This is a genomic window from Streptomyces sp. NPDC101490 (assembly GCF_044767145.1).
Classification (GTDB): Bacteria; Actinomycetota; Actinomycetes; order Streptomycetales; family Streptomycetaceae; genus Streptomyces.
Map to the genome: position 1 here is coordinate 86,008 of NZ_JBIWNI010000003.1, position 114,535 is coordinate 200,542.

General features: G+C 72.2%; 98 protein-coding genes and 2 pseudogenes (1 of these 100 cut by a window edge). 44 read left to right on the top strand and 56 right to left on the bottom strand.

The window, feature by feature from the left end; all coding sequences use genetic code 11:
• The first annotated feature begins 643 nt into the window (after positions 1–643).
• The 12 genes from ACIRQY_RS08080 to ACIRQY_RS08135 all read left to right on the top strand — a co-directional run bounded on the left by ACIRQY_RS08080 (position 644) and on the right by ACIRQY_RS08135 (position 10,447).
• Positions 644–1,159: an HNH endonuclease signature motif containing protein gene (locus tag ACIRQY_RS08080; protein WP_403922953.1), complete on the top strand. Its 516-nt coding sequence runs from the start codon at positions 644–646 to the stop codon at positions 1,157–1,159.
• Between the two features lie 155 nt (positions 1,160–1,314).
• Positions 1,315–1,641, top strand: coding sequence for a hypothetical protein (locus ACIRQY_RS08085; protein WP_403922955.1), 327 nt, complete (start codon positions 1,315–1,317; stop codon positions 1,639–1,641).
• A gap of 17 nt (positions 1,642–1,658) precedes the next feature.
• Positions 1,659–2,120, top strand: a complete 462-nt coding sequence (locus ACIRQY_RS08090) for a hypothetical protein (protein ID WP_403922957.1) — start codon at positions 1,659–1,661, stop codon at positions 2,118–2,120.
• 942 nt (positions 2,121–3,062) lie between these two features.
• Positions 3,063–3,356, top strand: a complete 294-nt coding sequence (locus tag ACIRQY_RS08095; RefSeq protein ID WP_403922959.1) for a hypothetical protein — start codon at positions 3,063–3,065, stop codon at positions 3,354–3,356.
• Positions 3,357–3,481: 125 nt separating this feature from the next.
• Complete coding sequence (locus ACIRQY_RS08100; RefSeq protein ID WP_403922961.1) at positions 3,482–3,832, top strand: HNH endonuclease; 351 nt, start codon at positions 3,482–3,484, stop codon at positions 3,830–3,832.
• Between the two features lie 298 nt (positions 3,833–4,130).
• Positions 4,131–4,373, top strand: a complete 243-nt coding sequence (locus ACIRQY_RS08105) for a hypothetical protein (RefSeq protein WP_403922963.1) — start codon at positions 4,131–4,133, stop codon at positions 4,371–4,373.
• Positions 4,374–4,379: 6 nt separating this feature from the next.
• Complete coding sequence (locus tag ACIRQY_RS08110; protein ID WP_403922965.1) at positions 4,380–4,892, top strand: DUF6879 family protein; 513 nt, start codon at positions 4,380–4,382, stop codon at positions 4,890–4,892.
• A 9-nt stretch (positions 4,893–4,901) separates the two neighbouring features.
• Positions 4,902–5,750, top strand: coding sequence for a helix-turn-helix domain-containing protein (locus ACIRQY_RS08115; protein ID WP_403922967.1), 849 nt, complete (start codon positions 4,902–4,904; stop codon positions 5,748–5,750).
• Between the two features lie 769 nt (positions 5,751–6,519).
• A complete protein-coding gene (locus tag ACIRQY_RS08120) occupies positions 6,520–6,963 on the top strand; it encodes a hypothetical protein (RefSeq protein WP_403922968.1) in 444 nt (147 codons plus the stop codon).
• 1,479 nt (positions 6,964–8,442) lie between these two features.
• Complete coding sequence (locus ACIRQY_RS08125; protein WP_403922970.1) at positions 8,443–9,654, top strand: helix-turn-helix domain-containing protein; 1,212 nt, start codon at positions 8,443–8,445, stop codon at positions 9,652–9,654.
• A gap of 84 nt (positions 9,655–9,738) precedes the next feature.
• On the top strand, positions 9,739–9,969 hold the full coding sequence (locus ACIRQY_RS08130) for a hypothetical protein (protein WP_403922972.1): 231 nt from the start codon (positions 9,739–9,741) through the stop codon (positions 9,967–9,969).
• Positions 9,970–10,183: 214 nt separating this feature from the next.
• Positions 10,184–10,447 carry a hypothetical protein gene (locus ACIRQY_RS08135; RefSeq protein WP_403922974.1) on the top strand — a complete coding sequence of 88 codons (264 nt, stop codon included), beginning with the start codon at positions 10,184–10,186 and terminating at the stop codon, positions 10,445–10,447.
• A gap of 88 nt (positions 10,448–10,535) precedes the next feature.
• Here the strand turns inward: ACIRQY_RS08135 and ACIRQY_RS08140 are convergent, their stop codons facing one another.
• Together ACIRQY_RS08140 and ACIRQY_RS08145 are read right to left on the bottom strand one after the other, a co-directional pair.
• Positions 10,536–11,012 (bottom strand): GNAT family N-acetyltransferase, encoded by a 477-nt coding sequence (locus ACIRQY_RS08140; RefSeq protein ID WP_403922976.1) that lies wholly within the window; start codon positions 11,010–11,012, stop codon positions 10,536–10,538.
• Between the two features lie 289 nt (positions 11,013–11,301).
• Positions 11,302–12,795: an aldehyde dehydrogenase (NADP(+)) gene (locus ACIRQY_RS08145; protein ID WP_403922978.1), complete on the bottom strand. Its 1,494-nt coding sequence runs from the start codon at positions 12,793–12,795 to the stop codon at positions 11,302–11,304.
• Positions 12,796–12,937: 142 nt separating this feature from the next.
• Here ACIRQY_RS08145 and ACIRQY_RS08150 point away from each other — a divergent pair, with 142 nt between their 5' ends.
• Positions 12,938–13,708 carry an IclR family transcriptional regulator gene (locus ACIRQY_RS08150; RefSeq protein WP_403922980.1) on the top strand — a complete coding sequence of 257 codons (771 nt, stop codon included), beginning with the start codon at positions 12,938–12,940 and terminating at the stop codon, positions 13,706–13,708.
• A 149-nt stretch (positions 13,709–13,857) separates the two neighbouring features.
• Here the strand turns inward: ACIRQY_RS08150 and ACIRQY_RS08155 are convergent, their stop codons facing one another.
• Complete coding sequence (locus ACIRQY_RS08155; protein WP_403922982.1) at positions 13,858–14,355, bottom strand: cupin domain-containing protein; 498 nt, start codon at positions 14,353–14,355, stop codon at positions 13,858–13,860.
• 286 nt (positions 14,356–14,641) lie between these two features.
• On the opposite strand from ACIRQY_RS08155, the gene ACIRQY_RS08160 reads away from it, so the two are divergent.
• Positions 14,642–16,096 carry a peptidoglycan D,D-transpeptidase FtsI family protein gene (locus ACIRQY_RS08160; RefSeq protein ID WP_403922984.1) on the top strand — a complete coding sequence of 485 codons (1,455 nt, stop codon included), beginning with the start codon at positions 14,642–14,644 and terminating at the stop codon, positions 16,094–16,096.
• 192 nt (positions 16,097–16,288) lie between these two features.
• Positions 16,289–16,726, top strand: a complete 438-nt coding sequence (locus tag ACIRQY_RS08165; protein WP_351796144.1) for a hypothetical protein — start codon at positions 16,289–16,291, stop codon at positions 16,724–16,726.
• Positions 16,727–16,844: 118 nt separating this feature from the next.
• Here ACIRQY_RS08165 and ACIRQY_RS08170 read toward each other — a convergent pair whose 3' ends face one another.
• Positions 16,845–17,366 carry a hypothetical protein gene (locus ACIRQY_RS08170; RefSeq protein ID WP_403922986.1) on the bottom strand — a complete coding sequence of 174 codons (522 nt, stop codon included), beginning with the start codon at positions 17,364–17,366 and terminating at the stop codon, positions 16,845–16,847.
• 235 nt (positions 17,367–17,601) lie between these two features.
• Between ACIRQY_RS08170 and ACIRQY_RS08175 the strand changes: the two genes are divergently transcribed.
• From ACIRQY_RS08175 to ACIRQY_RS08195, 5 genes are all read left to right on the top strand, one after another.
• The gene (locus ACIRQY_RS08175) at positions 17,602–19,647 is read left to right on the top strand and encodes a sensor histidine kinase (protein ID WP_403922988.1); all 2,046 of its coding nucleotides are present in this window, start codon (positions 17,602–17,604) and stop codon (positions 19,645–19,647) included.
• Positions 19,648–19,696: 49 nt separating this feature from the next.
• On the top strand, positions 19,697–20,713 hold the full coding sequence (locus ACIRQY_RS08180) for a response regulator (RefSeq protein ID WP_403922990.1): 1,017 nt from the start codon (positions 19,697–19,699) through the stop codon (positions 20,711–20,713).
• Positions 20,714–20,933: 220 nt separating this feature from the next.
• On the top strand, positions 20,934–23,000 hold the full coding sequence (locus ACIRQY_RS08185; protein ID WP_403922992.1) for a SpoIIE family protein phosphatase: 2,067 nt from the start codon (positions 20,934–20,936) through the stop codon (positions 22,998–23,000).
• Positions 23,001–23,551: 551 nt separating this feature from the next.
• Entirely contained in the window at positions 23,552–26,239 is a 2,688-nt protein-coding gene (locus ACIRQY_RS08190; RefSeq protein ID WP_403922994.1) for a SpoIIE family protein phosphatase, read from the top strand.
• Positions 26,240–26,667: 428 nt separating this feature from the next.
• Positions 26,668–27,870: an amidohydrolase gene (locus ACIRQY_RS08195; protein ID WP_351796126.1), complete on the top strand. Its 1,203-nt coding sequence runs from the start codon at positions 26,668–26,670 to the stop codon at positions 27,868–27,870.
• Positions 27,871–27,911: 41 nt separating this feature from the next.
• Here the strand turns inward: ACIRQY_RS08195 and ACIRQY_RS08200 are convergent, their stop codons facing one another.
• Together ACIRQY_RS08200 and ACIRQY_RS08205 are read right to left on the bottom strand one after the other, a co-directional pair.
• Positions 27,912–29,387 carry an APC family permease gene (locus tag ACIRQY_RS08200; RefSeq protein WP_403922996.1) on the bottom strand — a complete coding sequence of 492 codons (1,476 nt, stop codon included), beginning with the start codon at positions 29,385–29,387 and terminating at the stop codon, positions 27,912–27,914.
• On the bottom strand, positions 29,384–30,808 hold the full coding sequence (locus ACIRQY_RS08205) for an amidohydrolase (RefSeq protein WP_403922998.1): 1,425 nt from the start codon (positions 30,806–30,808) through the stop codon (positions 29,384–29,386). The genes ACIRQY_RS08200 and ACIRQY_RS08205 overlap by 4 nt, the downstream gene beginning before the upstream one ends.
• Before the next feature lie 299 nt (positions 30,809–31,107).
• On the opposite strand from ACIRQY_RS08205, the gene ACIRQY_RS08210 reads away from it, so the two are divergent.
• Positions 31,108–31,908, top strand: a complete 801-nt coding sequence (locus tag ACIRQY_RS08210) for a GntR family transcriptional regulator (RefSeq protein ID WP_403923000.1) — start codon at positions 31,108–31,110, stop codon at positions 31,906–31,908.
• A 170-nt stretch (positions 31,909–32,078) separates the two neighbouring features.
• Here the strand turns inward: ACIRQY_RS08210 and ACIRQY_RS08215 are convergent, their stop codons facing one another.
• Complete coding sequence (locus ACIRQY_RS08215; protein WP_403923002.1) at positions 32,079–33,224, bottom strand: hypothetical protein; 1,146 nt, start codon at positions 33,222–33,224, stop codon at positions 32,079–32,081.
• On the bottom strand, positions 33,221–34,153 hold the full coding sequence (locus ACIRQY_RS08220; RefSeq protein ID WP_403923004.1) for a 5-dehydro-4-deoxyglucarate dehydratase: 933 nt from the start codon (positions 34,151–34,153) through the stop codon (positions 33,221–33,223). The genes ACIRQY_RS08215 and ACIRQY_RS08220 overlap by 4 nt, the downstream gene beginning before the upstream one ends.
• Before the next feature lie 216 nt (positions 34,154–34,369).
• Here ACIRQY_RS08220 and ACIRQY_RS08225 point away from each other — a divergent pair, with 216 nt between their 5' ends.
• Positions 34,370–35,179, top strand: a complete 810-nt coding sequence (locus ACIRQY_RS08225) for an NAD-dependent epimerase/dehydratase family protein (protein ID WP_403923006.1) — start codon at positions 34,370–34,372, stop codon at positions 35,177–35,179.
• A 341-nt stretch (positions 35,180–35,520) separates the two neighbouring features.
• On the opposite strand, the gene ACIRQY_RS08230 is transcribed toward ACIRQY_RS08225, so the two are convergent.
• Entirely contained in the window at positions 35,521–36,486 is a 966-nt protein-coding gene (locus ACIRQY_RS08230; RefSeq protein ID WP_403923008.1) for an AraC family transcriptional regulator, read from the bottom strand.
• Positions 36,487–36,612: 126 nt separating this feature from the next.
• Between ACIRQY_RS08230 and ACIRQY_RS08235 the strand changes: the two genes are divergently transcribed.
• Both ACIRQY_RS08235 and ACIRQY_RS08240 read left to right on the top strand, forming a co-directional pair.
• Positions 36,613–36,852 (top strand): hypothetical protein, encoded by a 240-nt coding sequence (locus ACIRQY_RS08235; RefSeq protein ID WP_403923010.1) that lies wholly within the window; start codon positions 36,613–36,615, stop codon positions 36,850–36,852.
• A gap of 36 nt (positions 36,853–36,888) precedes the next feature.
• Complete coding sequence (locus ACIRQY_RS08240) at positions 36,889–38,121, top strand: TerD family protein (RefSeq protein ID WP_403923012.1); 1,233 nt, start codon at positions 36,889–36,891, stop codon at positions 38,119–38,121.
• A 324-nt stretch (positions 38,122–38,445) separates the two neighbouring features.
• On the opposite strand, the gene ACIRQY_RS08245 is transcribed toward ACIRQY_RS08240, so the two are convergent.
• The 4 genes and pseudogenes from ACIRQY_RS08245 to ACIRQY_RS08260 form a co-directional block, all read right to left on the bottom strand.
• Positions 38,446–39,465: a 1-aminocyclopropane-1-carboxylate deaminase gene (locus tag ACIRQY_RS08245; protein WP_351794724.1), complete on the bottom strand. Its 1,020-nt coding sequence runs from the start codon at positions 39,463–39,465 to the stop codon at positions 38,446–38,448.
• Positions 39,466–39,695: 230 nt separating this feature from the next.
• Positions 39,696–40,334, bottom strand: a pseudogene (locus ACIRQY_RS08250) (GntR family transcriptional regulator); the annotation flags it as partial.
• 54 nt (positions 40,335–40,388) lie between these two features.
• The gene (locus tag ACIRQY_RS08255; protein ID WP_403923014.1) at positions 40,389–41,843 is read right to left on the bottom strand and encodes an alkaline phosphatase PhoX; all 1,455 of its coding nucleotides are present in this window, start codon (positions 41,841–41,843) and stop codon (positions 40,389–40,391) included.
• Between the two features lie 306 nt (positions 41,844–42,149).
• Positions 42,150–43,604 (bottom strand): hypothetical protein, encoded by a 1,455-nt coding sequence (locus ACIRQY_RS08260; protein ID WP_351794729.1) that lies wholly within the window; start codon positions 43,602–43,604, stop codon positions 42,150–42,152.
• Between the two features lie 228 nt (positions 43,605–43,832).
• On the opposite strand from ACIRQY_RS08260, the gene ACIRQY_RS08265 reads away from it, so the two are divergent.
• Both ACIRQY_RS08265 and dapA read left to right on the top strand, forming a co-directional pair.
• Positions 43,833–45,692 carry an endonuclease/exonuclease/phosphatase family protein gene (locus ACIRQY_RS08265; RefSeq protein WP_403923016.1) on the top strand — a complete coding sequence of 620 codons (1,860 nt, stop codon included), beginning with the start codon at positions 43,833–43,835 and terminating at the stop codon, positions 45,690–45,692.
• A 105-nt stretch (positions 45,693–45,797) separates the two neighbouring features.
• Positions 45,798–46,748, top strand: coding sequence for a 4-hydroxy-tetrahydrodipicolinate synthase (gene dapA / locus ACIRQY_RS08270; RefSeq protein ID WP_403923018.1), 951 nt, complete (start codon positions 45,798–45,800; stop codon positions 46,746–46,748).
• Here the strand turns inward: dapA and ACIRQY_RS08275 are convergent.
• The 4 genes from ACIRQY_RS08275 to ACIRQY_RS08290 form a co-directional block, all read right to left on the bottom strand.
• Positions 46,670–46,879: a hypothetical protein gene (locus ACIRQY_RS08275; protein ID WP_351794736.1), complete on the bottom strand. Its 210-nt coding sequence runs from the start codon at positions 46,877–46,879 to the stop codon at positions 46,670–46,672. The genes dapA and ACIRQY_RS08275 overlap by 79 nt on opposite strands.
• Before the next feature lie 223 nt (positions 46,880–47,102).
• Positions 47,103–48,086, bottom strand: coding sequence for a 2,3,4,5-tetrahydropyridine-2,6-dicarboxylate N-succinyltransferase (dapD, locus tag ACIRQY_RS08280; RefSeq protein ID WP_351794739.1), 984 nt, complete (start codon positions 48,084–48,086; stop codon positions 47,103–47,105).
• A gap of 272 nt (positions 48,087–48,358) precedes the next feature.
• Positions 48,359–48,913 carry a TetR/AcrR family transcriptional regulator gene (locus tag ACIRQY_RS08285; RefSeq protein ID WP_403923021.1) on the bottom strand — a complete coding sequence of 185 codons (555 nt, stop codon included), beginning with the start codon at positions 48,911–48,913 and terminating at the stop codon, positions 48,359–48,361.
• On the bottom strand, positions 48,913–49,233 hold the full coding sequence (locus tag ACIRQY_RS08290) for a multidrug efflux SMR transporter (protein ID WP_351794745.1): 321 nt from the start codon (positions 49,231–49,233) through the stop codon (positions 48,913–48,915). The genes ACIRQY_RS08285 and ACIRQY_RS08290 overlap by 1 nt, the downstream gene beginning before the upstream one ends.
• Before the next feature lie 41 nt (positions 49,234–49,274).
• Here ACIRQY_RS08290 and ACIRQY_RS08295 point away from each other — a divergent pair, with 41 nt between their 5' ends.
• Complete coding sequence (locus tag ACIRQY_RS08295) at positions 49,275–50,315, top strand: oxidoreductase (protein WP_403923023.1); 1,041 nt, start codon at positions 49,275–49,277, stop codon at positions 50,313–50,315.
• A 72-nt stretch (positions 50,316–50,387) separates the two neighbouring features.
• Here the strand turns inward: ACIRQY_RS08295 and ACIRQY_RS08300 are convergent, their stop codons facing one another.
• The 9 genes from ACIRQY_RS08300 to ACIRQY_RS08340 form a co-directional block, all read right to left on the bottom strand.
• Positions 50,388–50,726 carry a metal-sulfur cluster assembly factor gene (locus ACIRQY_RS08300; protein WP_351794751.1) on the bottom strand — a complete coding sequence of 113 codons (339 nt, stop codon included), beginning with the start codon at positions 50,724–50,726 and terminating at the stop codon, positions 50,388–50,390.
• The gene (gene sufU / locus ACIRQY_RS08305; RefSeq protein WP_351794754.1) at positions 50,723–51,193 is read right to left on the bottom strand and encodes a Fe-S cluster assembly sulfur transfer protein SufU; all 471 of its coding nucleotides are present in this window, start codon (positions 51,191–51,193) and stop codon (positions 50,723–50,725) included. The genes ACIRQY_RS08300 and sufU overlap by 4 nt, the downstream gene beginning before the upstream one ends.
• 11 nt (positions 51,194–51,204) lie before the next feature.
• Complete coding sequence (locus tag ACIRQY_RS08310; RefSeq protein ID WP_351794757.1) at positions 51,205–52,473, bottom strand: cysteine desulfurase; 1,269 nt, start codon at positions 52,471–52,473, stop codon at positions 51,205–51,207.
• Complete coding sequence (sufC, locus tag ACIRQY_RS08315) at positions 52,470–53,234, bottom strand: Fe-S cluster assembly ATPase SufC (protein WP_351794759.1); 765 nt, start codon at positions 53,232–53,234, stop codon at positions 52,470–52,472. Before sufC ends, ACIRQY_RS08310 begins: the two co-directional genes overlap by 4 nt.
• A 7-nt stretch (positions 53,235–53,241) precedes the next feature.
• Positions 53,242–53,559, bottom strand: a complete 318-nt coding sequence (locus tag ACIRQY_RS08320) for a bifunctional 3-phenylpropionate/cinnamic acid dioxygenase ferredoxin subunit (RefSeq protein WP_351794762.1) — start codon at positions 53,557–53,559, stop codon at positions 53,242–53,244.
• Complete coding sequence (sufD, locus tag ACIRQY_RS08325; protein WP_403923026.1) at positions 53,559–54,746, bottom strand: Fe-S cluster assembly protein SufD; 1,188 nt, start codon at positions 54,744–54,746, stop codon at positions 53,559–53,561. Before sufD ends, ACIRQY_RS08320 begins: the two co-directional genes overlap by 1 nt.
• A gap of 62 nt (positions 54,747–54,808) precedes the next feature.
• Positions 54,809–56,224 carry a Fe-S cluster assembly protein SufB gene (gene sufB, locus ACIRQY_RS08330; protein WP_351794767.1) on the bottom strand — a complete coding sequence of 472 codons (1,416 nt, stop codon included), beginning with the start codon at positions 56,222–56,224 and terminating at the stop codon, positions 54,809–54,811.
• On the bottom strand, positions 56,221–56,946 hold the full coding sequence (locus ACIRQY_RS08335; RefSeq protein WP_351794770.1) for a metalloregulator ArsR/SmtB family transcription factor: 726 nt from the start codon (positions 56,944–56,946) through the stop codon (positions 56,221–56,223). The genes sufB and ACIRQY_RS08335 overlap by 4 nt, the downstream gene beginning before the upstream one ends.
• Before the next feature lie 119 nt (positions 56,947–57,065).
• The gene (locus ACIRQY_RS08340; RefSeq protein WP_351794772.1) at positions 57,066–57,857 is read right to left on the bottom strand and encodes a formate/nitrite transporter family protein; all 792 of its coding nucleotides are present in this window, start codon (positions 57,855–57,857) and stop codon (positions 57,066–57,068) included.
• A 109-nt stretch (positions 57,858–57,966) separates the two neighbouring features.
• Between ACIRQY_RS08340 and ACIRQY_RS08345 the strand changes: the two genes are divergently transcribed.
• From ACIRQY_RS08345 to ACIRQY_RS08355, 3 genes are all read left to right on the top strand, one after another.
• The gene (locus ACIRQY_RS08345; protein ID WP_351794775.1) at positions 57,967–58,917 is read left to right on the top strand and encodes an ABC transporter ATP-binding protein; all 951 of its coding nucleotides are present in this window, start codon (positions 57,967–57,969) and stop codon (positions 58,915–58,917) included.
• Positions 58,914–59,681 carry an ABC transporter permease gene (locus tag ACIRQY_RS08350; protein ID WP_403923029.1) on the top strand — a complete coding sequence of 256 codons (768 nt, stop codon included), beginning with the start codon at positions 58,914–58,916 and terminating at the stop codon, positions 59,679–59,681. The genes ACIRQY_RS08345 and ACIRQY_RS08350 overlap by 4 nt, the downstream gene beginning before the upstream one ends.
• A gap of 73 nt (positions 59,682–59,754) precedes the next feature.
• Positions 59,755–60,723 (top strand): heme A synthase, encoded by a 969-nt coding sequence (locus ACIRQY_RS08355; RefSeq protein WP_403923847.1) that lies wholly within the window; start codon positions 59,755–59,757, stop codon positions 60,721–60,723.
• 113 nt (positions 60,724–60,836) lie between these two features.
• Here the strand turns inward: ACIRQY_RS08355 and ACIRQY_RS08360 are convergent, their stop codons facing one another.
• Both ACIRQY_RS08360 and ACIRQY_RS08365 read right to left on the bottom strand, forming a co-directional pair.
• Positions 60,837–61,157 (bottom strand): hypothetical protein, encoded by a 321-nt coding sequence (locus ACIRQY_RS08360; protein WP_351794780.1) that lies wholly within the window; start codon positions 61,155–61,157, stop codon positions 60,837–60,839.
• A gap of 204 nt (positions 61,158–61,361) precedes the next feature.
• The gene (locus ACIRQY_RS08365) at positions 61,362–62,315 is read right to left on the bottom strand and encodes a heme o synthase (RefSeq protein ID WP_351794838.1); all 954 of its coding nucleotides are present in this window, start codon (positions 62,313–62,315) and stop codon (positions 61,362–61,364) included.
• 306 nt (positions 62,316–62,621) lie between these two features.
• Here ACIRQY_RS08365 and tkt point away from each other — a divergent pair, with 306 nt between their 5' ends.
• From tkt to pgl, 5 genes are read left to right on the top strand one after another with little or no spacing between them, the layout of a single operon-like run.
• Positions 62,622–64,709: a transketolase gene (gene tkt, locus ACIRQY_RS08370; protein ID WP_351794783.1), complete on the top strand. Its 2,088-nt coding sequence runs from the start codon at positions 62,622–62,624 to the stop codon at positions 64,707–64,709.
• Positions 64,710–64,745: 36 nt separating this feature from the next.
• A complete protein-coding gene (gene tal, locus ACIRQY_RS08375; protein WP_403923032.1) occupies positions 64,746–65,864 on the top strand; it encodes a transaldolase in 1,119 nt (372 codons plus the stop codon).
• A 5-nt stretch (positions 65,865–65,869) separates the two neighbouring features.
• Entirely contained in the window at positions 65,870–67,402 is a 1,533-nt protein-coding gene (zwf, locus tag ACIRQY_RS08380; RefSeq protein WP_351794788.1) for a glucose-6-phosphate dehydrogenase, read from the top strand.
• Positions 67,399–68,445 carry a glucose-6-phosphate dehydrogenase assembly protein OpcA gene (opcA, locus tag ACIRQY_RS08385; protein WP_403923034.1) on the top strand — a complete coding sequence of 349 codons (1,047 nt, stop codon included), beginning with the start codon at positions 67,399–67,401 and terminating at the stop codon, positions 68,443–68,445. Before zwf ends, opcA begins: the two co-directional genes overlap by 4 nt.
• Entirely contained in the window at positions 68,442–69,224 is a 783-nt protein-coding gene (pgl, locus tag ACIRQY_RS08390; RefSeq protein ID WP_351794794.1) for a 6-phosphogluconolactonase, read from the top strand. The genes opcA and pgl overlap by 4 nt, the downstream gene beginning before the upstream one ends.
• Before the next feature lie 22 nt (positions 69,225–69,246).
• On the opposite strand, the gene ACIRQY_RS08395 is transcribed toward pgl, so the two are convergent.
• The 15 genes from ACIRQY_RS08395 to ACIRQY_RS08465 form a co-directional block, all read right to left on the bottom strand.
• Positions 69,247–70,794 carry a PH domain-containing protein gene (locus ACIRQY_RS08395; RefSeq protein ID WP_403923037.1) on the bottom strand — a complete coding sequence of 516 codons (1,548 nt, stop codon included), beginning with the start codon at positions 70,792–70,794 and terminating at the stop codon, positions 69,247–69,249.
• Entirely contained in the window at positions 70,791–71,291 is a 501-nt protein-coding gene (locus tag ACIRQY_RS08400) for a PH domain-containing protein (protein ID WP_403923039.1), read from the bottom strand. Before ACIRQY_RS08400 ends, ACIRQY_RS08395 begins: the two co-directional genes overlap by 4 nt.
• A 4-nt stretch (positions 71,292–71,295) precedes the next feature.
• On the bottom strand, positions 71,296–72,948 hold the full coding sequence (gene pgi, locus ACIRQY_RS08405) for a glucose-6-phosphate isomerase (RefSeq protein WP_403923850.1): 1,653 nt from the start codon (positions 72,946–72,948) through the stop codon (positions 71,296–71,298).
• Between the two features lie 206 nt (positions 72,949–73,154).
• Entirely contained in the window at positions 73,155–73,490 is a 336-nt protein-coding gene (locus tag ACIRQY_RS08410; protein ID WP_003976875.1) for an RNA polymerase-binding protein RbpA, read from the bottom strand.
• A 77-nt stretch (positions 73,491–73,567) separates the two neighbouring features.
• Positions 73,568–73,798 carry a preprotein translocase subunit SecG gene (gene secG, locus ACIRQY_RS08415; RefSeq protein WP_017238647.1) on the bottom strand — a complete coding sequence of 77 codons (231 nt, stop codon included), beginning with the start codon at positions 73,796–73,798 and terminating at the stop codon, positions 73,568–73,570.
• A 97-nt stretch (positions 73,799–73,895) separates the two neighbouring features.
• The gene (tpiA, locus tag ACIRQY_RS08420; RefSeq protein ID WP_351794802.1) at positions 73,896–74,672 is read right to left on the bottom strand and encodes a triose-phosphate isomerase; all 777 of its coding nucleotides are present in this window, start codon (positions 74,670–74,672) and stop codon (positions 73,896–73,898) included.
• A gap of 7 nt (positions 74,673–74,679) precedes the next feature.
• Positions 74,680–75,891 (bottom strand): phosphoglycerate kinase, encoded by a 1,212-nt coding sequence (locus ACIRQY_RS08425; protein ID WP_351794805.1) that lies wholly within the window; start codon positions 75,889–75,891, stop codon positions 74,680–74,682.
• A 104-nt stretch (positions 75,892–75,995) separates the two neighbouring features.
• Positions 75,996–77,006 (bottom strand): type I glyceraldehyde-3-phosphate dehydrogenase, encoded by a 1,011-nt coding sequence (gap, locus tag ACIRQY_RS08430; protein WP_351794807.1) that lies wholly within the window; start codon positions 77,004–77,006, stop codon positions 75,996–75,998.
• 218 nt (positions 77,007–77,224) lie between these two features.
• A complete protein-coding gene (locus ACIRQY_RS08435; protein WP_403923042.1) occupies positions 77,225–80,176 on the bottom strand; it encodes a M14 family zinc carboxypeptidase in 2,952 nt (983 codons plus the stop codon).
• A 151-nt stretch (positions 80,177–80,327) separates the two neighbouring features.
• Complete coding sequence (whiA, locus tag ACIRQY_RS08440) at positions 80,328–81,317, bottom strand: DNA-binding protein WhiA (RefSeq protein ID WP_030205188.1); 990 nt, start codon at positions 81,315–81,317, stop codon at positions 80,328–80,330.
• A complete protein-coding gene (gene yvcK, locus ACIRQY_RS08445) occupies positions 81,308–82,333 on the bottom strand; it encodes a uridine diphosphate-N-acetylglucosamine-binding protein YvcK (protein ID WP_351794812.1) in 1,026 nt (341 codons plus the stop codon). The genes whiA and yvcK overlap by 10 nt, the downstream gene beginning before the upstream one ends.
• Positions 82,330–83,310, bottom strand: coding sequence for an RNase adapter RapZ (rapZ, locus tag ACIRQY_RS08450; protein WP_351794815.1), 981 nt, complete (start codon positions 83,308–83,310; stop codon positions 82,330–82,332). The genes yvcK and rapZ overlap by 4 nt, the downstream gene beginning before the upstream one ends.
• Entirely contained in the window at positions 83,307–85,490 is a 2,184-nt protein-coding gene (gene uvrC / locus ACIRQY_RS08455) for an excinuclease ABC subunit UvrC (protein WP_403923045.1), read from the bottom strand. Before uvrC ends, rapZ begins: the two co-directional genes overlap by 4 nt.
• Before the next feature lie 128 nt (positions 85,491–85,618).
• A complete protein-coding gene (locus tag ACIRQY_RS08460; RefSeq protein WP_403923047.1) occupies positions 85,619–86,506 on the bottom strand; it encodes a hypothetical protein in 888 nt (295 codons plus the stop codon).
• A gap of 13 nt (positions 86,507–86,519) precedes the next feature.
• Entirely contained in the window at positions 86,520–87,131 is a 612-nt protein-coding gene (locus ACIRQY_RS08465; RefSeq protein ID WP_351794823.1) for a papain-like cysteine protease family protein, read from the bottom strand.
• A 229-nt stretch (positions 87,132–87,360) separates the two neighbouring features.
• Here ACIRQY_RS08465 and ACIRQY_RS08470 point away from each other — a divergent pair, with 229 nt between their 5' ends.
• On the top strand, positions 87,361–88,290 hold the full coding sequence (locus tag ACIRQY_RS08470; protein WP_351794825.1) for a hypothetical protein: 930 nt from the start codon (positions 87,361–87,363) through the stop codon (positions 88,288–88,290).
• A 54-nt stretch (positions 88,291–88,344) separates the two neighbouring features.
• On the opposite strand, the gene ACIRQY_RS08475 is transcribed toward ACIRQY_RS08470, so the two are convergent.
• Together ACIRQY_RS08475 and uvrA are read right to left on the bottom strand one after the other, a co-directional pair.
• Entirely contained in the window at positions 88,345–88,782 is a 438-nt protein-coding gene (locus ACIRQY_RS08475; protein ID WP_351794827.1) for a Rieske (2Fe-2S) protein, read from the bottom strand.
• Between the two features lie 728 nt (positions 88,783–89,510).
• The gene (gene uvrA, locus ACIRQY_RS08480; RefSeq protein ID WP_403923050.1) at positions 89,511–92,624 is read right to left on the bottom strand and encodes an excinuclease ABC subunit UvrA; all 3,114 of its coding nucleotides are present in this window, start codon (positions 92,622–92,624) and stop codon (positions 89,511–89,513) included.
• 167 nt (positions 92,625–92,791) lie between these two features.
• Between uvrA and ACIRQY_RS08485 the strand changes: the two genes are divergently transcribed.
• From ACIRQY_RS08485 to ACIRQY_RS08495, 3 genes are all read left to right on the top strand, one after another.
• A complete protein-coding gene (locus ACIRQY_RS08485; RefSeq protein ID WP_403923052.1) occupies positions 92,792–93,475 on the top strand; it encodes a maleylpyruvate isomerase family mycothiol-dependent enzyme in 684 nt (227 codons plus the stop codon).
• A 75-nt stretch (positions 93,476–93,550) separates the two neighbouring features.
• Positions 93,551–94,207, top strand: coding sequence for an MBL fold metallo-hydrolase (locus tag ACIRQY_RS08490; RefSeq protein WP_403923054.1), 657 nt, complete (start codon positions 93,551–93,553; stop codon positions 94,205–94,207).
• A 152-nt stretch (positions 94,208–94,359) separates the two neighbouring features.
• Positions 94,360–95,646 (top strand): MFS transporter, encoded by a 1,287-nt coding sequence (locus ACIRQY_RS08495; RefSeq protein ID WP_403923056.1) that lies wholly within the window; start codon positions 94,360–94,362, stop codon positions 95,644–95,646.
• A gap of 69 nt (positions 95,647–95,715) precedes the next feature.
• On the opposite strand, the gene ACIRQY_RS08500 is transcribed toward ACIRQY_RS08495, so the two are convergent.
• The 5 genes from ACIRQY_RS08500 to ACIRQY_RS08520 all read right to left on the bottom strand — a co-directional run bounded on the left by ACIRQY_RS08500 (position 95,716) and on the right by ACIRQY_RS08520 (position 103,035).
• A complete protein-coding gene (locus ACIRQY_RS08500) occupies positions 95,716–96,720 on the bottom strand; it encodes a TerC family protein (protein WP_403923058.1) in 1,005 nt (334 codons plus the stop codon).
• Between the two features lie 227 nt (positions 96,721–96,947).
• Positions 96,948–98,984 carry a TerD family protein gene (locus ACIRQY_RS08505; protein WP_403923060.1) on the bottom strand — a complete coding sequence of 679 codons (2,037 nt, stop codon included), beginning with the start codon at positions 98,982–98,984 and terminating at the stop codon, positions 96,948–96,950.
• Between the two features lie 233 nt (positions 98,985–99,217).
• Entirely contained in the window at positions 99,218–99,796 is a 579-nt protein-coding gene (locus tag ACIRQY_RS08510; RefSeq protein ID WP_351779854.1) for a TerD family protein, read from the bottom strand.
• A 160-nt stretch (positions 99,797–99,956) separates the two neighbouring features.
• The gene (gene uvrB / locus ACIRQY_RS08515) at positions 99,957–102,095 is read right to left on the bottom strand and encodes an excinuclease ABC subunit UvrB (protein ID WP_403923061.1); all 2,139 of its coding nucleotides are present in this window, start codon (positions 102,093–102,095) and stop codon (positions 99,957–99,959) included.
• A gap of 40 nt (positions 102,096–102,135) precedes the next feature.
• Positions 102,136–103,035: an MHYT domain-containing protein gene (locus tag ACIRQY_RS08520; RefSeq protein ID WP_351779005.1), complete on the bottom strand. Its 900-nt coding sequence runs from the start codon at positions 103,033–103,035 to the stop codon at positions 102,136–102,138.
• A 270-nt stretch (positions 103,036–103,305) separates the two neighbouring features.
• Between ACIRQY_RS08520 and ACIRQY_RS08525 the strand changes: the two genes are divergently transcribed.
• Together ACIRQY_RS08525 and ACIRQY_RS08530 are read left to right on the top strand one after the other, a co-directional pair.
• The gene (locus ACIRQY_RS08525) at positions 103,306–103,872 is read left to right on the top strand and encodes a methylated-DNA--[protein]-cysteine S-methyltransferase (protein WP_403923063.1); all 567 of its coding nucleotides are present in this window, start codon (positions 103,306–103,308) and stop codon (positions 103,870–103,872) included.
• Between the two features lie 337 nt (positions 103,873–104,209).
• Complete coding sequence (locus ACIRQY_RS08530) at positions 104,210–105,508, top strand: MFS transporter (protein WP_403923065.1); 1,299 nt, start codon at positions 104,210–104,212, stop codon at positions 105,506–105,508.
• Between the two features lie 229 nt (positions 105,509–105,737).
• On the opposite strand, the gene ACIRQY_RS08535 is transcribed toward ACIRQY_RS08530, so the two are convergent.
• The 4 genes from ACIRQY_RS08535 to ACIRQY_RS08550 form a co-directional block, all read right to left on the bottom strand.
• Positions 105,738–106,742 (bottom strand): hypothetical protein, encoded by a 1,005-nt coding sequence (locus ACIRQY_RS08535; RefSeq protein ID WP_403923067.1) that lies wholly within the window; start codon positions 106,740–106,742, stop codon positions 105,738–105,740.
• A gap of 3 nt (positions 106,743–106,745) precedes the next feature.
• A complete protein-coding gene (locus ACIRQY_RS08540) occupies positions 106,746–108,101 on the bottom strand; it encodes an MFS transporter (protein WP_403923069.1) in 1,356 nt (451 codons plus the stop codon).
• Complete coding sequence (locus tag ACIRQY_RS08545) at positions 108,101–109,441, bottom strand: discoidin domain-containing protein (RefSeq protein ID WP_403923071.1); 1,341 nt, start codon at positions 109,439–109,441, stop codon at positions 108,101–108,103. The genes ACIRQY_RS08540 and ACIRQY_RS08545 overlap by 1 nt, the downstream gene beginning before the upstream one ends.
• Before the next feature lie 534 nt (positions 109,442–109,975).
• Positions 109,976–110,332 carry a cupin domain-containing protein gene (locus ACIRQY_RS08550; RefSeq protein WP_351779017.1) on the bottom strand — a complete coding sequence of 119 codons (357 nt, stop codon included), beginning with the start codon at positions 110,330–110,332 and terminating at the stop codon, positions 109,976–109,978.
• A gap of 273 nt (positions 110,333–110,605) precedes the next feature.
• On the opposite strand from ACIRQY_RS08550, the pseudogene ACIRQY_RS08555 reads away from it, so the two are divergent.
• Positions 110,606–111,502 (top strand): annotated as a pseudogene (locus tag ACIRQY_RS08555) (pseudouridine-5'-phosphate glycosidase); the annotation flags it as partial.
• 221 nt (positions 111,503–111,723) lie between these two features.
• Complete coding sequence (locus ACIRQY_RS08560) at positions 111,724–112,653, top strand: carbohydrate kinase family protein (protein WP_403923073.1); 930 nt, start codon at positions 111,724–111,726, stop codon at positions 112,651–112,653.
• Positions 112,654–112,843: 190 nt separating this feature from the next.
• Here the strand turns inward: ACIRQY_RS08560 and ACIRQY_RS08565 are convergent, their stop codons facing one another.
• Both ACIRQY_RS08565 and ACIRQY_RS08570 read right to left on the bottom strand, forming a co-directional pair.
• Positions 112,844–113,500, bottom strand: a complete 657-nt coding sequence (locus ACIRQY_RS08565) for a uridine kinase (RefSeq protein WP_403923075.1) — start codon at positions 113,498–113,500, stop codon at positions 112,844–112,846.
• A gap of 188 nt (positions 113,501–113,688) precedes the next feature.
• Positions 113,689–114,318: a winged helix-turn-helix transcriptional regulator gene (locus ACIRQY_RS08570; protein WP_403923077.1), complete on the bottom strand. Its 630-nt coding sequence runs from the start codon at positions 114,316–114,318 to the stop codon at positions 113,689–113,691.
• 91 nt (positions 114,319–114,409) lie between these two features.
• On the opposite strand from ACIRQY_RS08570, the gene ACIRQY_RS08575 reads away from it, so the two are divergent.
• Positions 114,410–114,535 carry the start of a pyridoxal phosphate-dependent aminotransferase gene (locus ACIRQY_RS08575; protein WP_403923079.1) on the top strand. Its footprint extends 1,086 nt past the window's final position, so 126 of the gene's 1,212 nt are visible here — the first part of the coding sequence; the start codon lies at positions 114,410–114,412; its stop codon lies off the right edge, out of view.

Here is a 114,535-nt window from a genome sequence, read left to right on the forward strand (position 1 = left end):
CCGGACGGCATACCGCGCACAAGCCCCTGAGCGGCCCCCTGAGTGCCTTCTAGCCCCTCATGGCCCCCCGAAAGGACCAGTGGACTCCCCCTGTGTCCCCCTGGGGCCGCTCAGGGCTTCCGGGGTGGGGCCGTGGCGGACAGCGGGAATGGGGGCGGAAATCGCCACCGTGTAGATAGGTTTTCCGACCCCCCGTCAGAAACACCTTCCGACCTGCATGAATGTAGAAGTGTAGAAGTGCGCCCCACTTCCAATCTAAGTCCCACACATAGAGAGCAATAGCCGGACCGGCCTCACTTCCTACACTTCTACACACCGAGAATGCCCCGAATTCCTTAATCCGTGTGACGTGCGCCACATTAGAATTCCATCATTCTGCTATTTGTGCAGGTCAGGGGCCTATTGACCGCTCCCCGTTAGGCATTCCACTCACTAGGTTTCCGGTGTAAGGGGAAGTTAGCCCTTCGCGGCGAGTGGCATCACTCCGACTCGCTTCCTGTACTCCGTCGTGCGTCGGAGCGCTCAGCGCATTACGCACAGTCCAACGGCCCTATCCGGGTTGAGCCTTACAGCGGTAGTGATGCCCCGCTGTGATGGTTCCTCGGGTAGGGCCGTTTTTTGCTATCCCAGAAGGCATCACACCATGACTACAGCACGTTCGGAATACAAGGCAGCGCACAGGCGGGTGGTCGAAGTCAAAGGACCAGCCGGACATCATCCCTGTGACTTCTGCGGGAAATTCGCCAACGAATTCAGCTATGACCACATTGACCCGGCGGAAACGTACCGGGACGGCTTCCTATGGAGTGACAGCACGGCGCATTACCGACCGCTCTGCGTGCGCTGCCATAGGGCCTATGACCGCGCTTTCCGGCAGTACGGCAAGGTAGGCCTTCCTGCCGTTGCTGAGGCGCTACGCGAAGCCGCACGGGATCACTTCGAAGAGCGCCGCAAGGTTGTCGAGAAGTCGGCTGAGTCCCTGTGGCGCGCCCGTGAAAGTGCGCTTGCTGGCCGCAAGGAACGTCGCTCTTCGACTGAGATTGCTGCCACGAAGGCCGCTCAGGAACTAATGAGCCGCACCTACGCACATGGGCCGTCCGGCATTTCGCCAGATGAGATGCGGGCTTCCTGGGCTCGTTGGTCGGCAGGCGTCATTTAAGACCAGGGCAGGGGGCTGTGATTGAGCCATGCGCAACCCTGGAAAGCGTTTCGTAGGCATTCGACCAAAGGACCCGGCGTTTCATGGCCGGGTGTTCTACCACTACTGACCATCTACGGATATCCGTAGGTGGCTAACCTCTGAAAGGTTTTTCCATGACTGACACGCCCTGGTACATGGTTTCGGGTGCTACCGACACGAGCGCCACCGACAAGGGGAGTCCGGAGCGCAACCGAAAGCATGTTGAGTCCATTGCCGCTTCGGCCAGCGCTGAGGCTGATGCCGTTGTCACTCACCTACGCAACTCGGAGGCAAGGGGCGTAGATATCCACCCGTCCCTGCGTATGGCTATGGGATACACCGTGAACGCCCGCAAGGCTGCCGCTCAGCTAGGCGACGCTCCGCAGCAGCAGGCCAGCGTGAGCCCTGAGGACATCACCCCGGACCAGCGCATTGCGCGCGGCTACGGTTCCACCAACTAACCACGGAGGAAAGCATCATGACCGCGATTGACGTTGAGAAGGCGCTCAAGGCCGCTGAGGCGGCTGCCGCGAAGCTGGCCGAGGCTGAGGCTGTCCGGCAGGCTGAGAAGGCCGCTGAGCGCGCACAGAAGGAACGCGAGCTAGCCGCCCAGTTCCTCAAGGACCGAATGGAGATTGAGAAGCAGGCTAAGGGAGACAAGCCCAGCGCCGATGAGATGGCGACCGCGCTTGAGGCTGGGACTCTTAACGGCCTGGTTGTCGAATACCTAGCCCGGCGTGATGCCGTCGATACCATCCGTGCTCATGCCCACCATTGCGCAACGTTGCTTGGGGACGACACGTGCAATGTTCCTGACCTTCGCTACGTGGACCCCTTGGAGGAGCTGAGGCGCTGGCAGGAAGACGCGATTTATGCACTTCGGCGCAGGCGCGGGGATTCCCTTGTCGCTGAGGCGCTGGCAGCGTACAAGGTGGACTAGGAATGACCCCTGACCTACTTGACCCGGGGCCAGACTACAACGGCCAACCCGCCTATCTGGTCTGGCCCCGGGATGCCAATGGAGCGCCGTGTTTCGCTGACACGCACAGACCGACGGATGTGGTCTTTCCTCAGCCTGGCGGAGCGCCGGTAGTCCGGGGCGTGGTTTGGCAGCGTGGCGCCCTGGTGGACCTCACCCACTACGACGCTGCCGGTAATCCGCTGGCACCGCCGACCATTCCGCTAGACGCGCTACGGCTGATGTGGGCTGACCACTATGGCTGATAGCCCGTTCTGTGAGCTGTGCACTGAGGACGGCCTAGGCGTGCCAGCGGACGTGAACTGTTTCTATCCGCTGGTACGCGCTCAACTAATCGCCCGGGGCATCCGACCGGATTACCCGGGCTACCGAAAGTCACTTTGCCTGGCGGGCTACCGGGCATGGAAAGGCATTAATGACTAGCTATTTCGACAGCGCAAACCCGATTGATGAGACGCTGTTGCAGCCGGGCCCCAAGTGGGATTACCCCAACTGGCCCCGAGATGCTGAAACTGGGGAACCGCTGACACCTTCCGCTAAGTACGCCCGGGGTGCCACCGGCGAGCTTTACCGAATTGAGAACAGCAGGGCTTACCCGCTCGACCACGGGGTGGCGATGATTTCCCCTCCCGTCGTTCCGCCCGCGTGAGCACTTAGGGCCGTGTTGCTGGAACTCCCCACCAGCGGCACGGCCCTTTCGTTACCCGCAGGAATCCTTCAATGCGCCATGCCAGGCTTTTTCCTCCCTGCCGCGCTTCTCTGCGTCGGCAAGGGGGTCCCTCCCCGGGGTGTGCTGCCGCAACCAGGCACCCTCAGCCGGCGAGAATCTCCACCCTTTCTGACCTGCTCTTTTCCCTGACAGCCTGTTCGCTAGCGTGTGTGCTGGCGTGAAGGAAAACGCCCATGCTCGCTGACGACTGCGCATCCTCGCACGCTGAGGCGCTGGCCCAATCACTGAGATATGCACTCACCTACGCCGACGAACTGAGCGGCATTCTCACTGGCGGAAATGCCGATCCGGAAAAGGCGGCACGCCTGGTGCAAGCCATTCGGAACATGCTGTGCACTGCGGAGGATGAGCTAGACCCACTGGACGACGTACAGCAGGAAATGGACGCCGTGGCAGCAATCCGGAGGCTCAGCGATGCGGAGCTATTCAGCGCCATTGCCGACGCCCCCACCTCCGGAAATCCGTAGGTGCCCCTGCCTCCCGAAGGGACTCCCCTCTTATGCCCAGCCTCCCCCGGCGGCGCTGCACCATGACCCCTAACTGTCCCAACCTGGTAAGCGGTAAGGAACGGGCCTGTAGCGATCATGTGCACATGCTGACTTCCCGACGTGCCGAGAAGGGGACCAGCGCATACGGCAAGGACTGGCCGCGTAAGCGTGCGGCATTCCTCTACCTGAATGCGTGGTGCGTGTTGTGTGATCAGCCGTCGAAGGTGGCTGATCACTTCCCGCTGAGCCGAAAGGAGTTGGTCAAGCGTGGCGTCTCCGATCCGAATGCACACGAGTACCTGAGAGCCCTTTGCGTGCGCTGCCATAACCGAGAGACAGGCCGCAATCAGGCTGGTGGTGTTGTGGCTGAGCGTCAGCGGCAATCACAGGCTCAGCGTGAGTGGGAGCGCTGGACCACGAAGAGTGAATCGGAAGACGACGTTCCGCCTTTCTGAGTCGCGCCAATTCGACTTCCTGACGTATCGTCAGACCGTACCCCTGGGGGGTGACCCCCTCCGGGCCTCACAGAAGCGCGGCAGGGAGGGAAAAAGCTAGCGCCGCAACTCGAAGCCTTTGCGCGGAGGTATCGACCCTCTTTTGATGCCCTGGTCACTCGCTGCCCGGGGCTTTCCTATGCCTTGAGGGTGACCACGTCCTAGGTCGATAGCTGGAGGTCTGCCCTCTTGCGCTGTCCGCCCCGTAGGGGGGAGGCTCGTGCACGTTGGTGCAACCCACTCGACAACGGGAGCGGACATGGCCCTACGGTTCATTGGCATCATCCCGAACAGCCCTGACACGGACTCGCCCACGATCTGGCTCGATGACGAGACCGGTGATCTTCTGATCCAGTCATACAAGGCGACCGAGGAAGAGGTGCAGGCGTGTAAGGAAATCGGTTCCGTTCCCGGTCATTCCTCGGATGTGCCGGACCACGAGACGATCATCCGTCTCCCCAAGGTCATGCTCCAATTCATCCCCCGGCCCGACAGCGAGTAAGAGGCAATGACAAACCCGGTACTTGAGGGCCTGATCAAGGCCAAAGAGTCGGCCGTGCACCTTGAAATGCGCGACGCCTACCAACCCAACGACCCCGAGTTCATTTCCTGGCAGAAAGGAAAAAGGCTTAACCCTGCTGATCGCTCCTCGTGGTGGCGTCCTTTTCTGGACGTGGTAACTGAGGTGACGGGGCGCGGGGTTGTGATGCAGCGCGCCCGGATCGTTTCCGAGCCGGTGACGGACTATATCCGGTACGAGCACGATGTGACGTTTCCAAACGTTGCGGCTGGGGAGCAAGTTCGTTGGCTGCCTCGCCGGAATTCAGCGAATATCGCGCTCCCCGGTACCGATTTCTGGATGTTCGACGGCGAGAGGGTCCTGTTCACCTACTTCTCTGGAATTGGCGAAGTGGTTGATCGTGAGTGGTGCACTGAACCGGCCGTCGTCGAAATGGTGAAGTTGGCGTTTGGATCGGTTTGGGAACGGGCCACGCCTCACGGGGAATACCGGGTTCGCTGATTTCCTATCATGGCCGTCTCTCCATCTTCCAGCGCACAGCAGGCCCGGCAGGCTCTAGCTGATCGACTCGCTGAGCTTTGCCGGGATGCTGGTCTGACGGGTCGCGATATCGCCGAGCGCTGCGATTGGCATCCGTCCAAGTCTTCTCGAATCATGAACGCCAAGACACCCCCGTCCGCTGACGATATTCTGGCCTGGTGTCGGGCGACCGGCGCGGAGGATCAAACCGCCGATCTCGTTGCCTTCCTGAGGACTGCCGAGGGTGCGTGGATCGGTTGGCGAAGAATGGAACGCACGGGCCTTAAGCAGGCTCAAGAAGCGCGCTTGCCGCTGTACGAACGCACTCGGCGTTTTCGTTGCTATTCCTCGTGGCTCGTGCCGGGATTGATCCAGACACGCGAATACACGGAAACTGTTTTGCGCGCGGTTCAGCGGAGGCGCGTGGAAATTGACGACGTTGCCGAAGCTGTTGCCGCACGGATGGACCGCCAGCGTGTGCTCTATGAGAGTGGCCGCCGCTTTGCGTTCCTCTTTGAGGAATCCGTACTGCGGAACGGCCTAGGTGAAACCGATGTACAGCTTGGCCAACTCGGCCACCTTCTTACGCTCGGCTCGCTTTCCAATATCAGCCTGGGAATTGTGCCTATGCGCCTTGCCCGGTCACGAATGCCGGTCGAGGGGTTTTGGATCTTCGACTCTGCACAGGTCAACGTCGAGTTGGTCTCTGGGTACCTCACGATCACGCAGCCCAGCGAAGTGACCATGTACGCGGAGACGTTCGCCGAGCTGGCAGCCTTGGCTGTCTACGGTGACCCTGCTCGCGCGCTGATCTCATCGGCCATGGATGCACTCGGGTGATTGGCGTGCAACCTCGTGCAATCTCCTGTGAGTTGATGTTCCCTCCCTCCTAGCTTGGTCGTCATCGGACCACGTGAGGGGACGGCGACCATGGCAAGCACGACGCAGCAGCCCGAGACCGACGCAAGCCGACCGGAGTACACAACTTTCGCCCCGTCGGGGGAGACGTGCCCGGCGTGCCGGAAGCCGATCAAGTCCCTGGAGCGCTGCCGCCGGGGTGAGATCGAAAGGCAGTCCGCTGGTCCGGCCGTGGTCTATCGGCACATCGACTGTGACGACCCGCAGGGGCTTAAGCGGTGACGGTTCCCGTGAGGCTCCAAAAGCGCCGTACGCGCCCGCTACCAGCCCCAATGCTGGTCAGCCTCATAGACGACCCTGACGGGCCATACAGGGACTCTCCAGAGGGCTGGTGGACGGAGGGAGGCGGAGCGCTGGACATGCGTTCCGGGTTGGTCTACTTCCCGCCCGGCAGCGACCCGCCCCTGTCCCCGTTCCGTACCGAGGAGACGTGAGAGCCGTGCGCGGGCTGGTGGTGGGTCTTGCCGCTGCTGCGTGGGTCTACGCCGTCGCCGTCATCGTGGCCCGAGGCTGGGCCGCCTAAATCTCCGTCCCTGCCGGACGCATATCCGCAGAGGTGTTCCCCCACCAGGAAACCCCGGCAGGGGCGGCTCAATCTCCATTCCTCACGGGATGGGTAGCTCCGGGGGGGCTCAAGCAAGAGCTAGCACCCCGGGCACCGTGCTCCACTTCGACAAGGAGGAACACAGGAATGACCGCTGTAGCGAATGGCCTCAAGACCGGCCGCTCTCTGGTGAGCGCCGACCTGTTCGACAGCATCGCGGAATTCACCGTGATGCACTTCGGCTACGACCTGGAGAAGGCGGAGCGCGCGACGGATCAGGCGCTCGCGTTCCTCGCCACGGTCGGCACGGCTACGGTCAAGATGGTCCCCAGCGACGACGTGGACGGCGCGCTTCACTCGTTCATCCTGCACACCGCCGACTACCGCGAGTTCTGCGAGACGTACGCGGGCCGGTTCCTGGAGCACAACCCGCGCCCGGGTGGCGGTGGTCGGGTCCTGGAGGAGGTGCAGGCGACCGCGCACGCCATCAAGGCCGGTGGGTTCACGGTCACGGATGAACTGTGGACCGTGAACGGCGAGAATGCCGCGCAGTGTGATGCCGACTGCGGGCGGGACTACCGGGCGGTCTGACAACCGTCTGGCCAGCACAGGGGAAGGGGTCGGTCCTCAATCGCGAGGATCGGCCCCACTGTTAGAGGGTGAAGAATGATCTTTGAAGGGCCGTACGATCCGCCGTCCGGAGCGCTCCAATTGCTGAATCCGGGACCGGCCGAACTGGTGCTCAACCGGCGCGGCTCTTCCGTGTGGAAGGTGAAGACGGAATCCGGTCCCTACGCGGTGAAAGTCGGCTACCCGAGTCGAACGCACGCATGGACCGCTCTGGCACCTGCCCGCGAAGCGGCTGTTCTGCGCCAGCTCACCCGTGATCAAATCTTCAGCGGAGAGTGGGAACACGGGACGTGGGGCGCTCAGCCGTGGCGACGCGGGGAGAGCCTCTATGACCGATGGGCACCCTGTCGGAACGAGGAGGCTGAACCGAACGTCGGAGACGCGCTTTCATGCGCCGTGGCCCTGTCGGCCCTGCACGGAGCGGGATGGACGCACGGGGACGTACAGCCTGACCATTTCCTTCTAGGGGAGTCCGGCGGCGCGTTCCTAATCGATCTTGCGCTGTCCAGCGGGGGCCGGATTCCCCGCGCCTATGACTTCCCATACCGGGGCTGTCTCGTCCACTACGAAGCGCCGGAAATCTCAGCCAGCGTGTTGGATTCAGGAACAGCAACGCCGACGCAGGAAGCGGACGTGTACGCGCTGGGGGCTGCCCTGTTCATCAGCGCGACGGGATGGCGGCACGTGGCTTACCCGGACGACGCTTCCAGGGAAGACCAGCGGTGGGCCATCGTGGCGGGCCCTCACCGACCGGTAGAGGTACCTGGAGTCTTGGGAGGTCTCATCCCCCACATGCTCAGCCGTTCGCCCGTCAACCGGCCTACCAGCGCCGAGGTCTGCGAGACCCTGAGCGCGGCCCTGTAGGCCCCCTGGACGGCCCCGTCTGTGCGCTTCCCCCGTGGCGCATGGGCGGGGCTCTTTGGTTGCCTCAACTGCGCTTCTTCACATAGGCAGTTGGGGCAAATTCCCCGCAGGTCCGGCCCCCCGCGATAAGATCTGGTTCTCTTGGTTCACGGGCAGGCGATGTCGCTCCAGATCTCGACGCGCATAGGACTTCTCTCCGAGGGGTACCGATGGTCGGACGGGTGTTCCCCGATGGAACGTCCCCACCTGCCCGAATCATTCCCGGGGCTCCCCGCCGCCCGCCCTCGACGGAGCGACGGCGGGCAACGGCCCGAGTGCCCGTGTCCCGGACGGACGCCCTGCCGGTGCGGCACGCGCACCGGGGCGCGACCACGGTTGTCGGCCGGTGCGGCACGCGGCTTGCCCAGGACATCGGAGAACTCGGTCCGTCCCCGTCCCCGTCCGCGTCCCCGTCCGCGCGTGGCCGACTGACACCGTCGGACGATAGCGGGGGGCGATGACGGGGGCGATGACGACGGGGACGGTTTCGACCGGCAGGGAAGCTGCTTGATACACGTGGAGCAGTAACTTGTACTCATGGCTGAGCACTTGGGCGACCGACTGAGCAGACTGCGGCGGCTTGCCGGCCACACGCAGGAAGGACTGGCGGAGCGCTCCGATGTGTCTGTCGATGTGATCCGGAAGCTGGAACAGCACCGCAAGCACAGCGCACGCCTGCCGACGCTCCATTCGCTGGCCCGGGGCCTCGGGGTGGAGCTGACCGCCTTACTCGGTGACCCACCCGCCGTGCCGTCCAGCGGGGAGGCCGACCCGCCCCAGTTGGTCGCCGTACGACGCGCGATCATGCCGCCGCTCTTCGCCCCACCCGTCGAGCCCGCGGGCGCCGAGGCGCTCTCTCCCTCCCTCCTGAGGGCCGAACTCACCGAGGCTTGGACGCTGTACCACGCTGCCGACTTCGGCCGCCTCATCGATGCGCTGCCGGGCATCATCGCGGACGCACGGCTCATGGCCGCGGTGGGCGGACCGGAACAACGTGCCGCCGGACAAGCAGCACTGGGGAAGGCTCTGCAGCTGGGGGGACACCTGGCCATCCGGCTCGGCAAGACCGATCTTGCGCTGTCCGCACTGGAACGGGCCCATCTCGCCGCCGGGGATTCGTCGGACCCGTTGCTCGCGCCCATGGTCTCCAACTCCGTCGCATGGGCCTACCAGCGGCAGGCCCGCCTGGACGACGCGCGGAACCTCGCTGTTCACGCTGCGGACGGCGTGGAGAAGGAGCACACCCACACATCGGAAGGCATTCGTGTGTGGGGTGCGCTGCTGATGTCCGCAGCCACCTCCTACGCCCGGAGCGACGACTACGCCACCGCCAACGACATGATGACGACGGCGGAGAAGGCAGCCGGTCGGCTGGCCGGGCTCCCACCCCCCGTGGACGGCAAACTCGTCTCTGTATTCAGCCGGTCGTCCGTCCGCATCGAGCGCGTCCGCCTGGCCGTCCAGCACGAGCGGCCCGAAGAGGCTCTGAGGCTGGCCGAGGGAATGCGCCTCTCTTCTGACATCCCACCCTCCTGGCGCACTTGGCTGCTCCTTGACGTGGCACGGGCACACACGGATGTGGGTCATGCCGAAGGCGCGGTGAAGGCCCTTGAGTCGCTGCGGCGGGTGGCCCCTGCCTGGATGCGCCACCACACCCTCGCCGTCGCCGTCGTGAGCGACCTCTGGGCCGGTCCGTCCCGGCCGGTCGGCCTGCGCAAGCTCGCCGAGTTCCTGGGAGTCGATCAATAGCGTCGACAAACTGGGACGTTGCATCCCTGTAGCGGTTCGTCCGACGGCGGGAGAGTCCTCCTACGACGTACTGAGGGGACGGCGATGAGCGAGAACACCAGGGAATCCGTTACGACGGAACTGGCGAAGGCAGTGACGGAGCTGACCACGGCGCTGGAGCGACGTGCGCAGCGTCCCTATCCACCGATTCCTGATGAGCGGAACCCGTTCCCGGCGTGGTCCGACCCGCCGGACTGGGTTCCGCGCGGCGGGTACGTGATGCCGACCCGCCCGCTGCTGCGGCGGGTCTACTTCGGTTTGTGGGCGAGCCTGTGACGGCCCCCGGGAATGCGGAACAGCCGGAGCTCGGCTCGATGGTCACGGACGGGCGCACGGGTGCCGTGGGGCGGTTCCTGGGAGTCGTGACGGGTCTCTGCTGGATTCGCCCCGTCGGCAGTGGTGACGCGTGGACCGCCGCGAAGGAGGACGTTCGACCGGCGACGGCCGAGGAGACCGCACGGGCCCGGCAGACGCACGGGTGGGAGCACTGGTGAGCCGTCGCACCCTGGCGCACGCCGTGTGGAAGCTGAGCGCCGATGACCGGCCCGGGGTTCCCGTCGCCGTGTTCCGGATGGAGTGCGCTACCTGTCATGAGGTGTCCACGGCAGCCGACGGCGACGGCCGTCCGGCACAGACGTGGTCGCTCGCCCACACCGGCATGAACCCGGGACACCGTGGCTTCAAGCTGCGTACGGAGACCTACTGGCGCGTCGAACCCGGGACGGGCAACCCCTATGGGGAGGTCCGCCCGTGACCCGGCCCGCCGCGTCCGGTTCCACGTCACACACCGGCCCGACCCGAGAACTCTCGTATGCCGGTGAACTCCGCCCCGCCGGTCCGGGTCATTCCGTTGCGGGTCCCGGTGTGAGCCGGAGCACGAGGTGGTCGCCGTCGCGGGGGCGCTCGGGGTCCGGAATCCAGCCGTGGGCCGCGTAGAACGCCAGGGCCCGTTCGTTCTTCTCGAAGACCTCCAGGCGTACGGAGGGGGTCCCGGCGGCACGCCAGACGCGGACGCAGGCGGCGTGGAGCGCGGTGCCGACGCCGGACCGCCAGCGGGCGGGCAGCACATGGAGCTGGGTGAGGTGGGTGAGGCCGTCGCGCTCCCCGTACGCGGCGACGCCCACGAGCTCCGCGTCGCGTTCGGCGCAGAGCACGGTCCCGCGCCCCACGGCGGCGGCCCAGCCCGCCCGGGAACGGTCCACCTCCCCGGGCCCGAGGAACTCGGCGTCCGGCAGGTGGCCCCGGTAGTAGGTGGCGCGGGCCTCGGTGTGGAGGGCGACGACGGCATCGAGATCGGCGGCGGTGGCGAGTCTGATCACAGCCCTACAGGACGCGGGAGCCGGTGACCCGGTTGCGGTGGGCCCCGGCCTCCCGGACGCGGGGTGACGCCCACCCGACGCGGCTCTGGGCCGGGGGCGCGCGAGGGTCCGACCGGCGTCGCCGGGGGCGGGGGCTCGGGGGGCTCCGGGGGCTCCGGGGGCTCCGGGGGCTCCGGGGGCTCCGGGGGCTCCGGGGGCTCCGGGGGCTCCGGGGGCTCCGGGGGCTCCGGGGCAGGAACGAGGCCCGCCCTCCCCTCAGGTCCCGGCGAAGCCCCCGACCCCTCCCGTTTCAGTGCCTCCGCACTCCCCGGGGGTTCCCGTCGCGGAGTTCCGGCGGGAGCAGGTGGTCCGGGGTCGACTGGTAGGTGACCGGGCGGAGCCAGCGCTCGATCGCGGTCGCGCCGACCGAGGTCGAGGTGGAGGTGGTGGCCGGGTAGGGCCCGCCGTGGTGCTGGGCGGCGGCGACGGCGACGCCGGTGGGCCAGCCGTCGACGAGCACCCGGCCCGCGAGCGGGGTGAGTTCGGCGAGGAGTCCGGCCGCCTCTGGGTCGTCGGCGCCGATGTGCAGGGTGGCGGTGAGGTTGCCGGGCAGCCGGGAGAGGACCTCCGCCAGCTCCGTACGGGAGGCGTAGCGGGCGACGACGGTGACGGGACCGAAGCACTCCTCCAGGAGGAGGCGGTGGCCGTCCTCGGTGAGCCGGGCGGCGTCGACGGCGAGGACTCCGGCGGTGACCGTGTGGGCGTCCGCCGCTCCGGGGGCGACGGGCGTCTTCACCCCGGAGAGCGCGGCGCGCCCGGCGACTCCGGTGACGAACGCCTCCCGCATCCGGTGGTCGAGCAGGACGGCCGGGCCGGTCGCGGCGAGCGCGTCGGCGAGGGCGTCGAGGAAGCGGTCGCCCGCCTCGCCGGAGGGGGCGAGGACGAGACCCGGCTTGGTGCAGAACTGGCCCGCGCCCAGGGTCATGGAGGCGGCCAGCCCCGCGCCGAGCTCCTCGGCGCGCTCCCCCGTCGCGGCGGCGGTGAGCACCACCGGGTTGAGGGAGCCGAGTTCGCCGTGGAAGGGAATGGGTACGGGCCGGGCCGCGGCGGCGTCGAAGAGGGCGCGGCCGCCGCGCACCGAGCCGGTGAATCCGGCCGCCGCGACGAGCGGGTGCCGGACCAGTTCCACGCCCGCGTCGAAGCCGTGGAGGAGGACGACGACGTCCTCCGGGAGGCCGCTGTCGGCGGCGGCGCGGCGGAGCAGCGCGGCGCACAGCGCGGAGGTGGCCGGGTGGTCGGGGTGGGCCTTGACGACCACGGGGCAGCCCGCCGCGAGGGCGCTGGCGGTGTCGCCGCCGGGGACGGAGAAGGCGAGCGGGAAGTTGCTGGCCGCGTAGACGGCGACGACGCCCAGGGGGATCTTCCAGCGGCGCAGGTCGGGCCGGGGCGGGGTGGCCCCGGGGTCGGGGAGGTCGATGCGCACGTCGAGGTAGGAGCCGTCCTCGACGACCTCGGCGAAGGCCCTCAGCTGGGCGGTGGTGCGGGCGAGTTCGCCGGTGAGCCGGACGGGCCCGAGGGCGGTCTCGGCGTCGGCGGCGGCCACGATCCGGTCGGCGGCCCCGTCGAGGGCGTCGGCGGCGGTACGGAGGAAGGCGGCGCGGACGGTCCGGTCGGCGAGGCTCTCCCGGACCGCGTGCGCGGCCCGTACGGAGCGGTCGACGTCCTCGGCCGTGGCCTCCACCGCGACCCGCTCGCGCTGCTTCCCCGTCCGGGGGTCCACGCTCCACACTGGTTCTGCCGCCACCGCCACGCCCCTGTTCGCTATTCTGAACACTGTTCCTGTGGATGAACGAGCATCCGTACGGGACTCTAGGGAGGGCCCGGCCGTCCCACAAGGGGCCTGTCCGGCCAGGCGGCCACCGGACGAGGGGAAAGGGGCGAGGGTCATGGTGACTTCCGACGCGGGCGGGGCACAGGTGAAGTCCGCGGTGCGGACCGTGGAACTGCTGGAGTACTTCGCGGGACGCCCCGGGATGCACTCGCTGGCCACGGTCCAGGAGGCCGTCGGCTACCCCAAGTCCAGCCTGTACATGCTGCTGCGGACCCTGGTCGAACTGGGCTGGGTGGAGACGGACTCGACCGGCACCCGGTACGGCATCGGGGTCCGGGCGCTGCTCGTCGGCACCTCGTACATCGACGGCGACGAGGTGGTGGCCGCCGCCCGGCCCACCCTGGACCGGCTCTCCGACGACACCGGCGAGACCATCCATCTGGCGCGGCTCGACGGCACCAACGTGGTGTATCTGGCGACCCGTCAGTCCCAGCACTTCCTGCGTCCGTTCACCCGGGTCGGGCGCAGGCTGCCCGCGCACTCGACCTCGCTGGGCAAGGCGCTGCTGGCCACCCACACGGACGAGCAGGTGCGCAAGCTGCTGCCGGAGACGCTGCCCGCGCTGACCGAGCACACCGTCACGGACCGCGAGCGGCTCATCGAGGAGCTGCGGGTCATCCGTGAGCGGGGGTTCTCGGTGGACCGCGAGGAGAACACCGTGGGGCTGCGGTGCTTCGGCGTCGCGATCCCGTACCGGACCCCGGCGCGGGACGCCATCAGCTGCTCGGTGCCGGTCGCCCGGCTGACTCCGGCCCATGAGCAGACGATCAAGGACGCGCTGTTCGACGCGCGGGACCGGCTGACCCTGGCGACCCGGCGGCTCTGAACCCGGGGCCGGTCCGGGCCCGGTCGGCCACGTCCGGTCAGCCGGATCCGTCGACCGCGCTCGTTCGGCCGGATCCGTCGACCGCGCTCGTTCGGCCGGATCCGTCAGCCGCGCTCGGTCAGGCGGATCCGGTCAGCCGCGTTCTCCGGTCAGCCGCGTTCGGCGAGCGCCGCACGCCAGACCGGGCTGTCCACGTAGTGGTTGTCGTACTGCTCCGAGGACGCCTTGATCTCCTCGAAGTCCGCCTCGCCGCGCATGACCCGGCCGAGCAGGCGCAGGTAGTCGAAGCGGGCCATGCCCGGGGTGAAGACGAACAGGACGTCCGCCTCGGCGCCGGGCGCCGCCGCGAAGGCGTGCGGGGTGTGCGGCGGGACGAGGAGGAAGTCGCCCTGCTCCAGGACGGACAGCTCCTCGCCCACCAGGACCTGGAGCGAGCCGCCGAGCACGTAGAACATCTCCGACGCCCTGGTGTGGAAGTGCGCCGGGGCGCCGACCGCGCCCTTCGCGAAGGTGGAGCGGTAGCTGGTGAGCTGTCCGCCGGTGCTCCCGGAGTCGGCGAGGAGGGTCATCACACTGCTCGGGTCGGCGGTGGTCTCGGCGGTGGCGGCGCGGGTCAGGAGCGGGGCGAAGGTCGTGTTCTCGTTCATGAGGACAACTCTAGGAGCCTATTGACCCCGGCAAGTGGTGCAATCAGGCAGAGAATTGTCGGGTCAATTCTGCCGCTCCATGCCCCGGCGACGGGAGTGGCGCAGACCCACGGGAGGGAGCCGGGGAACGCCGGAGGCCCACGGCGGGAGGCCCCGGAGACCGTGCCGGACCCACGGGAGAGGCCCCGGAAGGAGCGGTGGCCGGACATGCCGGACATGAAGGTTCGCTGAGAAACCGGATACATCCGGAACGTCCCCCACCGGCCCGTTCGTCCCTCTGGGTGCCATGAACAAGACGATCAGGCGCACCTCTGTCTTCGTGCTGATCCTGGTGCTCGCCCTGCTGGGCCGGGCCACCTGGGTGCAGGCGTACCAGGGCAAGGCGCTCGCGGACGACCAGAAGAACCGGCGGAAGACGATCGCGCAGTACGCGCAGCCGCTCGGGAACATCGTCGTGGCCGGTGAGCCGGTCACCGGCTCGAAGAGGACGGAGGGGACCGATCTCCGGTACCAGCGCACGTACACCGACGGCGAGCTGTACGCGGCGGTCACCGGCTACAGCTCGCAGGCGTACGGGGCGACCCAGCTGGAGGGCGTCTACGCGGACGTCCTCGACGGCACCGACGACCGGCTGAAGAGCCCGCTCGACGCCGTCACCCGGGAACAGCAGAAGCCCGGCACGGTCGTCACCACGATCGACCCGGACGTGCAGAAGGCGGCCTACCGGGCGCTCGGGGAGAAGAAGGGAGCGGCCGTGGCCGTCGATCCGGCGACCGGCCGGATCCTCGCCATGGTCTCCACCCCGTCCTACGATCCGTCGCGGATCGCCGGGACCTCGGACGGCGAGGCGTGGCAGGCGCTGACCACCGACGAGGACAAGCCGATGGTCAACCGGGCGCTGCGGCAGCCGCTGCCGCCCGGCTCGACCTTCAAACTGGTCGTCGCGGCGGCGGCGCTGGAGGACGGGCTCTACGGCTCCGTGGACACCGCGACGGACAGCCCCTCCCCCTACACCCTGCCGGGCACCCGGACCGTGCTGCGGAACGAGAACGCCTCGGCGCCCTGCGCGGACGCCACGATCCGCACCGCCCTCCAGTACTCCTGCAACAACGTCTTCGCGAAGCTGGCGGCCGACCTGGGTCAGGACAAGGTACGGGCCATGGCCGAGAAGTTCGGCTTCAACGACGCCGAGCTGGACGTCCCGGTCCGCGCCTACGCGAGCGTCTACCCCTCCGGCATGGACCGGGCGCAGACCGCGCTCACCGGCATCGGCCAGTTCGACGTGACCGCCACCCCGCTCCAGATGGCGATGGTGTCGGCGGCGATCGCCAACGACGGACTGCTCGCCGCCCCGCACATGGTGTCGGAGGTCGTCGACTCCGGCGGCGACCCGCTCACCACGTTCGAGGACGGGGACACCCGGCGGATCGTCTCCTCGTCCACCGCCGAGCAGCTGCGCAGCGCGATGCGGACGGTCGTGGAGCGGGGCACGGGCGGCAACGCGGCCGTGGCGGGGGCCGAGGTCGGCGGCAAGACGGGTACGGCCCAGCACGGCGAGAACAACAGCAAGACCCCGTACGCCTGGTTCACCTCGTACGCGAAGGACCCGTCGACCGGGAAGCAGGTCGCCGTCGCCGTGCTGATCGAGGACTCGGGCGCGGCCCGCTCCGAGGTCAGCGGCAACGGGCTCGCGGCCCCGGTGGCGCAGAAGATGATGGCGGCGGCGCTGAAGCAGGGGTGAGGGCGGGCGGGGCGGGCGCTCCGGCAGGGCGGACGCTCCCGCCCGGCGCGCGGTTTCCGGCCGTGGAACGGCCTGTTCGGGGCCCCGATTGGCCGTCGGGGCCCGTCACACGGTAAGCAGGGGCACGCTCGTTTCCGAGCACGCATTCGAGTCGGGTGGACGACCCGAACAGAGATCCCGCGGAGGACCGCCGTGCGCCTGCCCCGTTCCCTCTCCGGCTGGACCATCGCTGTGTTCGGGGTGCTCGCCGCCGCGCTCGGGGTCGTCGGTCTGGCCGTCCCGGACGCCCTGCTGACCGTGATGGGCTTCGAGCCGGTGCCCGACGGCGGGCGGGCCGACGGCGATCACACCCTGGTCTTCCTGACGGCCTCCTCGATGGCCGCGCTCAACATGGGCGTCTACTACGTGCTGGCCGCCCTCGCCGACTGGAAGCCCTTCTTCCGTTGGACGGTCCCCTTCCGGCTTCTGACCTGCGCGGTCTTCACCCTCGCGGTCGTCACCGGCCGCGCCCCGAGCGGTTTCCTCGGCGTCGGCCTCTGGGAGGGCCTGGGCGCGCTCGCGACGGGGGCGGCCCTGCGGTACGAGAAGCGGGGCGCCGGCCGGGTGGCCGAGCAGGCGCCCCAGGTGTGACGGAGGAGGCTCCTCCGTCACACCTCGTCACACCTCGTCATACCTCTGTCACGTCTCCGTCACGTCTCCGGCCGGGCTCGTCCGGGCTGGTCATGGCCCTGTCCGGGGCCGTCCGGGCTCAGAGGTCGAGGTTCGGGCCTTGCGGGACGGAGAAGAGCACGACGTCCTGCAGCATCCGGATCTTCGACCAGTCGAACTCGTACTTCTCGAAGGCGCGGAAGGTGATCCCCCGCTTGATGCCGTTGCTGATCAGCCAGGCCGAGTCCGAGTTCGGAGAGGTGGCCAGGATGGCACCCGAGGACAGGGGCCCGCCGTCCGGCATGCTGTAGAGGTCGATCACCTGCTGGACGTTCGAGTTGCCGAACAGGTTGGTGTGCGTGGCCATGTCGGGGATCAGCCGACGCTGACCGTCCATCACCACGTAGATGGCGGTGGTCCCGACCTGCCGCAGCCGGTAGCCGTTGAGGCTGTTCCAGTCGCTCCGGTACTGCGCGACGCTCTGGGGGGCGCTCTGCCCCACGCTCCGGGCCACGGGCGCGTCGGCGGCGCCCGCCGACGGGGCCGAGGCCAGGCCCAGCGGGACGGCGAGGATCAGGCTGAGCGCGCCGAGCGCGGCACGTCGGCGGATGGTGACGGACATGGTTCCCCCAAGGAATCGAGTGCGGCGGCCCGCCCGTCTCCCGGACGGCGTGCCCCGCGTTCGTCGTTGACCCCGGTCAGGCTGGCCGTCCCGGTGTCCCGGGCGCACGGGACCGGTGCCCCGGCCCGCCGGGCACTTCACCGGACCGCCGCCCGCTCCGGGCACCCCGCATCCGGCCGGGAATCGCCGGGGCAACGCTTCGCCCAGGGACGGCCCCTGCTGGGACTCTGAGCGGATGGGGAGAATCGGATCGGCGGCCCGGCGGGCCGCCACCGGCGACGGGCACGGGGGCGCCGCGCTGGCCGTACTGGCACTGTCGTGGGGCCCGGCCCTCACCGCGCTGGCGCTGATGCTGTTCGGGGACGTACCGCCCTACTCGGAGCAGTTGTACAGCGTCGCGGACGTCACGGACGCGCTGGTCTACGGGCTGACGGCGGCCGTGATCCTGCGGCGCCGGTTCCATCCGGTGGCCTGGCTGGTCGGTCTGCACTCGGTCGGCGGCGGGGTGGCCGCCCTGACGCCGCAGCTCGTCCCGATGTTCGGCGGCACGGAGTCCCCGCCGCCCTGGGCCGTCCTGCACGGCACCGCGTGGGTGCCCGGCACCTTCGCCCTGATCCTGATCGTGCCGTACCTGCTGGCCGCACCGCGCCTCGGGCGCCCCGCGAAGGCGGCGGTGGCCGCCGGGGTCGCGGCGATCGTGCTCGCGCTGACGGTCCGGCTGACCTCGGCGTGGCCCTGGCCGGAGGACGAACCGTTCTCCCCGCTGGCGATCCGGAACGAGACCTGGACCCGGGTCTGCGACGTCCTCCAGTTGTGGGTCCTGGCGGCGGTGGCCGTGCTGGGCCTGGTGGCGGCGGCCCACGCCGGTCTCCGGCGGCTGCGGGACCCGTCCGCGCGGGGACTGGGCTGGCTGGCCATCGGCGGTGCGCTCGTCTCCCTCACGTTCGTCCCGTTGATCGTCTGGCAGGAGAGCGGGCACCCGATGACGGAGGTGGTCATCCCGCTGACCCACCTGGCCTCGCAGGCGTTCTTCCCGGCGGCGGTCATGGTCGTGGTCCTCGGGCAGCAGTTGTGGGACATCGGGCTCGCCGTCAGCCGGACCCTGGTCGGGGCGCTCCTCACCGGCCTGCTGGTCGCCACCCACTTCGGTGCGGTCGCCCTGCTCGGGCTCGCGCTGCCGGGCGGCGACGACGTCCTGACCGGGGTCCTCGCGACGGCGGCGGTGGCGGCGTGCTTCCAGCCGTCGCGGGCCTGGCTGCAACGCCGGGTGGACCGGCTCGTGCACGGCGAGGCGGCCGTCCCGGCCCTGAGCCGGGTCAAGGGGCATCTCAGCAGCGCGGCCACCCCCGAGGAGGTCCTGACCGGCATGGCGGAGAGCGTGGCCGCCTCCTTCAACCTCAGCTCCGTACAGCTGTTCGGGACGGACGGGCAGCGGCTCGCCCACACCGGCGCTCCGGCCCCGGGGACGGAGCCGATCCGGCTGGCCCTGGCCGTCGGGCGGCGGGCGGCCGGGGAGCTGGTGGTGACCTGCCGCCCGGGAGAACGCCTCGACCGGCGGGCCCGCACCTCGCTGGGCGAGGTGGCGCCCGTCGTCGCGAGCGCCGTGCGGCTCGCCACGGTCACCAGGGAGCTGCGCGAGTCCCGTGGCCGGCTGGCCGCGGCCCGCGACGACGAGCGGCGCGCCCTGCGCCGTGAACTCCACGACCATCTCGGGCCCGCCCTGGCGGGCATCGGCCTGGGCCTCGCGGCCGTCGACCTCGGCCGCCCCGGGACGGGCCCCGCCCCTCCGCTGCTCGCCCGGCTCCGGCACGAGCTGGACCTGTGCGTCGAGGACGTACGGGTCCTGGCGCGGGGGCTCGTACCGCCCGTCCTCGCCGAACTGGGGCTCGTCGGGGCGCTCCGGGAGCTGGTGATGCGGTACGAGGCGGACGGCCTCGCGGTCAGCGTGCGCGACCGGGGCACGGGTCCGGTGCCCGCCGAGATCGCCGGGACGGTGTACGCGATCGTCGCGGAGGCGATCCGGAACGTGGCCCGGCACTCCGGGGCCCGTACCTGCGTGGCGGAGCTCGAAGGCCGCGAGGTGCTCACCGTGGTGGTCGAGGACGACGGCCGGGGCGTGGACCCGGGGAGTCGCCCGGGGGTGGGGACGCAGTCGATGCGGGAGCGGGCGGAGGAGGCCGGCGGCACCGTGACCTGGCATCCGGGCAGGTCGGGGCAGGGCACCCGGCTGGTCCTCCGCATCCCCCTCCAGCGGGAGGCGGCCCCTTCGCATGAGCGTTGATCCGGGGGCGGGGACCGGAATCGAAATCGGGGCCGGAGTGGGGGGCGGAATGGGAGCCGGGGCGAGGTCGAGGGCGGGCTACGGGCTGGACGCCGGGGCGGGCGCAGGACTGGACGTCGGGCTGGACGTCGGGGTCGGGCTCGGGCTCGGCACCGAGCGGCGCGACGGGCCCCGCTCAGGGCCGGGCGTCGAGGCAGGCGCCGGGCCGGGCGTCGAGGCGGGTTCCGGGCTCAGGGCCGGAACGGACGTCGGGGCACGTACCTGGCCCCGTTCCCGGCCCGTCGCAGGGCCGGACGCCGGGGCGGGCTTCGAGCCCGGCTCCGGACTCGTCACAGGCCCGGACGGCCGGGCGGGCTTCGGACCCGGCTCCGGACCCGGCACAGGCCCAGACGGCCGGGCGGGCTCCGGGCCGGGGATCCGGGTGGTGCTCGTCGACGACCATCCGGTGTTCCGCATGGGCCTGTCGATCCTCCTTGAGGCGCTCCCGGGCGTGACCGTGGTCGCCGAGGCGGGGACGGCGGAGGCGGCCGTGGCGGCGGTGGGGGCGTACGGCCCCGACCTCGCCGTCGTCGATCTCCACCTGGGCGACCGCCTGCCGTCCGGGATCGACGCCATCCGCGCCATGCTGCGGATCCGGCCGGGGACCGCCGTGCTGGTCCTGACGATGCTGGACGACGACGACTCGGTGTTCGCCGCCATGCGCACGGGCGCGCGTGGCTACCTCCTGAAGGGCGCGGGGCCCGGGGAGATCGAACGGGCGGTACGGGCCGTGGCCAACGGCGAGGTCATCCTCGGCCCGGCCGTGGCCTCGCGCGCGGTGGCCTACCTGACCGGGCTGCGCTCCCCCGGAGCAGCCCCCGTGCCCCTGCCCGAGCTGACCGTGCGGGAGCGCGAGGTCCTCGATCTGGTGGCTCGGGGCCTGGACAACCCGGCCGTCTCCCGGCGGCTCGTCCTCAGCCAGAAGACCGTCCGCAACCACGTCTCCAACATCCTGGCGAAGCTCCAGGCGGCCAGCAGGTCGGAGGCCGTCGTACGGGCCCGCGAGGCGGGGCTCGGCGGCGCCTGACAGGGCCCTGACCCGCCCCGTTCCCGACGGTCCGGCGGGCGTACGGGCGCCGCGGGAAGCGACGACGGCGTCCCGGTCCGGGGGTCCGGTCCCCCGCGGTGGTGATCGAACGGTCCCCCTACGGCGGTGATCAGGGAAGACTCGGGGGCCCTCGCGGGTGCGGCGGGGCCGGTGGGCGGGGAGCATGGAAGGAGGCGCGGCGCGGCGGGAGGAGGGCAGCGTGACGGCCGGTTCCTTCTCTGGGACGACGGGGCGGGTGGGTGTGCCCCTGGACGGTGCGGGGCTCCTCGATGTGCTCGGGGTCGCCGCCGTCGTCGTGGACGCCCGGGGGCGCATCGTGCTCTGGAGCCCCCGGGCCGAGGACCTCTTCGGCTTCAGCGCCGAAGAGGCCCTGGGACGGTACGCGGCGCGGCTGATCGTCGGCGAGGAGCACCGGGAGGACGCCCTGCGGCTCTTCGGCGAGGTGCTGCGCGACGGCACCACCTGGGCGGGCGACTTCCCCGTACGGCACAAGGACGGCACGGTCCGGCGGGTGGAGTTCCGGAACATGCGGCTCACCGACGACCTGGGGGGCCTGTTCGCCCTGGGGATCGCCGCCGACCACACGGTCGTCGAGCGGATCGAGACCGAGCTGGCGCTCTCCGACCGGCTGGTCTCGCAGTCCCCGATCGGCCTCGCCGTCCTCGACCCCGAACTGCGGTACGTCCTGGTCAACCCGGCCCTGGAGCGGATCAACGGGCTGCCCGCCGCCCTGCACGTCGGACGGCGGATCGGGGACATGCTGCCGCTGGTGGACTCCGTCTCCCTGGAGACCTCGCTGCGGGCCGTCCTCGCCACGGGGACCCCGCTGCTCGACCACCAGGTGGTCGGCCGGACCCCCGCCGACCCCGACCACGACCACGCCTGGGCGGTGTCGCTGTACCGGCTCGAAGGCTCCGAGAACCGCGTCCTGGGCGTCGCCGCCTCCGTGATCGACGTGACCGAGCGGTACCGGGCGGACGCCGAGGCCGACCGGTCCCGGCGGCGGCTCGCGCTGGTCGCGGACGCGGCGGCCCGGGTCGGCACCACCCTGGAGGTGGAGCGGACCGCCGACGAACTGGCGGAGGTCGTGGTGCCGGAGCTGGCGGACGTCGCCGCCGTCGACGTCCTCGACTCCGTCCTGACCCTGCGCAGGCCGGGCGCCCCCTCGGAGGGCCCCGAGGTGTTCCGGGCGCTGGCGCTGAAGGCGGCGACCGGGACCGGGGCGCGGGAGGCGGCGGACCCGCCGGGGACGGTCGCCCGGTACGGGGCGGACCGGCTGGTCACGCGGTGCGTGCGCACCGGGCTGCCGGTGCTCGTCGAGCGGGTCGGCCCCGGCGACCTGGACCGGATCGCGCGGAGCCCCGAGGCGGCGGTGCGGCTCGCGCGGGCCGGGGTCCACTCGTATCTGGCGGTGCCGCTGATCGCGCGCGGTGAGGTGCTGGGCGCGCTCGACCTCAAGCGCGACCGCAACCCGCTCTCCTTCGACGCCGACGACGTGCTGCTCGCGACGGAGCTGGCGGCCCGCGCGGCCGTGAGCATCGACAACGCGCGCTGGTACCAGAGCGTCCGGAACTCGGCGGTGACGCTCCAGCGCAGTCTGCTGCCGGGGCTGCCGCCGGAGCGCCCGGGTCTGGAACTCGCGGCCCGCTACCAGCCCGCGCAGGCGTCGAGCGAGGTCGGCGGCGACTGGTACGACGCCATCGCGCTGCCCGACGACAAGACGGCGCTGGTCGTCGGGGACGTGATGGGCAGCGGCATCGAGGCGGCGGCGGTCATGGGGCGGCTGCGGACCGCGACCCGGGCCTTCGCGGACCTCGATCTGTCGCCCCCGCAGGTCCTGCGGCACCTGGACCGGATCACGGACGACCTGGAGCACTCCATCGCGACCTGTCTGTTCGCGGTGCACGACCCCGCCAGGGGCCGGTGCCGGATCGCGAACGCGGGCCATCTGCCGCCCGTACGGGTCCCGGTGGACGGGCCCGCCGAACTGGTGTCCGTGGAGCCGGGGGTGCCGCTGGGGGTCGGCGGCGGGACGTTCCGTACGACCCGGGTGCCGTTCCGTCCCGGGGACCGGCTCGTGCTCTACACGGACGGGCTGATCGAGACCCGTGACGATCCGATCGACGAGCGCCTCGCGCTGCTCGTGGGTCTGCTCGACGAGGCGCGGGGGCCCCTGGAGGAGAGCTGCGACCTGCTGCTCCGGGCGCTGCGGCGGCCGGGCGCGGCGGACGACGTGGCGCTGCTCGTCGCCCGGAGCACGGGATGACGGCCCGGGGACCGGGACGCGGCGCGGGGCGCGGCCCGGCCCGCCGCCCGGACCGGGACACGACTCCGCTGTCGGCCCCCGGGGCGCCCCCGGAGCAGGGCCCGGGGGCGGGCACGGCATCCGGGGCGGGTCCCGACGCGGTGGCGTCCGCCCCCGGCGGGCCCCTCTCTCCCCAGACCCCCGGGGCCGTTCAGACCCCCGGGGCCGTACGGGTGGGCGGTGCGGGCCCGGCGGCCGGGCAGGGGACGGCCGGGGCGGGCGGTGCCACAGTGGGCCGCGAGCCGGGTCCAGGGCCCGCATCCAGCGCCCCGGCGGCGCCCGCGCACGGCGCCCGGGCGGTCGCGGGCCCCGGGACCACGACGGGGGCGGGGCCCGGTCCGGGCTCCCCGTCCGGTGCGGGCCACTCGGGTCCCGCCCAGGCCTCGCCCGGTTCCGGAGCGGGGTCCGGGGGCGGGTCCGGGGCCGGAGTGGCGCCGGGGGCGGCTCCCGAGCCCGGTCCCGGGGCCGGGGCGCGGGAGCGCAGGAGCGGGCTGCGGAGCGTCGCCGGGCAGGTGTTCGCGCTTGAGGCGCTGATCGCGCTCCTGGTGATCGTGTCGGCCGCGTTCGTCACGTTCCACCAGGCGCGCGGCGACACCCTCCGGGACGCCCGGGTGCGTTCGCTCTCGGTGGCCGAGGGCTTCGCGAAAGGGCCGGGCATGGACGCGGCGCTGGCCTCGCCGGACCCGACGGCGGCCCTCCAGTCGCACGCGGAGGCCGCCCGCGTGGCCACGGGGGTGGACTTCGTGACGGTCCTGAGCCCTTCCGGCGTGCGGTACACCGACTCCGACCCGGCGCTGATCGGCCGGGTGGCGGCCGGCGACTTCACCCGGGCGACCGTGGACGGCGAGTCGTACACCGAGGAGTACCAGGGCAACCCCCATGACGCCGTGCGGGCCGTAGTGCCGGTGCTGGACGCCCGGGGCCGGGTCGTCGGCATGGTCACCAGTGGCATAGAGGTGGAGAGCATCTCGCACATGATGGGCGACCGGCTGCCGGTGCTCGCCGGGGCGGCGGCGGGCGCGCTGGTGCTCTCGGTGGGCGGCGCGGCCCTGGTGAGCAGACGGCTGCGGCGGCAGACGCACGGCCTCGGGCCCGCCGAGATGACCCGGATGAAGGAGCACCACGAGGCAGTCCTGCACGCGGTCCGCGAGGGCGTCCTGATCGTGGGGCCCGACCAGCGGCTGCTGCTCGCCAACGACGAGGCCCGCAGACTGCTGGACCTGCCCGGGGACGCGGAGGGGCGGCGGGTCACGGAACTGGGTCTCGATCCCCGTACGGCCGGGCTGCTGGTGTCGGGGCGGACGGCGACCGACGAGGTGCACCGGGCGGGCGACCGGCTCCTCGCGGTGAACGTGCGGCCCACGGCGCCGGACGGCTCCGGGCCCGGCAGTGTGATGACGATGCGGGACACCACCGAGCTGGCCGCGCTGACCGGCCGGGCGGCGGTGACACGCGGCCGCCTCGAACTTCTGTACGAGGCGGGAGTGCGGATCGGGACGACGCTGGAGGTCGTACGGACGGCGGAGGAACTGGCGGAGGTGGCGGTGCCCGGGTTCGCGGACTTCGCGACGGTGGAACTGCTCGAACCGGTGCTGCGCGGGGAGGAGCCGACGACGGTCGGCGTCACGGAGATGCGGCGGACGGCGCTGAGCGGGCTGCGGTCCGGCCAGCCGCTCCAGCCGGTCGGGGACGGCGTGCGGTTCGAGGTGCCCGGTGCCCCGATAGCGACGGCCCTGGCGGCGGGGCACGCCGTGCGGACGGAGCTGGCGGTCGCGGAGGGCTGGCGGACGCAGGACCCCCGGGGGGCGGCGGAGGCCCTGGCGTACGGGATGCACTCGCTCCTGACGGTGCCGCTGCGAGCGCGGGGCGTGGTCCTCGGGATGGCGAACTTCTGGCGGGCGGACACCCCGGAGCCCTTCGACGAGGAGGACCTGTCGTTCGCGGAGGAGCTGGCGGCGCGGGCGGCGGTGGCGATCGACAACGCGCGCAGGTTCACCCGGGAGCACACGATGGCGGTGACGCTCCAGCGGAGCCTGCTGCCCCGGGCGCTGCCCGAGCTGAGCGCGGTGGACGGGGCGTACCGCTACCTCCCGGCGAAGGCGGGCGTGGGCGGCGACTGGTTCGACGTGATCCCGCTGCCGGGGGCACGGGTGGCGCTGGTGGTGGGGGACGTGGTGGGGCACGGTCTGCACGCGGCGGCGACGATGGGGCGGCTGCGGACGGCGGTGCACAACTTCTCGACGCTCGACGTGCCGCCGGACGAGCTGCTCGGGCACCTGGACGAGCTGACGGGCCGGACCGACGAGCGGGTCGCGGAGCAGGGGCCGGACGGGGGTGAGGGGCGGCGCCGGGAGGAGGGCATCACGGGAGCGACGTGTCTGTACGCGGTCTACGACCCGGTGTCCGGGGTGTGCACGCTGGCGAGCGCCGGGCATCCGGGACCGGCGGTGGTGGGCCCGGACGGGCGGGTCGAGTTCCCGGAGGTGCCGCCGGGGCTGCCGCTCGGCCTCGGGCTCGGGGACTCGTCGTTCGGGACGACGGAGCTGCGGCTGCCGGAGGGCAGCAAGCTGGTGCTGTTCACGGACGGGCTCCTCAAGGACCGGGACCGGGACTTCGGCGCGGGCCTTGAACTGCTCGGGTCGGCGCTCTCCCGCCCGGACCGGTCGCCGGAGCAGACCTGCGCGGACGTGCTGGCGACGCTCCTGTCGCCGACGCCGGAGGACGACATCGCGCTGCTCGTGGCGCGGACCCGGCTGCTCGACCGGGACCGGATCGCGGAGTGGGAGGTGCCCCGCGATCCCTCGGCGGTGTCCCCGGTGCGGAACGCGGCGGCGGCGAAGCTGTCGGAGTGGGGGCTCGACGGGCTGGCGTTCACGGCGGAGCTGATCCTCAGCGAGCTGATCACGAACGCGGTGCGGTACGGGGCCGATCCGGTCCGGGTCCGGCTGATCCACGACCGGACGCTGATCTGCGAGGTGTCGGACGGCAGCAGCACCTCGCCGCACCTGCGGCACGCGGCGGCGACGGACGAGGGCGGGCGGGGACTGTATCTGGTGGCGCAGTACGCGGAGCGGTGGGGCACGCGCTACGAGCGGCGCGGGAAGACGATCTGGGCGGAGCTGAGGGCGGGCGGGGACGACCAGGAACCGGAGGAACCGGAGATGCCGGACCTGGACGCGCTGGAGAAGCTGGCGTGGTGAGGGCCCCCGGGGCACCGGGCGGCGTCGGCGCGGTCACGACCGCGACGCCTTCCCGCTCCGTACGGCTCCGAGCGGTACGGCTCCGGCCGCGCGGCCTGGTCCGCACGGCCCCGGCCCATGCCCGTACCGCCTCGGTTCGGCGGGCCCCGGCCCCGGTGACGATCGGGCCAGGTGACGGACCGCGCTGGTGAGGGTGGACGACGAGCCCAGGAAGCACCCGTGGTATACCAGATCGCTGTGGCAGCACACCCGCGAGCCCGGCCCGGTCCTGCCTGATCCGGTCTGATCCGGTCTGATCCGGTCTGGTCCGGTCTGGTCCGGTCCGGTCTGACCCAACTCCGGTCCGGCTCCGGTCCGGCTCCTGCCGGGCCCGCCACGACGTCCGTCCACCCGCCCATCCGTCCCGCCCCGCCTCCCGAGGAGCCCCCGTGATCCCGCCGCCCCGTACCGCGACCCTGTTCCACGACGTCCGGCCGTTCGGCGGGCCTGCCCGTGACCTGGTCGCGGTCGACGGACTTCTGGTTCCGGAGGTCCCCCGGGACGCCGTCGTGGAGCGGATCGACGGGGGCGGGCGGCTGGCGCTGCCGACCCTGGTCGACGCCCACATCCACCCCGACAAGACGTCCTGGGGCGAGCCCTGGCGCGGCAGGCGCCCGGCGGACGGCATCGCCGAGTACGTCGCGGGGGACGTGGAGCTGGCCCGCGCGCTGCCCACCCCGGTGGGCGAGCGGGCCCTGCGGCTGATGTCGCACGCGGCGGCGCACGGCACCCGGGCGATGCGCGCCCACGCGGACGTGGCCCCGGCGTACGGCCTGGCGGGGATCGAGGGCGTGGCGGAGGCGGCGCGGCGGCTCGCGGGCGTCGTCGACGTGGAGCTGGTCGCCTTCCCGCAGCACGGGGTGGTCCGTACGCCGGGGGTCGCGGAACTGCTCGCGGAGGCCGCGGCGAGCGGTCTGGTCAGCCATGTCGGCGGGATCGACCCGGCGGGCTTCGACGCCACCGGCGAGGCCGGGGGCGACCAGCTGGGCACGGTCTTCGCGCTCGCCGAGAAGCACGGTCTGGGGCTCGACATCCACCTCCACGACCGGGGCGAGCGGGGTCTCGCGCCGCTGCGGGACATCGCGGCCAGGACCAGGGCCCTCGGACTTCAGGGGCGGGTGAGCGTCGGGCACGCCTTCGCGGTGGCGGAGCTCTCCGGGCGGGAGCTGGACGAGACGGCGGACCTGCTCGCGGAGGCGGGGATCGCGCTGACGACGGTCGCGCTGTCGGTGACGACGATCCTGCCGTTCCGGCGGCTCGCCGAGCGCGGGGTGCGGGTCGGGCTCGGCTCGGACGGGGTCCGTGACAACTGGAGCCCGTTCGGCAACGCGGACATGCTGCACCGCGCCTGGCTGGCGGCCTGGGCCCTCGACCTGCGGCTCGACGAGGAACTCGAAGCCTGTTTCCGGCTGGCCTCCGACGGCGGCGCGGAACTGCTGGGCCTGCCGAAGGCGGACCTGGCCCCGGGCTCCCCCGCCGACTTCATGCTGCTGGACGGCGAGTGCCTGCCCCAGGTGGTGGTGGACCTCCCCCGCCGCGACCTGGTGGTCCGCGCGGGCCGGGTGGTCGCCCGGGACGGCCGCCTGGTCTGACGGCCGCCCAGGGAGGGGAGGGGGCATCCGGGTTTTCCGGGTCAGTCCCGTTCCACGTCGACCGTGGTCAGGGACGCGTACCGGGCCGGGTCGGTGCGGCGGATGCGGAGGGCCACGGCGAGACCGGCGGCGAGGACCAGCGGGAGGGGGACGAGGAGGGCCGTGTTCACCGCGCCGGTGCGGCCGGTGAGGAGGTCGAAGTGGACGACCGCGAGGACGGTGAGGACCGCGAGGCCCGCACAGGACACCAGGGGCGCCCAGACCACCCGGAACGCGGAGAGGCCGCGCCGGTCGCGCCGGAAGTAGGACCAGACGGCGAGCGCGGCGAGCGCCTGCATCCCCATGATGCCGAGGACGCCGACGCTGTTGGTCCAGAGGAAGACCTCGCCGTACGGGTCGGCGGCGAGGAGCACCCCGGCGCCGATGACGGCGGTGTTGAAGACGGTCTGGGCGACGACGGCCCCGCCGGGCGAGCCGTGCCTGCCGGAGACCTTGCCCAGCCGCCGGGGCAGCAGGCACTCCCGGCCGAGGGCGTAGAGGTAGCGGGCGGCGGCGTTGTGGAAGGCGAGCGTCGCGGCGAAGGCGCTGACGACGATGAGCCCGTGCATGGCGTCGGCCAGCCAGGGGCCCGCGTACAGTTCGGCGGCGCGGAAGGTCAGATCGGGGCCGTCGGCGGCGCGGGCCATCTCGACGGCCCGGTCCGTGCCGAAGGCGCCCATGATCAGCCAGCAGCCGAGGGAGTAGAAGACGGCCAGGAAGCCGATCGCGAGGAAGGTCGCGCGGGGCACGGTCCGGTGGGGTTCGCGTACCTCCTCGGCGAAGATCGCGGTGGCTTCGAAGCCGGTGAAGGCCCCGATGACCAGCACGAACATTCCCGCGACCCCGCCCGCCGCGAGCGTCGAGGGGGAGAAGGAGGCGGGGTCGAGGGCGGCGGTGCCGCGCTCGCCGAGGATGCCGCCGTCCATGACGACGAGCGAGAGGACCTCCAGGACCAGGGCGATCCCGAGGACCTTGGCGCTGAGGGTGACCTTGAGCCAGCCGAGGACGCCGACGCCGAGGACACAGATCCCGGAGAGCAGCCACCAGGGCACGTCGACGCCCGTGGAGTCCCGGATCGACCCGGCGGCGAAGTAGCCGAAGGCGGCGGCGACACCGGGGGTGACGAGGTTGTACGAGACCACGGCGACGTAGGCGGTGCCGACGCCGAGGGTACGGCCGAGGCCCCGGGCGACGTACGCGTAGAAGGCTCCCGCGTTGCGGACGTGCAGGCTCATCGCGGTGAACCCGGCGGCGAAGAGCGCGAGCAGGGCGCCGGAGACCAGATAGGCGAGCGGGGCGCCGGGGCCGCCGATGCCGATGGCGAAGGGCGCGACCCCGGCCAGGACGGTGAGCGGCGCGGCGGCGGCCACGACGAAGAACACCAGGTCGAAGGTGCCGATCCGGCCGGAGGCGAGCTGTCCGGTGGCGGGGGCCGGGGTGGCGGACGGGGTGATCCGGGGCGGGGTGTCGGTGGTCATCTCGCGGCTCCGGCGGACGGGTGGGGGGCGGACGGGGGTACGGGGTGGGGGTACGGGTCGTCGGTGAAGGGGCCGACGACCCGTCCGGCGTGCAGGACGAGCAGACGGCGGGGATGGGCGGCCACGGCCTCCGCGACCGAGCCCGCCGCGACCGCGACGAGGTCGGCGCGGCTGCCGGGGGCGAGGCCGTACCCGGTGAGGCCGAGGGCGGCGGCTGCCCCGTCGGTGACGAGGGAGGCGGCGGCGGCCAGTTCGGCGTCGGTCATGAGTCCGGCGCGGAGGCCGATGACCGTGGCGCGTTCGAGCATGTCGGCGGTGCCGTAGGGCCACCAGGTGTCACGGATGTTGTCGGAGCCCGCGAAGACCCGGACGCCGTGCTCGCGCAGGCGGGTGACGGGCGGCATCGGACCGCTGGGCCCGTTGGTCATGATCGCGACCCCGGCGGTGGCGAGGGCGGCGCAGGTGCGGTCGAGTTCGGCGTCGCCGACCTCGCCGAGGGCGTAGGCGTGGCTGACGGCGACCGTGCCGCCGATGCCGAGGGCGGCGGTACGGGCGGCGATGTCCCGCAGTTGGGCGGTACCGGCCTCGCCGCCGTCGTGGAGGTGCAGGTCGATGCCCTTGCCGTGCCGTGCGGCGAGACCGAAGACGATGTCGAGCTGGCCGTCGGCGTCGCCGTCGAAGCCGAGGGGGTCGAGCCCGCCGACGAGGTCGGCGCCGTCGGCGAGGGCCGCGTCGAGGAGGTCGGCGACGCCGGGGGCGGTGACGACACCGCTCTGCGGGAAGGCGACGAGCTGGATGCCGAGCCGGTCGCGGAAGTCCTCGCGGACGCCGAGGAGAGCGTGCAGATGGCCGAGTCCGGTGTCCGGGTCGACGTCCACATGGGAGCGGACGTGGCCGGTGCCCAGGGAGACCATCCGGCGGGCGAGGGCGGCGGCCCTGACGGCGACGGGTACGTCCTCGGTGTGCCGGGAGGCCCGTTCGGCCTCGATCTGCTCGCGCAGGGTGGCGGTGGCGCGGTGCGGGCGCCAGGGCGCGCCGAGGAGGGTCTTGTCGAGGTGCGCGTGGCCGTCGACGAGGGCGGGCAGCAGGAGCACGCCGCCCAGGTGGAGCGCACCGGGAGGCAGGGGGCGGCCGGGGACGTGGTCCTCGACGGCGTGGACGAGCCCGTCGCACAGCCGCACGTCGGCGGCGCGGCCGTCGGGAAGGGTCACACCGACGAGGAGGGCGGGACGCTCGGGGCCTGTCGGGCTGCTGGGGTCGGTGTGGCCGACAGGTTCGATGTGGCCGACAGGTTCGATGCGGTCGGCAGGTCCGGTGTGGCTGGTGGGTCCAGTGTGGCCGACAGGTCCGGTATGGCCGGTGGGGCAGGTGTGGTCGGTGGGGACAGGGCTGGTCGGCGGCGGGGCCGGGGCCTCGCTCATGGCTGCTCCTTCGCGGATTCCATTCGGCTCGAAGGAGCCTGTCGAGGTCTCCCCTGGTGAGCGCGGTGCGGCGCCAAGCTAGCTGGTATACCGAATACCAGGCAATGGTTTACGTCGGCTGAGTTTCCGGGGCCCTTCCCCGCCTCCGGCCCCCGCGCCCCGGCACGGCCCCGTCTGCGAAGATCGGAGCAGCACGGCCCCGGGCACCGCCCGCCGCCTCCCCGGGCACCCGCCCCCGGCACCGGCCGGGCGCCGCCCCCACGACCACCGCCCCCGCCCGTCCCGTCTGGAGCCGCCCGATGACCGTCCACCGCCCCGCCGACCGCGCCGCCACCATCGGGGACACCCACACGTCCCTGCGGGAGCGGGTCTACGTGGAGCTGCGCGAGCGGATCATCGAGGCGGAGTACCCGGCGGGCATGCGGCTCGTGGAGCGGGAGATCGCCGACGAGCTGCGGGTCTCCCGGGTGCCGGTGCGCGAGGCGATGCAGCGTCTGGAGACGGAGGGGTTCCTGTCGGTGCAGCCGCGCCGGGGCTCGGTGGTGGCGGACTTCGGCCCCGAGGAGGCCGCGTACCTCTTCGACGTACGGGAGAACCTGGAGGGGCTGGCCGCCCGCCTCGCGGCGCGGCACGCCGACCCGGCGCGGCTGCGGGACCTGGAGCGGCTCCTGGCGAGGGCCAGGAGGGCGGCGGAGTCCGGGCGGCTCCGTGAGGCCGTCTCGCTCAACGCCGACTTCCACCGGCGGATCGTCGAACTCTCCGGGAACCCGCTCCTGGTGGACCTGATGGCCCCGCTCGACTCACGGCTGCGGCGGCTCTTCCGGCTGACCTCGGCGCAGTCGGACGGCGAGCCGATGTGCGGGGCGCACGAGCGCCTCTACGAGGCGGTCCGGGACGGCGACGAGGACGCGGCGGAGGCACTGGCCCGCGCCCATGTCGCGGACACCCGTGCCTCGACCGCCCGTCTGCTGTCCGCCAAGGCCGGGACCCCGCACGGGACCCCGGACGCGGAGACGGAGACGGGGACGGGGACGGACGGGGAAACGGAGACGGACGGGGAAACGGCTGCGGAAACGGCTGCGGAGACGGACGCGGGCTGAGCCCGTCCGACCCCGGAGCGACCCCCGCGACCGGCCGGGCGCCCGGCACGGGACGGACCGGGTCGCGGGGACGAGCACCAGAAGGGCGCGGGCCCGGCCCCGAGAACCGTCAGGGGCGCGTGCCGCCGGAGCCGTTCGATCCGGCCCCGGCACAAGCCCCCGACGGTCCCTCAGAACGCGTCCCGCGCCAGTGCGTCCAGCGCCGTGCGGACCGCCGACAGGTCCTCGTCCGAGGCGAGGCCCGCGTGGTAGAGCCGCAGTTCGGTCGCGCCCTCGTCGCGGGCCCCGCGGGCGTCGTCGGCGAGGCGGGCGGGCGCGCCGCCCATGCCGGTGACGACGGGCAGGTTCACCGCGAGGACGGTGTCCCGGCGGGCGTGGGCCGCGAAGTGCGCGACCCGGGGCGGCCGGGCGACGACCCCGTCCGCGAGGCCCAGGACGTGCGCCGGGTCCGTACCGGTGTCGGCGCCGCAGCGGTACGGGTCCGGGTCGGCGTGCAGCAGGATCCGGAATCCGGGCGGGGCGGCGGCCCGTACGGCGGCGACGGCGGCCTCCTGGAAGGCGCGGGCGGTCCCGGCGCGCCAGGCCAGGGCCGGGCCCTCCAGGGCGCCGAGCCCTTCCACCGGTCCCGCCCCGGCCCAGACGGGCGCGAGGGCGGCGCGCACGGCGGCGGCCAGTTCGTCCGGGTCGGCGCCCCCGGCCCCGTACCCCTCGCGGCAGGAGGAGCAGAAGCAGAGCGACATCAGGTACTGCTCCCGGTCGCCCAGCGGGACGCCGCCCGTCTTGTCGTGGGCGTGGAGGTGGGCGAGGCCGTACCAGCCGCAGGACTCCAGTTCGGTGCCGGAGGCGCCGGGCCGTACGGCGGCCTCGGCGGCCAGGTCCGCCAGGAGGGCGCGGACCTCGGGGCGGCCGACGCAGGGGGCCCAGGGGTAGCGGTCGCCGTAGGCGTTGACGACGGAGGTCTCGGGATGTTCGGCGCCCAGCCGGGAGTTGTGCGCCAGGACGACCCAGCTGTGCACGTCGAGGCCGGTGGCGGCGAGGGCGTCGGCGGCCCGCCCGTAGGCGTCGCCGGGGGCCCACTCCCCCGCCGGGTACGGGTGGAGCGCGCGGCCCGCCCAGCGGTCCGGATCGGGCGGGTAGAGCACGGCGGCGTGGGCGGCGGTGACGATCCGGTGGGCGGGGTGGCGGGGGGTCAGGGCGCGGGTGGAGTGGTAGGCGGCGGCGAGGGTGACCTGCGCGAGGCCGAGTCCGGCGAGGAGGCCGGGCGCGGCGGGGTCGCCGTCGACGTCCCAGGGGTAGACGAACGCTCCGGCCCTCACGCTCCGGCCTCCCGGACGAGACGGCGGGCGCGGGCGACGAGCCGGAGGAGTTCCTCGACGTGCTCGGGCGCGGGTTCGCTCAGCGGCGGCCGCACCCCGCCGACGTCCTGACCGCCTTCCCGTACCGCCGCCTTGACGAGCGAGACGGCGTATCCGCGTCCCTTGTCGCGGAGTTCGACGAGGGGCCGGTAGAAGACGTCGACGAGCCGGTCCGCCATGGTGTCGTCGCCGGTGGTGAGGGCGCGGTGGAAGGCGAGGGCGAGGTCGGGGGCGAAGCAGAAGGCGGCGGAGGAGTAGCGGGTGACGCCGATGCCCCGGTAGGCGGTGGCGGTGAGTTCGGCGGTCGGCAGGCCGTTGAAGCAGAGCAGGCCGAGGCCCTCGGAGCGGACGGCGCTGACGATCCGCTGCATCAGGCCGAGGTCACCGACACCGTCCTTGAGGCCGATGATCCCGTCGGTGCGGGCGAGGGCGACGGCGGTCCCGGGGGTGAGGACCGCGTTGTCGCGCTGGTAGACGATGACGTCGAGCGGGGTGGCCGCGGCGAGTTCGGTGTAGTGGCGGAGGAGTCCCGCCTGGTCGGCGACGACGAGGTAAGGCGGCAGGGCGAGGAGTCCGTCGGCGCCCGCCTCCTCGGCGAGCCGGGCGTAGCGGACGGCAAGGGCGGTGCCGTAGCCGGTGCCCGCGACGACGGGCACCCGGCCCCCGGCCGCCTCGACGGCGGCGGCGACGCAGTCCCGGAACTCCTCGGGGGCGAGGGCGTGGAACTCGCCGGTGCCGCAGCAGGCGAAGACGGCCCCGGCCCCGGCGTCCACGCCCGCGCGCACATGGGCGCGGAAGGCGTCGAGGTCGACGGAGCCGTCGGGCGCGAAGGCGGTGACGGGGAAGAACAGCAGGCCGTCGAGCCGGTCGGCGAGCGGGGCAGGGGTCACGGGGGCTCCCGGGGAAGTCCTGTGCGCACAGCCGTCCTGTGCACAGTCCTGACTGTCATCCATATGCTTGAACAGCATCCCCGCGCACGCTAGTTCAGCCCGTCCGAGCCGGTCAAGGACGGAACCGGACGACAGGACCCGCCCCTTGACGCCCCTTCGGAGCCTCCCTAGCGTGTCCACGGTTGTGAATGGCACCCAGCTGAGGGAATGAGTCCCATGTCCGCACCCCGCACCGTTCTGCTCACCGGCGCCGCCGGAGGCATCGGCACGATGATGCGGGAGCTGCTGCCCCCGTACGGCCACGAGCTGCGCCTCCTGGACGTCCGGCCGGTGCCGGGCGCGCCGGACGCGGTCGTCGCCGACCTCGCGGACCGCGCCGCGCTGCGCGAGGCGGTCCGGGGCGTGGACGCGATCGTGCACCTGGCGGGTATCTCCCTGGAGTCGACCTTCGAGAAGGTCCTCGCGGCCAACGTCACCGGGACCCACCATCTGTACGAGGCGGCCCGCGAGGAGGGCGTCCGGCGGGTCGTCCTCGCCTCCAGCAACCACGCCGTCGGGTTCACCCGGCGCCCGCGCGGGGGCGAGCCGCTCGTCCCGGTCGGCACCCCGCACCGGCCCGACACCTTCTACGGGCTGTCCAAGTGCTTCGCCGAGGACCTGGCCCAGCTCCACTGGGACCTGCACGGCACCGAGACCGTCTCCGTCCGGATCGGCTCCTGCTTCCCCGAGCCCACCTCGGTGCGGATGCTGTCCACCTGGCTCAGCCCCGCCGACTGCGCCCGGCTGCTGCACGCGGCCCTGACCGCCGAGGACGTCGGCCACACCGTGGTGTACGGCTCGTCCGCCAACACGCGCGCGTGGTGGGACCTCTCCACCGCGCGGGCGCTGGGATACGTGCCCCGGGACGACTCGGAGCCGTACGCGGAGCGGCTCGTGGCCGCGCACGGGCTCCCCCCGGAGGGCAGCGCCGAGGACCTCTACGTGGGGGGCGGCTTCTGCGTGGACCCGCCCCGGTGGCCGCACTGAACGGGCGGGCGGCGGACCCGCGCGGGACCCGGCCGACTGATACGGGGGAGCCGGCCAGGTCCCGGGCCACGGGAGCGCGAGCGCTCCTGACCCACCCACCGTAGGCCCGGCCGAAGATCATCGCGAGCCGCGGAACGCGGCACCTGTCCGGAATGCGCGGCGAGGTGCGCCGGGAGGCACGCGGGGCGCGGAGGCACCGGGCGGGCGCGTGACGGGGTGCCGCGCGGGCCCGTGGCCGTCCCCCGCCGGGGCGGCGCGGCGGCCCGCCACCGGCACCACCGCCGCCCGCTCCACCCGGACCGTTCTCCCCGGCGGCCCCGCGCCACCGGCGGCCCGTGCCGTCAGCGCCCCGCGCGCAGGGTGCGGGACGGGGACTCGCCGTACTTCTCCCGGTAACGCGCCGCGAACCGCCCCTGGTGGCCGAAGCCCCAGCGCCAGGCGACCTCGCTCACGCTCACCTCGTCCGGCGCGGCGGCCCGCAGCTCCTCGCGGACCCGGTCGAGCCGGACCTCCCGCACGTACGCCATCGGGGACATCCCCACGTACTCCCGGAACGACTCCTGGAGGCGGCGCACGCTCACCCGGGCCAGGGCGGCGAGTTCGGTGGTGGTGAACGGGTGCTCGGGCCGCTCCCGCACCGCGTCCATCACCCGCTTGACCGGGGCGGGGCGGCGCGGCTCCCCCGGGTGCGCCAGCGCATCCCGCCAGGGGTGTTCGGCGGCGAGCAGCAGTCCGTTGAGCAGGGCCTCCTGGAGCGGGCCCGCCACCAGCTCGTGCCGGGCCAGGCCCTCCCCCACCAGCGCCTCGGCGGCGACCCGGCGGGCGAAGCGGACCCAGCTCAGACCGGGCCCCCGGGTGATGTCCAGGGCGGGCGCGAAGGCGAGCGGACCGCGCGGCGGACGGCCGACGAGCTGTTCGAGCCGGTCGCGCAGGGCGTCGGCGCCGACCTTCACGGCGAGCGTCCGGCAGTCCCCGCTCCACCGGTCGAGGAAGGTGTCCCCCGCCGGGTCGAGCAGCAGGGCCCGCCCGGCGGTGGCGACCACCGGCGAGCCGCCCTGGCGCATCTCCATCGTGCCGCCGAGCGGCGCGTTCAGGTGGTACGCACCCAGCTCGCCGAAGCTCATCCGGACGTCCGTCCCGCAGCTCAGGTCACCGATGACCAGCGGGCCGAGCACGACGATGTCGAAGCGCGCCGCGAAAGGGCGCCGCTCCCGGTCGACGACGTCCATCCGGCTCGTGTAGTAGCGCGCGTCCAGTTCCTCGCGCGCCTCGTCCACGTCCCGCGTCCGGAAGCGGCTGCCGTCCACGGGGCCCGCCGGAACCCCACCGTCCCCTGTTCCCACTGGTCACACCAGCCTTTCAACCCCCACCGCACCCACCGTCGAAAGAATATTCATAGGACGGATCCGACCGGGAACGGCAGGATGCCCGTCATGCCACGACCCCATGGGTCCGCCCACGAGGAGCGCCGGGACGGCTCCGTCGTCCTCACCCACCTCGGCCGCACCGCGGGCGTGCCGCGCGGCGCACGTGCCGCGAAGTTCCTCGCCGAGGCCGGGACCGGGAACGCCCAGCCGGCCGTGGCCCGCTGGACCGGGGCGCACCGCTTCGGCGACGAACGCCAGGCCAGGGACCGTCCCCGTCACCGGAGTGGCCGAACGGGACGGAAGTAAGGGAACGGCAAAGGTGCCCGGTTCGTTACCCCTGGCATGACCGCAATGACCCCCGGCTCGAACATCCCTCTCACCGCCGCGCGCGTGGCGGTGGACGTCGCCGCCCCCGTGCGGCTCGACGTCTCGGGCCTGCTGCTCGGTGCCGACGGCAAGGTCCGCTCGGACGACGACTTCATCTTCTACAACCAGCCGTCCGGACCCGGTGTCACCTACCGCTCAGGCGGCGGCACCGCCCCCGACGCGATCCTGGTGGACACCGCCGCCCTGCCGGCCGGTGTCGAGCGGATCGTCGTCACCGCGAGCCCCGACGCCGCCGGACAGACCTTCCAGGGCGTCGAGCCCACCGCCACCCTGCGCAACGCGGACGACGGCAGCGTCCTCGCCACCTTCACCCCGCCCCGGCTCGCGGGTGAGACCGCGCTCGTGGTCGTCGAGCTCTATCTGCGCAACGGCGCGTGGAAGGCCCGCGCCGTCGGCCAGGGCTACGCGAACGGGCTCGCGGGCATCGCGACGGACTTCGGCGTCTCGGTGGACGACACGCCCGCCGCCGCCCCGGCGGCCCCCGCGCCCGCCGCCCAGGCCGCACCGCCGGTCGCGGCGCCGGTGGCCCCGCCCGTCGCCCCGGCCGATCCCCGGATCGCGGCCCCCGTGCCGCCCGCTCCCCCGGCCGCCGCCGCACCGGTCTCCACCGGCAAGATCAACCTCGACAAGGGCCGGGTCAGCCTCCAGAAGAACCAGACGGTGTCCCTGGTCAAGAACGGCCGCCCGCTGCTGTCCCAGGTCAAGATGGGCCTCGGCTGGGAGCCCGCGTACCGGGGCAAGGACATCGACCTGGACGCCTCCGTCATCGCGTACGGCCCCCAGCGCAACCACCTGGACAGCTGCTACTTCGGCAAGCTGGCCATCCTGGGCGGCTCCGTCAAGCACTCCGGCGACAACCTCACCGGTGAGGGCGCGGGCGACGACGAGGTGATCGTCGTGGACCTGGGACGGCTCCCGGCCGAGGCCACCGGCCTGGTCTTCACCGTCAACTCGTTCTCCGGCCAGAAGTTCACCGAGGTCGCCAAGGCGTACTGCCGGCTGATGGACGCGGCGACCGGTGAGGAACTGGTCCGCTTCGACCTCACCACCGCCGAGCCGCAGACCGGCGTGATGATGGCCAAGCTGATCAAGCAGTTCAGCGGTGAGTGGGAGATGACCGCCATGGGCGAGTTCGTGAAGTCGCGGACCGTCCGGGGCATGGTGAAGCCGGCCGCGCAGGCACTCTGAGCGACCGGCCCGCCGGACGCGCCCCGGGTCCCGTCCGACCCGGGGCGCCGTCCTGCCCGGGGTCGGACGGGACCCGCCGGGCCGGAAGGAACGGTCCGGGGAACGGCCGGGAGGGCAGCTCCCGGAGAGCAGCCCGGAGGGGAACGGCTAGGGCGTGTTTCGAAAGTGGCGCCGTCTGCCCGGAGGGCAGGCCTGGCGGCGTCTGGTGCGTGCGATCGCAAGGCGGAGGGTCGCCCCGATACTGGATGTATCGGGGTGATCCCGACAACGCGGCGAGCGTGCGTGCCAGGCGTCGCCAGGCAGGCGGGACTTTCGAAACACGCCCTAGGAGAACAGGGCGCTGTAGGCGTTGAGGGCGGGCTGGCCGCCGAGGTGGGCGTAGAGCACGGTCGAGTCCCCGCCGATCTCCCCCCGGTCCACCAGGTCGATCAGGCCCGCCATCGACTTCCCCTCGTAGACGGGGTCGGTGACCATGCCCTCGGTGCGGGCGGCGAGCCGCATCGCGTCGAGGGTGGCCTCGTCCGGGATGCCGTACACCCCGCCGTGGTAGCGCTCGTCCAGCTCGACGTCCGCCTCCGTCACCGGGCGTTCGACACCGATCAGGGCGGCGGTGTCCCGGGCGATCCGGGTGACCTGCCCGTGCGTCTCCACCGGCTTCGCGGAGGCGTCGATCCCGACGATCCGGCGGGCCCTGCCGCCCTCCTCGGCGAGCGCGGCGAAGCCCGCCACCATGCCCGCCTGGGTGGAGCCGGTCACCGAACAGACGACGACGGTGTCGAAGAAGACGCCGAGCTCCCGCTCCTGCTCGGCCACCTCGTACGCCCAGTTGGCGAAGCCGAGGCCGCCGAGCCGGTGGTCGGAGGCGCCCGCCGGGATCGCGTAGGGCTTCCCGCCGCCCTCCTCGACCTCGCGCAGGGCCTGCTCCCAGCTCTCCTTGAAGCCGATCCCGAAACCGGCCCGCACCAGCCGGACGTCGGCCCCGGCCAGCCTGCTGATCAGGATGTTGCCGACCTTGTCGTAGACCGCGTCCGGCCAGTCGACCCAGCTCTCCTGGACGAGCACGCAGCGCAGCCCGGCGCGGGCGGCGACGGCGGCGACCTGACGGGTGTGGTTGGACTGGACCCCGCCGATGGAGACGAGGGTGTCGCAGCCCTGCGCGAGGGCGTCCGCGACCAGGTACTCCAGCTTGCGGGTCTTGTTCCCGCCGTACGCGACGCCGGAGTTGCAGTCCTCGCGCTTGGCCCACAGGGTGGCGCCGCCGAGGTGGTGGCTGAGCCGTTCGAGGGGGTGGACGGGCGAGGGCCCGAAGAGGAGCGGATAGCGTTCGAAGTCGGTGATCGGCAAAGCGGCTCCCGGTGAGTGACGGCTGCTGGTCGACGTTCCTGGACGCGCTACGGCCCCGGCGGCGCGGCTCCGGACCCGCCCACGGCCCCTGACGGGCGGGACGCACCGGACGCTCCGGACGCGGACGGCCCCGAGCGTCCGGGCGGCCCGGGCGGGAGTGGCGCACCCGCCTCGGTCCCCGTCCCGGGCGGTGCCGGTATCCCCGTGACCTCGGCGACCTCGATGGCGTCGTCCGCGAGCTGTTCGAGGGCGGCCCATATCTCCGTGGTGACCCGTACCGCCTCCGCCGGGTCCCCCGCCTCGCACGCCTCGATGAGCCGGGCGTGCAGCTCGGCCGAGCCACAGCTGCCCGCGTCGCCGAAGAGCCGCCGCTCGACGCGGCGGATCAGGGGGGTGTACCGGGCGATCGTCGCGGCGGCGGCGTGGTTGCCGCTGGCGATGACGAGCACCTGGTGCAGCTCGTCGTCGGCGCGCAGGGCCGCCTCCACGTCGGAGGCGCGGACGGCCGCGGCGAAGCGCTCGTTGGCCTCGCGCATGGTCCGGATGCCCTCCGGGCCGAGCAGCGGCACACCGGTCCTGGCGGCGAGTTCGTGCATCACCCGCACCACCGAGGCGGCGTCCCTGACGACCCGGCTGACCGGCCGGGTCACCCGGGTGTAGCTCTGTGGCTTGGACTCGACGAGTCCTTCGTCGCCGAGCCGGGCCAGGGCCTCGCGCACGGGTGCGCGCGAGAGCCCGAGCCGTGCGGCGAGATCGGCGTCCTTGAGGGGGGCGCCGGGGGCGAGGTCACCGCGCACGATGGCCTCGCGCAGCGCCTCGTAGGCGCGGTCACGCAGCAGGGTCCGGCCCACGGGCCGTAAGGCGTCCATGGACTGACATGTTAGATGTCAGTCCATGGAGCTGACCAGGGGTCGGTTCCGGCCTCAGCGGCGGGGCTGGCGGCGCCAGGGTCCGGTGACGGCCACCATGATGCCCGGTTCCTGGATGTTGGCGAACAGCGTGTCACCGTCCGGCGAGAAGGTGACGCCGGTGAACTCGCTGTCGTTGAGGTCGTTCCGGGCGATCGGGTACGTACGGCCCGAGTCCGTGGCGCCGAAGAGGTGCTGGACCCCTTCGCCGTCCTCGGCGATGACCAGCCCGCCGTACGGGGAGACCGTGATGTTGTCGGGGCCGTCGAAGGCGCCGTCCTCGTCCGGGTTCGCGTTCACGCCGAGCAGCACCTTGAGGGTGAGGGTGCGGCGCTTGGGCTCGTAGAACCAGACCTGGCCGTCGTGCGCGGCGCCGGGGCTCTCGGCGCGCGCGTACGAGGAGACGACGTAGGCGCCGCCGTCGGCCCACCACATCCCCTCCAGCTTGCGGGCCCGGGTGACCTCACCGGCGGCGAACTGCTTGCGGACGGAGGTGGTGCGGCCGTCGCGGTCGGGGACGTCGACCCAGTCCACCCCGTAGACCGTGCCGATCCGGGTGGCCCGGGACAGGTCGTCCACGAACCGGCCCGCCGGGTCGACGCACTTGAACGCCTGGAGCACCCCGGCGTCGTCGGCGAGGGCGCGGAGCCTGCCCCGGCCGTGCTCGAAGCCCTTCGGCGGGGTCCAGCGGAAGAGCAGCCCGTTGGGGTTGGAGGCGTCCTCGGTGAGGTACGCGTGGCCCCGCTTCGGGTCCACGACCACGGCCTCGTGGTCGTAGCGGCCGAAGGCCTTGACCGGCTTGGGGGCGCGGTTGGCCCGCCGGTCGCGCGGGTCGACCTCGAAGATGTAGCCGTGGTCCTTGGTCATGCCGTTGACCCCGGCGCGGTCGGAGTTCTCCTCGCCGGTCAGCCAGGTTCCCCAGGAGGTACGGCCGCCGGCGCAGTTGGTGGAGGTGCCCGCGAGGCCGACCCACTCGGCGACGGTGCCGTCGCGGTGCACCTCGACGACCGTGCAGCCGCCGGAGGCCGCCGGGTCGTAGACGAGTCCCTCGGTGAGCGGCACGGGGTGGGCCCACTTGTCGCGGGTGCCCTTGAGCTCGTGGTTGTTGACCAGGTACGTGGTGCCGCGCGGGCCCGCGAAGGCCGCGGTGCCGTCGTGGTTGGAGGGGGTGAACTCGCCGGACTCCAGACGGGTCACCCCGCTGTGGGTGACGACGCGGTACGAGAATCCGGCCGGGAGCGCCAGCATCCCCTCGGGATCGGCGAGGAGCGGCCCGTAGCCGATCCGGTGTCCGTGCCCGTGGTCGTGCCCGTGGCCGTGGTCCTTGTCGTGGCCGGGGCCGTACGCCTCGGGCTCGTCGGAGGCGAGGGCCTCGGGCGCGGTGGCGAGGGCGCCCACGACACCGGTGAGGGCGAGCCCGGCACCGGCGACGGCGGACTGCTTGGTGAACTCTCTGCGGTTGAGGGGCATGGTGTGGCGTTCTCCCTGTGGTGGCCGATTCTCGCGGGCCACCCTCCCGCGCCGCCGCGAACGGCGTCTGAACACCACGGGAACACCGCCGGTCACGACCGGTGGCGGTGCGCCGTGCGTACGTGGCCGGGGTCGGGCCGGTGCCCCGCGCGGGCCGCCACCCGACGCGGGGCGAGCCCGACGCGGGGCGAGCCCGACGCGGGGCGAGCCCGACGCGGGGCGAGCCCGACGCGGGGCGAGCCCGACGCGGGGCGAGCCCGACGCGGGCCCGCGCGTCCGCGCGGCGGGCCCGTGCGCCCCGTCCGGTCAGTTCGAGCGCTGGGAGCGGGCCTTGAAGGCGGCCTTGCGGGCCTCCTTCGCCGAGGTCTTGTCCCGGTGCAGGCGTCCCATCGCCTCCAGGACCTCCGCCGTCGCCGGGTGCGGCACCCGCCAGGCCGCCTCGAAGAAGCCGCTGTGCCGTCCGGTCAGCCCCTCGACCAGCTCCTGGAGTTCCTCCAGGTCGCCGTCCGCGTCGAGCTGGGCGGCGATGGTGTCGATCGCCAGCCAGAAGACCATCGACTCCGGCGGCGCGGGCACGTCGGCGGCGCCGCGCTCGGCGAGCCAGACCCGGGCCAGGCCACCGAGTTCGGCGTCGTCCAGGACCTCCCGTACGGCGGGCTCCGCCTCCGGGCCGACCAGGGACAGCGTCTGCTGGCAGTGCAGGCGGCGCAGCGGCGATCCGGCGTCCGCGCCACGGGCGGCGTGCAGCAGCTCGCGGGCGGCGGTGAGCGCGTCCCGGCCGACCAGCCAGGCGGCGGTCTCCTCGCGCGCGGCGGCCTCGGGGTAGACGGCGATGCCGTCGAGGAGCGCGTCGGCGCCCTTGTCGGCGAGGTCGCCGACGGCGGGCGCGTCGACCCCGGCGTCCAGCATCCGGGCCCGGACGCCGTAGAGGCCGAGCGGGGTGAGGCGGACCATGCCGTAGCGGGTGACGTCCTCGTCGTCGACGGGCGGCGCGGGCTCCTCGCCCTCCTCGGCCATCAGCGCCTCGTCGACGGGCTGGTACTCGACGAGCCCGATGGGTGCGAGCAGCTGGAACTGCTCGTCCAGCCGCATCATCGCGTCGGAGACCTGCTCCAGGACGTCGTCGGTGGGCTCGCCCATGTCGTCGGGGACGACCATCGAGGCGGCGAGGGCGGGCAGCGGCACGGGGCCTTCGTCGGGCGCGGCCTCGCTGACGGTGAGGAGGTAGAGGTTGCCGAGGACGCCCTCCAGGAACTCGGCCTCGCTCTCGGGGTCCCAGTCGAGGGCCTCGATGTCGATCTCGCCGTCCTCGCCGACGAGTGCGTCGAGGTCGTCGATGACGGGGGCGACGGCGTCGCCGAAGACGGCGTCGAAGCCGTCCAGCCAGAGCGCGAGGACGTCCTGGGGCGAGCCGCCGGTGACGACGGCGAGGTTCTCGCCGGGCGCGGCGCTGCCGGGGGTGTCGCCGTCCTCGCCCTCGGTGCCGTCCTTGACCTCCACGAGGCCGGTGTCGACGGCGAGCCGCCAGGCGTCGCCCGCCGCCAGTTCGCCGTCCTCGTCGGGGGTGAGGCCGAGGAGCGCGGCGGCCTCGGGGAGCTGCTCGTCGACGAGTTCGCCGCCCGCGTCGACCCGGGTGTCGGGACCGGCCCAGCGGGCGAGCAGCACCGCCCGCGCGAGGAGGGGGGCGGCCAGGGCGTCCCGCGCCAGCTCCGCGTCCGCACGGAGCCGAACGGGGGGAAGGGTGGGGTGCTCCGCTGACATGTGGGGGCTCCTCGACGGGGACGTACGGGGGTGGAAGGACGAAGGGGGCTCAGGGGACGGGCCCGGAGCACCGCTCTCAGCGTAGACGCATCCGGGAGGGCGTCCGCCGGTTCATGTGTCCGTCAGCCTTCGTACACCCGTCGACCCTTGACAAGTCGGTGCCTCTGCAAAGAGATTGACGCGCGTAGATGATTCTGCCGTTCCTCCAAGCACCCCCGGAGCCCCCTGATGCCTTCCTCCATACCGAGAGCTGCCGGCCGTACCGTCGCGCGGTCCGCCGCGGTCTCCGCCGTCGTCGCCTCCGCCCTCGCCGCCGGTCTGCTCGGCGGTTCGTCGAGCGCCGCGGCGGACACCGCCGCCGGTGTCCGCATCCATGACATCCAGGGCACGACCCGCACCTCCCCGCTCGTCGGCCAGCAGGTCACCGGGGTGACGGGCATCGTCACCGGTGTCCGGACCTACGGTTCGCGCGGCTTCTGGATCCAGGACCCGGAGGCGGACGACAACCCGGCGACCAGCGAGGGCGTCTTCGTCTTCACCAGCTCCGTTCCGACGGTCGCGGTCGGCGACGCGGTCAGCGTGAACGGCACGGTCACCGAGTACGTCCCGGGCGGCCTGGCCTCGGGCAACCAGTCGCTCACCCAGCTGTCGCGGCCGGTCGTCACGGTGCTGTCGAAGGACAACCCGGTGCCCGCCCCGGTGACGATCTCCGCCTGGTCGGTGCCGGACCGGTACGCCCCCGAGGGCGACCCGGCGGCGGGCGGCTCGGTCAACGGCCTGACGCTGAACCCGAAGAAGTACGCCCTGGACTACTACGAGTCCCTGGAGGGCACCAACGTCCGGATCGGCTCCTCGCGCGTGGTCGGCGCCACCGACCCGTACGCGGAGCTGTGGGTGACGGTGAAGCCGTGGGAGAACCGCAACGTGCGGGGCGGCACGGTCTACGGCTCGTACGACTCCCAGAACACCGGGCGGCTCCAGATCCAGTCGCTGACCCCGCTCGCCCAGCAGCCGTTCCCGGTGGCGAACGTCGGCGACCGGCTGACCGGCACCACCGAGGGCCCGCTGGACTTCAACCAGTTCGGCGGCTACACCCTGACGGCCCGCACCCTCGGCACGGTCGTCGACCGGGGCCTGGAGCGCGAGACCACGGCGAAGCAGCACCGCAACGAACTGGCCGTCGCCACGTACAACGTGGAGAACCTGGACCCGGGCGACCCGCAGACGAAGTTCGACGCGCTCGCGAAGGCGGTCGTGGAGAACCTGTCCGCGCCCGACGTCATCGCCCTGGAGGAGATCCAGGACGACAACGGCGCCAAGAACGACGGCACGGTCTCCGCCGAGCAGACGGTCAAGAAGTTCACGGACGCGATCGTCGCGGCGGGCGGTCCGGCGTACGCGTGGCGCTCGATCGCCCCGGAGAACAACAAGGACGGCGGCGAGCCCGGCGGCAACATCCGTCAGGTCTTCCTCTTCAACCCCGAGCGGGTCTCCTTCACGGACCGCGCGGGCGGCGACGCGACCACCCCCACCGGGGTGACCGGCACCAAGGGCCGGGCCGCGCTGACCCTCTCCCCCGGCCGTGTCGACCCGGCGAACACCGCCTGGGACTCCAGCCGCAAGCCGCTCGCGGGCGAGTTCGTCTTCCGCGGCCGGACGGTCTTCGTGATCGCCAACCACTTCGGCTCGAAGGGCGGCGACGAGTCCATCGTCTCGCACCACCAGCCGCCGAACCGCTCCTCCGAGGCGAAGCGCCTCCTCCAGGCGCAGTCCGTCAACACCTTCGTGAAGCAGATCCTCGCGGTCGAGAAGCAGGCGGACGTCCTCGTCCTCGGCGACATCAACGACTTCGAGTTCTCCGGCACGACGAAGGCGCTGACCGACGGCGGCGCGCTGTACCCGGCCGTGAAGTCGCTGCCGCGCGGTGAGCGCTACTCGTACGTGTACCAGGGCAACAGCCAGGTCCTCGACCAGATCCTGACCAGTCCGGGCGTGCGTCACTTCACGTACGACAGCGTCCACATCAACGCGGAGTTCGCCGACCAGAACAGCGACCACGACCCGCAGGTCCTGCGCTTCCGCCCGTAGGCCCGTCAGCACCGCTGATCACCGGCGATCCTTCAGCGGTGCTTACGCCCCGGACCAAGAAGATCTAAGTGGACCTTCAAGGTCCGGGGCGCCCAGACTTTCCGGATGGACACCGCACGCCCCTTCGGCCGCGCCCTGTGCGCGATGATCACCCCGTTCACGTCCGCCGGCGGACTCGACCTCGACCGGGCGGGTGAGCTGGCCGTCCGGCTCGTCGCCGAGGGCTGCGACGGCCTGGTCCTCAACGGCACCACCGGCGAGTCCCCCACCACCACCGACGCCGAGAAGACCGCCCTGGTCCGCGCCGTCCGGGCGGCCGTCGGCCCCGGACCGCACGTCGTCGCGGGCGTCGGCACCGCCGACACCCGGCACACCGTCGCGCTCGCCCGCGCGGCGGAGGAGGCGGGCGCCGACGGACTCCTCGTCGTCACCCCGTACTACAGCCGGCCGCCCCGGCAGGCCGTCGAGGCGCACTTCCTGAAGGCCGCCGACGCCACCGGACTGCCGGTGATGGTCTACGACATCCCGGGCCGCACCGGCACCCGGGTCGCCCCGGAGAGCCTGCGGCGACTCGCCGCCCACCCCCGGATCGTGGCGGTCAAGGACTGCGCCTACGACCTGCTCGGCTCGGCCCGGCTGATCGCGGAGACCCCGCTCGCCTACTACTCGGGCTGCGAGGAACTGAACCTGCCCCTGTACGCGGTCGGCGGGGCCGGATACGTCAGCACGGTGGCCAATGTGGCGCCCCGGCGGCTGCGGGCGGTCCTGGACGCCTTCGACGCGGGCGACACCGCGACGGCCGCCCGGCTCCACGCCCGGCTCCTGCCGCTGACCGAGGCGATGATGGCCGCCGGGCTGCCCGGCACGGTGACGGTCAAGGCGCTGCTCGGCGGGGTGCCCCGGGAACCGCTGCTGCCCGCCGACCGGGAGACGGCCGACGGGCTGCGCGCCCTGCTGGAGGCGCTGCTCCGCGAAGATCAGGCGGAGTCGGTGGTGTCGGTCCGGCCGAAGATCGCGGCGTGTTCGAGGACGTCCTCCATCGGGTCGTCGATCTGACCGGTGGAGATCAGGGCGATGTTCGGCCCGTTGTGCGAGTTGTGGTGCGTCTCGTCCGCCGCGGCGGTCCCGGCGGGCCAGAGCACCGCCGCCATCGTGAGCACTCCGGCGACCGTGGGCTTTCTCGTCATGTCGACTCCTCGCTCGTCCACTTGCAGGGAACACTGTGCTCCGCCCTGCTAACGCCGGGTCCTCCCTTCGGTACCGTGCGCCACAGGAGTTTCACGACGCCCCCTCCGTTACTCCAAACGGATGACCGCCCCGCCGGGCCTCCGGGAGGAGTCCGACAGGGCGGTCAGGGCTGCGCCGTGGGTCAGTCGTGGCTGGTCCGGTCGTGGCTGTCAGCTGTGGCTGTCAGTTGTGGCTGTGCAGGACCTCGTTGAGACCGCCCCAGACCGCGTTGTTCGGGCGGGCCTCGACGGCGCCGCTGACCGAGTTGCGGCGGAAGAGGATGTTCGAGGCGCCGGAGAGCTCGCGCGCCTTCACGATCTGGCCGTCCGGCAGCGTCACCCGGGTGCCCGCGGTGACGTACAGACCGGCCTCGACGACGCACTCGTCGCCGAGGGCGATGCCGACGCCCGCCTCGGCGCCGACCAGGCAGCGCTCGCCGATCGAGATGACGACGTTGCCGCCGCCCGAGAGGGTGCCCATGGTGGAGGCGCCGCCGCCGATGTCGGAGCCGTCGCCGACGACGACCCCGGCGGAGATCCGGCCCTCGACCATGGAGGTGCCGAGGGTGCCCGCGTTGAAGTTGACGAAGCCCTCGTGCATGACGGTGGTGCCCGCGGCCAGGTGGGCGCCGAGCCGGACCCGGTCGGCGTCGGCGACGCGGACCCCGGCGGGCACGACGTAGTCGGTCATCCGGGGGAACTTGTCGATCGAGGTCACCTGGAGGTGCAGGCCCTCGGCGCGCGCGTTCAGCCGGACCTTCTCGATGTCGTCGACGGCGACCGGGCCCAGCGAGGTCCAGGCGACGTTGGCGAGCAGCCCGAAGACGCCGTCGAGGCTCTGGCCGTGCGGCTTGACCAGCCGGTGGCTGAGCAGGTGCAGGCGCAGATAGGCGTCGTGGGCGTCGAGCGGCTTCTCGTCGAGCGAGGCGATGACGGTACGGACGGCGACCACCTCGACGCCCCGGCGTGCGTCCACGCCGAGGGCCTTGACGGCGCCTTCACCGAGGGCGTTGAGGGCCTCGTCGGGCGAGAGCAGCCCGGTGCCGGCCGGGCCGGGCTCGTCGGTCAGCTCGGGGGCGGGGAACCAGGTGTCGAGAACGGTGCCGTCTCCGGCGATGGTGGCGAGGCCCGCGGCGACGGCGCCGGTGGGGCGAGGAGCAGTGGTCATGACGGAAAACCTAACCGGCGGGGCCCCGCGCGGGCCAACCGGTCTCAGGCTCCGGTCGGACCGGGCGGTCTCGGGCGCCGGTCGGGCCGCCCGGTCCCAGGTGCCGACCGGACCGGTCGCCGGACCGGACCGGTCGGACCAGGCATCGGACCGGACCGGTCGGACCGGGCGTCGGACCGAGCCGGGTGGGATCAGGCACCGACCCGGGCCGGGCAGGCCCAGGCACCGACCCGGGCCAGGCAGGCCCAGGCACCGACCCGGGCCGCGTGGGCTCAGGCGCCGGTCGGGCGCAGCACCCGTGCGAGCATCTCCCGCGCGTCCTCCTCGTCGTACGCGCCGCCGGTGAGCAGGGCCTGGAGACAGACGCCGTCCATGAGCGCGACGAGGGCGCGGGCGGTGGCGGGGTCGGTGCGGGGGGTGAGGACGGCCACGGCGGTCTCGGCCCATTCGGCGGCGACGGGCCGGAGCGCGGGGCGGCGCAGGGCGGCGAGGTACAGCTCGTACTCCAGCTCCACGCGGGCGCGTGAGCCGTCCAGCCACTCCCCCATGAGGCGGGCGAGGGCCCCGGCGAGGTCGGCGCCGGGCGCGGTGAGGGCGGGGCTGTCGCGGAGCAGCCGCCCGAAGCTCTCGTTGGCCTTGTGGAGGGCGGCGACGAGGAGTTCGTCGAGGGAGGCGAAGTGGTAGGTGGTGGAGCCGAGCGGCACGTCCGCCTCGGCGGCCACGGTGCGGTGGCTGAGGCCCGCGATGCCGGAGCGTCCGGCGACCCGGAGGGCCGCGTCGACGATCCGCTCGCGGCGCTCGGGGTCGTGGCGGCGGGCGCGGGCCATCAGTGCGCGCCGCCCAGGTTGAGGACGATGACCCCGGCGACGATGAGGACGATCCCGGCGACCTTGGCGAGGCTGAGGGTCTCGCCGAGGAAGAGGACGCCGATGGTGGCGACGGCGGCGGTGCCGATGCCGGACCAGATGGCGTAGGCGGTGCCGACCTGGAGGGTCTTGAGCGCCTGGGCGAGCAGCGCGAAGGCGATGACGTAGCCCACGCCGGTGATGAGTGAGGGCCAGAGCTTGGAGAAGCCCTCGCTGTACTTCATGGAGATGGTCGCGAAGATCTCCGCGACGATGGCACCCGCGAGCAGTCCGTATCCCATGCGTACGATCGTACACAACGCCGCCGGATAACGTGTCCGCCATGACCATTCCCCCGGGGCCTCCGTACGGCTACGGCCACCCGCCACCGCCCCCGCCGCCGAAGCCCGGCGTGATACCCCTGGCGCCGCTCGGTTTCGGCACCGTCCTGACCGGCGCCTTCTCCACCGTGGGCCGCTACTGGAAGCAGCTCCTGGGGGTGGCCGCGGTCTCCTACGTCGGCGCCCTGCTCGTCATCGGGGCGACGGTCGGCATCGCCTACGCGGTCGTCGGCGACCATGTGACCACCCTGTGGAACCTGCCCGACGGGCAGGACGCGCGGTGGGAGGACGTCCTGCCGCTGATCATCGGTTTCGGCTGCGTCTGGGCCGTCGCGATGCTCTCGCTGCTCTGCGCCAACACCCTGGTGACCGCGGCGTGCCCGGCGGTGGTCCAGGAAGCGGTCCTGGGCCGCCCCACGACCTTCGGGACGGTCTGGCGGCGGGCCTGGTCGCGGCTGCCCGCCGTGTTCGGCACGGTGCTGCTGACGACACTGGCCCTGATGCTGCCGCTCGTCCTGCTCATGGCCACCTTCGTCTCCCTCGCCCTGGCGGTGGCGGACTCCGAGAGCGGCCTGTCCGTCACCCCGCTCCTCACCGTGGGCGGCGCGCTGGCGCTGACCCCGCTCGCCTGCTGGCTCTGGGTGAAGTTCAGCTTCGCCCCGGCGGCGGCGGTGATCGAGAGCCAGGGCGCCCTCGCCTCGATGCGCCGCTCCTCGCACCTGGTCCGGGGCTCCTGGTGGCGGCTCTTCGCCTGTCTGCTGGCGGCCGGGCTCATGGCGGGCGTGGTCGGGGCGCTGATCCAGCAGGTCTTCTCGCTGATCGCCTCGGCGCCGCTGGCGGCCGTCGACTTCTCCGGCGACGACCGGAACACCCTGCTCGTCTCCGTGGTGGTGCTCCTCGGCGTCCTCGCGGTGGGCCAGGCGGTCGGCCAGGGCATCGTGTCCGTCTTCCCGCCCCTGGTGACCGCCCTGCTCTACGTGGACCAGCGCATCCGCAAGGAGGACCTGGCCGCCGACCTGGTCCGCGCGGCGGGGCCTTCCTAGCTCTCCGTCCGGCCCGGAAACGCGAGAACGGCCGCGCCCCGTGGGGCACGGCCGTTCTCGTGTGATCGTGACTCAGACGTTGAAGCCGAGTGCGCGCAGCTGCTCGCGCCCGTCGTCCGTGATCTTGTCCGGACCCCACGGCGGCATCCAGACCCAGTTGATCTTCAGTTCGTTGACGATGCCGTCCGTCGCGGAACGGGCCTGGTCCTCGATCACATCGGTCAGCGGGCAGGCCGCCGACGTCAGCGTCATGTCCAGCGTCGCGACGTTCGAGTCGTCGATGTGGATGCCGTAGATCAGGCCCAGGTTGACGACGTCGATGCCCAGCTCGGGGTCGACGACGTCGTACAGCGCCTCACGGACTTCTTCCTCGGAGGCCGGCTTCATGGTGGCCTCGGCGTTCTCGGTCATGCCGACTTCCTCACAGACTTCTGATCGTCCCCCAGCGCCTGGGCGGTCGCGTCCTTCCACGCCATCCAGCTGAGCAGCGCGCACTTCACCCGGGCCGGGTACTTGGACACCCCGGCGAACGCGACCGCGTCCTCCAGGACCTCTTCCATGGCCTCGTCCGGCTCGATCTGGCCCTTGGACTGCATCAGCTCCAGGAAGGTCTCCTGGATCTTCCGCGCCTCGGCCAGCTCCTTGCCGACGAGCAGCTCGTTGAGGACGGAGGCCGAGGCCTGGCTGATGGAGCAGCCCTGTCCCTCGTACGAGACGTCCTCGACGCGCGAGCCGTCGTACTTCACCCGGAGCGTGATCTCGTCACCGCACGTCGGGTTGACGTGGTGCACCTCGGCGTCGCCGTCCCGCAGACCGCGCCCGTGGGGGTGCTTGTAGTGGTCCAGGATGACGTCCTGGTACATCGAATCCAGCTTCACGAACCCGTCCCTCAGCCGAAGAAGTTCCGGACGTGCTCCAGACCCTCGACCAGGGCGTCGACCTCGGCCGGAGTGGAGTACAGATAGAACGACGCCCGCGTGGTCGCGGGAATTCCGTACCGCAGGCAGACCGGCCGCGCGCAGTGGTGGCCGACCCGGACCGCGATGCCCTGCTCGTCGAGGACCTGGCCCACGTCGTGCGGGTGGATGTCACCGAGCGTGAAGGAGATCGCCGCGCCCCGGTCCTCGGCCGTGGTGGGGCCGATGATCCGCAGGTCGGGGACCTCCTGGAGGCGCCGGACGGCGTACTCGGTGATCGCGTGCTCATGGCGCGCGATGTTCTCCATGCCGATCGCCGAGAGGTAGTCCACGGCCGCGCCGAGGCCGACGGCCTGGGCGATCGGGGGCGTACCCGCCTCGAACTTGTGCGGAGCCGGGGCGTACGTCGAGGAGTGCATCGAGACGGTCTCGATCATCTCGCCGCCGCCGAGGAACGGCGGCAGGTCCTCAAGGAGCTCCTGCCGTCCCCACAGCACGCCGATGCCGGTCGGGCCGCACATCTTGTGGCCGGTGAAGGCCACGAAGTCGGCCTGGAGCGCCTGGACGTCCAGCACCATGTGCGGGGCCGCCTGGGAGGCGTCGATGCAGACCAGCGCACCGACCTCCTGGGCGCGGCGGATGATCGTCTCCACCGGGTTGACCGTGCCGAGCAGGTTGGAGACCAGCGTGAACGAGACGATCTTCGTCTTCTCGTTGATGACCTCCTCGATGTTCGAGAGGTCGAGACGTCCGTCGTCGGTGAGGCCGAACCACTTCAGCTTCGCGCCGGTGCGCTGCGAGAGCAGCTGCCACGGCACGATGTTGGAGTGGTGCTCCATCTCGGTGATGGCGATCTCGGTCTCGTGGTCCACGCGGTAGGGCTCGTCGGCCCAGCCCAGCATGTTGGCCACGAGGTTCAGCGACTCGGAGGCGTTCTTGGTGAAGATCACCTCGTTGCGGCTGGGCGCGTTGACGAAGGCCGCGACCTTGTCACGGGCGCCCTCGTAGAGCGCCGTCGCCTCCTCGGCCACCGTGTAGACACCGCGGTGGACGTTGGCGTTGTGACGCTCGTAGTACGTGGTGAGCGCGTCGAGGACCTGGCGCGGCTTCTGCGAGGTCGCCGCGGAGTCGAGGTACACGATCTTCTTGCCGTCGTGGACCACGCGGTCCAGGAGCGGGAAGTCCTTGCGGATCGCCTCGGTGTCGAGGAGGCCGGAGAGCCCCTGATGGGCAGAAGTCACGCGGACGCGCCCCCCTTCACGTACTTGTCGTAGCCCTCGTTCTCCAGCACGTCGGCGAGCTCGGCGCCGCCGGACTCGGCGATGCGGCCGTTCGCGAAGACGTGCACGAAGTCGGGCTTGATGTAGCGCAGGATCCGGGTGTAGTGCGTGATCAGCAGGGTGCCGACCTCACCGGTCTCGCGGACGCGGTTGACGCCCTCGGAGACGACGCGCAGGGCGTCGACGTCGAGGCCGGAGTCGGTCTCGTCGAGGATCGCGATCTTCGGCTTGAGCAGTTCGAGCTGGAGGATCTCGTGGCGCTTCTTCTCGCCGCCGGAGAAGCCCTCGTTGACGTTGCGCTCGGCGAAGGCCGGGTCCATCTGGAGCTGCTCCATCGCGGACCTGACCTCCTTCACCCAGGTGCGCAGCTTGGGCGCCTCGCCGCGGACGGCGGTGGCGGAGGTGCGCAGGAAGTTGGAGACGGAGACGCCGGGGACCTCGACCGGGTACTGCATGGCGAGGAAGACACCGGCGCGGGCGCGCTCGTCGACCGACATCTCCAGGACGTCCTCACCGTCGAGGGTGACGGTGCCGCCGGTGATCGTGTACTTCGGGTGCCCGGCGAGGGAGTAGGCCAGGGTCGACTTGCCGGAGCCGTTGGGGCCCATGACGGCGTGCGTCTCGCCCTGCTTGATGGTCAGGTCGACGCCCTTGAGGATCTCGCGGGGGCCGTTCTCCGCGTCGACGGAGACGTGCAGGTCGTGGATTTCGAGCGTTGCCATGGGTGACTCAAGACTCCTGGGTGACGGAGACGAGCACATCGTCCCCTTCGATCTTTACGGGGTATACGGGGACGGGGCGCGTCGCGGGAAGGCCGGAGGGCTTGCCGGTGCGCAGGTCGAAGCTGGAGCCGTGCAGCCAGCACTCGATCGCGCAGTCCTCGACCTCGCCCTCCGAGAGGGAGACGTTCGCGTGCGAGCAGATGTCGTTGATCGCGAACACCTCGCCCTCGGTGTGCACGACCGACACCGGCGTGCCGTCGACCTCGACCCGCTTGGGGGTGTCGGCCTCCAGCTCGCTCAGCGCGCAGACTCGGACGAAGGACATCAGACGGAGGCCTCCAGCTCGGCCTCGATCTTGGCGAGGAGGCGCTCCTGGACGTCCGGCAGACCGATCTGCTGGACCAGTTCCGCGAAGAAGCCGCGGACGACGAGGCGGCGGGCCTCGGCCTCCGGGATGCCCCGGGACATCAGGTAGAAGAGCTGCTCGTCGTCGAAGCGCCCGGTGGCGGAGGCGTGACCCGCGCCGGCGATCTCGCCGGTCTCGATCTCCAGGTTCGGCACGGAGTCGACCCGGGCGCCGTCCGTGAGGACCAGGTTCCGGTTGAGCTCGTAGCTGTCGGTGCCCTCGGCGGCGGCCTGGATGAGCACGTCACCGATCCAGACGGCGTGCGCGCCCTGGCCCTGCAGTGCGCCCTTGTAGGCCACGTTGGACTTGCAGTGCGGGGTGTTGTGGTCGACCAGGAGGCGGTGCTCCTGGTGCTGTCCGGCGTCGGTGAAGTACAGGCCGAACAGTTCGGCCTCGCCGCCGGTGGCCGCGTACGCCACCCGGGGGTGGATGCGGACGACGTCGCCGCCGAAGGTGACGACGACGGACTTGAAGGAGGCGTCGCGGCCGACCAGCGCGTTGTGCTGGGCGACGTGGACGGCGTTCTCGTCCCAGTCCTGGACGGAGACGACGGTGAGCCTGGCGCCGTCACCGAGGAGGTAGTCGACGTTGGCGGCGAGCACCGCGTCACCGGTGTGGTCGATGACCACGACGGCTTCGGCGAAGGCGCCGAGCTCGATGACCTGGTGGCCGAAGGCGACGCCGCCCTGGCCGTGCACGGCGATGCGGATCGGCTCGCCAAGGACGGTGTCCTTGGGGACGGTGACGACCGAGGCCTTCTCGAAGGAGGAGTAGGCCTGGGCGGCGACGCGGTCGACGGGCACTCCGGCCTTGCGCAGGCGCTCGTCCTCGCGGCCGACGGTCTCCACGGTGACGCCCTCGGGGGCGTCGATCTCGACCTTGACGCCCTCGCCGGAGGCGACGGCGGTGCCGTCGTGGAGTCCGCGGAGCCGGGCGAGCGGGGTGAAGCGCCACTCCTCCTCGCGGCCGTGCGGGACGGGGAAGTCCGCGACGTCGAAGGACGGGGGGGCGCTCATGCGCGTGGCGACGGTGGACTCGGCGGCCACCGCGATCGAGCCGGCGGTGGTGGAGCCCGCCGCCGGGATGTTCTGCTGAGCCTCAGCCATGGCTGTCGTGTTGCTCTCTTCCTGCGTACGTGTGAGTCGGTCGCTGCGGGGGTGGGTGGCGGTCAGCCGACCGACCCTTCCATCTGCAGCTCGATCAGCCGGTTGAGCTCCAGGGCGTACTCCATCGGGAGTTCCTTGGCGATGGGCTCGACGAAACCGCGGACGATCATCGCCATGGCCTCGAACTCGGTGAGGCCGCGGCTCATCAGGTAGAAGAGCTGGTCCTCGGAGACCTTGGAGACGGTGGCCTCGTGGCCCATGGAGACGTCGTCCTCGCGCACGTCCACGTAGGGGTACGTGTCCGAGCGGGAGATGGTGTCGACGAGCAGCGCGTCGCAGAGCACGTTGGACTTGGAGCCCGGGGCGCCCTCGCCGATCTCGATGAGACCGCGGTAGGAGGTGCGGCCGCCGCCTCGCGCCACCGACTTGGAGACGATGTTGGAGGAGGTGTTCGGGGCCATGTGGACCATCTTGGCCCCGGCGTCCTGGTGCTGGCCCTCGCCCGCGAAGGCGATGGAGAGGGTCTCGCCCTTGGCGTGCTCGCCCATCAGGTAGACGGCCGGGTACTTCATGGTGACCTTGGAGCCGATGTTGCCGTCGACCCACTCCATGGTGGCGCCCTCGTAGGCGACGGCGCGCTTGGTCACCAGGTTGTAGACGTTGTTCGACCAGTTCTGGATGGTCGTGTAGCGGCAGCGGCCGCCCTTCTTGACGATGATCTCGACGACGGCGCTGTGCAGCGAGTCGGAGGAGTAGATCGGGGCGGTGCAGCCCTCGACGTAGTGGACGTAGGCGTCCTCGTCGACGATGATCAGCGTCCGCTCGAACTGGCCCATGTTCTCCGTGTTGATGCGGAAGTAGGCCTGGAGCGGGATCTCGACGTGCACGCCCTTCGGCACGTAGATGAACGATCCGCCGGACCAGACGGCGGTGTTCAGGGAGGCGAACTTGTTGTCGCCGACGGGGATGACGGTGCCGAAGTACTCGCGGAAGAGCTCCTCGTGCTCCTTCAGCGCGGTGTCGGTGTCGACGAAGATGACGCCCTGCTCCTCCAGGTCCTCGCGGATCTGGTGGTAGACGACCTCGGACTCGTACTGGGCGGCGACACCGGCGACGAGGCGCTGCTTCTCGGCCTCGGGGATGCCGAGCCGGTCGTAGGTGTTCTTGATGTCCTCCGGCAGGTCCTCCCAGGACTCGGCCTGCTTCTCGGTGGACCGCACGAAGTACTTGATGTTGTCGAAGTCGATGCCGGAGAGGTCGGAGCCCCAGGTCGGCATGGGCTTCTTGCCGAAGAGACGCAGACCCTTGAGACGCAGCTTGAGCATCCACTCGGGCTCGTTCTTCTTCGAGGAGATGTCGCGGACGACGTCCTCGTTCAGACCGCGCTTGGCGGTGGCACCGGCGGTGTCGGAGTCGGCCCAGCCGTACTCGTACCGACCCAGGCCCTCGAGCTCGGGGTGGCTGATCTCGGTGGTCATGCGGGGTTCCTCCCGGCCGTGCTTACGGATGCTGATTCGGTGGTCTGCGGGGTGCCGTGCGGGATGAACGTGGTGCAGACGCCGTCACCATGCGCGATGGTGGCCAGGCGCTGGACGTGCGTTCCCAGGAGGCGGGAGAAGAATTCCGTCTCCGCCTCGCACAGCTGTGGGTACTGCTCGGCGACGTGGGCGACCGGGCAGTGGTGCTGGCAGAGCTGCTCGCCGACCGGCGCGTTCCGCGCAGTGGCAGCGTACCCGTCCGCGGTCAGGGCCTTGGCGAGGGCCTCGGCCCGCCGTTCGGGCTCGACCGCCTCGACGGCCTCGCGGTAGGCGCCCGCCTGGGACTCGATCCGGTCGCGGGCGAAGGCGGCCACGGCCGCCTCCCCGCCCGCGTTCCGCTCGATCCAGCGAAGGGCCTCGACGGCCAGGGAGTCGTACGACTGGTCCAGGGCGTCCCGGCCGCAGTCGGTGAGCGCGAAGACCTTCGCGGGGCGCCCCCGGGTGCGGGTGCCGTAGACGCGCTTCTCGCGGGCCTCCACCACGTTCTCCCCGACGAGCGAGTCGAGGTGGCGGCGGACGGCCGCCTGGGTGAGGCCGAGCCGCCCGGCGAGATCCGCGACGGTCGAGGGACCGTGATCCAGGATCGACCGCACGACCCGGTTGCGCGTCGAACGCTCCCGGGTCGCGAGTTCCTCCACCGGAGCCGCGCCAACGTTTTTCACAACGCCATTGTTGCGTAATTATTCTCGGCCTGACAACCCGCGCCGGAGACGGCCACGGTGCCGTGCATCACTCAGGTAAGCCTTACCTGACCTGCGGAAATGATCATTCGTAGGACGAATCAGGAGTCCTGGCCGTCCTCCCCGGGCACCCTTTCCGGCCGCCCCGTGAACCAGTACGCGCAGGCCACGAGGGCTCCGCCGACGATGTTGCCCGGCACCGTGAACAGCAGATTGCGCCCCAGATCGCCGAACCCGGCCGTCCCGTCGAGGACCGCGAGCGAGAAGAGCGCCATGTTCGCCACACAGTGCTCGAAGCCCACCGCCACGAACACCAGCACCGGCAGCCACAGCACGAAGATCTTCGCCGCGTCACCCTTCGCCCGGGAGAACATCCACACCCCGAGACACACCAGCAGGTTGCAGAGCACCGCGCGCCAGAACAGCTGCTCGCCCGCGAGGGCCTCCTTGCCCGCCACCAGCTCCGCGAGCAGCGCCCTGGCCGACGCCCCCGACAGCACCCCCGAGGCGTGCGCCATCGCCCCGAAGGCGAAGGCCCCCACCAGATTCCCGGCCAGCGACAGCGTCCAGCTCGCCACCAGGTCCCGCACCCCCGTGCGCCCCGCCAGGGCCCCGATCAGCATCACCATCACATTGCTGGTGAACAGCTGCGCCCCGGCGAACATCACGACCGTCAGCGCGATCGGGAAGACCGCCCCCTCCAGGAGCCGCGTCACCGCCGCGTGCTCGACCGCGAACGGCGACACCGCGACCAGCAGCAGCACCTCGCCGATCCCTATGTACGCCCCCGCCAGCATCGCCGACACCGCGTAGCGGCCGGGGCGCCGCAGGTCCCGCGCCTTGTGCGCCGCCTGGCCGGCCGTCTCCCGCAAGTTCTCCGCCACACTGTTCACACGACGACGCTAGGCCCGCCGGCGGCGGCGAAGCGCAAGGAAAAGTCCCGATTCCAGTGACCCGGGCCCCCCGCCGGGAGGACCTTCGGCCCCTCTCTAGACTTCCCCCATGCGCGGGACCCAGACCCACACCCAGAACAACGAGTCCGCCGTCCAGGTACGCGGCCTGGTCAAGCGGTACGGAGACAAGACCGCGGTCGACGGCCTCGACCTGGACGTGCGGACGGCCACCGTCACCGCCGTCCTCGGCCCCAACGGGGCGGGCAAGACCACCACCGTCGAGACCTGCGAGGGCTACCGCAGGCCCGACGGCGGCACCGTCCGCGTCCTCGGCCTCGACCCGGTCGCCGACGCGGCGGCCCTGCGCCCCCGGATCGGCGTGATGCTCCAGTCCGGCGGCGTCTACTCCGGCGCCCGCGCCGACGAGATGCTCCGCCACACCGCGAAGCTCCACGCGCATCCGCTGGACGTCGACGCCCTCGTGGAACGCCTCGGCCTCGGCTCCTGCGGCCGCACCACCTACCGGCGCCTCTCCGGCGGCCAGCAGCAGCGCCTCGCGCTCGCCATGGCGATCGTCGGCCGCCCCGAACTGGTCTTCCTCGACGAACCGACCGCCGGACTCGACCCCCAGGCCCGCCGCGCCACCTGGGACCTCGTCCGCGAGCTGCGGGCCGACGGCGTCACCGTGCTCCTCACCACCCACCTCATGCAGGAGGCCGAGGAACTCGCCGACGACGTCGCCATCGTCGACGCGGGCCGGGTCGTCACCCAGGGCAGCCCCGAGGCCCTGTGCCGGGGCGGCGCGGAGAACACCCTGCGCTTCACCGGACGCCCCGCGCTCGACCTGGACTCCCTGCTCAAGGCGCTCCCCGACGGCTCGGCCGCCGCCGAACCGCTGCCGGGCACGTACCGGATCACCGGCGCCATCGACCCGCAGCTGCTCGCCACGGTCACCAGCTGGTGCGCCCAGCACGGCGTCATGCCCGACGGCATCGCCGTCGAACGCCACACCCTCGAAGACGTCTTTCTGGAACTGACCGGCAAGGAACTGCGATCGTGAGCACCGGTACGTACGCGCCGAAGCCCGGCGCCGCCCCCCTCGGCCGGATGATCGCGGCGCAGACGGCGCTGGAGACCCGGATGCTGCTGCGCAACGGCGAGCAGCTGCTCCTCACCGTGATCATCCCCTCGCTGCTCCTGGTGCTCTTCTCGACGGTCGACATCATCGACACCGGCACCGGCGAGGCGGTCGACTTCCTCGCGCCGGGCGTCCTCGCGCTCGCCGTCCTGTCGACCGCGTTCACCGGCCAGGCCATCGCCACCGGCTTCGAGCGGCGGTACGGGGTGCTCAAGCTCCTCGGCGCCTCACCGCTCCCCCGCTGGGCGCTGATGACCGCCAAGACGCTCTCCGTCCTGGTCACCGAGATCCTCCAGATCGTCCTCCTGACGGCGATCGCGCTGGGCCTCGGCTGGTCCCCGCAGGGCAACCCCCTCGCCGTCCTGCTGCTCCTGGTCCTCGGCACCGCCGCCTTCTCCGGCCTCGGGCTGCTGATGGCGGGCACCCTCAGGGCGGAGGCCACCCTGGCCGCCGCCAACCTGGTCTTCCTGCTGCTCCTGGTCGGCGGCGGAGTGATCGTCCCGCTGGAGAAGTTCCCGGACGCGGCCCGCTCGGTCCTGGAGCTGCTGCCGATCTCCGCCCTCTCCGACGGACTGCGGGCGGTCCTCCAGGACGGCGCCGCGCTGCCCTGGGGCGACGCGGGGACCCTCACGGTGTGGGCCGTCCTCGGGCTCGGCGCGGCCGCGAAGTTCTTCCGCTGGGAGTAGCGGGGGCACCCCAGAGGGTGACGTTTCCCGACAAGGCACCCCTCGTGAAAGCGTGCACAAGCACCGGCCTACGATAGGGCCCGTGCTGACCCCCCTCGCCTCCCTCGCCAGGCGCTGGACCCCGTCCCCCAGGACGCTCCGGCGCGCCGCGCTCTCCGCCGTCGTGATGAGCGTGGTCATCATCGTCACGGGCGGCGCGGTCCGGCTGACCGGTTCCGGCCTCGGCTGCGACACCTGGCCCAAGTGCACCGACGACAGCCTGTTCGTGACGCCCGAGCAGGGCTACCGCGGCGCGATCGAGTTCGGCAACCGGATGCTGACGTACGTCCTGTCGGCCGCGGTCGGCTGGGCGATCGTCGCGGCCCGGTGCACCAAGCCGTGGCGGCGCGGGCTGACCCGGATCGCCTGGGCCCAGTTCTGGATCGTGATGAGCAACGCCGTCCTCGGCGGCATCACGGTGTGGATGGGCCTCAACCCCTGGACGGTCGCGGGCCACTTCCTCGCCGCGAACGCCCTGCTCACGGTCGCCGTCATCACCTGGCACCGGACCGGCGAGGGCGATGCTCCGCCGCGTCCGCGCGCACCGCGCCCGGTGCGCGGGCTGTCCTGGGCGATCACGCTGGTCTCCGCGCTGCTGATCGTGCTGGGCACGACGGTCACCGGCTCGGGCAAGCACGCGGGTGACAGCAGCGACGTGCCCCGGATGCCGTGGGACTGGACGAACGCCGCGCACATCCACGCCGTCTCCGCCTGGGTCGTCTGCGCCCTCGCGGTCGCGATGTGGCTGGTGCTCCGGGTGGTCGACGCCCCGCCGGACACCCGGGCCCGCGCCCGCGACCTGCTGATCGTGCTGCTCCTCCAGGGCGGGGTGGGCTACGTCCAGTACTTCATGGGAGTCCCCGAGATCCTGGTCGGGCTCCACATGCTCGGCTCGTCCCTGATGTGGATCGCGGTGCTGCGGCTCGCCCTGAGCATGCGCGAGCGCACGGTGGCCACCGCCGGCATCCCGGCCCAGACGGACGCGGAGCTGACGCGGGCCTGACCCTCCCGCCCCCGGGCGCGCCGGAACGCGGAACGCGCGACGGGGTCCAGCGGCTCTTCCCGAGCCGGTGGACCCCGTCGCGCGTTTCCCGCGTCGTGGGGGCCGTCGCCGCCTCAGCGGTCGGAGGGGCCGCCGATCTGGATCCCGGCCATCCGGGTCCACTCGTACGGTCCGGTGACGACCTTGGCGGCGAACTCGCCGTCGAACTCCTCGTGGAGGGTCAGTCCGGCCTTCTCGGCGGCCTGCCGGGCGATCTCGTACGTCGGGGCGACCAGGTCGCCCCAGCCGCCGTCGGTGCCGACGAGCACGATCCGGGTGCCCGCCTGCCCGATGTGCGCGAGGTGTCCCTCGGAGCCGCCGTGCTGCGCGGAGAAGGCCCGGATCTCCTTGGCGAGCCGGGTCGCCCGGCGCTCTGCCTGCTTCGTTTCTGCCATGACAGCGATGCTACCGACGCGTAGATCCACTGACGACGGCCGGGCCACGTGGTGTGTCCCACGTGACCCGGCCGTCGGCCGGACCGCTCGTACGAGCGGGTCCCGGTGTGCGTACCGGGGTGTCCCGGCGGATGCCGGACCGGACCAGGGCGTGTTTCGGAAGGAGCGTCGCCAGGCAGGCGGGACTTCCGAAACCCGCCCGCCCTAGCGGAGGAAGGGGTCCACCGCGACCGCCACGAAGAGCAGCGACACATAGGTGATGGACCAGTGGAAGAGGCGCATCTCCTTGAGCTTCGCGCCGGTCACCTCGGCCTTGGCCCGGTTCAGCAGGCCGTGCGCCTCCCAGAGCCACCAGCCGCCGGTGAGCAGGGCGACGGTCGTGTAGAACCAGCCCGTGTAGCCCAGCGGGGTGAGGAGCAGCGAGACGGCGACCATCACCCAGCTGTAGACGACGATCTGCTTGGCGACGACCTTGTTGGAGGCGAGGACCGGCAGCATGGGCACGCCCGCGCGGGCGTAGTCGTCCTTCACCTTCATCGACAGCGGCCAGTAGTGCGGCGGCGTCCAGAAGAAGATGACGAGGAAGAGGATGACCGCGGCCCAGGACATCGAGTCGGTCACGGCGGACCAGCCGATGAGGACCGGGAGGCAACCGGCGATGCCGCCCCAGACGATGTTCTGCGCGGTGCGCCGCTTCAGGATCATCGTGTAGACCACGACGTAGAAGAGGAGCGCGCCCAGCGACAGCGCGGCGGACAGCCAGTTGACGAGCAGGCCGAACCAGAGCGTGGAGACCACGGCGAGGGTGAGGCCGAAGATCAGTGCCGCGCGCGGTGTGAGGACGCCGGTGACCAGCGGGCGCTGTGAGGTGCGGTCCATCAGCGCGTCGATGTCGCGGTCGATGTACATGTTGAGCGCGTTCGCGCCGCCCGCCGACAGATAGCCGCCGAAGCAGGTGGCGAGCACCAGCCACAGGTCCGGCACGCCCTGTTCGGCGAGGAACATCACCGGGACGGTGGTGATGAGCAGCAGCTCGATGATCCGCGGCTTGGTCAGCGCCACGAATGCCTTGACGCGGACCCCGAACGGCTGATGGGCCCCCGGGCTGGGAGTCAAGACGACCCCTGCGGGTCGGGACTCGACGGCCGTCACGCACACCCCTGACAGAGAAATTCCCAGCAAGCCGCCCGGATGAGAAACGGGTGAGGCTTGCGCGTACCACGCCACTGTAGACGTTGCCCAGACACCGATCTTCGCGGGGGTGGGGTCGTGTTGAGGGGGTGTGTCCCAGGGCGTGGACGCGGTTCGGGAGGCGAACTCACACGGTCGGCGGCAGTCTTGTCGTATCCGCTCATATGAGGAGCATGAACACGGAAAGAGGGGCGTCCGGCGGGGGTAGGCTCGACAACGCCGGTACACCCTCAGTCACCGGCTTCCGACATGTGGAGAGGAGCCCTGACCAGGGTGAGCATGCAGCCGACCACCACAGACCTCGAGTGGACCGAGTTGGACCAGCGCGCCGTAGACACGGCCCGTGTCCTGGCCGCGGACGCCGTACAGAAGGTCGGCAACGGCCATCCCGGTACGGCCATGAGCCTCGCGCCCGCCGCGTACACCCTCTTCCAGAAGGTGATGCGGCACGACCCGGCCGACCCCGAGTGGGTCGGACGGGACCGGTTCGTCCTCTCCGCCGGCCACTCGTCCCTGACCCTCTACACCCAGCTGTACCTGGGTGGTTTCGGTCTCGAACTGGACGATCTGAAGGCCTTCCGCACCTGGGGTTCGAAGACCCCGGGCCACCCGGAGTACGGCCACACCGCCGGTGTCGAGACCACCACGGGCCCGCTGGGCCAGGGTGTGGCCAACGCCGTGGGCATGGCGATGGCCGCCCGTTACGAGCGCGGTCTGTTCGACCCCGAGGCCGCCGTCGGCGCCTCCCCGTTCGACCACCGGATCTACGCGATCGCGGGTGACGGCTGTCTCCAGGAGGGCATCTCCGCGGAGGCGTCCTCGCTCGCCGGCCACCAGAAGCTCGGCAACCTGATCCTGCTGTGGGACGACAACCACATCTCGATCGAGGGCGACACCGAGACCGCCGTGTCCGAGGACACGATGAAGCGGTACGAGGCGTACGGCTGGCACGTGCAGCGGGTCGAGCCGAAGGCCAACGGCGACCTGGACCCGGCCGCGCTGTACGCGGCGGTCAGGGCGGCGGAGGCGGAGACGGAGCGCCCGTCGTTCATCGCGATGCGCTCGATCATCGCCTGGCCCGCGCCGAACGCGCAGAACACCGAGGCCTCGCACGGCTCGGCGCTCGGCGACGAGGAGATCGCGGCCACCAAGCGCGTCCTGGGCTTCGACCCGGAGCAGACCTTCGAGGTCTCCGACGAGGTCATCGCGCACACCCGGACGCTCGGCGACCGCGGCCGTGAGGCCCGTGCCGCCTGGGAGAAGTCGCTCGCCGAGTGGCGCACGGCCAACCCGGAGCGGGCCGCCACGTTCGACCGGATCGAGGCGAACGAGCTGCCGGCCGGCTGGGCCGAGAAGCTGCCCGTCTTCGAGGCGGGCAAGAGCGTCGCGACCCGTGCCGCCTCCGGCAAGGTCCTGCAGGCGCTGGGCTCGGTGCTCCCGGAGCTGTGGGGCGGCTCGGCCGACCTCGCGGGCTCCAACAACACGACGATCGACAAGGACTCGTCGTTCCTGCCCGAGGGCAACCCGCTGCCGGAGGCCGACCCGTACGGCCGCACGATCCACTTCGGCATCCGTGAGCACTCGATGGCCGCCGAGATGAACGGCATCGCCCTGCACGGCAACACGCGCGTCTACGGCGGCACCTTCCTGGTGTTCTCCGACTACATGCGCAACGCGGTGCGGCTCTCCGCGCTGATGCACCTGCCGGTGACGTACGTCTGGACCCACGACTCGATCGGTCTGGGCGAGGACGGTCCGACCCACCAGCCGGTGGAGCACCTGGCCGCGCTGCGCGCGATCCCCGGTCTGAACGTGGTCCGTCCGGCCGACGCCAACGAGACGTCGATCGCCTGGCGCGAGATCACCCGGCGGCACACCAAGGTCTTCGGCGAGGGCGCTCCGCACGGTCTGGCGCTGACCCGCCAGGGCGTGCCGACGTACGCGCCGAACGAGGACACCGTCAAGGGCGGTTACGTGCTCTTCGACGCCGAGGGCGGCGCCCCCGAGGTCGTGCTGATCGGCACGGGCTCCGAGGTGCACCTGGCCGTCGAGGCGCGCGAGCGGCTCCAGGCGGAGGGCGTCCCGACCCGGGTCGTCTCGATGCCGTCCGTGGAGTGGTTCGAGGAGCAGGACCAGGAGTACAAGGACGCGGTCCTGCCGCCTTCGGTCACGGCCCGCGTGGCGGTCGAGGCGGGCATCGGTCTGACCTGGCACCGGTACGTCGGTGACGCGGGCCGGATCGTGTCGCTGGAGCACTTCGGTGCCTCCGCCGACGCCAAGGTCCTCTTCCGCGAGTTCGGATTCACCCCGGAGGCGGTCGTCGCCGCCGCCCGGGAATCGATCGCCGCCGCCACGCGCTGACGCGCATACGTACGACTCATTGGAGATGCAATTCCCATGACAGACGCTCTCAAGCGCCTCTCCGACGAAGGCGTCGCGATCTGGCTGGACGACCTGTCGCGCAAGCGGATCACGTCCGGCAACCTGGCCGAGCTCATCGACCAGAGCCACGTGGTCGGTGTGACGACGAACCCGTCGATCTTCCAGAAGGCGATCTCCTCCGGCGACGGCTACGGGCAGCAGCTCGCCGAGCTGGCGGCCCGCAAGGTGACCGTCGACGAGGCCATCCGCATGATCACGACGGCGGACGTCCGTGACGCCGCCGACATCCTGCGGCCGGTCTTCGACGCGACGGACGGCCAGGACGGCCGGGTGTCCATCGAGGTCGACCCGCGGCTGGCCCACGAGACGGTCGCCACCGTCGCCGAGGCCAAGCAGCTGGCCTGGCTGGTGGACCGCCCCAACACCCTCATCAAGATCCCGGCCACCCGGGCGGGTCTGCCGGCGATCACCGAGGTCATCGGCCTCGGGATCAGCGTCAACGTGACGCTGATCTTCTCGCTGGAGCGCTACCGCGCGGTCATGGACGCCTACCTGGCGGGTCTGGAGAAGGCCCGCGAGCGCGGCCTGGACCTGTCGAAGATCCACTCGGTGGCGTCCTTCTTCGTGTCCCGGGTGGACAGCGAGATCGACAAGCGCCTGGACGGCATCGGCACCGACGAGGCCAAGGCCCTCAAGGGCAAGGCGGCGCTGGCCAACGCGCGGCTGGCCTACGAGGCGTACGAGGAGGTCTTCTCCTCGGAGCGCTGGGCCGCCCTCGACTCGGCGCAGGCCAACAAGCAGCGTCCGCTGTGGGCCTCGACCGGCGTCAAGGACCCCGCGTACAAGGACACCCTGTACGTGGTGGACCTGGTCGCCCCCGGCACGGTCAACACCATGCCGGAGTCCACCCTGGAGGCCACCGCCGACCACGGCGTCGTCTCCGGCGACACCGTGCGCGGCACCTACGAGCAGTCGCGCGCCGAGCTGGCGGCCGTCGAGAAGCTGGGCATCGGCTACGACGAGGTCGTCCAGCTCCTGGAGGACGAGGGCGTCGAGAAGTTCGAGGCGTCCTGGAACGATCTGCTCAAGTCGACCGAGGCGGAGCTCCGGCGCCTCGCACCCTCGGAGGCGTAAGCACAGTGAGCGCAGTCCACGGAGCCAACCCGCTCCGTGACGCCGCAGACCGACGGCTCCCGCGCATCGCGGGGCCGTCGGGTCTGGTGATCTTCGGCGTCACGGGCGATTTGTCCCGTAAGAAGCTGATGCCTGCCGTCTACGACCTGGCCAACCGCGGCCTGCTGCCGCCGGGCTTCTCGCTCATCGGCTTCGCACGCCGCGAGTGGCAGGACGAGGACTTCGCGCAGGAGGTCCACGACGCCGTCGAGCAGCACGCGCGCACCCCGTTCCGCGAGGAGGTGTGGCAGCAGCTGATCCAGGGGATGCGGTTCGTCCAGGGCGACTTCGACGACGACGACGCCTTCGAGCAGCTCAAGTCCACCATCGAGGAGCTGGACAAGGCGCAGGGCACCGGAGGCAACTTCGCTTTCTACCTGTCGGTCCCGCCGAAGTTCTTCCCCAAGGTCGTCCAGCAGCTCAAGAAGCACGGGCTCGCCGACCAGAAGGACGGGTCCTGGCGCCGCGCGGTCATCGAGAAGCCCTTCGGCCACGACCTGGTCTCCGCCAAGGAGCTCAACGAGGTCGTCCACGAGGTCTTCCCGCCGCACGAGGTCTTCCGGATCGACCACTACCTCGGCAAGGAGACCGTCCAGAACATCCTGGCGCTCCGCTTCGCCAACACCCTCTTCGAGCCGATCTGGAACCGGTCGTACGTCGACCACGTGCAGATCACCATGGCCGAGGACATCGGCATCGGCGGCCGGGCCGGATACTACGACGGCATCGGCGCCGCCCGTGACGTCATCCAGAACCACCTGCTCCAGCTGCTGGCGCTGACCGCGATGGAGGAGCCCGGCTCCTTCGACGCCGACGCCCTGGCCGCCGAGAAGACCAAGGTCCTCGGCGCGGTGAAGCTGCCCAAGGACCTGGGCGAGTCCACGGTCCGCGCCCAGTACGCGGCCGGGTGGCAGGGCGGCGAGAAGGCCGTCGGCTACCTCCAGGAAGACGGCATCGACCCCAAGTCGAAGACCGACACCTACGCCGCCGTGAAGCTGGAGATCGACAACCGCCGCTGGGCGGGCGTGCCGTTCTACCTGCGGACCGGCAAGCGGCTCGGCCGTCGGGTCACCGAGATCGCGGTCGTCTTCCAGCGGGCCCCGCACTCCCCCTTCGACCACACCGCGACCGAGGAACTCGGGCGCAACGCCATCGTCATCCGGGTCCAGCCGGACGAGGGCGTCACGGTGCGGTTCGGCTCCAAGGTGCCCGGCACCCAGATGGAGATCCGGGACGTGTCGATGGACTTCGCGTACGGCGAGTCCTTCACGGAGTCCAGCCCGGAGGCGTACGAGCGGCTCCTCCTCGACGTCCTGCTCGGCGACTCGAACCTCTTCCCGCGCGTGGAGGAGGTCGAGCTGTCCTGGAAGATCCTCGACCCGATCGAGCAGTTCTGGGACAAGCACGGCAAGCCCGCGCAGTACGCGTCCGGCACCTGGGGTCCGGTCGAGGCGGACGAGATGCTCGCACGAGACGGACGGAGCTGGCGCAGGCCATGAAGACCGACCTGACGGACACCACGTCCTCCAAGATCAACAAGGCGCTGGTGCTCGGGCGGCGGGCGATCGGCACGCCGGCCGTCGGCATGGTGCTCACCCTCGTCATCGTCACCGACGAGGAGAACGCCTACGACGCGCTGAAGGCCGCGAACGAGGCGTCCCGCGAGCACCCCTCGCGGACCCTCGTCGTCATCAAGAGGGTCTCGCGCTCCCCGCGCGACCGGTCCCAGGCACGACTCGACGCCGAGGTCCGCCTCGGCGCCGACGCCAGCACCGGCGAGACGGTCGTCCTCCGGCTGTACGGCGAGGTCGTCGACCACGCCCAGTCGGTCGTCCTGCCGCTGCTGCTCCCGGACGCCCCCGTCGTCGTCTGGTGGCCGGTGAACGCGCCGACCGACCCGGCGAACGACCCGCTGGGTGCCCTCGCCCAGCGGCGGGTGACCGACACGTACTCCGCCGAGGAGCCCATCCGGGAACTGACCGCGCGCGCGGACGCCTACACCCCGGGCGACACGGACCTCTCGTGGACCCGGATCACCCCGTGGCGCTCGATGCTGGCCGCCGCGCTCGACCAGGTCGTGTGCGAGGTCACCGCCGCGGAGGTGGAGGGCGAGGACTTCAACCCCAGTGTCGAACTGCTCGCCATGTGGCTGGCCGACCGGCTGAAGGTGCCGGTGCGGCGCTCGAAGTCGGCCGGTCCCGGCCTCACCTCGGTACGCCTGGAGACCAGCTCCGGGCCGATCGTCCTCGACCGGCCGGACGGCTCGCTCGCGACGCTCTCCATCCAGGGCCAGCCCGACCGTGCCGTGGCGCTCAAGCGCCGCGAGACGGCCGAGCTGATCGCTGAGGAGCTGCGCCGCCTCGACCCGGACGACACCTACGCGACGGCGCTCAAGTTCGGGCTCGAACGGCTCGACGAGGAAGCGGCCGCCGTGCCCGCCGCCGCGCCGGAGCGGGCCCCGGAGTCCGCGCCGGAGCCGGAGGCCGTCCCGGCGGCGAAGCCCGCCGCGAAGAAGGCCGCCAAGAAGGCGGCGGCCAAGTGAGCACCCCTCAGCTGGTCGTCCACCGCGACAAGGAACTGATGGCCGAGGCGGCCGCCGCCCGGCTGATCACGAAGATCGTCGACGCCCAGGCCTCCCGGGGCTCCGCCTCGGTGGTGCTCACCGGCGGACGCAACGGCAACGGTCTGCTCGCGGCGCTCGGCACCGCCCCCGCCCGGGACGCGGTCGACTGGGCGCGGCTCGACCTGTGGTGGGGCGACGAGCGTTTCCTGCCCGAGGGCGACCCCGAGCGGAACGTCACCCAGGCCCGTGCGGCACTGCTCGACCGGGTGCCGCTCGACCCGGCGCGGGTGCACGCCATGCCCGCGTCGGACGGCCCCTACGGCGGAGACGTCGAGGCCGCCGCCGCCGGGTACGCGGCGGAGCTGGCCGCCGCCGTGGCGCCCGGCGACCACGGCGGGGTCCCGTCCTTCGACGTGCTGATGCTGGGCGTCGGCCCGGACACCCATGTGGCCTCGCTCTTCCCCGAGCTGCCCGCGGTCCGCGAGACCGAGCGGACGGTGGTCGGCGTGCGCGGCGCGCCCAAGCCGCCGCCGCTGCGGGTCTCGATGACCCTTCCGGCGATCCGGGCGGCCAAGGAGGTCTGGCTGCTCGCGGCCGGTGCCGACAAGGCGAAGGCGGCGGCGATCGCGCTGTCGGGCGCGGGCGAGGTACAGGCCCCGGCGGCGGGCGCCCGTGGCCGCTCGCGCACCCTGTGGCTGCTGGACGCGGCGGCGGCCTCGGAGCTGCCGAGGGACCTCTACCCGCCCGCTTCGGCCTGACCCCACCCCCCGGAGGCCCGGTTCACCCCTCGGTGGACCGGGCCTCCGGCATGGGTACGGCCTCCAGGAAGGGCGCCAGCAGTTCCGGTACGGCCTCGGCGGCGAAGGTCAGGCCCTGGTTCTGGCCCGCGTCGAGGACGGCGTACGCCCCCGCCCCGGCGGCCGTCGTGGCGGTGAGCGTCAGGAGCCCGGCGCGCCGCTGGAAGTACGACTGCTTGACCGTCCAGCCGATGACCCCGGAGCGCTGGAGCACGACGGTGGCCCGCCGGACCGTACCCGAACGGGTCACCAGCCAGGGGCCGCTGACGGTGTGCCCGAGGCCCCGGTAGGCGTCGAGGGCCAGCAGCACGGCGGCCGGGACGCCGACGAGGGCGCAGCCCGCCGCCACGTAGAGCAGGACCGGGGTGAGGAAGGCTCCGAGGAGGGCGAGCAGCGCGACCGGGCCGAGGACGCTCCACAGCGCCCAGCGGACCCTGCGGGCGCGGGCCGCCCTCGGATGGGCCGCGAGGCGCGCGCCGGTGGGCGGCACCGGCTCGCGCAGCACCTCGGCGGCGACCCGGTCGGCGACGGAGCGCTCCACCGGGGGGAGCAGGTTCTTCAGGTCGGCGTGCTTGTCGCCGTCGTTCTGGGCGAGACCGGTGGCGACCGCGTCGACCCGGGCGGCCCCGAAGAGCCGGACGCCGAGCGGCTGGACCAGCTCGATGCCCCGCAGCCGCCGCTCCTCCAGGGAGACCGAGCGGGCGGTGAACAGGCCCCGGGAGACCCGGAGGGTGCCGCCCGGTTCGCGCTCCAGGCGGTAGTTCCACCACATCTCGACCCAGAGCCCGAGGGCGCCGACCGCTCCGGCGAGGGTGGCGAGGAGGGCCAGGTCGACGATCATCCAGACGAGGGAGACGTCCTGGAACCGGTCCCCTATCCAGGAGATGACCCGTTCCTGGGCGCCGAACCAGTCGCTGGCCTGCATGACCGCCCCTGCGGCGGCGAAGCCGAGGACGGGGGCGACGAAGGAGACCGGGGCGTAGCGGATCCAGCGGGGGTCGAGGGCGGCGAGGGTGCCGTCCGGGTCGGTGCTCCCGGCGGGCGCGGCGGCGCGGGCGAGGAGTTCGCGGCGGAGCCGTTCGCCCTCGGCCCGGGTGACCAGGTCGAGTTCGAGGGTGGAGTCACCGGCGGTGTGCTCGCCGGTGCCGACGCGGACCTTGACGAGGCCGAAGAGGCGCTGGAGCAGGTTGGCGCTCAGGTCGGCGCTGCGGACGCGCTCACGGGCGAGCGAGCGGCGCTGGACGACGAGCAGTCCGGTGTGCAGCTCGACCCGGTCGGCGCCGACCCGGTAGCGGGTGCGGCGGACCCGTACCGTCTCGGCGACGAAGGTGGCGGCGAGGGCGAGCAGGAAGCCCGCGGCGACCCAGGCGACGGCCTGCCCCAGCGGGCGCGGGCCCGCCAGGGCGAGGGCGAGGGGTACGGCGGCGCCGAAGAGGACACCGGAGAAGAGGGCGACCCGGACGAGGACGGTCCGCGGGTCGAGCCGCAGCCAGTCGGGGCCGTACGGGACGGTGCCGGGCTCCTCGCTCATGTGGCGTCCCCGGGGGTGGCCTGGGTGATGGCGGTCAGCCGCTCGGCGAGCCCGGCGGCCGCTTCGTGGTCGAGCCCCTCGATGCGGATCGCGCCGTGGGAGGAGGCCGTGGTGACGATGACGGTGGCGAGCCGGAAGCCCTGCTCCAGCGGTCCGCGCGAGGTGTCGACGGTCTGGATGCGGGACATGGGCGCGATCCGCCACTCCTGCCAGAGGGCGCCGGTGCGGACGTAGACGGCGTCCTCGGTGACCTCCCAGCGGTGGACGCGGTACCACCACGGGGGGAAGAACGCGGTGCAGGCGAGGCCCACGGCCGCCAGGACCGCGGCCGGCAGGAACAGCCAGAACCGGGCGGGTTCGATCAGCAGACCGAGGACGACGAGGACCAGCACCGGTACGGTGGTGGTCGTCAGGAGTCTGGTCCGCCACCAGGTGACGGCCCGCTTCTCCACCGGGTTCCTGGGCGGCCTGAGCCGCACCGCGCTCTCCCCCCTCATGCCCCTACCGTCCGCGCAGCGAGCGGTAGGCGGCGACGAGTCCCGCGGTCGAGCTGTCGAGCTGCCCGGCGCCCTCGCCGCCGGTCAGGACGGGCTCGATCCGCTTGGCGAGGACCTTGCCGAGTTCGACGCCCCACTGGTCGAAGGAGTCGATGTCCCAGATCGCGCCCTGGACGAAGACCTTGTGCTCGTACAGTGCGATGAGCTGGCCGAGGACGGACGGGGTGAGCGCGTCGGCGAGGATCGTGGTGGTGGGGTGGTCGCCCCGGAAGGTCTTGTGCGGGACCAGTTCCTCGGGGACGCCCTCGGCCCGTACCTCCTCGGGTGTCTTTCCGAAGGCCAGGGCCTGCGTCTGGGCGAAGAAGTTGGCCATGAGCAGGTCGTGCTGGGCGACCAGGCCGGGCTGGAGGTCGTCGACGGGCCGGGCGAAGCCGATGAAGTCGGCCGGGATCACCTTGGTGCCCTGGTGGATCAGCTGGTAGTAGGCGTGCTGGCCGTTGGTGCCGGGGGTGCCCCAGACGACGGGGCCGGTCTGCCAGTCGACCGGCCTGCCCTGGCGGTCCACCGACTTGCCGTTGGACTCCATGTCGAGCTGCTGGAGGTAGGCGGTGAACCGGGACAGGTAGTGCGAGTAGGGCAGGACCGCGTGCGACTGGGCGTCGAAGAACGCGCCGTACCAGACGCCGAGGAGGCCGAGGAGCAGCGGTGCGTTCTCCTCGGGCGGGGCGGTGCGGAAGTGCTCGTCGACGAGGTGGAAGCCGTCGAGCATCTCGCGGAAGCGGTCCGGGCCGACGGCGGTCATCAGGGAGAGGCCGATGGCGGAGTCGTAGGAGTAGCGGCCGCCGACCCAGTCCCAGAACTCGAACATGTTCGCGGTGTCGATGCCGAACTCCTCGACCTTCCCGGCGTTGGTCGAGAGGGCCACGAAGTGCCGGGCGACGGCCTCCGGTCCGGCGCGCAGGCCGGTGAGGAGCCAGTTCCGGGCGGAGGTGGCGTTGGTGAGGGTCTCGATGGTGGTGAAGGTCTTCGAGGCGACGATGAACAGCGTCTCCTCGGGGTCGAGGTCCCGGACGGCCTCGTGGAGGTCGGCGCCGTCGACGTTGGAGACGAAACGGAACGTCAGGTCCCGGCGGGTGAAGGAGCGCAGGACCTCGTAGGCCATGGCGGGGCCGAGGTCGGAGCCGCCGATGCCGATGTTGACGACGTTCTTGACGGGCCTGCCGGTGTGACCGGTCCACTCGCCCGCGCGGACCTTGTCGGCGAAGGCGGCCATCCTGTCGAGGACGGCGTGCACCGCGGGGACGACGTTCTCCCCGTCGACCTCGATCACGGCGTCCCGGGGGGCGCGCAGGGCGGTGTGGAGGACCGCGCGGTCCTCGGTGGTGTTGATCTTCTCGCCGCGGAACATCGCGTCGCGCAGTCCGGCCACGTCGGTGGCGGCGGCGAGCTCGCGCAGCAGGGTCAGCGTCTCGTCGGTGACGAGGTGCTTGGAGTAGTCCAGATAGAGGTCGCCGACGCGCAGGGCGTAGCCGGTGCCGCGCTCCGGGTCGGTGTCGAACAGGTCGCGCAGATGGGGGTCGCCCAGCTGCTCACGGTGCTTGCCGAGGGCCGCCCACTCGGGCAGCCGGTTGAGCCTGGTGCGGCCTTCGCTGTTCATCTCGGACATCGCCCACTTCTTCTCGTACCGTTTGTCTGCCCCGCTGCGTCTCCCAACCTAATTGATCAGGGGGCCGGGCGAGACGACGGCGAGCGCGGACGGCGCCCCCCGCCGCGCCGGGGCGGGGGACGGGGGAAAGCCGAACGGGCCTTGCCCGCGAACCAGGTTCGCGGGCAAGGCCCGTTCGTCACACCGTCACACCGCGCTCAGATCTCGCCGCGCAGTTTCGCCAGCGCCTCGGCGAGGATCGCCTCGCCGTCGGCGTCGCTGCGACGCTCGCGCACATAGGCGAGATGGGTCTTGTACGGCTCCGTGCGCGGCGGGTCCGGCGGGTTGTCCCGGTCCTGACCTGCCGGGAAGCCGCAGCGCGGGCAGTCCCAGGTCTCCGGGACCTGCGCGTCGCTGGCGAAGCTCGGCTGGGTCTCGTGCCCGTTCGAGCACCAGAAGGAGATGCGGAGGCGCGGTGCCGACTCGCCCCGCTCGGCCTCACCCATCGGCCCCGCCCCGACCCGGCTTCCCCGGATCGCGTTGCCACTTGCCACGGTCGTAACTCCCTGCGTGATGGTGCTCGAAGATGCCCCAGTCTACGTAAGGCCCAACGCGCGTCCAGTGTTCGGAGTTACCCGTCCAACTTCATCAGCAGGCCGAGCACCACAATGCAGGCGAACCAGAGCAGACCCACCACGACGGTGATCCGGTCCAGATTGCGCTCGGCGACCGAGGAGCCTCCCACGGAGGACTGCATTCCGCCACCGAACATGTCGGAGAGACCGCCGCCCTTCCCCTTGTGCATCAGCACGAGCAGCATCAGCAGCCCGCTGAAGACGATCAGGGCGATCGAGAACCCCATAACCACGGCTGAACCAACTTCCTCGGACTTATACGGACGGGGGCCGGGCACCTGCCCGACCCCCGCAAGGGTACGACGTAACTCCGCTACCGCATACTCACTGGTCGCGGAAGCGCACGATCTTGACGAACTCGTCGGTGTCCAGCGCCGCGCCGCCGACGAGGGCCCCGTCGACGTCCGGCTGCGCCATGATCGCGGCGACGTTGCCGGACTTCACCGAGCCGCCGTACTGGATGCGGACCTTGTCGGCCAGCTCCTGGGAGTACAGCTCGGCGAGACGGCCGCGGATCGCTCCGCAGACCTCCTGCGCGTCCTCCGGGGTGGCGACCTCGCCGGTGCCGATGGCCCACACCGGCTCGTACGCGATCACGATCGTCTCGGCCTGCTCGGCCGGGACGTCCTTCAGACCGCCGTCGAGCTGGGCGAGGGTGTACTCGACCTGCTTGCCGGACTTGCGGACGTCCAGGCCCTCGCCGACGCAGAGGATCGGGGTCAGGCCGTGCTTGAACGCGGCCTTCACCTTGGCGTTGCAGACCTCGTCGTTCTCGGCGTGGTACTGACGGCGCTCGGAGTGGCCGACGGCCACGTAGGCGCACTTCAGCTTGGCCAGCATCACGCCCGAGATCTCGCCGGTGTAGGCGCCGGAGTCGTGCTCCGAGATGTCCTGGGCACCGTACTTGATCTTGAGCTTGTCGCCGTCGACGAGGGTCTGCACCGAACGGAGGTCGGTGAAGGGCGCCAGGACGGCGACCTCGACCTCGTCGTGGTCCTTGTCGGTCAGCGCGAAGGCGAGCTTCTGGACGTGGGCGATGGCCTCGAGGTGGTTGAGGTTCATCTTCCAGTTGCCCGCCATCAGCGGGGTGCGGGTGCTCATAAAGGGGTCAGTCCTCCAGTGCGGCGAGGCCGGGAAGCGTCTTGCCCTCGAGGTATTCGAGGGAGGCGCCACCGCCGGTCGAGATGTGGCCGAACGCGTTCTCGTCGAAGCCCAGGATGCGGACGGCCGCGGCGGAGTCGCCACCGCCGACGACCGTGAAGGCCGGGGATTCGACGAGCGCCTGGGCGACGGCCTTGGTGCCCTCGGCGAAGTCGGGGTGCTCGAAGACGCCCATCGGCCCGTTCCAGAAGACGGTGGCCGCGTCGGCGAGCTTCGAGGCGTAGAGCTTACGGGTCTCCGGACCGATGTCCAGGCCCTCCTGGTCGGCCGGGATGGCGTCCGCGGCGACCGTGGTGGGGTGGGCCGGAGCCTTGGTCTTGAGGTCGGGGAACTCGGGCGAGACCAGGACGTCGACGGGGAGCACGAACTCCACTCCGCGCTCGTCCGCCCGCTTCAGGTACTCCTGGACCACCGGGACCTGGTCCTCCTGGAGCAGCGAGATGCCGACCTCGTGGCCCTGGGCCTTGAGGAAGGTGTACGCCATGCCGCCGCCGATGAGGATGCGGTCGGCCTTCTCCAGGAGGTGGTCGATCACACCGAGCTTGTCGGAGACCTTGGCGCCGCCGAGCACGACCGCGTACGGCCGCCGGACGTCGTCCGTGAGCTTCCTCAGGACGCCGACCTCGGTGGCGATCAGGTAGCCCGCGGCGTGCGGGAGGCGCGCCGGGAGGTCGAAGACCGAGGCGTGCTTGCGGTGGACGGCGCCGAAGCCGTCGCCGACGTAGAGGTCGGCGAGGGCGGCGAGCCGGTCCGCGAAGGCGCCGCGCTCGGCGTCGTCCTTGGACGTCTCGCCCGCGTTGAAGCGCAGGTTCTCGATGACGGCGACCCCGCCGTCGGTGAGGGCCGCGACGGTGGCGGTGGCGGACTCGCCGACCGTGTCCGTCGCGAAGGCCACCGGGGCGCCGAGCAGTTCGCCCAGCCGGGTGGCGGCCGGGGCGAGGGAGAACGCCGGGTCCGGGGCGCCCTTGGGACGGCCCAGGTGGGAGGCGACGACGACCCGGGCGCCCGCGTCGGCGAGTGCCTTGACGGTGGGCACGACGGCGCGGATGCGGCCGTCGTCGGTGATGGTGGTGCCGTCGAGCGGCACGTTGAGGTCGGCGCGGACGAACACCCGCTTGCCGGAGACGCCTTCGGCGAGAAGCTCGTCGATCGTCTTCATCTGTCACAGACTCCTTGGTACGCGGTGGAGCACACAAACAGGGCTCGCACAGCGCGGCGTTGCGCTGCCCGAGCCCTGCTCACATCGAAAGCCTGTCCTGAAGCTTAGAGCTGACCGCCGACGAAGACGGTGAGGTCGACGAGGCGGTTGGAGTAGCCCCACTCGTTGTCGTACCAGCCGAGGATCTTCACCGTCGAGCCGTCCTGGACCATGGTCAGGGAGGCGTCGAAGGTGCAGGAGGCCGGGTCGCTCACGATGTCCGAGGAGACGATCGGGTCCTCGGTGTAGAAGAGGAAGCCCTTGAGGTCGCCGTCTTCGGAGGCCTTCTTGAACGCGGCGTTGACCTCGTCCTTGGTGACCTCGCGGTCGAGGGTGACGACCAGGTCGGTGGCGGAGCCGGTGGGGACCGGGACGCGCATGGCGATGCCGTCCAGCTTGCCCTTGAGCTGCGGGAGGACCAGGGCGGTGGCCTTGGCGGCACCGGTCGTGGTCGGGATGATGTTCTCCGCGGCGGCGCGGGCGCGGCGCAGGTCCTTGTGCGGGAAGTCCAGGATGCGCTGGTCGTTCGTGTACGCGTGGACCGTCGTCATCAGACCCTTGACGATGCCGAAGTTCTCGTCGAGGACCTTGGCCATCGGGGCGACACAGTTGGTCGTGCAGGAGGCGTTCGAGATGACGTCGTGCTTCGCCGGCTCGTACTTGTCCTGGTTGACGCCCATGACGATGGTGATGTCCTCGTCGGTGGCCGGAGCCGAGATGAGGACCTTCTTGGCGCCGCCCGCGAGGTGCTTCGCGGCGTCGGCGCGCTTGGTGAAGATGCCGGTCGACTCGATGACGACGTCGACGCCCAGCTCGCCCCACGGGATGTCGGCGGGGTCACGCTCGGAGAGCACCTTGATGGTGCGGCCGTCCACCGTGATGGTGTCGGCGGTGTGGGTGACCTCTGCCTTGAGGCGGCCCAGGATGGTGTCGTACTTCAGCAGGTGCGCCGTGGTCGCGGTGTCGCCCAGGTCGTTGACGGCCACGATCTCGATGTCCGCACCCTGCTCAAGGAGCGCACGGAAGTAGTTTCGGCCGATGCGGCCAAAGCCGTTGATGCCTACGCGGATCGTCACGAACCGATCTCCTCGTCAGGTACGCCGGCGTGCTCGACGCCGACGAGATTTTTGTTTTTTGGGATGTCCCCGACCGCTTACGACCCTACCGCCCCGGGGGCCCGGGGGTGACATCGAGCGCATCCGTACGAGCTCGGAAAGTGAGCGGAAAAGGCCGACGGCCCGTACCTGCCAACGGGTACGGGCCGTCGTGGGACCTTTGTCCCCACTACTCTCCGTCAGCGGCGGAGCACCCCGAGGGCGCGTCCGAGGAGCTTGGCGCGCTCGCTCGCGCCGGGCACGTGCTCCAGGCCGAAGCCGAGGAGGACGGTGTCCCGGGTGGTGACCGCGGCCTGGGAGTGGAAGAGCGCGGCGGAGCGCGTCCAGTCCGAGGTGTTGCCGGGGCTGCCCGCGGGCGCGCCGGGCACGGTCCAGGCGCCGAAGGAGGTCTCGAAGCCCTCGGTGTCGGTGGTGGCCCCGGTGACGAGGCGGACGTCGTCGACGAAGGCGCCCGTCTCACCGGTGCCGGGGTCGGAGACGTACGAGACCGAGAGTTCGACCTTCTTTCCGGCCCAGGCGCTCAGGTCGACGGAGGCCTGCCGCCAGCCGTTGGAGGGGCCGGTGAAGGCGTGCCAGGCGCCGGTGGTGCCGGTGGTGGCGCAGCCGTCCTCGCCGACGGTGAGGTAGTGGGCGAGGAAGGGGTGGCCCTGGACGTAGAAGCCCTCGCCGCAGTCGGCGGGCTCTTCGTTCGTGGTGCCGCCGTTGGTGTCGGGCAGGGTGGTCCAGTCGTCCTGGCCGACGGTGTGGGCCTCGACGACGACGTTGTCGTAGCCGGGCTCGGTGTCGTAGCTGATCTGGAAGTCCAGGCGCGGTGCGGCCGCCGCGGCGACGCCGGTGAGGTCGACGGTCCTGCTGAGCCGGGCCCAGGTGTCGTCCGTGTGCTTGACGGCGGCGAAGGTGCTGCCCTCGGCGGGCTCGAAGGGGGTGCGGATGCCCGGGTAGTCACCGGCGGAGGAGCTGTCGGCGAACTGCGGGAAGTCCTTCGGCTTCAGGGTGTCCGAGGTGACGGTGTAGGCGCCCGCGTTGTCCAGCGGGTTGTCGGCGGTGGCGGCGAGACCGGCGCCGATGCCCCTGAAGGCGCCGCTTCCGGCGAAGGCGGGCGGGTTCTTGAGTCCGGCCCGGTGGTAGGCGCCGAGGTAGTACTGGGCGAAGTCGTTGGACTCGGCCTGGCCGATCCGGGTGAGACCGCCGGTCTTCTCACCGGCGTTGACGAGCTTGCCGCCCTCGTTGAGGTAGGCGCGGACGGCGAGCTGGGTGGTCCCGGAGGGCCGTTCGGCGCCGGTGTACCAGACGACGGTGCGGAAGTGGGAGAGCACGCCGAGGGCGTCCGGGGTGCCCTGGGTGGCGACGTCCCAGACGGCGGCCTTGCGGCCGTTGTCGGCGAGCGCCTTCACGTACGCGGCGGTGTGCCGGGCGGCGGTGGTGCCGCCCTCCTCGGCGAGGACGAGGACGTCGCCCTTGGGCCGCTCGGCCACCCGGTAGGTGAACGGGGCGGCGGCGGTGGCCCGGCCCTCGCGGGTGCGGGCGGTGAACCAGACCTCGACGGAGTCGCCGGGCCGGGCGTCCTCGACCTCGGCGCGGTACTCGTCGAAGTAGACGTTGTCCTCGCCGCCGAAGGTCTCGCCGCCCTTCCAGGCGTCGAGCCGCTCGCTGTGGGTGCGGCCGCCGTTGATCCGGTACTTCAGGGTCTTGTCGCGCAGCGACTTGCGCGCGGTGACCGCGATCTCCTGGTCCCCGCCCCGGGCGTAGGAGGTGGTGAAGGCCTTCGGGGTGAAGTCGGGGGTCTCGATGCCGACCGGGGAGACGGGCCGGTCGGGGTGGGCCGCGGACTCGGCGACGGCGAGCGCGAAGGGGATGTTCTTGGCGAACTCAGCCTGGATCAGCTTCTCGTCGTCCGGGAAGGTGAAGACGGAGGCGCAGTCGGCCGGGTTCCAGGCGTCGTTCGGGTCCACCCGGGAGGCGGTGGCGCAGGTCGACATCTCCGGGGTGAACATCTGCATCCCGTTGACGTTGGCGGCGTGTCCGTCCGCCTCGCCGTTGGTGATGTACAGCTCCGAGGAGACCTGCGGCCGGTAGCCGGGGACGGCCGAGTTCTGCGGGGTGCCCGCGAGGGCCTTGAGGGCCACGTCGTCGGGCGTGTCGGTGGCGATCTGCCAGCCCACGCCGTACAGCAGCAGTTGGGCGGCCGAGTGGTAGTTGATGCCGTACGTGAAGCCGATGCGCTTCTGGAAGGCGTCGACGGCCTTGGTCTCGGGCTCCGACATGGGGCCCTTGCCCCGGAAGGTCTCGTCGGTCGGGTCGGGGGACGAGCCCTCGTTGTCGTAGCCCCACTTGTAGGAGAAGTTGCGGTTGAGGTCGACGCCATCGGCGGACGTGATCCGTCCGTCGCCGTCGTTGTCCCGGATGTTCTTGCGCCACTGCCGGTTGCCGGGGGCGGCGTGCGTGTAGTCGTAGCCGTCCGGGTTGGCGGAGAGCACGAACCACAGCTCGGTCGAGTCGACGATCCGGGTGATCCGCTCGTCCTTGCCGTAGTTCTCCAGGTAGTGGTGGAGCAGCCGCCGGGTCATCTCGGGGGTGATCCACTCACGGGCGTGCTGGTTCGACATGTACAGCGTGGCGGGCTTCGAGCCGTCCTTGGTGCGCTGGGCGCCCCTGGTCAGCTTCAGGGCGAGGATGTCCTGGCCCTTGACGGTCTTGCCGAGGGAGACGACCTTGGTGAGACCGGGGTGGGCCCGCGCGGTGTCCAGGATCTCCTGCTTGAGGCCGTTCGGACCGCCGTACGGGCGGAAGACGCCGTCCCCCGCGGCGGCCACCCGCTTCTCGGCCTGGGCGGACAGGTTGTGCTCGGCGAGCCGGACGCCCTTGCCGCGCAGCTGTCCCGCCTGTTCGCCGGTGAGGAAGAGCTCGACCGTGGCGGAGCCCTTCGCGGGCACCCGTTCGGTCAGTTCGTGGGCGTCGGCACCGGCTTCCAGGAGCAGCGGCACCTGCTCGGCGGTGACCTGGGCGCGCCATACGGAGAGGGCGTCACCGCCGTCCCGGTCGTTCGGCTGCGCTCCGGCGACGGGTGCCGCCGCCATTCCCGCGATCAGCAGTGAAGCCGCGGCGAGGATCGATCTCGCTCTGCGTCTCATGAGCCCCCCTTGCTGTTGTCTGCCTCGAAGATGAACAGACGCCAGGCTCATGGGCACCCATGGGCCTGTCAAGGGTGCCGCACGGGGGTACGGGAAACCGCCGGCGCCCGGGAAGGGCACCGGCGGTGTGGAGCCGATCGTTCCGTACGGCTCAGCCGACGAGGCTGTCGTCCAGTTCCTCGGTGAGGTTGGACTCGGTCCCCGGGATGCCCAGGTCCTGGGCCCGCTTGTCGGCCATCGCGAGGAGCCGGCGGATGCGCCCGGCCACCGCGTCCTTGGTCAGCGGCGGGTCGGCGAGCGCGCCCAGCTCCTCCAGGGAGGCCTGCTTGTGCTCCATGCGGAGCCGCCCGGCCGCCGCGAGGTGCTCGGGCACCTCCTCGCCGAGGATCTCCAGGGCCCGCTGCACCCGGGCCCCGGCCGCCACGGCGGCACGGGCCGAGCGGCGCAGGTTGGCGTCGTCGAAGTTGGCCAGCCGGTTGGCGGTGGCGCGGACCTCGCGCCGCATCCGCCGCTCCTCCCAGGCCAGCACCGACTCATGGGCGCCGAGCCGGGTGAGCAGGGCGCCGATCGCGTCGCCGTCGCGGACGACGACCCGGTCCACGCCCCGGACCTCACGGGCCTTCGCCGCGATGGAGAGCCTGCGCGCCGCGCCGACCAGGGCGAGCGCGGCCTCCGGGCCGGGGCAGGTGACCTCCAGGGAGGAGGAGCGGCCGGGCTCGGTCAGCGAGCCGTGGGCGAGGAAGGCGCCCCGCCAGGCCGCCTCCGCGTCGCAGGTGGCCCCGGAGACCACCTGCGGGGGGAGGCCCCGGATGGGGCGGCCCCGGCCGTCGACCAGGCCCGTCTGCCGGGCGAGCTGGTCACCGCCCGCGACCACCCGCACCACGAAGCGCGAGCCGCGCCGCAGCCCGCCGGGGGCCATCACGATCAGCTCCGAGCTGTGCCCGAAGATCTCCAGGATGTCCCGCTTGAGGCGGCGGGCCGCCATCGCGGTGTCCAGCTCCGCCTCGATCACGATGCGGCCGCTCACCAGGTGCAGCCCGCCCGCGAACCGCAGGATCGACGAGACCTCTGCCTTCCTGCAGCAGGTCCGGGTGACGGGAAGCCGGGAGATCTCGTCCTTCACCGCTGCCGTCATCGCCATGGGCCGATCCTTCCATGCATCCGAAAAATACGGTCGTACGCGGCGGCCAACAGCTCCGGGTCGTGCTTCGCGGAGCCGTCGGGCCCGGCCACCGGCGCCAGCTCGACCGCCGCGCCGAGCCGCTTGGCGGCATCGGCGAGGGACTCGCGGTCGGGCACGGCGGCCTCGTCGGCGAGCACCACGTCCAGGGCGAGTTTAGGGGCGTGTCGTCCCAAAACCTCCAAATGACGCTGCGGTGAGAACCCCTCGGTTTCTCCGGGCTGCGGCGCGAGGTTCAGGGAGAGGACCTTCCGGGCCTTCGTCTCGGCCAGCGCGTCGAGCAGTTCGGGGACGAGCAGGTGGGGGATCACGGAGGAGAACCAGGAGCCGGGGCCGAGGACCACCCAGTCGGCGTCCAGGACGGCCGCCACCGCCTCGGGCGCCGCGGGCGGGTCGTGCGGCACGAGGTGCACGGACTGCACGTCACCGGGGGTGAGCGCCACGGTCGCCTGGCCCCGTACGGTGTCCACCTCGTCCGGGCGCTCCGGGTCGTGGCCCTTGACCAGGGCCTGGAGCTCCAGGGGCACGGCGGACATGGGCAGCACCCGGCCCTGGGCACCGAGCAGTCTGCCCACCAGGTCGAGGGCCTGCACGGGGTCGCCGAGCTGCTCCCAGAGGGCGACGATCAGCAGGTTGCCGACGGCGTGCCCGTTGATCTCGCCCTTGGACTGGAAGCGGTGCTGGATCACCCGGGCCCAGGTCTGGCCCCAGTCGTCGTCGCCGCAGAGCGCGGCGAGCGCCTTGCGGAGGTCGCCCGGGGGCAGGACGCCCAGCTCCTCCCGGAGCCGGCCGCTGGAGCCGCCGTCGTCGGCGACGGTGACGACGGCGGTGAGGTCGCCGGTGATCCGGCGCAGGGCGGCGAGGGAGGCCGAGAGGCCCATGCCGCCGCCCAGGGCGACCACCTTCGGCTGGGCGCCGCGCCTGCGGAGCGTGCGCCGTGCCGTGAGGGTGGAGGCGCGTCGGCGGGTCGGCCTCACTCGCGCCCCATGTCCCGGTGCACGACGACGGTCTCGACCCCTTCGGCGGCGATGCGGGCGGCGAGCCGCTCGGCGGTGGCCACGGAGCGGTGCTTGCCGCCGGTGCAGCCCACGGCGATGGTCACGTACCGCTTGCCCTCGCGGCGGTAGCCCGCGGCGATGAGCTGGAGCAGTTCGGTGTAGCGGTCGAGGAACTCCTTGGCGCCGGGCTGGTTGTAGACGTAGTTCGACACCTCCTCGTTGAGGCCGGTGAAGGGGCGCAGCTCGGGGACCCAGTGCGGGTTGGGCAGGAAGCGCATGTCGACGACGAGGTCGGCGTCGACCGGCAGGCCGTACTTGAAGCCGAAGGACATGACGGTGGCCCGCAGTTCGGGCTCCTCGTCGCCCGCGAACTGGGCGTCCATCTTGGCGCGCAGTTCGTGGACGTTGAGGCTGGAGGTGTCGATGACCAGGTCGGCGTCGCCGCGCAGTTCGCGGAGCAGGTCCCGCTCGGCGGCGATGCCGTCGGTGATGCGGCCGTCGCCCTGGAGCGGGTGGGGCCTGCGGACCGACTCGAAGCGCCGGACCAGGGCGTCGTCGGACGACTCCAGGAAGACGATCCGGCGGGTGACCCGCTTGGCGTCGAGGTCGGCGAGGGATTCGCGGAGGTTGTCGAAGAACTGCCGGCCGCGCACGTCGACGACGACGGCGATCCGGGCGACATTGCCCTGGGAGCGGGCGCCGAGCTCCACCATGGTGGGGATCAGCGCGGGCGGCAGGTTGTCCACGACGAACCAGCCGAGGTCCTCCAGGCACTTCGCCGCGGTGGACCGGCCCGCTCCGGACATGCCGGAGATGATCACCAGCTCGGGAATGGCCGTCTCGGCGCCGTCGTCGCCGGGGGATTCCTTCGTGCCCGTACTCACGTGTCCTGCTCCGTCTTCTCGGTCGTGCTCGTCGTGCGGGTGGTGCGCGTGCTGCCGCGCGGACACGGTCATGCCGTGCCGTCCCCGTCGTCTTCCATGATCTCTCCTGTCGCCGTGTTCACGGCGGGTGCGGCGGGGGCCGTCCGGGCGAGGGCCACGACGACCGCCTCCGCGGTCTTCCGGCCCATGCCGGGGACCTCGCAGATCTGGTCGATTGTCGCCTGCCGGAGCCGCTTGACCGAGCCGAAATGCTTGATCAGTGCTTGTTTCCGGGTGTCGCCGAGGCCGGGGACGCCGTCGAGGGGGCTGCTCCTGAGGCGTTTGGTCCGCTTGGACCGCTGGTAGCGGATGGCGAAGTCGTGGGCCGTGTCACGGACCCGCTGGAGCAGATAGAGGCCCTCGCTGGAGCGGGGCAGGACCACGGGGTCGTCCTCGCCGGGCAGCCAGACCTCCTCCAGGCGCTTGGCGAGCCCGCAGACGGCGATGTCGTCGATGCCCAGTTCGTCGAGGGCCCGCCGGGCCGCGGCGACCTGCGGCTGCCCGCCGTCGACGACCACGAGCTGCGGCGGGTACGCGAAGCGCCTGGGGCGCCCGCTCTCCTCCGGGTCCTCGAAGGGGCTCCCGGAGCCGGGTACGGCGTCCTCGGAGCCGGTGGTGCCGGTCCCGGAGCCGGGTACGGCGTCCACGAGGTCCTGGCCGACGCCTTCGGGGCCGCCGACGCCTTCACGGCCGGTGCCGACGGAGCCGGTCCCGTCACGGTCAGGGCCGGTCGCGGTGGCCTCGGGACCGGTCCCGCCGCCCTCGGGGCCGGTCGTGCCGGTCCCGGCCGCCGGGGCCCACTCCCCCGTCCGGTCCTTCTCCGCGAGGTAGCGGCGGAAGCGGCGGCCGATCACCTCGTGCATGGACCGGACGTCGTCCTGGCCCTCGAAGCCCTTGATCTGGAAGCGGCGGTACTCGCTCTTGCGGGGCAGCCCGTCCTCGAAGACCACCATCGAGGCGACCACGTCCTCGCCCTGGAGGTGCGAGATGTCGAAGCACTCGATCCGCAGCGGCGCCGAGGCCAGGTCCAGCGCCTCCGCGATCTCCTCCAGGGCCCGGGAGCGGGTGGTCAGGTCGCTGGCGCGCTTCGTCTTGTGCAGGACGAGCGACTGCTGCGCGTTCCGCGCGACGGTCTCCATCAGGTCCTTCTTGTCACCGCGCTGCGGGACCCGCAGCGAGACCTGGGAGCCCCGGCGGCCGGACAGCCAGGCGGCCACGGCCGCCGCGTCCTCGGGGAGCGCCGGGACCAGGACCTCCTTGGGGACCGCCTCGCCGCTCTCCTCGCCGTACAGCTGCTGGAGGGCGTGCTCGACGAGTCCGGCCGTGTCGACGGCCTCGACCTTGTCGGTGACCCAGCCGCGCTGGCCCCGGACGCGCCCGCCGCGCACGTGGAAGATCTGCACCGCGGCCTCCAGCTCGTCCTCGGCGAGGGCGATCAGGTCGGCGTCGGTGGCGTCGGCGAGGACCACCGCGCTCTTCTCCATGGCGCGCCGCAGGGCCTCTATGTCGTCGCGGAGGCGGGCCGCCCGCTCGTACTCCATGTCCTCGGCCGCCAGCGTCATCCGCTTCTCCAGCCGGCGGATGTACGCGCCGGTGCGGCCGGCCATGAAGTCGCTGAACTCCTCGGCCAGTTCCCGGTGCTCCTCGGGGGTGACCCGGCCGACGCAGGGCGCGGAGCACTTGCCGATGTAGCCGAGGAGGCAGGGGCGGCCCGCCGACGCCGCGTTCCGGAAGACGCCCGCCGAGCAGGTGCGGACGGGGAAGACCCGCAGCATCAGGTCGACGGTCTCGCGGATCGCCCACGCGTGCGCGTACGGCCCGAAGTAGCGCACGCCCTTCTTCTTCTGGCCGCGCATGACCTGGACGCGCGGGAACTCCTCGTTCATCGTCACCGCGAGGTACGGGTAGCTCTTGTCGTCCCGGTACTTGACGTTGAACCGGGGGTCGTACTCCTTGATCCAGGAGTACTCCAGCTGGAGCGCCTCGACCTCGGTGGACACCACGGTCCACTCCACGGAGGCGGCCGTGGTCACCATCGTCGCCGTGCGCGGGTGCAGGCTCGCGAGCGGCTGGAAGTAGTTCGCGAGGCGCTGGCGCAGTGACTTGGCCTTGCCGACGTAGATCACCCGGCGGTGCTCGTCGCGGAACTTGTAGACCCCCGGGGAGTCGGGGATCTGACCCGGCTTGGGGCGGTAGCTGGAGGGGTCTGCCATGCTCCCCACCCTACTGGCGGGGGCCGACACTCCGGCTCCGCCGACGGGTCGGCGGAGCGGCGGCGCCCCGGGCGGGAAAGGGGTTCCCGCCCGGGGTTCGGGCCTGGTCCGGGAGGGGAGGCCCGGGGTCAGACCCGGTCGGTCCCGGAGGCCGCGCGGCGGCGGCGCACCAGCACCGTGCCCGCCAGGGCGAGGGCCAGTGCCGCGCCCGCGCCCGCCGTGGCGGTGGTGACGGCCGTGTCACCGCCGGTGTCCGCCGCGTGGGAGACCGGCGCGGCGGCCGGGGCCTGCGCCCGTACCTGTGCCGGGGCCTGCGCCCCGGGTCCGGCCGGGGCCTGGGCCCGCGGGTCGTAGCCGCCCGCCGCGCCCTTCTTCGCGTAGGCCGAGCCGGGGAGCTTGTCGCCGTACGCCCGGGCGACCCGCTTCCCGTACGCGGCCAGCGTCGTCCCGTTCCGGCCGACGGCGCGCACCGCGTCCTCGTCCAGCGGGAGGACCTTGCTGCCCTTCTGGACGTACCACGCGTCGATCTGCGGCTCGCGGAAGACGAGCCCGCCGGGCAGCAGGCGGCCGCCCTGCTCGGAGTAGCGGATCTCGTCGTCGCCGGTGGCTATGTTCACCACCTGCCAGCCGCTCGCCTGCCGCACGGTCCACAGCGAGGCCTTCCGGCCGTCCGGGGCGACCGCCCGGGTGGCGCGGAACTCGACGCGGGCGACCGGCGCCCCCGCCTTCCCGGCGACGAAGTCCGGGGAGAGGAAGCTCACCGGCACGGAGCCGTCCTCGACGCGCGGGGCGGCTGCCGTGCGGGCGGCGGCCCCCTTCTCGGCGCCCGTCTTGGCGCCCGCCTGGCTCTGGGCGAAGAACCGGGACAGGGTGTCCACGGTCTCCGGCGCGGAGGCGGCGAGCTCCGGGGTGGGCGCGGACGGGGGCGGCGCGGCGGCCGCCGTGGACGGGAACGCCCCCAGCAGGAGGAGCGCGGCGGTACCGAGGATTCCGGCGCCCGTGGCACGTGCGTTCATGGGGTTCACGCCGTCACGCCCCGATCCGGTAGAGCGAGTGGGTCCAGGAGAACGAGTTGTTGTTGGTGTACCAGGCGTGCGAGGCCCAGCTGTACCGGTCGCTGGAGGGCCAGGGGTCGCCCCAGTAGACCCAGCTGTTCGTGTCGTCGTAGCCGTAGATCACATGCATGTGGCCGCCGCCGCTGGACCACTGGATACGGGTCTCGACCGGCCGGTCCGCGTTGATCTCGGCCTGCACGGTGGGGTACCGCAGCCAGCCGGTCACGTACGAGCCGGGGCTGATCCCGGCCCAGCTCAGGCCGGTCTGGACGTTGCCGAGGGTGGCCTGGTTGTTGGGGCAGTCGTAGCCCTGCTGGCGGTTGAAGGCGGCGTTGCAGAACTGGTTCTGGCTGTAGTTGCGGCCGTACCAGGTGGCGATGGTGTTGCCGGCGGCGGCCCAGCACCAGTTGGTCTTCAGCTGGGCCTGCATGGTGATGTTCAGCCGCTTGGTGGCGAGGGCCGCCGCGGGGGCGGACTCGGCGGAGGCGGCGGAGGCGGGACCCGGCGAGGCGGACGCCGAGGTGGTGGGGACGAGGAAGAGGGCGGCCGCGGCGAGTGCCGCGAGGTTCAGCATTCTTCTGCGCATCGCGTTCCTCCCTGGAGCGGGGGGTGTGGGGATGGAGGATCGCGTCCGGACGCTGGTCAGGAGCATGTTCCGTTGTCCTGAGCCGGTCAACACGCTTCAATGCGGGGTGACATCGGACTGTGAACGGTGTGACCCGGGTGTGAACGGACACCCTCGGTCCACCTGCCCGCCCACCCCTCGCGGTGCGACGGTCCGTACCACCGCCGTGAACGTTCACTGAGGAGTCCTCGTGAGCCACACCGAGGCCGATCTGGTGCAGCTCCTGCACACCGGTCCTTTCCATCTGGCCCTGCGCACCGCGTTCGCCGTGCGCGGGCTGCCGCTCCAGCGGGTCCAGCACCATCTGGCGCACCGGGGCATCAGGGTCGGTGTGACGAGCCTGAGCTACTGGCAGCAGGGCGCCCGCCGCCCGCAGCGGCCGGAGTCCCTGAAGGCGGTCCGCGCCCTGGAGGAGGTGCTCCAGCTGCCGGGGAACTCGCTGCTGCGGCTGCTCTCGGAGGACGCGGCCTCACGGTCGGACGTGGAGCGTCCGGCGGGCCGGTCGTACCGCTCGCTCGTGGAGGCGTCCGGCTCGGTCGAGGAACTGCTCGCGGACCTCGAGTCACCGGCGGACGGTGGGCTGCACACCGTCGGGCACCACGAACGGGTGCGGATCGGGCCGGGCCGGGAACTGCTGGGGCGCGATTCGCAGCACGTGGTGCGGGCGCACCGGGACGGGGTGGACCGCTATCTGGCGATCCACCACGGGGACCGGGGCTGCGATCCGTCGCGGGTGGCGGTACGCGCCGTGGAGAACTGCCGGACCGGGCGGGTGCGGTGGCACGCGGAGACGGGGGTGGTGATCGCCGAACTGCTCTTCGACGCACGGCTGCGGGCCGGGGACACGTACCTCTTCTCGTACGGCTTCGAGGACGGTACGGCGGGGGCGAGCGGGGAGTACGTGCGCGGGTTCAGCTTCGCGGGCGGGCAGTACGTGCTTCAGGTGCGCTTCGACGAGGCGGCGCTGCCGGTGCGGTGCCGGAGGTTCGCCCAGGTCTCGGCAGGTGCCCCGCGCGGCGGGCGCGCGGAGCTGACGCTGAGCGGCAGGCACCGCACGGTGCACGTCGTGGAGCAGGGCGTGCGCCCGGGGATCCTGGGCGTGGACTGGGACTGGGCGTAGGGCGGAGCCCCACGGACGGGCGGGCGGGCGCCCGGAGGGGCGGCCCGTCCGGGGTCAGGCCTTGGGCGCGGTCTCGGGGCCCGCGATCAGTTCGCCGTTCACCACGCGGACCGGGATCTCGGGGAGCGGGACGGTGGCCGGGCCCTTGAGCGCCTTGCCGGTCGTGGTGTCGAAGCGGCTGCCGTGGCAGGGGCAGTTGCCCTCGTTCTCCTCGACCTTGTCGAGGACGCAGCCGGCGTGGGTGCACTGGGCGCTGAAGGCCTTGTACTGGCCCTTGGCGGGGCAGCTCACGACGAGGCGCTGCTCGCGGTAGAGCCTGGAGCCGCCGACGGGGATCGCGTCGGGGGACCCGAGCGGGACCGGGGCGGTCGGGGTGGGCACCTGGGCGTGGCCGAGCTTGGAGTCGGTGGAGCAGGCGGCTACTCCCAGCCCGGCGGCACCGGCGAGGGCGGCGCCTTTCAGGACGGTGCGACGGCTGGACTGGCCGGACATGTGCGCTCCACGGTGAGATCGGGGACAAGCCCCCCAGGCGGTGACCCGATCGACGATACCGGCGCCCTCCGGGCCTTCCGACGAGGGGGCCCGTCCGAGGCCCGTGGTGCAGGGACGGGCGGCGGCGGGACCCGCCCCGGGGCCGGTGGCCCTCCGGCCGTGGCACGGCCCGCGGTGCGGGCTCGCGGTGCGGGCTCGCGGTGCCGCCCCGGTCCTCCGCGCGGCGTACGCGGCGAGCTCAGGGGCGTTACGGGGTCCCCGGGAGCCGAGCCCGTGCGTACAGCCTGCCCGGGAGCCGAGCCCGTGCGTACGGCCCCTGGTGCCACTCCGGCGGTCCCGTCACGAGCGGGAGCCGCCGGACCCCGGCCCACGGAGGCTGTGAAGCCCTCCGGAGGCCGGATCCCGGGCTTGCGGATGCCCGGGGAGGCGCCCCCCCGGGATCCTCGCCCGGAGGCCGGCCCAGGACGCTTGAGGCCGGACCCGTGGAAGCCGGGGTCGTAGAAGCCTGGGTCGTAGGCGCAGGCGTCCGGACGCAGGGGTCTGCACACCGGCCCGGACGCAAGGGCCCGGACACCGGGCCCGGACGCACAGGTCTGGACGCCGGGTCGCCGTCTCCGGGCACGTCGCCCTGAAGGCGGCGACCGGGTCAGGGCCCAAGGTCGGTCCTGCCCGTCCCGGGTCCGTACGCCCGGGGTGTCACCCCGGGCGTACGGACCCGGACGCCCGGCTCAGGCCTTGCGGGATCTCGCCGTGGCCTTCTTCGCCGTGGTCCCGCCGGTGGCCTTCTTCGCGGCCGTCCTCCGTGCCGGAGCCGGAGCCTCGGCGACGGTCCCGGCCACGGCCTTCGCGGCCGTCGCCTTCCCGGCCGTCGTCTTCGCGGCGGTCTCCTTCTTGGCGGCGGTCTTCGCGGGGGCCTTCTTCGCGGCCGCCGTCTTCTTCACCGCCGTCTTCTTCGCGTTCTTCGCACCGCGCGGCGCGGGCTCCGCGTCGCTGATCCGGTCCGCGCCGAGGACCTCGCGGAGGAACTTGCCGGTGTGGCTGGCCGGAACCGCCGCGACCTCCTCCGGGGTGCCCTCGGCGACGACCAGACCGCCGCCGCTGCCGCCCTCGGGGCCCATGTCGACGACCCAGTCGGCGGTCTTGATGACATCCAGGTTGTGCTCGATGACGATCACCGAGTTGCCCTTGTCGACGAGGCCGGACAGCACCGTGATCAGCTTCGAGATGTCCTCGAAGTGCAGACCGGTGGTGGGCTCGTCGAGGACGTAGACCGTGCGGCCCGTCGAACGCTTCTGCAGCTCGGAGGCGAGCTTCACGCGCTGCGCCTCGCCGCCGGAGAGCGTCGGCGCGGACTGGCCGAGCCGGACGTATCCGAGGCCGACCTCGTGGAGCGTGCGCAGATGGCGCGAGATCGTCGGGACGGCCTCGAAGAAGTCGAGGGCCTCCTCGATCGGCATGTTCAGGACTTCGGCGATGGACTTGCCCTTGTAGTGGACCTCCAGGGTCTCCCGGTTGTACCGGTCGCCGTGGCAGACCTCGCACGGGACGTACACGTCCGGGAGGAAGTTCATCTCGATCTTGATCGTGCCGTCGCCGGAGCAGTTCTCGCAGCGGCCGCCCTTCACGTTGAAGGAGAACCGGCCGGGCAGGTAGCCCCTGACCTTGGCCTCCATCGTCTCCGCGAAGAGCCTGCGGACGTGGTCGAAGACACCGGTGTACGTCGCCGGGTTCGACCGCGGGGTACGGCCGATGGGCGACTGGTCGACGTGCACGACCTTGTCGACGAGGTCGTCGCCGTCCACCCGGGTGTGGCGTCCCGGCACCGACTTGGCGCCGTTCAGCTCGCGCGCCAGATGGGTGTAGAGGATGTCGTTGACCAGGGTCGACTTGCCCGATCCCGAGACGCCGGTGACGGCGGTGAGGACGCCCAGCGGGAAGGAGACGTCGATGTCCCGCAGGTTGTTCTCACGGGCCCCGTGCACGGTGAGTGCCCGGTCGGGGTCGATCGGGCGGCGGATCTCCGGTGTGGGGATGCTCCGGCGGCCGGACAGGTACTGGCCGGTCACCGACTCCTCGTTGGCGAGGAGCCCCTTCATGGTGCCGGAGTGGACGACCTTGCCGCCGTGCTCACCGGCGCCGGGGCCGATGTCGACGATCCAGTCGGCGATCTTGATGGTGTCCTCGTCGTGCTCGACGACGATGAGCGTGTTGCCCATGTCCCGGAGCCGGACCAGGGTCTCGATCAGCCGGTGGTTGTCGCGCTGGTGGAGGCCGATGGACGGCTCGTCCAGCACGTACAGCACACCGACCAGACCGGAGCCGATCTGGGTGGCGAGCCGGATGCGCTGGGCCTCGCCGCCGGAGAGGGTGCCCGCGGCACGGTTGAGCGAGAGGTAGTCGAGGCCGACGTCGACGAGGAAGCGCAGCCGCTCGTTGACCTCCTTGAGGACCCGCTCGGCGATCTGCTTGTCCCGGGCGTTGAGCGTGAGGCGGGAGAGGAACTCGGCGCAGTCGCTGATGGACATCGCGGAGACCTCGGCGATCGACCGGTCCATGACCGTGACCGCCAGGACGATCGGCTTCAGACGGGTGCCCTCGCAGGTGGGGCAGGGCACCTCGCGCATGTACCCCTCGAAGCGCTCGCGGCTGGAGTCGCTCTCGGCCTCGGTGTGCCGCCGCTTGACGAAGGAGACGGCACCCTCGAAGGCGGGGGTGGTGTAGGCCCGCTCCCGTCCGTACCTGTTGCGGTAGCGGACCTCGACCTGGGTCTTGTGCCCGTACATCAGGGCCTTCTTGGCGCGCTGCGGCAGTCCCGCGTACGGGATGTCCGTGCGGAAGCCGAGGGCCTGGGAGAGACCGCCGATGAGCCGGCCGAAGTACTCCTTGGTGTGCCCGTGCGACCAGGGGTGGATGGCGCCCTCGTCGAGAGACTTGTCCTCGTCGGGGACGATCAGCTCCGGGTCGACCTCCATCCGGGTGCCGATGCCGGTGCAGTCGGGGCAGGCGCCGAAGGGCGAGTTGAAGGAGAAGGAGCGGGGCTCCAGCTCCTCGAAGGACAGGTCGTCGTACGGGCAGTAAAGGTGCTCCGAGTACATCCGCTCGCGCTCGGGGTCGTCCTCGGGAAGGTCGACGAAGTCGAGGACGACCATGCCGCCGGAGAGGCCGAGGGCGGTCTCGACGGAGTCGGTGAGGCGGCGCTTGGCGCTGTCCTTGACGGTGAGGCGGTCGATGACCACCTCGATCGTGTGCTTCTCCTGCTTCTTCAGCGTCGGCGGTTCGCTGAGCTGCACCGTCACGCCGTCGACCCTGGCCCGGCTGTAGCCCTTGGTCTGCAGGTCCGCGAAGAGGTCGACGAACTCGCCCTTGCGCTCGCGCACGAGCGGGGAGAGCACCTGGAAGCGGCTGCCCTCGGGAAGCTCCAGGACCCTGTCGACGATGGCCTGCGGCGACTGGCGGGAGATCGGGCGGCGGCACTCGGGGCAGTGCGGCTTGCCGATGCGGGCGAAGAGGAGGCGGAGGTAGTCGTAGACCTCGGTGATGGTGCCGACCGTCGAGCGCGGGTTGCGCGAGGTCGACTTCTGGTCGATGGAGACGGCGGGCGACAGACCTTCGATGAAGTCGACGTCCGGCTTGTCCATCTGGCCGAGGAACTGCCGTGCGTAGGAGGAGAGCGACTCGACGTAGCGGCGCTGCCCCTCGGCGAAGATCGTGTCGAACGCGAGGGAGGACTTGCCCGATCCCGAGAGCCCGGTGAAGACGATCAGGGAGTCACGCGGGAGGTCGAGCGAGACGTTCTTGAGGTTGTGCTCACGAGCGCCACGGACGATGAGACGGTCGGCCACGCCGGTCCGCACCTTTCTTCAGAGAGCGGATGTGCCAGAACATCCAACGCTTCAAGCATGCCGGATGCTTCCATCGAGCCTATAGCACGCACATTCGATTTCCGGCCTCCCGGAGACCTCTTCACCCGAACGAGTGGCGGCCCCCCGGTGGCGCTAGGGTCGGCGCCATGATCGACCACGAGAGTGACCTCGCCCACGTCCACGAGGCGACCGAGAAGCTGCTCGCCTCGGCCGCCTCCCTCGACGACGCCGCGGTGGCCGGGCCGTCACGGCTGCCCGGCTGGACCCGGGGCCATGTGCTCGCCCATCTCGCCCGCAACGCCGACGCCCTGGTGAACGTCCTCCGGGGCCTCCCCATGTACGCCGACGCGGCGACCCGCGACGCCGACATCGAGCGGGACGCGGGCCGTCCGCTCGCCGCCCAGCTCGCCGATGTGCGGGCGAGCGCCGAACGGCTCCGGGACGCCGCCGCCGGGCCCGCCGACTGGAGCCGCACCGTCGAGCTCCGCAACGGCGTCACCGACAGCGCCTCCCGCATCCCCTTCCGCCGCTGGGTGGAGGTCGCTCTGCACCACGTCGACCTGGGCATCGGCTACGAGCTGGAAGACCTCCCCGAGGAGTTCACCGCCCGTGAGACCGCGTTCCTCGCCGACCGCTTCACCGGCCTGGACACGGTCCCCGCGACGACCCTCCGCTCCCCCGGCGGCGGGACCTGGACGACCGGCGGCGGAGCGGGCGGGGTCGTCGTCACGGGCCCAGCGCCCGAGCTGCTCGGCTGGCTCGCCGGCCGCCGCGACGGCACGGCCCTGAAGACGGAGGGCGGCCCGCTGCCGACCCTCCCGGCGCTCTAGGACGTGGGCGGGGCCCCTCGCCTCCGGGGGCCCGGGGCCGGGCGCGATCCGAAGAGGACGGCCTAGTCTGGGCCCATGACGTACAGCGGAGTGGTGAAGGTCGGCGGACCTGCGGACGTGCACGAGCTGACGGGCCTGATGATCTCGAAGGTCGCGGTCGGTCCGATGGACAACAACGCGTATCTGCTGCGCTGCCGGGCCACCGGCGAACAGCTGCTGATCGACGCCGCCAACGACCCGGCGACGCTCCTCACCCTGATCGGTGACGACGGCGTCGGGGCCGTCGTCACCACCCACCGGCACGGCGACCACTGGCAGGCACTCGCCGAGGTGGTCGCCGCCACCGGCGCGGTGACGTACGCGGGCGCGTACGACGTGGAGGGCGTCCCGGTCCCGACCGACGTCCCCGTCGAGGACGGCGACACGATCCGGGTGGGCCGCGTCGAACTGACCGCGCGCCGACTGGTCGGCCACACCCCGGGCTCGATCGCCCTGGTCTACGACGACCCGCACGGCCACCCCCACGTCTTCACCGGCGACTGCCTGTTCCCCGGCGGCGTGGGCAACACCTGGGAGAACCCGGAGGCCTTCGCGAGCCTGATCCACGACGTGGAGACCAAGCTCTTCGCGGTCCTCCCGGACGAGACCTGGGTCTACCCGGGCCACGGCCGGGACACCACGCTCGGTGACGAGCGCCCGTCCCTCGCGGAGTGGCGCGAACGCGGCTGGTGAACCCCCCGGCACCGGGAGCGCGCGGCTCAGCGGTCGCGCGCTCCCGCACGCCCCCGTAACCCGGACGGCCGCGGGGTAGTTGGCGCGACATGCGTCCCAGTCACTCTCCGTCGCGGCCCGCGCCACCGGCACGGCCGCCCTCGTCCCCCTCGATGGGACGGCTCGCCACCGCCTCGCTCGTCGGCACCGCCATCGAGTTCTTCGACTTCTTCGTCTACGGGACGGCCGCCGCCCTCGTCCTCGGGCCGCTCTTCTTCCCATCCTTCTCCCCGCTCGCCGGGACCCTCGCCGCCCTCGGCACCTTCGCCGTCGGCTTCGTGTCCCGGCCGCTGGGAGCGGTCCTCTTCGGCCACGTGGGCGACCGCTACGGCAGACGCCCGGTCCTCTTCGCCTCGCTGCTCCTGACCGGCTGCGCCACCGTCGCGGTCGGCTGCGTCCCCGCGTACGCCACGATCGGGATCGCCGCGCCCGTACTGCTGGTGGTGCTCCGCTTCCTCCAGGGCCTCGGCCTCGGCGGCGAGTGGGGCGGGGCGGTCCTGCTGACCGCGGAGCACGCCCCCGCCCACCGGCGGGCGCTGTGGGCCAGCTTCCCGCAGATCGGCCCGGCGCTCGGCTTCCTGCTGGCGAACGGGGTGATGCTGGCCCTCTCGGCCGGGCTGAGCGACGCCGAGTTCCGCTCCTGGGGCTGGCGGGTGCCGTTCTGGGCCGCCGGACTGCTCGCGGCGGGCGGGCTGCTGCTGCGCTCCTCGCTGGCGGAGACCCCGCAGTTCGAGGAACTGTCCACGTCCGGGCGGCGGGCGGGCGCGCCGCTGGCCGAGGTGGCCCGTGACCACTGGCGGCTCGTCCTGCTGACCGCCGGGGCGCTCGCCGTCGGCTACGCCACCTTCTACGCGGTCTCCGTATGGGCCCTGGCGTACGGCACCGAGCGTCTCGGGGTGAGCAGCACCGTGATGCTGACGTGCGTGATGGCGGCGGTGGCGATCAAGGGGGCGGTGACGCCCCTCGTGGCGCTCCTGGCGGACCGCTGGGGCCGCCGCCCGCTGTGTCTGGCCGGGTGCGCGGCCTCGGCGCTGTGGATGTTCCCGATGGTGGCCCTGCTGCACACGGCCCGGCCACCGCTGATGTTCCTCGGCTTCCTGGGCGCGCTGCTGGCCTTCATCACCATGTTCGCCGTCGTGGCCGCGTATCTGCCGGAGCTGTACGAGCCACGGGTCCGCTGCACGGGTGCCGCCGTCGGCTACAACCTCGCGGGGGTCCTGGGCGGCGCCCTGACGCCCATCGTCGCCACGACCCTGTCCCAGGGCGGCTCGGGCCCGCCCTGGGGTGTCGCGGCCTATCTGACGGTGGTCGCGCTCGTCAGCCTGGGCTGTTTCGCGCTGCTCCCGGAGACGCTGCCGAAGCGGGCGGAGGAACCCGCGCCCGAGCCCGCCGCCGTCTGAGGCCCTCCGGAAACGGCGACGGCCGGCCGGAGTGGGGTCCTCCGGCCGGCCGCTGCCGTGTGTGCCTCGTCAGGCGCCGATGCTGTCCTTCTCGGCGCCGTCGGAGTCCACGCTCTCGGCCGCAGCTCGCTCGGACTGCTTCTTGGAGGCGATCAGGCTGGTGATCGTGGTGATGACCAGAACACCGCAGATGACCGCGAGCGAGAACGGGATGGAGATCTCCGGGACGTGCACCCCGGACTCGTGCAGTGCGTGCAGCACCAGCTTCACACCGATGAAGCCGAGGATCACCGACAGGCCGTAGCTGAGGTGGACCAGCTTCTTGAGCAGGCCGCCGATCAGGAAGTACAGCTGCCGCAGACCCATCAGGGCGAAGGCGTTGGCGGTGAAGACGATGTACGGGTCCTGGGTCAGGCCGAAGATCGCCGGGATGGAGTCGAGGGCGAAGAGGACGTCGGTGGTGCCGATGGCGAGCATGACGATCATGAGCGGGGTCATGATGCGCTTGCCGTTGTTCTTGATGAACAACTTGGTGCCGTGGTACTGGTCGGCGACGCCGAACTTCTTCTCGACCGACTTGAGGAGACGGTTCTCCTCGAAGTCGTCCTCGTCCTCTCCGGAGCGCGCCTCCTGGATGAGCTTCCAGGCGGTGTAGATCAGGAACGCGCCGAAGATGTAGAAGACCCAGGAGAAGTTCGCGATGATCGCGGCGCCCGCGGCGATGAAGATGGCGCGGAGCACGAGGGCGATCAGCACACCGATGAGCAGCACGCGCTGCTGGAGGTGCGAGGGGACCGAGAACTTCGCCATGATCAGGACGAAGACGAAGAGGTTGTCTACGCTGAGTGACTTCTCGGTGATGTAACCGGCGAAGAACTCGCCGGACGCCTGGCTGTTGCCGAAGATCAGCAGGCCGACTCCGAAGAGCACGGCGAGCACGATCCAGACGATGGTCCAGATACCGGCTTCCTTGACCGACACGTCATGGGGCTTGCGCCCGATGAAGAAGTCGGCTCCGATGAGGGCGATCAGACCAAGAATGGTCAGCACCCACAGGGTCATTGAAACGTCCACTGCGCCTCCGGCGTCGTACGGCTACTGATCAGCGTCGTCGCTGCCGGAGGTCTCTTCCACCCGAGCGACGATGTCGCCGGGCCGACGCCCCGGGATCGGATCCTCTTGGATCCGTCCGTATTGACGGGTACGCCGCGCATGGGGAGTACTCCCCTCCGCACCGAGAAGATTACCTGAAAGCCCAAGAGAAGGTAAAGGCCAGGGTAAAGAGGGTCCAAGATGCCAGGTCAGGGCTGATTGGCCGGTCGGCCGGCCGCCACCCGGGCGAGCACCTGCCGGAGGACACCGCTGCCCGGGGGAAGCAGCGGCGGCTCGTACGACCAGGAGTGACCGACCCAGGGGTCGGCGAGATGGTCGTCGGACACGGGCGTGAGCCGCAGCAGCGAACGCCACAGCGGGTCGAGCAGCGGTCCGTACGCCGACGCGTCCTCCCGCGACGCCACCATCAGCAGGTGCACGCCGACCGAGGGGCCCTCGTCGGCCAGGTACCGCAGCCGGGTGACGGCCCGGTCGTCGAAGCCGTGCGGGAAGTCGTGCACGAGCAGCAGCTGCCGGGACGTGTCCAGACCCGGCGGAAGCGCGTCCGCCGCTCCGTTCCGCAGCGCCATCTGCACCAGGTCGACCCGCTCGGTGAGCTGCTCCAGGACGGCGGAGACTCCGGCCGCGCCCCGGGCGGGCGGGGCGGCCAGGACACCGCTGTCCACCAGGGGGGCGAGTGCGGCGGCGCCCGCGCCCGCGGGATCCACGACATGGAGGGCGAAGCCGCCCGCGGGGTGCGCCGCGAGCAGCCGGGCCGCGTGCGCGACCGCGCTCTCCAGGGCCAGCCGCCGCAGCTCCGTCTCGTCGAGGAGGGCGGCGGCCTCGGAACGGCCCCGGTCGCCCGAGTCCACCCAGAGGCCGCGCTCCAGCGGCAGCCGGACCAGCATGGGGATGCGCAGATCGGGGCGCTCGGGCAGGTGCAGGTCGCCGAGGCGGACGGCCATCGGCTCCTCGGCCGGGACGCGGTAGGCGTGCCAGACGGGGTGGTCCCAGCGGGCGTACGCGGCGGGCAGGGCCGGTTCGACGACCTCGGACTCGGCCTTGAGCTGCGCGAGGTCCCGGTCGAGGGCCTCCCGGGCCCGTGCGACCAGTTCGTCGTGCCGGGCTCGGGCGGTCGCGCGGGCCGCGTCGTTGGCGCTCCCGACCCGGGAGCGGTAGTCGGAGAGGGACTGGTCCAGCTCGCGGTCGAGGCGGGACTCGGCGAAGTCGCAGGCGCTGCGGTAGGCGGCGGTGGTCCGGGACAGGTCCTCGAACATGCCCCAGACCTGGTTGTAGAGGCGTTCGTCCATGGACCAGCCGGAGGCGTCCCCGGCGACCGGTGCGGGCGCGGTCCGGGCGGGGTCGGGAGCGGCGGCGGGCTCCCGGCGACGGCGGGGGTGGGCGTAGTCGACGGGACCGCCGGACCCGGTTCCGGCGGCCGGGGCAGGCCGGGCGGCCGACGGGGTCGCGGGGGCGACGGGTGTCGCCGCCGGGACCGTCGGTGGGGCGGTCGGCGGGGCCGTCGGCGGGGCCGTCGGGGCGGTCGGGGCGGTCGCGGTCGGGAACTGGGCCGGGGGCGGGGACGGCACCGGGGTCCCGGCCGGGGTCGCCGTCGGGTCCGGGGACAGTGGCGCCGGGTGCGCGGTCCGCTCGGCCCGGGGGGTGCGCGGTGGCGCGGCGGCCGGGGCCGGTACGGTCCCGGCGGCCGTCTCCAGGATCGACGCGGCCAGATCCGCGGGACGGTCCAGGCCCTGGTCGCCGAGGAGTTCGGCGAGCCCGCCCTCGTATCCCTGGCCCATGGCCCGGACCTTCCAGGCGCCCTGGCGGCGGTAGAGCTCCAGGGCGACGACGGCGGACTCCCGGTCGAGGCCGGTGATCGTGTAGGTGGCGATCTCGGTGCCGTCGGGGTCGGTGACGGCGACGAAGGGGGCGGCGACGGTGCCGAAGCGGGTGGCTCCACCGGTGCGGGGGCCGGGCAGCGCCAGGAGGACGGAGAGGCGGTGGACGGTGCCGGGGACCGCGTCCAGATCGACGCCGAGGCGGTGGCCGGCGGCGGCCGGGCCGGGTACGTCGACGCCGGGACGGGAGGGGGCGCCGGGGTGGGCGATCCACTCCGGGCCCGTGACCCGGCCGCGCTCGTCACCGAGGGTGGCGCCGAGGAGGACGGGGTGGCCTGCCGACACGCGGATCTCCAGGCGGGTGTCGGGCAGGGAGTGGTTCTGCCCCCGGACCAGCTCGGCCGTCATCGACTCTGTCCCCTCAGCGTTTCCGGCGTGGTGCGAACGGTTTCAGGCGGAATGGTTGCGGTTCACGCGGACAGCTCCCGGGCCCGCGCCGCCGGGAGCTGTGGGTGCCGCGCGGTTCTGCCCGGCCGTCTCCCCCGCCGCCATCGGCCTGACCGGCGGGGATGCGGGGGAGACGGCCCGGACGGCCGGGCGTGCCGGGCGTCGCCCGGCGGGCGGGACTATCGAAACCCGCCCTAGAGGTGCGGCAGGATCGAGGGGATCAGGTCCTTGAAGGTGCGGCCGTTGGCCGGGTTGCCCAGGGCGGTCATCTGCCAGCCGCCGCCGACCCGGTGCACCTTCGCCATGAGCTGCGCGGTGTAGTTGCCGCCGCCGTCGAGGGTGTAGCGCGCGAGTTCCTGACCGGTCGTCTCGTCGACGATGCGGCAGAACGCGTTCTGCACCTCCTGGAACGTCTGGCCGGTGAAGGAGTTCACCGTGAAGACGATCTGGTCGATGTGGACCGGGACCCGCTCCAGGTCGACCAGGATCGCCTCGTCGTCGCCGCCCTGTCCGGCGCCGCCCACGAGGTTGTCACCGGTGTGCTTGACCGAGCCGTCGTCGCTGACCAGGTGCTGGAAGAAGACCACGTCGACCGGCTGCTTCTCGGCGAAGAGGACGGCCGAGGCGTCCAGGTCGATCTCCCGGGTGCGCGAGCCGAAGAGTCCGCGGCGCGGCGCCGCACGCCAGCCGAGTCCCATCCGCACCTGGCTGAGGCTGCCTCCGCCCTTCTTCTCCAGGCTGATGGCCTGACCCTTGGTCATGTTGACCGACACGCGTCTGCCCCTCTCGTTGGCGTTCTCCGCGACCGCTGCCGCACTGTGCGCGCGGTTGTCCAGCACCCTACGCAGCGGCACCGACACCGCGCCGGTACGGTCCGGTTTCGTGTCGGTCTTGCAACACACCGGACCATCTGTCCCGCTCCGGCCCGCCCGTTCAGGCGAGTCCCGCCTCCTTCATCTGGCGCAGCTCCTTCTTCAGCTCCCCCACCTCGTCGCGGAGCCGGGCGGCCACCTCGAACTGGAGGTCGGCGGCGGCGGCGCGCATCCGCTCGGTCATCTGCTCGATGATCGAGGCCAGTTCGGCGGCGGGCCGGTCGCCGAGCTGGACGGCGGAGTCCGTCCTGGCACCCTTGCCCCTGGCCTTGACGCCGTGCGTGGCGAGCGCGGGGACGGGTGCCTTGGCCCCCTTGCCCTCCTTGGCCTGGCGGTAGCCGGTGCCGAGCAGTTCCTCGGTGTCGACCTCCTCGCGCGCGAGGCTGACGACGATGTCGTTGATCTTCTTGCGGAGCGGCTGCGGGTCGATGCCGTGCTCGGTGTTGTACGCGACCTGCTTCTCGCGGCGGCGATTGGTCTCGTCGATGGCCTGCTCCATCGCGGGGGTGATCCGGTCCGCGTACATGTGGACCTGTCCCGAGACGTTACGCGCGGCACGGCCGATGGTCTGGATGAGGGAGGTCCCGGAGCGCAGGAAGCCCTGCTTGTCGGCGTCGAGGATGGCGACGAGCGACACCTCGGGGAGGTCGAGGCCCTCGCGGAGGAGGTTGATGCCGACGAGCACGTCGTACTCCCCGGCGCGCAGTTCGCGGAGGAGTTCGATGCGGCGCAGGGTGTCGACGTCGCTGTGCAGATAGCGCACCTGGACGCCCAGCTCCAGGAAGTAGTCGGTGAGGTCCTCGGCCATCTTCTTGGTGAGGGTGGTGACGAGGACCCGCTCGTCGCGCTCGGTGCGCAGCCGGATCTCGTGGACCAGGTCGTCGATCTGCCCCTCGGTGGGCTTGACCACGATCTCGGGGTCGACGAGGCCGGTGGGGCGGATGATCTGCTCGACGAAGCCGTCGCCGCGGGACAGCTCGTACGTCCCCGGGGTCGCGGAGAGGTAGACGGTCTGGCCGATGCGCTTCTGGAACTCCTCCCACTTCAGCGGGCGGTTGTCGAGCGCGGACGGCAGCCGGAATCCGTGGTCGACCAGGGTCCGCTTGCGGGAGGCGTCGCCCTCGTACATGGCGCCGATCTGCGGCACGGTGACGTGGGACTCGTCGATGACGAGGAGGAAGTCCTCGGGGAAGTAGTCGAGGAGGGTGTTGGGCGCGGAGCCGGGCTCGCGTCCGTCGAAGTGCATCGAGTAGTTCTCGATGCCGGAGCAGGAGCCGATCTGGCGCATCATCTCGATGTCGTACGTGGTCCGCATCCGCAGGCGCTGGGACTCCAGGTGCTTGCCCTGCTTGTCGAGCTCGGCGAGGCGTCCCGCCAGCTCCCGCTCGATGTCGTTGACCGCGCGCTCCATGCGCTCGGGGCCCGCCACGTAGTGGCTGGCGGGGAACACGTACAGCTCGCGGTCCTCGCTGATGACCTCGCCGGTGAGCGGGTGGAGGGTGGAGAGGGCCTCGATCTCGTCCCCGAACATCTCGATGCGGACGGCCAGCTCCTCGTACACCGGGAAGATCTCGATGGTGTCGCCCCGGACGCGGAAGGTGCCCCGGGTGAACGCGAGGTCGTTGCGCGTGTACTGGATGTCGACGAAGCGGCGCAGGAGCTGGTCGCGGTCCATCTCCTCGCCCACCTTGAGCGGGACCATCCGGTCCACGTACTCCTGGGGGGTGCCGAGACCGTAGATGCAGGAGACGGAGGCGACCACGATGACGTCCCTGCGGGTGAGCAGGGAGTTCGTCGCGGAGTGGCGGAGCCGCTCCACCTCCTCGTTGATCGAGGAGTCCTTCTCGATGTAGGTGTCCGACTGCGGGACGTACGCCTCGGGCTGGTAGTAGTCGTAGTACGAGACGAAGTACTCCACCGCGTTGTTCGGCAGGAGCTCGCGGAACTCGTTCGCCAGCTGGGCGGCGAGCGTCTTGTTCGGCGCCATCACCAGGGTGGGGCGCTGGAGCTTCTCGATCATCCAGGCGGTGGTCGCCGACTTTCCGGTGCCGGTGGCGCCGAGGAGCACGACGTCCTTCTCACCCGCGCGGACACGCCGCTCCAGGTCGGCGATGGCCGTCGGCTGGTCGCCGCTGGGCTGGTAGTCGCTGACGACCTCGAAGGGCGCCAGCGAACGTTCGATCTTGGAAACGGGCCGCATGCAACCACCGTACGACCCGGCACCGACAGTCGGCCGCCGATCACCAGTCCTGGGAGCGGTGGATCCCCCGGTGGACGCTGCCGCGCGGGCTCCGGCCGCCGGGGCGGGCCGGCCAGTGCGACGGCCGGCCGTAGGACGGGACGTGGCGGGGGGCGGGTATGCCGGGCCGGTGCACGATCCGGGCGGCGGACCGCCGCCGGTCCGGGTCGCCCATGACGAGCAGCGGATCGAACATGACGACGACGGCGGCGAGGATGAGGAAGACCGCCGGGCCGATCAGCATCGGCAGCAGCAGCGAGGCGGCGGGATCGCCGGTGCCGGGGCCCGCGCCGATGGCGTGCAGATGGACGCTGACGGCGGACATGGCGGTGTAGTGCATACCGCTGACGGCCACGCCCATCACCAGGCTGGCGCCGAGACTGGCCAGGAATCCATGGACGGAGACGGCCGCCCAGAGGGCCGCGGTGGCGGCGACCACGGCGATCACCACGGAGAGGGCGACGGTGAGCGTGTCGTACTCGACGCGCCCTCGCAGTCGGATTCCGGCCATGCCCAGATAGTGCATGGTGGCGATGCCGAGGCCGGTGACGGTCCCGCCGGTGACCAGGGTGAGCGCGGTGGCGCCCCGGTAGCCGACGATGAGGATGCCGACGCCGACCATGAGGACGGCGACGGCCAGGCTGGCGAAGGTGATGGGGCGGTCGTAGGCGACGGGCGCCTGCTCGACGGAGAAACCCATCATGGCGATGAAGTGCATGGTCCAGACACCGGCGCCGATCGAGGTGGCACCGAGGACGAGCCAGCCCGCCTTGAAGCCCTCGCCGTGGCGGAGCGAACGGGTGGTGCACCGCAGTCCGAGGGCTCCGCCGAGGCAGGCCATGAGGAAGGCGGCTATGGGTGTCACGAGCCCGTAGTTGAATCCGTCGATCGTCCCCTGCATGTGCGTGCGCCCTCCACCCCTGGTGCCACGTCGTCCGAAAACAGTCGGCACCGCTGGGTAGTACTACCGGGGCGAGATTATGGCGCGCCGGGAGTTCCACGACCATGTGACCGGGGATTTTTCAGTCGTGAGACCTGAGCGAGACCACTCCGTGATCTTCCGGGCGGTCCGGTCCCCCGCACGGACGGGCGGGCCGCTCATGGCCGGAGTGCCCCCGGAGAGTGCCCGTGACGGGCCGGACTGTCGGTGGCGGCCCGTACCGTGGGCGGCATGGACATCGAGGCGGGGGCGACGGACGGCGGGCGGGCCGTACCGGCGGAGTGGACGGTCATGGCGAGCGACATCGGACCGCTCTTCCTCGCCGCCACCCCGAGGGGACTGGTGCGGGTCGAGTTCCACGCCGACACGGCGCGGCGCGCGCGGATGCTCGCCCGGCTGGCGGGGCAGCTCGGCGCGGAGCCGGTGGAGTGCGCCACGGGGCTGCTCGCCGGGGCGATACGCCGGTTCGACCGGTACTTCGCGGGCGAGCCCGGCCCGATCGACCTGCCCCTGGACTGGAGCCTGACGGCCGGGTTCAACCGGCGGGTGCTGCGCGAGCTGGCGACCGGCGTGCCGTACGGCACGGTCGTCGGGTACGGCGAGCTGGCGCGGCGCGTGGGGCAGCCGGGAGCGGCGCAGGCGGTGGGCGTGGCGATGGGCGCCAATCCGCTGCCGGTGGTCGTGCCGTGCCACCGGGTGGTGGAGAGCGACGGCGGTCTCGGCGGCTTCGGGGGCGGTCTGGAGACCAAGCGGCAGCTGCTCGCCCTGGAGGGCGTCCTTCCCGCGCCGCTGTTCTGAGGGCCGGGGAGGGGACCACCGGCGTGGGCGTCCGGGGCGCCGGTGCGTCAGCGCGTCGAGCAGGTCGGTTCGCCGGTTCGCCGGTTCGCCGGTTCGCCGGTTCGCAACGAGAAGGCCGGACGCGACGAGGAGGCCGGGGCGCCGGTGGGCCGGTTCACGGATGGGCCGGTGCGCGCCGCCCCGCGCGGCTGCTGCTGTTCCGCGGGTCCAGCTCGTCCGATGTTCCGCGGGTCCAGCTCGTCCGGCCGGCGCGGGCGGGCGGTGGTGCCCCGACGCGCTTCTTCCGTGCCGGATACAGGCATTCCCATCAGATGGGACGACTGGCACACTCACGTAAGTGACCCATGCCCCCGGCGCCCCTGACGCCACCCTGTCCGAGCGGCCCCCCGCCCCTGTCGGCGCGGCCGAACTCCCCGCGCTGCGCCGACGCGTCCAGGCCGTACTGATCACCACCCAGATACTCGGGGGCCTCGGCATAGCCATCGGTGTCGCGCTCGCCGCCGTGCTCGCCCGGGACGTCAGCGGTTCCGAGGCGCTGTCCGGTCTGGCGTCGACGGCGACGGTGGCGGGGCCCGCGCTGCTCGCCATGCCGCTCGCCGCTCTGATGGCCTCGCGGGGCCGCCGGGCCGGACTCGTCCTCGCCTATCTGATCGGGGCGGCCGGCGCCGGGGTCGCGGTGCTCGGCGCGGTCGCCGACAGCTTCGCCCTGCTGCTCCTCGGACTCGTCGGCTTCGGCGCCGGTTCCTCGGCGAACCTCGCGGCCCGGTTCGCCGCCGCCGACCTCGCCGAGCCGGACCGCAGGGCGCGGGCCATCTCCACCGTCGTCTGGGCCACCACGATCGGGGCGGTGCTCGGCCCCAACATCGCCGCCCCCGCCGGGGAGAGCGTCTCGGGCCTCGGCATCCCCGCCACCGCGGGCCCCTTCGTCTGGGCCGCCGGGGTCTTCGTGGTCGCCGCGCTCGTCGTGTCCTTCCTGCTGCGGCCCGACCCGCTGCTCACCGCGCGGGCCCTGGCCGAGGCCGGAACGCCGGGCGGGGCGGCCCCGGAGGGACGCTCCCTGCGCGCCGGGATGCGGGCCGTCCGGGAGTCCCCCCGGGCCAGGCTCGCCCTCGTCACCGTCGCGGGCTCGCACACCGCCATGGTGTCGATCATGTCGATGACGCCGGTGGCGCTCACCCACCACGGCGCCGACATCCGGATGGTCGGGCTCGTGATCAGCGGTCACATCGCGGGCATGTACGCCTTCTCGCCGCTGATGGGCTGGCTGTCCGACCGGCTGGGGCGGCTGTCCGTGATCGGGCTCGCGGTCGGGCTGATCGGCGTGGCGGCGCTCATCGCGGGCACGGCCGGGGCCAGCCACGGCCGGACCGCCCTGGGCCTCTTCGTCCTCGGGCTCGGCTGGTCGGCCGGGCTGGTGTCCGGCTCCGCGCTGCTCACGGACTCGGTGCCGCAGGCCGCGCGGGCGGCGGTGCAGGGGCTCTCGGACTTCGTCATGAACACCGCCGCCGGGGTCGGCGGTCTCGCGGCTGGTCTGATCGTCGCCGAGGCGGGCTACGGGCCGCTGAACGCCCTCGCCGCCTGTCTGCTACTGCCGATGGCGGCGCTGGTGCTCCGGAGCTCGTTCCGCAAGGACTGAACGGGACGCGGCCCGTGACCGGACGGACCCGACCGGTCACGGGCCGTCCGCCCGGTCCTCGACCGGTCACAGACCGGGCGGACGGGCGGCCCCGAAAGACCGGATGGACCACCCGAGCCGCGCCCCGACGGCCCGGACCACCCGAGCCGCCCGGACGGCCCCGACGGCCCGGACGCCCGGACGGCCCGGACGCCCGGACGGCCCCGACGGCCCGCCCACGGGCCGGGGTTCAGGACCGGCGCGGTCCGCTCGCGACCGTCGGGGACGAGGCCCCGGGGGCCAGCAGGCGCGGGGCGCCCGTACCGTCCGCGGGCACCGACCAGACCTCTCCCCCGTACCCGTACGCCAGGTTCTCCCCGTCCGTCCACAGCGCCTGGTCGTCGATGCCGCGCCGCTCGCCGACCGGGTGTTCGCGGCCGGTGGCCAGCTCGTACACGTACAGCCGCCACGGCTCGCGCGGTCCGCCGGAGACCCGCTTCTTGAAGGCGATCAGCCTGCCGTCCGGGGAGAGCGAGGGGCACTCGACGTTCTCGCGGAGGGCCCGCGCCGCCCACTTCCCCATGTCCCCCTCGACGAGACGGGTGCGCCCGGCGGTCGAGACCGTGGCGTAGAACCGGTTGTCGTCGGCGGCGAAGCTGACACCCCAGTAGTTGACGTCGGGGGCGTAGTAGCGCTTGCCGTCGAGGGTCAGCGGGATCTGCTCCATGTTCTTGACCAGATATCCGGTCCGCAGGTCGAGGATCGAGGTACGGGTGGAGAAGGACGAACGGGCGTACGAGTCGCCGGTCGCGAACATCGTCCACGCCAGCATGTTCCCCGAGGCGGAGACCCGGGCCCGGCTGGGGATGCCCGGCATTCCCATCCGGCGCACCTCGCGCAGCTGCCGATCGAGCACGATCACGTACGAGCGGGCCGGGACGCCGGGCCTGCGCTGGAGGCAGAGGGCGGTGCCCCCGGCGGCGTGGAAGCGGTCGCAGGCCGGGCCGCCCGCCACCCGGCCGCCGGGCGCGGACGGGTCCACGCGCGCGACGCGCCCGGTCGCGGTGTCCCGGACGTGGAGCGTGCCGGGGCCGCTGTCGAGGGTGAAGCCGGGGTCGGCGGTGCCGGTGGCCGCGGCCTCGCGGCCGGAGGCGGCCCGCAGGGTGTAGGCGGTGGCCCCGCCGCCGAGCAGCAGGAGCGCGAGGACGATGATCCACACCCGGGTACGGGTGGAGGTGCCGGTCAGGGCGGGCATGGGTCAGTCGGTCCTCTCGGAGGGCTCGGGGACGGCGGGCCCGGCGGGCGTGGGGGCGCCCTCGGGAAGCAGGCGCGCGGAGCAGCCGACGGCGGCGGCGAGCGCGACGAGGGCCACGACGAGGGCGGTCTCCGGGCCGGTCGCGGTCCAGACGGCGCCGAACGCGACGGCGGCGCCGAGGCGGGCGAGCGCCTGCGCGGTCTGGACGAGGGCGAGGCCGCCCGCCTGCCGTCCCTCGGCCAGGAAGGGGCCGGTGAGGGCCATGAGGACGCCGTCGGTGGCGGCGTAGAAGAGGCCGAGCAGGGCGAGGACGCCCAGCAGGACCACCGTGTCGGGCAGCGGGGTCAGGAGCAGTCCGTAGGCGAGGAAGAGGGCGCCGTGCCCGTACAGGAGGGGGCCGCGCCGTCCGAGGCGGTCGGCGAGGCGTCCGGCGGGGACGGCGAGCAGCAGGAAGACGGTCGCGGCGCCGAGCGGCAGGAACGGGAACCAGGTGGCGTCGAAGTCGAGCCTGCGCTGGAGCAGCAGGTAGAGGAAGGAGTCGCCGATGGTGGCGGCTCCGAGGAGCCCCGCGCAGAGCACGATCCGCCGGTACCCGGGCGAGCGCATCGCGGCGAAGAGCCCGCCACGCGCGCGGGGCACCGCCGGGACGGCCCGCGCGGCGGGTGCTTCGCGGGCAGGGCCGAGGGCGGGAGTTCCCCGTGTGCGGCCGGGGGCCGGTACGGCGGGCTTCGCGCGGGTACGGCCGGGGACCAGCAGCAGCCACAGCAGGACGCCGAAGGCCCCGACGCAGAAGCTGACGGCGAAGACGGCGTCGTACGCGTCGGCCGTGGCCCACAGCAGGGCGAAGGCGGCCAGCGGTCCGAGGAGGGCGCCGGTGGTGTCCATGGCACGGTGTGCGCCGAAGGCGCGGCCCAGGTCCTCGGGCGCGCTGTGCAGGGTGATGAGGGCGTCGCGCGGGGCGGTCCTGACGCCTTTGCCGAGGCGGTCGGCGGCGATGGCTCCGGCGATCCAGCCGGTCGCGCCGCCCGCGAGGAGGAGGCCGAGGCGGGAGGCGGCGGAGAGGGCGTAGCCGAGTCCGCCGACGGTCTTGTGGCGCCCGCCCCGGTCGGCGGTGGCACCGCCGAGGAGCCGTACGAGGGCGGTGGCACCGTTCGAGAGGCCGTCGAGCAGTCCGAACTGGAGGGGGGAGAGACCGAGCCCGAGGACCAGGTAGAGCGGCAGGACGGCGGTCACCATCTCCGAGGAGACGTCGGTGACGAGGCTGACGGTGCCGAGTGCGAGGACGGTGCCGGAGACGCGCCGCCGGAGCCCCGGGGGGCCGGGCGGCGCGTCCGGGCGACCGGTGGTCGCCAGGTACATCAGTGGCAGGTGTAGGTCGGGGCGGAGTCCTTGACCTGGTCGTCGGTGCCGACGTACTGCCAGGTGTAGGTGGTGTCGGTGAGGTCCAGCTTCAGCACGCCGTACGGGCCGCTGATCCGCTTCTGGCTGTTGGGCTGGACGGTCTCGATGGCGTAGGGCTCGGCGCCGCCCATGCCGCCGACGATCTCGACCATGCCGTCGGCGGTGGCCTTCCCGTTGGGGTCCTGCGGGGCGAAGCGCTCGTAGTGGTGGTCGTGGCCGTTGAGCACGAGATCGGCCTTGGCCCCGTACAGGATCTGCCAGACGGGCTTGGAGACCGGGTCGTTGCCGTGGCCGCCGGAGGAGTACAGCGGGTGGTGGAAGTAGGCGGCGACGCAGCCCTTGGTGTTGCGCGCGAGGTCGTCCTTGAGCCACTGGATCTGCGCGGCGTCGTCGAAGGAGTTGGAGTCCAGGGCGACGAAGTGCCAGTTGCCCTGGTCGTAGCTGTAGTACGACTTGCCCTGCGGGTAGGCGATGGAGCCGAAGTACGCCTTGTAGCCCGCGAGCGCCCCGGCCGGGTCGTAGGTCTCGTGGTTGCCGGGGATGGGCCGGGTCTTGGCCTTGAAGGCGCCCCAGCTCTTGTCGTAGTAGTTGCGGAAGTCGGAGATCCGGGCGTCGTCGTACTGGTTGTCGCCCATCGTCAGATAGAATGACGGGTTGATCCGCTGGGCGAGGGCCGCGGTCTTGGGGTGGGCGCAGGAGCTGCTGGAGGCGGTGCACTGGGCGGCGATGTCACCGGCGGCGACGACCGTGAAGGCGCCGGTGGGCGGGGTGGTCGTGCCGGTGGTGCCGTAGACCTCGGCCGTGTAGAGCGAGTAGCCGTACGAGGTGCCCCGGGCGGTCCCGTACACACGCAGGTAGCGGCCCTGGCCGGTGAGTCCGGTCCAGTCGTCGGTGGCCCCGTTCCCGGCGGTCTCGTTCGCCAGGCGGGTCCAGGTGGTGCCGTCGGTGGAGATCTCGACGCGGTAGGCCTTGGCGTACGCGGCCTCCCAGACGAGCTTGACGCGGGAGACGGTGGCCGAGGGGCCGAGGTCCACCTGGATCCACTGCGGGTCGACGCCCTCGGCGCTGGCCCAGCGGGTGGTGGAGGAGGTGTCGAACGCCTTCTCGGGTCCGAAGGTGCCGTTCTCGACGGAGGAGGCGGTGGCCGGACGGCCCTGGGAGATCAGAGGGTCGGCGGCGGCGCCGGCCCGGTCCGGGAGGGCGAGGAGGAGTCCGCCGACGAGCAGCAGCACGGCGGCGAGGACGAGGGACGAGGGGGTGGTGGTGCGGCGAGGTGGGGCGGAGGCGAACAGGCGCATACCTGGGCTCCCTGGCCTGAGGGGTGGCGAGAGCTGGACGACCGGTTCGGCGCACCACGGCACGGTTCGGCCCCAGCGGCACGGGCCGGACCGCCCGTGCCGAACGGTACGGGCACGGACTCCCGACCACGTGGCGTCGGAGTGGGGCACCGCGCGGCCGGGTGGTGCTCGGCGGCCGGGTCAGAGCTCTCACTGAGCGCGTCACGCCCGGAAGAACGGGTCGCCGCGCCAAGCCGCTGCCCGGGATGCTATCGGACAGGAAGGTTTCCTACCAGACTCCGAACGGGCGAGGAGACCGGGGGTGCCCGACCGTTCCCCACCGGCCTCCCGAGGGCCTTTCGCCGGTGGCCCGGCGGACGTCCGGAGGACATTCGGGGGACGTCCGGGGGACGCTCGGCGACCGTTTCGGCGGTTGTTTCGGTGGGTTGTTCCGGCGGTTGTTTCGCGGACACCGCTGACCGTTCGGCGGGCGTTTCGGCGGACGCTCTCCGGCCCCTGACCGGCAGCTCGCCGCTCCTCCGTACCCCCGGGCCGTCAGAGGCTGATGTGGTACGCCTTGCGGAGGGTCTCGTGGACGGTCCAGGTCGTCCGGTCGCCCTCGCGCAGCACACAGGCGTCGCCGGGACCGATCTCCAGGGTCTCGCCGCCCTCGACGGCGACGGTCGCCCGTCCGGAGACCACCACGAACAGCTCGTCGGCCTCGGTGTCGGTGACGACGCCGGGGGTGATCTGCCAGATGCCGCGCACCTGCTTGCCGTCGGCCGACTCCCACAGCACCTTGCCCGTCACCTCGGGCGCGCCGGAGACGATCTGGGAGGGGTCGAGGGGCTCCGCCTCCAGCTCGGCGTCGGGGATGTGCACGGCGAAGGAAGGCTGCTCATGTGTCGTCATGGGCGGTGACTGTAGCGGGGGTCCAGGACCCCTCCGAGACCGGGACCCACTGGACGCGATGACTCCGTTTCGCCTCCCACCAGGTGCGATGCCGGAGGGAACCGGGCACGACGAAATCCGCAGGGCCCCTCCGGCGCGGTGCCCGGCGGGCCGTGCCGGTCCCGGAGGGGAGCGGGACGGGTGGCCGGGGACGGATTCCGTAGGGGTGGGCGCCGGGTGGCAGAAGGTCGCCATGGAGGTTTGCGGGGTCCGTGGCCGCGCCAGGAATGGGGCATGTCCACACAGGTGTCCGAAGAGGTACGGGAAGCGCTGCGCGAGGGGCGTCCCGTCGTCGCGCTGGAATCGACGATCATCGCCCACGGTCTGCCGCGCCCGCGCAACCTGGCCGTGGCCCTGGAGCTGGAGGAACTGGTACGGGCCGGGGGTGCCGTTCCCGCCACGATCGCCGTGGTCGACGGCACGGCGAGAGTGGGTCTGGATCCCCCGGCACTGGCCCGGATCGCCGAGGACCCCTCGGTGCGCAAGCTGGGCCATCGCGATCTCGCGCCCGCCCTGGCCGCCGGGGTGACCGGCGCGACGACCGTCTCGGCGACGGCGTGGCTCGCGGACGCCACGGGCATACGGGTGTTCGCCACCGGTGGTCTCGGCGGGGTGCACCGGGGGTGGACCGAGACCCAGGACGAGTCCGCCGACCTGCGTCTGCTCGCCCGGGTCGGCGTCACCGTGGTGTGCGCCGGGGTCAAGTCGATCCTCGACGTGCCCGCCACGCTCCAGCGCCTGGAGACGCTGGGGGTGACGGTCGTCGGGTACGGCACCGGGCACTTCCCGGGCTTCTACCTGGCGTCCTCGGGCGAGCCCGTCGACTGGACCCTGCGGAGTCCCGGGGAGGTGGCCGAGGTGATACGGGCGCGGGACCGGCTCGGCGGCGCCCGGGAAGCCCTGGTGGTGGCCAACCCGGTCCCGGTGGCGGCGCAGCTGGACCCCGCACTGCACGACCGGGTCCTGGCGGGCGGCCTGGCGGCGGCGAAGGAGAAGGGGGTCACGGGCCAGGCGGTGACGCCGTTCCTGCTGGAGTACCTGACGGTGCACACGGAGGGCGCGTCCCTGGAGGCCAACCTGGCGGCCGTCCGGGGGAACGTACGGCTGGCGGCGGACATCGCGGTGGCGTACGGGAAGGGGGCGGGGAGCCCGCCGGGCGGCCCGGGCACGGCGGACGGGCGTCGGAGCGGGGGCGGCGCGGGAGCCGATGGCGGCTCAGGGCCCGGGAGTAGCTCAGGTCCCGGGGGTGCCTCAGGCCCTGGCGGCGGCTCAGGCCCTGGGGCCGACCCGGGGCTCCGCGACGGCGCGGGCGCCGGGCGCGGAAGGGGCCTCCCGGACGGTTCGGGCGGCCGGTGAGCCCGGCGGCGGGTGCGCTGCTCGTCGTCGGCGATGTCGTCACGGACGTCGTCGCCCTGCACCGGACTCCGCTCGCCCCCGCCACGGACACGGCGGCGGAGATACGGACCCTGCCGGGTGGCGCCGGGGCCAACGCGGCCTGCTGGGCGGCCCGTTCCGGAGGCGGCGAAGTACGGCTGCTGGCCCGGGTGGGCGCGGACCCGGACAGCACCGGCTGGCACGAGCGGGCGCTGCGGCGCGCGGGCGTACGCCCCCTGCTCGTCCCCGACCCCGGGGCGGCGACGGCCACCGTGATCGCCCTGGTGGACGCGTCGGCCGAGCGCACCTTCCTCACCGACAGCGGCGCGGCCCTGCGGCTCTCCCCCGACGACTGGTCCGCCCGCCTCCTCGACGGGGTGGCCCGGCTGCACCTCTCCGGCTATCTGTACTTCTCCGCGCCGAGCCGCGCGACGGCCCTGCGGGCGCTGCGGGACGCCGTGGCGGCCGGGGTCCCGGTGAGCGTGGACCCGGCCTCGGCGGGGTTCCTGGCCGAGTCGGGGGCCGAGCGGTTCCTGACGGCCGCGGCGGGCGCCGAGGTCCTGCTGCCCAACGCGGACGAGGCCCGGCTGCTCACCGGCCGTGCCGCACCGGAGCGCGCGGCGGAGGAACTGAGCCGCCGTTTCCCCTGGGTGGTGGTCACCCTCGGGGCGACCGGAGCCCTGGTCGCCCGGGACGGCGTGGTCACCGCGCGCGTGGCGGCGCCCGGGGTGCGGCCGGTGGACTCGACGGGGGCGGGGGACGCGTTCACCGGGGCGTTCCTGGCGGCGCGGCTCGCGGGCGCGGACCCGGTGGGGGCCGCGGAGGCGGGCTGCCGGGCGGGGGCCGAGGCGGTCACCGTGGTGGGCGGCAGACCCCCGGAGCGGGAGGAGCCGGGGGGCGACGGCTGACGGTACGGGCTCCGCCCCGGTGAGCGCGCCGCGCCGAGGCCGGACAGACGGGCGACCCGCACGCGCGGACCCCGGGCCCATGGCCATCGGCTCGTAAGCACCGACGCGTACGCATCGGCCCCCGCCCGTCGGCCCGTACTCGCCGCCCCGTACCGGGAGATCCGTTCGTCCGTCCGGGCGGCGGGCCCTGCTACCCCGCCAGGCCCGTCCACGCCGGGTGGCGCGGGTCGTCGGTGCGGACGACGACATCGGCGGTCGCGGTGGGATCGACCTCCGTCTCGTAACGGGCGAAGGCGGGCAGGGTCCAGGGCTCCTCGGTGCGGCGGGCGAGGGCCCCGGGCGAGAGGCGCAGATGGACGCTGAGGTCGAAGGGGAACCAGTGACCGAGCAGGAAGGGGCCGTGCAGGACGAGGACCCCGCCCGGCGGCAGCGTCAGGTACGGGCTGCGGGTGGCCCGGTCCCGCACCGGGTCCCACAGGTCGGGCAGCACCCGCCCCGTGCCGCCGGGGTCGAGCGGGCCGATGACCTCGCGCCACAGGGCTCCGGTGTCCGTCCACCCCTCGTAGTACGCGTCGGGGTCGCGCCTCCCGTGCTCGTACCGCAGGGACGCGGGCCGCAGGAAGCCCGAGGTCCCGACGACATGGACCGGGCGTCCGCGCGCCCGCAGTTCCTCGGCGAGCAGTCCGGCCAGTGCCGCGCCGGGTGCGGCGGGCGGCCCGTCGAGACCGACCCTGAGCCATGTGCCGTCGCGGTCCGGCCCGGGGGCCGCCGCGGAGGCGTCGAGGTGCCCGGCGAGCGCCCCCGCCAGCCGTTCCCAGGTGATCGCCTCGTACCGTGTCCCGCTCACCGCGCGCATCGCCTTCCGTTCGTTCCACCGGCCCGTCGGCCGTCCTAGCACCGCCCTCCCCGACGCCCCGCCGCCCGCCCTCCCGTCGGGAAACCGTCAGGCATCGACTCGGTCGCGCTACGGAAGGCGGCGCATCCGGACGCTCCCGAATTTTCCCGGGGCGGCCGGGCGGCGGCGAAAGGGGCCGGTCAGCGGGTCGTCACGGCCTCCGGTCGGGCGTCCAGTACCGCCCGCCCCGAAACGACCGCCTCGGCGAGGGTCAGTTCACCGGCCGCGAGGGCCCGGCAGGTCTCCGTGTCCGTCCGCAGGCGCGCGTCGGGAGCCTCCGCCGCCCCGTCCCCGTACGCCGCACCGCCGTCCGCCCCCACTCGTACGTGGAACTCGCCCTCGTCCAGGGTCACCTGGACGACCCCCGCGCCCAGTCGGGCGAGTTCGCCGAGCAGCGGGATCGCGTACCAGTGCGCGCGGACCGCGTCGGTGGGGCGGGGTTCGCCCAGGTCCGGCGCCCCCCAGGCGGCGAGCGCGCGCAGGACGGGCAGGAGTCCACGGCCGCGCGCGGTGAGCTCGTAGACGGCGGACGAGGCGGGCGGGGGCAGTCGGCGGCGGGTGACCAGACCGGCGGACTCCATGTCCTTGAGGCGCCCGGCCAGCATGTCGGTGCTGACGCCGGGGAGGTCGGCGTGGAGGTCGGTGTAGCGGCGCGGCCCTGCGAGGAGTTCGCGGACGACGAGCAGGGTCCAGCGGTCGCCGACGAGGTCGAGGGCGCGCGCTGCGGCGCAGTGCTGGTCGTAGCTGCGGCGGCGTGGCTGACGTGGCATACGACGCAGTCTAGACATGTTGTTGGACTTTCCAAGCTCGAACTTGGTAAAACCAAGCAACACTGATTCCGGGGACCAGGGGAGGTCGGACATGGAGTTCCGGCAGTCGAGCAAGCTGAACGAGGTCTGTTACGAGATCCGCGGGCCGGTCATCGAACAGGCCAACGCCCTGGAGGAGGCGGGTCACAGCGTCCTGCGCCTCAACACCGGCAATCCC

Bases quoted from the DNA above. Each gene is read 5' to 3' on its own strand.
- ACIRQY_RS08240 (WP_403923012.1), top strand. From the start codon at position 36,889: ATGACCGCAATGACCCCCGGCTCGAACATCCCTCTCACCGCCGCGCGC.
- ACIRQY_RS08485 (WP_403923052.1), top strand. From the start codon at position 92,792: ATGATCGACCACGAGAGTGACCTCGCCCACGTCCACGAGGCGACCGAG.
- ACIRQY_RS08290 (WP_351794745.1), bottom strand. From the start codon at position 49,233: ATGGGATACGGACTGCTCGCGGGTGCCATCGTCGCGGAGATCTTCGCG.
- ACIRQY_RS08115 (WP_403922967.1), top strand. From the start codon at position 4,902: ATGGCCGTCTCTCCATCTTCCAGCGCACAGCAGGCCCGGCAGGCTCTA.
- ACIRQY_RS08540 (WP_403923069.1), bottom strand. From the start codon at position 108,101: ATGTACCTGGCGACCACCGGTCGCCCGGACGCGCCGCCCGGCCCCCCG.
- sufC (WP_351794759.1), bottom strand. From the start codon at position 53,234: ATGGCAACGCTCGAAATCCACGACCTGCACGTCTCCGTCGACGCGGAG.
- ACIRQY_RS08475 (WP_351794827.1), bottom strand. From the start codon at position 88,782: ATGTCCGGCCAGTCCAGCCGTCGCACCGTCCTGAAAGGCGCCGCCCTC.
- whiA (WP_030205188.1), bottom strand. From the start codon at position 81,317: ATGGCGATGACGGCAGCGGTGAAGGACGAGATCTCCCGGCTTCCCGTC.
- ACIRQY_RS08425 (WP_351794805.1), bottom strand. From the start codon at position 75,891: ATGAAGACGATCGACGAGCTTCTCGCCGAAGGCGTCTCCGGCAAGCGG.
- ACIRQY_RS08205 (WP_403922998.1), bottom strand. From the start codon at position 30,808: ATGAGCGAGGCCCCGGCCCCGCCGCCGACCAGCCCTGTCCCCACCGAC.
- ACIRQY_RS08155 (WP_403922982.1), bottom strand. From the start codon at position 14,355: ATGAACGAGAACACGACCTTCGCCCCGCTCCTGACCCGCGCCGCCACC.
- tpiA (WP_351794802.1), bottom strand. From the start codon at position 74,672: ATGAGCACCCGCACCCCGCTGATGGCGGGCAACTGGAAGATGAACCTC.
- ACIRQY_RS08255 (WP_403923014.1), bottom strand. From the start codon at position 41,843: ATGCCCCTCAACCGCAGAGAGTTCACCAAGCAGTCCGCCGTCGCCGGT.
- ACIRQY_RS08085 (WP_403922955.1), top strand. From the start codon at position 1,315: ATGACTGACACGCCCTGGTACATGGTTTCGGGTGCTACCGACACGAGC.
- ACIRQY_RS08260 (WP_351794729.1), bottom strand. From the start codon at position 43,604: ATGTCAGCGGAGCACCCCACCCTTCCCCCCGTTCGGCTCCGTGCGGAC.
- ACIRQY_RS08090 (WP_403922957.1), top strand. From the start codon at position 1,659: ATGACCGCGATTGACGTTGAGAAGGCGCTCAAGGCCGCTGAGGCGGCT.
- ACIRQY_RS08520 (WP_351779005.1), bottom strand. From the start codon at position 103,035: ATGCAGGGGACGATCGACGGATTCAACTACGGGCTCGTGACACCCATA.
- ACIRQY_RS08570 (WP_403923077.1), bottom strand. From the start codon at position 114,318: ATGCCACGTCAGCCACGCCGCCGCAGCTACGACCAGCACTGCGCCGCA.
- ACIRQY_RS08105 (WP_403922963.1), top strand. From the start codon at position 4,131: ATGGCCCTACGGTTCATTGGCATCATCCCGAACAGCCCTGACACGGAC.
- uvrB (WP_403923061.1), bottom strand. From the start codon at position 102,095: ATGCGGCCCGTTTCCAAGATCGAACGTTCGCTGGCGCCCTTCGAGGTC.
- ACIRQY_RS08550 (WP_351779017.1), bottom strand. From the start codon at position 110,332: ATGACGACACATGAGCAGCCTTCCTTCGCCGTGCACATCCCCGACGCC.
- ACIRQY_RS08235 (WP_403923010.1), top strand. From the start codon at position 36,613: ATGCCACGACCCCATGGGTCCGCCCACGAGGAGCGCCGGGACGGCTCC.
- sufD (WP_403923026.1), bottom strand. From the start codon at position 54,746: ATGGCTGAGGCTCAGCAGAACATCCCGGCGGCGGGCTCCACCACCGCC.
- ACIRQY_RS08180 (WP_403922990.1), top strand. From the start codon at position 19,697: ATGGGAGCCGGGGCGAGGTCGAGGGCGGGCTACGGGCTGGACGCCGGG.
- ACIRQY_RS08175 (WP_403922988.1), top strand. From the start codon at position 17,602: ATGGGGAGAATCGGATCGGCGGCCCGGCGGGCCGCCACCGGCGACGGG.
- ACIRQY_RS08545 (WP_403923071.1), bottom strand. From the start codon at position 109,441: ATGCGCCTGTTCGCCTCCGCCCCACCTCGCCGCACCACCACCCCCTCG.
- secG (WP_017238647.1), bottom strand. From the start codon at position 73,798: ATGGGGTTCTCGATCGCCCTGATCGTCTTCAGCGGGCTGCTGATGCTG.
- ACIRQY_RS08150 (WP_403922980.1), top strand. From the start codon at position 12,938: ATGGTGACTTCCGACGCGGGCGGGGCACAGGTGAAGTCCGCGGTGCGG.
- ACIRQY_RS08210 (WP_403923000.1), top strand. From the start codon at position 31,108: ATGACCGTCCACCGCCCCGCCGACCGCGCCGCCACCATCGGGGACACC.
- ACIRQY_RS08265 (WP_403923016.1), top strand. From the start codon at position 43,833: ATGCCTTCCTCCATACCGAGAGCTGCCGGCCGTACCGTCGCGCGGTCC.
- ACIRQY_RS08100 (WP_403922961.1), top strand. From the start codon at position 3,482: ATGCTGACTTCCCGACGTGCCGAGAAGGGGACCAGCGCATACGGCAAG.
- ACIRQY_RS08125 (WP_403922970.1), top strand. From the start codon at position 8,443: ATGGCTGAGCACTTGGGCGACCGACTGAGCAGACTGCGGCGGCTTGCC.
- rapZ (WP_351794815.1), bottom strand. From the start codon at position 83,310: ATGACCGTGTCCGCGCGGCAGCACGCGCACCACCCGCACGACGAGCAC.
- ACIRQY_RS08320 (WP_351794762.1), bottom strand. From the start codon at position 53,559: ATGTCCTTCGTCCGAGTCTGCGCGCTGAGCGAGCTGGAGGCCGACACC.
- ACIRQY_RS08360 (WP_351794780.1), bottom strand. From the start codon at position 61,157: ATGGCAGAAACGAAGCAGGCAGAGCGCCGGGCGACCCGGCTCGCCAAG.
- ACIRQY_RS08200 (WP_403922996.1), bottom strand. From the start codon at position 29,387: ATGACCACCGACACCCCGCCCCGGATCACCCCGTCCGCCACCCCGGCC.
- ACIRQY_RS08465 (WP_351794823.1), bottom strand. From the start codon at position 87,131: ATGCGCAGAAGAATGCTGAACCTCGCGGCACTCGCCGCGGCCGCCCTC.
- ACIRQY_RS08285 (WP_403923021.1), bottom strand. From the start codon at position 48,913: ATGGCCCGCGCCCGCCGCCACGACCCCGAGCGCCGCGAGCGGATCGTC.
- opcA (WP_403923034.1), top strand. From the start codon at position 67,399: ATGAAGACCGACCTGACGGACACCACGTCCTCCAAGATCAACAAGGCG.
- ACIRQY_RS08495 (WP_403923056.1), top strand. From the start codon at position 94,360: ATGGGACGGCTCGCCACCGCCTCGCTCGTCGGCACCGCCATCGAGTTC.
- ACIRQY_RS08525 (WP_403923063.1), top strand. From the start codon at position 103,306: ATGGACATCGAGGCGGGGGCGACGGACGGCGGGCGGGCCGTACCGGCG.
- ACIRQY_RS08295 (WP_403923023.1), top strand. From the start codon at position 49,275: ATGACCATTCCCCCGGGGCCTCCGTACGGCTACGGCCACCCGCCACCG.
- ACIRQY_RS08395 (WP_403923037.1), bottom strand. From the start codon at position 70,794: ATGAGCGAGGAGCCCGGCACCGTCCCGTACGGCCCCGACTGGCTGCGG.
- ACIRQY_RS08460 (WP_403923047.1), bottom strand. From the start codon at position 86,506: ATGAACGCACGTGCCACGGGCGCCGGAATCCTCGGTACCGCCGCGCTC.
- ACIRQY_RS08170 (WP_403922986.1), bottom strand. From the start codon at position 17,366: ATGTCCGTCACCATCCGCCGACGTGCCGCGCTCGGCGCGCTCAGCCTG.
- ACIRQY_RS08275 (WP_351794736.1), bottom strand. From the start codon at position 46,879: ATGACGAGAAAGCCCACGGTCGCCGGAGTGCTCACGATGGCGGCGGTG.
- sufB (WP_351794767.1), bottom strand. From the start codon at position 56,224: ATGACCACCGAGATCAGCCACCCCGAGCTCGAGGGCCTGGGTCGGTAC.
- ACIRQY_RS08505 (WP_403923060.1), bottom strand. From the start codon at position 98,984: ATGACGGCCGAGCTGGTCCGGGGGCAGAACCACTCCCTGCCCGACACC.
- ACIRQY_RS08095 (WP_403922959.1), top strand. From the start codon at position 3,063: ATGCTCGCTGACGACTGCGCATCCTCGCACGCTGAGGCGCTGGCCCAA.
- ACIRQY_RS08225 (WP_403923006.1), top strand. From the start codon at position 34,370: ATGTCCGCACCCCGCACCGTTCTGCTCACCGGCGCCGCCGGAGGCATC.
- dapD (WP_351794739.1), bottom strand. From the start codon at position 48,086: ATGACCACTGCTCCTCGCCCCACCGGCGCCGTCGCCGCGGGCCTCGCC.
- ACIRQY_RS08160 (WP_403922984.1), top strand. From the start codon at position 14,642: ATGAACAAGACGATCAGGCGCACCTCTGTCTTCGTGCTGATCCTGGTG.
- dapA (WP_403923018.1), top strand. From the start codon at position 45,798: ATGGACACCGCACGCCCCTTCGGCCGCGCCCTGTGCGCGATGATCACC.
- ACIRQY_RS08535 (WP_403923067.1), bottom strand. From the start codon at position 106,742: ATGCCCGCCCTGACCGGCACCTCCACCCGTACCCGGGTGTGGATCATC.
- ACIRQY_RS08435 (WP_403923042.1), bottom strand. From the start codon at position 80,176: ATGAGACGCAGAGCGAGATCGATCCTCGCCGCGGCTTCACTGCTGATC.
- ACIRQY_RS08120 (WP_403922968.1), top strand. From the start codon at position 6,520: ATGACCGCTGTAGCGAATGGCCTCAAGACCGGCCGCTCTCTGGTGAGC.
- uvrC (WP_403923045.1), bottom strand. From the start codon at position 85,490: ATGGCAGACCCCTCCAGCTACCGCCCCAAGCCGGGTCAGATCCCCGAC.
- ACIRQY_RS08130 (WP_403922972.1), top strand. From the start codon at position 9,739: ATGAGCGAGAACACCAGGGAATCCGTTACGACGGAACTGGCGAAGGCA.
- tal (WP_403923032.1), top strand. From the start codon at position 64,746: ATGACAGACGCTCTCAAGCGCCTCTCCGACGAAGGCGTCGCGATCTGG.
- ACIRQY_RS08080 (WP_403922953.1), top strand. From the start codon at position 644: ATGACTACAGCACGTTCGGAATACAAGGCAGCGCACAGGCGGGTGGTC.
- ACIRQY_RS08110 (WP_403922965.1), top strand. From the start codon at position 4,380: ATGACAAACCCGGTACTTGAGGGCCTGATCAAGGCCAAAGAGTCGGCC.
- ACIRQY_RS08300 (WP_351794751.1), bottom strand. From the start codon at position 50,726: ATGACCGAGAACGCCGAGGCCACCATGAAGCCGGCCTCCGAGGAAGAA.
- ACIRQY_RS08345 (WP_351794775.1), top strand. From the start codon at position 57,967: ATGCGCGGGACCCAGACCCACACCCAGAACAACGAGTCCGCCGTCCAG.
- ACIRQY_RS08400 (WP_403923039.1), bottom strand. From the start codon at position 71,291: ATGAGGGGGGAGAGCGCGGTGCGGCTCAGGCCGCCCAGGAACCCGGTG.
- ACIRQY_RS08490 (WP_403923054.1), top strand. From the start codon at position 93,551: ATGACGTACAGCGGAGTGGTGAAGGTCGGCGGACCTGCGGACGTGCAC.
- pgi (WP_403923850.1), bottom strand. From the start codon at position 72,948: ATGAACAGCGAAGGCCGCACCAGGCTCAACCGGCTGCCCGAGTGGGCG.